The organism is Candidatus Sulfuricurvum sp. RIFRC-1 (assembly GCF_000310245.1).
Classification (GTDB): Bacteria; Campylobacterota; Campylobacteria; order Campylobacterales; family Sulfurimonadaceae; genus Sulfuricurvum.
The window spans coordinates 1266363-1379815 of sequence record NC_020505.1 but is presented as its reverse complement, the minus strand read 5'-3'; the positions used below and the strand labels follow the sequence as shown (position 1 = coordinate 1379815).

General features: G+C 42.9%; 127 protein-coding genes and 3 tRNA genes (2 of these 130 cut by a window edge). 61 read left to right on the top strand and 69 right to left on the bottom strand.

Annotated elements, in window-relative coordinates; genetic code table 11:
- A protein-coding gene (locus tag B649_RS06975) for a hypothetical protein (protein ID WP_015653812.1) crosses the window boundary here: on the bottom strand, window positions 1–391 show its 5' end (the start). Its footprint begins 641 nt before the window's first position; the window shows 391 of its 1032 coding nt (coding positions 1–391); the start codon lies at window positions 389–391; its stop codon lies beyond the left edge, outside the window.
- A gap of 143 nt (window positions 392–534) precedes the next feature.
- Here B649_RS06975 and B649_RS06970 point away from each other — a divergent pair, with 143 nt between their 5' ends.
- The 4 genes from B649_RS06970 to B649_RS06955 all read left to right on the top strand — a co-directional run bounded on the left by B649_RS06970 (window position 535) and on the right by B649_RS06955 (window position 2567).
- Window positions 535–864, top strand: a complete 330-nt coding sequence (locus B649_RS06970; protein WP_015653811.1) for a nitrogen fixation protein NifQ — start codon at window positions 535–537, stop codon at window positions 862–864.
- Window positions 861–1874: a MoxR family ATPase gene (locus B649_RS06965; protein ID WP_015653810.1), complete on the top strand. Its 1014-nt coding sequence runs from the start codon at window positions 861–863 to the stop codon at window positions 1872–1874. The genes B649_RS06970 and B649_RS06965 overlap by 4 nt, the downstream gene beginning before the upstream one ends.
- A gap of 67 nt (window positions 1875–1941) precedes the next feature.
- Window positions 1942–2172: a type II toxin-antitoxin system prevent-host-death family antitoxin gene (locus B649_RS06960; RefSeq protein WP_015653809.1), complete on the top strand. Its 231-nt coding sequence runs from the start codon at window positions 1942–1944 to the stop codon at window positions 2170–2172.
- A 5-nt stretch (window positions 2173–2177) separates the two neighbouring features.
- The gene (locus B649_RS06955; protein ID WP_015653808.1) at window positions 2178–2567 is read left to right on the top strand and encodes a type II toxin-antitoxin system VapC family toxin; all 390 of its coding nucleotides are present in this window, start codon (window positions 2178–2180) and stop codon (window positions 2565–2567) included.
- Between the two features lie 267 nt (window positions 2568–2834).
- Here B649_RS06955 and B649_RS06950 read toward each other — a convergent pair whose 3' ends face one another.
- Window positions 2835–3260 carry a type II toxin-antitoxin system PemK/MazF family toxin gene (locus tag B649_RS06950; RefSeq protein ID WP_015653807.1) on the bottom strand — a complete coding sequence of 142 codons (426 nt, stop codon included), beginning with the start codon at window positions 3258–3260 and terminating at the stop codon, window positions 2835–2837.
- Window positions 3261–3383: 123 nt separating this feature from the next.
- Between B649_RS06950 and B649_RS06945 the strand changes: the two genes are divergently transcribed.
- Genes B649_RS06945 through B649_RS06930 form a run of 4 tightly spaced genes read left to right on the top strand, consistent with a single transcriptional unit; the run spans window position 3384 to window position 5859 of the window.
- Window positions 3384–4526, top strand: a complete 1143-nt coding sequence (locus B649_RS06945) for a VWA-like domain-containing protein (RefSeq protein WP_366216286.1) — start codon at window positions 3384–3386, stop codon at window positions 4524–4526.
- On the top strand, window positions 4495–5208 hold the full coding sequence (locus B649_RS06940) for a hypothetical protein (RefSeq protein WP_015653805.1): 714 nt from the start codon (window positions 4495–4497) through the stop codon (window positions 5206–5208). Before B649_RS06945 ends, B649_RS06940 begins: the two co-directional genes overlap by 32 nt.
- On the top strand, window positions 5201–5443 hold the full coding sequence (locus B649_RS06935; RefSeq protein ID WP_015653804.1) for a hypothetical protein: 243 nt from the start codon (window positions 5201–5203) through the stop codon (window positions 5441–5443). The genes B649_RS06940 and B649_RS06935 overlap by 8 nt, the downstream gene beginning before the upstream one ends.
- Entirely contained in the window at window positions 5443–5859 is a 417-nt protein-coding gene (locus B649_RS06930) for an ArsC/Spx/MgsR family protein (RefSeq protein ID WP_015653803.1), read from the top strand. Before B649_RS06935 ends, B649_RS06930 begins: the two co-directional genes overlap by 1 nt.
- A 110-nt stretch (window positions 5860–5969) precedes the next feature.
- Here B649_RS06930 and B649_RS06925 read toward each other — a convergent pair whose 3' ends face one another.
- Window positions 5970–6527 carry a hypothetical protein gene (locus B649_RS06925; protein ID WP_015653802.1) on the bottom strand — a complete coding sequence of 186 codons (558 nt, stop codon included), beginning with the start codon at window positions 6525–6527 and terminating at the stop codon, window positions 5970–5972.
- A gap of 176 nt (window positions 6528–6703) precedes the next feature.
- On the opposite strand from B649_RS06925, the gene B649_RS06920 reads away from it, so the two are divergent.
- The 3 genes from B649_RS06920 to B649_RS06910 are packed head-to-tail and all read left to right on the top strand — an operon-like array spanning window position 6704 to window position 9183.
- A complete protein-coding gene (locus B649_RS06920; RefSeq protein WP_015653801.1) occupies window positions 6704–7699 on the top strand; it encodes a MoxR family ATPase in 996 nt (331 codons plus the stop codon).
- On the top strand, window positions 7699–8850 hold the full coding sequence (locus B649_RS06915; protein ID WP_015653800.1) for a VWA-like domain-containing protein: 1152 nt from the start codon (window positions 7699–7701) through the stop codon (window positions 8848–8850). The genes B649_RS06920 and B649_RS06915 overlap by 1 nt, the downstream gene beginning before the upstream one ends.
- A 21-nt stretch (window positions 8851–8871) precedes the next feature.
- A complete protein-coding gene (locus B649_RS06910; RefSeq protein ID WP_015653799.1) occupies window positions 8872–9183 on the top strand; it encodes a hypothetical protein in 312 nt (103 codons plus the stop codon).
- A 118-nt stretch (window positions 9184–9301) separates the two neighbouring features.
- Here B649_RS06910 and B649_RS06905 read toward each other — a convergent pair whose 3' ends face one another.
- The 6 genes from B649_RS06905 to B649_RS06880 all read right to left on the bottom strand — a co-directional run bounded on the left by B649_RS06905 (window position 9302) and on the right by B649_RS06880 (window position 12489).
- The gene (locus tag B649_RS06905) at window positions 9302–10408 is read right to left on the bottom strand and encodes a hypothetical protein (RefSeq protein WP_015653798.1); all 1107 of its coding nucleotides are present in this window, start codon (window positions 10406–10408) and stop codon (window positions 9302–9304) included.
- Window positions 10409–10468: 60 nt separating this feature from the next.
- Entirely contained in the window at window positions 10469–10696 is a 228-nt protein-coding gene (locus B649_RS06900) for a hypothetical protein (RefSeq protein WP_015653797.1), read from the bottom strand.
- Window positions 10693–11178 (bottom strand): hypothetical protein, encoded by a 486-nt coding sequence (locus tag B649_RS06895; RefSeq protein WP_015653796.1) that lies wholly within the window; start codon window positions 11176–11178, stop codon window positions 10693–10695. Before B649_RS06895 ends, B649_RS06900 begins: the two co-directional genes overlap by 4 nt.
- A 99-nt stretch (window positions 11179–11277) precedes the next feature.
- Entirely contained in the window at window positions 11278–11877 is a 600-nt protein-coding gene (locus B649_RS06890; RefSeq protein ID WP_015653795.1) for a hypothetical protein, read from the bottom strand.
- Window positions 11874–12101, bottom strand: coding sequence for a hypothetical protein (locus tag B649_RS06885; protein WP_015653794.1), 228 nt, complete (start codon window positions 12099–12101; stop codon window positions 11874–11876). The genes B649_RS06890 and B649_RS06885 overlap by 4 nt, the downstream gene beginning before the upstream one ends.
- Entirely contained in the window at window positions 12094–12489 is a 396-nt protein-coding gene (locus tag B649_RS06880) for a NifB/NifX family molybdenum-iron cluster-binding protein (RefSeq protein ID WP_015653793.1), read from the bottom strand. The genes B649_RS06885 and B649_RS06880 overlap by 8 nt, the downstream gene beginning before the upstream one ends.
- 94 nt (window positions 12490–12583) lie before the next feature.
- Between B649_RS06880 and B649_RS06875 the strand changes: the two genes are divergently transcribed.
- Both B649_RS06875 and B649_RS06870 read left to right on the top strand, forming a co-directional pair.
- On the top strand, window positions 12584–13474 hold the full coding sequence (locus tag B649_RS06875) for a NifU family protein (protein ID WP_015653792.1): 891 nt from the start codon (window positions 12584–12586) through the stop codon (window positions 13472–13474).
- Window positions 13475–13484: 10 nt separating this feature from the next.
- Window positions 13485–13928, top strand: a complete 444-nt coding sequence (locus tag B649_RS06870; protein WP_015653791.1) for a TOBE domain-containing protein — start codon at window positions 13485–13487, stop codon at window positions 13926–13928.
- Window positions 13929–13930: 2 nt separating this feature from the next.
- Here B649_RS06870 and B649_RS06865 read toward each other — a convergent pair whose 3' ends face one another.
- Genes B649_RS06865 through B649_RS06855 form a run of 3 tightly spaced genes read right to left on the bottom strand, consistent with a single transcriptional unit; the run spans window position 13931 to window position 15684 of the window.
- Window positions 13931–15139 (bottom strand): S41 family peptidase, encoded by a 1209-nt coding sequence (locus B649_RS06865; RefSeq protein ID WP_015653790.1) that lies wholly within the window; start codon window positions 15137–15139, stop codon window positions 13931–13933.
- Between the two features lie 2 nt (window positions 15140–15141).
- On the bottom strand, window positions 15142–15414 hold the full coding sequence (locus tag B649_RS06860; RefSeq protein WP_015653789.1) for a hypothetical protein: 273 nt from the start codon (window positions 15412–15414) through the stop codon (window positions 15142–15144).
- Window positions 15415–15417: 3 nt separating this feature from the next.
- On the bottom strand, window positions 15418–15684 hold the full coding sequence (locus tag B649_RS06855) for a hypothetical protein (protein WP_015653788.1): 267 nt from the start codon (window positions 15682–15684) through the stop codon (window positions 15418–15420).
- A 148-nt stretch (window positions 15685–15832) separates the two neighbouring features.
- Between B649_RS06855 and B649_RS06850 the strand changes: the two genes are divergently transcribed.
- The 4 genes from B649_RS06850 to B649_RS06835 are packed head-to-tail and all read left to right on the top strand — an operon-like array spanning window position 15833 to window position 17338.
- A complete protein-coding gene (locus tag B649_RS06850; RefSeq protein ID WP_015653787.1) occupies window positions 15833–16207 on the top strand; it encodes a 4Fe-4S dicluster domain-containing protein in 375 nt (124 codons plus the stop codon).
- Between the two features lie 11 nt (window positions 16208–16218).
- The gene (locus tag B649_RS06845) at window positions 16219–16608 is read left to right on the top strand and encodes a NifB/NifX family molybdenum-iron cluster-binding protein (RefSeq protein ID WP_015653786.1); all 390 of its coding nucleotides are present in this window, start codon (window positions 16219–16221) and stop codon (window positions 16606–16608) included.
- The gene (locus tag B649_RS06840; protein ID WP_015653785.1) at window positions 16599–16994 is read left to right on the top strand and encodes a 4Fe-4S dicluster domain-containing protein; all 396 of its coding nucleotides are present in this window, start codon (window positions 16599–16601) and stop codon (window positions 16992–16994) included. Before B649_RS06845 ends, B649_RS06840 begins: the two co-directional genes overlap by 10 nt.
- A 2-nt stretch (window positions 16995–16996) precedes the next feature.
- Window positions 16997–17338: a hypothetical protein gene (locus B649_RS06835; protein WP_015653784.1), complete on the top strand. Its 342-nt coding sequence runs from the start codon at window positions 16997–16999 to the stop codon at window positions 17336–17338.
- Here the strand turns inward: B649_RS06835 and B649_RS06830 are convergent.
- Window positions 17328–18077, bottom strand: coding sequence for an arylamine N-acetyltransferase (locus B649_RS06830; RefSeq protein ID WP_015653783.1), 750 nt, complete (start codon window positions 18075–18077; stop codon window positions 17328–17330). The two genes, B649_RS06835 and B649_RS06830, sit on opposite strands and share 11 nt — an antisense overlap.
- 6 nt (window positions 18078–18083) lie before the next feature.
- Window positions 18084–18626, bottom strand: coding sequence for a YbhB/YbcL family Raf kinase inhibitor-like protein (locus B649_RS06825; RefSeq protein WP_015653782.1), 543 nt, complete (start codon window positions 18624–18626; stop codon window positions 18084–18086).
- A 102-nt stretch (window positions 18627–18728) separates the two neighbouring features.
- On the opposite strand from B649_RS06825, the gene B649_RS06820 reads away from it, so the two are divergent.
- From B649_RS06820 to B649_RS06785, 8 genes are all read left to right on the top strand, one after another.
- Entirely contained in the window at window positions 18729–19274 is a 546-nt protein-coding gene (locus B649_RS06820) for a hypothetical protein (RefSeq protein ID WP_015653781.1), read from the top strand.
- 79 nt (window positions 19275–19353) lie between these two features.
- Window positions 19354–20244 (top strand): DMT family transporter, encoded by an 891-nt coding sequence (locus B649_RS06815; RefSeq protein WP_015653780.1) that lies wholly within the window; start codon window positions 19354–19356, stop codon window positions 20242–20244.
- Window positions 20241–20654, top strand: coding sequence for a hypothetical protein (locus B649_RS06810; protein ID WP_015653779.1), 414 nt, complete (start codon window positions 20241–20243; stop codon window positions 20652–20654). Before B649_RS06815 ends, B649_RS06810 begins: the two co-directional genes overlap by 4 nt.
- Before the next feature lie 93 nt (window positions 20655–20747).
- The gene (locus B649_RS06805; RefSeq protein WP_015653778.1) at window positions 20748–21344 is read left to right on the top strand and encodes a transglutaminase family protein; all 597 of its coding nucleotides are present in this window, start codon (window positions 20748–20750) and stop codon (window positions 21342–21344) included.
- A complete protein-coding gene (locus tag B649_RS06800) occupies window positions 21341–21766 on the top strand; it encodes a DUF3995 domain-containing protein (RefSeq protein ID WP_015653777.1) in 426 nt (141 codons plus the stop codon). The genes B649_RS06805 and B649_RS06800 overlap by 4 nt, the downstream gene beginning before the upstream one ends.
- A gap of 151 nt (window positions 21767–21917) precedes the next feature.
- A complete protein-coding gene (locus B649_RS06795; protein ID WP_015653776.1) occupies window positions 21918–22511 on the top strand; it encodes a helix-turn-helix transcriptional regulator in 594 nt (197 codons plus the stop codon).
- 100 nt (window positions 22512–22611) lie between these two features.
- Window positions 22612–23058: a GNAT family N-acetyltransferase gene (locus B649_RS06790; RefSeq protein ID WP_015653775.1), complete on the top strand. Its 447-nt coding sequence runs from the start codon at window positions 22612–22614 to the stop codon at window positions 23056–23058.
- A gap of 14 nt (window positions 23059–23072) precedes the next feature.
- Window positions 23073–23693 carry a hypothetical protein gene (locus tag B649_RS06785; protein WP_015653774.1) on the top strand — a complete coding sequence of 207 codons (621 nt, stop codon included), beginning with the start codon at window positions 23073–23075 and terminating at the stop codon, window positions 23691–23693.
- Window positions 23694–23720: 27 nt separating this feature from the next.
- On the opposite strand, the gene B649_RS06780 is transcribed toward B649_RS06785, so the two are convergent.
- The gene (locus B649_RS06780; RefSeq protein ID WP_015653773.1) at window positions 23721–24428 is read right to left on the bottom strand and encodes a pirin family protein; all 708 of its coding nucleotides are present in this window, start codon (window positions 24426–24428) and stop codon (window positions 23721–23723) included.
- A 38-nt stretch (window positions 24429–24466) separates the two neighbouring features.
- A complete protein-coding gene (locus B649_RS06775) occupies window positions 24467–24946 on the bottom strand; it encodes a methylated-DNA--[protein]-cysteine S-methyltransferase (protein ID WP_015653772.1) in 480 nt (159 codons plus the stop codon).
- A gap of 52 nt (window positions 24947–24998) precedes the next feature.
- On the opposite strand from B649_RS06775, the gene B649_RS06770 reads away from it, so the two are divergent.
- Together B649_RS06770 and B649_RS06765 are read left to right on the top strand one after the other, a co-directional pair.
- Window positions 24999–25307 carry a helix-hairpin-helix domain-containing protein gene (locus B649_RS06770; RefSeq protein WP_015653771.1) on the top strand — a complete coding sequence of 103 codons (309 nt, stop codon included), beginning with the start codon at window positions 24999–25001 and terminating at the stop codon, window positions 25305–25307.
- An 89-nt stretch (window positions 25308–25396) separates the two neighbouring features.
- Window positions 25397–26464: an alkene reductase gene (locus tag B649_RS06765; RefSeq protein ID WP_015653770.1), complete on the top strand. Its 1068-nt coding sequence runs from the start codon at window positions 25397–25399 to the stop codon at window positions 26462–26464.
- Window positions 26465–26466: 2 nt separating this feature from the next.
- Here B649_RS06765 and B649_RS06760 read toward each other — a convergent pair whose 3' ends face one another.
- The gene (locus B649_RS06760) at window positions 26467–27375 is read right to left on the bottom strand and encodes a class I SAM-dependent methyltransferase (RefSeq protein ID WP_015653769.1); all 909 of its coding nucleotides are present in this window, start codon (window positions 27373–27375) and stop codon (window positions 26467–26469) included.
- Between the two features lie 104 nt (window positions 27376–27479).
- Between B649_RS06760 and B649_RS06755 the strand changes: the two genes are divergently transcribed.
- The gene (locus B649_RS06755) at window positions 27480–28784 is read left to right on the top strand and encodes an alkaline phosphatase family protein (protein WP_015653768.1); all 1305 of its coding nucleotides are present in this window, start codon (window positions 27480–27482) and stop codon (window positions 28782–28784) included.
- Here B649_RS06755 and B649_RS12550 read toward each other — a convergent pair.
- The 11 genes from B649_RS12550 to B649_RS06700 all read right to left on the bottom strand — a co-directional run bounded on the left by B649_RS12550 (window position 28731) and on the right by B649_RS06700 (window position 36744).
- The gene (locus B649_RS12550; RefSeq protein ID WP_015653767.1) at window positions 28731–29117 is read right to left on the bottom strand and encodes a hypothetical protein; all 387 of its coding nucleotides are present in this window, start codon (window positions 29115–29117) and stop codon (window positions 28731–28733) included. The genes B649_RS06755 and B649_RS12550 overlap by 54 nt on opposite strands.
- Before the next feature lie 46 nt (window positions 29118–29163).
- A complete protein-coding gene (locus tag B649_RS06745; RefSeq protein ID WP_015653766.1) occupies window positions 29164–30045 on the bottom strand; it encodes a diguanylate cyclase in 882 nt (293 codons plus the stop codon).
- 78 nt (window positions 30046–30123) lie between these two features.
- On the bottom strand, window positions 30124–31314 hold the full coding sequence (locus B649_RS06740) for a NifS family cysteine desulfurase (protein WP_015653765.1): 1191 nt from the start codon (window positions 31312–31314) through the stop codon (window positions 30124–30126).
- A gap of 62 nt (window positions 31315–31376) precedes the next feature.
- Window positions 31377–31652: a type II toxin-antitoxin system YafQ family toxin gene (locus B649_RS06735; protein ID WP_015653764.1), complete on the bottom strand. Its 276-nt coding sequence runs from the start codon at window positions 31650–31652 to the stop codon at window positions 31377–31379.
- Window positions 31652–31906, bottom strand: coding sequence for a type II toxin-antitoxin system RelB/DinJ family antitoxin (locus tag B649_RS06730; RefSeq protein WP_015653763.1), 255 nt, complete (start codon window positions 31904–31906; stop codon window positions 31652–31654). The genes B649_RS06735 and B649_RS06730 overlap by 1 nt, the downstream gene beginning before the upstream one ends.
- A 168-nt stretch (window positions 31907–32074) precedes the next feature.
- The gene (locus B649_RS06725; protein WP_015653762.1) at window positions 32075–32857 is read right to left on the bottom strand and encodes a hypothetical protein; all 783 of its coding nucleotides are present in this window, start codon (window positions 32855–32857) and stop codon (window positions 32075–32077) included.
- 145 nt (window positions 32858–33002) lie between these two features.
- Window positions 33003–34226, bottom strand: coding sequence for an ATP-dependent Clp protease ATP-binding subunit ClpX (clpX, locus tag B649_RS06720; RefSeq protein ID WP_015653761.1), 1224 nt, complete (start codon window positions 34224–34226; stop codon window positions 33003–33005).
- Window positions 34226–34822 carry an ATP-dependent Clp protease proteolytic subunit gene (locus B649_RS06715; protein ID WP_015653760.1) on the bottom strand — a complete coding sequence of 199 codons (597 nt, stop codon included), beginning with the start codon at window positions 34820–34822 and terminating at the stop codon, window positions 34226–34228. Before B649_RS06715 ends, clpX begins: the two co-directional genes overlap by 1 nt.
- A gap of 10 nt (window positions 34823–34832) precedes the next feature.
- Window positions 34833–35663, bottom strand: a complete 831-nt coding sequence (locus B649_RS06710) for an SIR2 family protein (protein ID WP_015653759.1) — start codon at window positions 35661–35663, stop codon at window positions 34833–34835.
- Window positions 35663–36178 (bottom strand): hypothetical protein, encoded by a 516-nt coding sequence (locus B649_RS06705; RefSeq protein WP_015653758.1) that lies wholly within the window; start codon window positions 36176–36178, stop codon window positions 35663–35665. Before B649_RS06705 ends, B649_RS06710 begins: the two co-directional genes overlap by 1 nt.
- Before the next feature lie 122 nt (window positions 36179–36300).
- The gene (locus B649_RS06700) at window positions 36301–36744 is read right to left on the bottom strand and encodes a hypothetical protein (protein WP_015653757.1); all 444 of its coding nucleotides are present in this window, start codon (window positions 36742–36744) and stop codon (window positions 36301–36303) included.
- 150 nt (window positions 36745–36894) lie between these two features.
- Here B649_RS06700 and B649_RS06695 point away from each other — a divergent pair, with 150 nt between their 5' ends.
- The 8 genes from B649_RS06695 (at window position 36895) to B649_RS06660 (ending at window position 44589) form a co-directional block, all read left to right on the top strand.
- Window positions 36895–39684 carry an EAL domain-containing protein gene (locus tag B649_RS06695; RefSeq protein ID WP_015653756.1) on the top strand — a complete coding sequence of 930 codons (2790 nt, stop codon included), beginning with the start codon at window positions 36895–36897 and terminating at the stop codon, window positions 39682–39684.
- Window positions 39685–39842: 158 nt separating this feature from the next.
- On the top strand, window positions 39843–41258 hold the full coding sequence (gene nifB, locus B649_RS06690) for a nitrogenase cofactor biosynthesis protein NifB (protein ID WP_015653755.1): 1416 nt from the start codon (window positions 39843–39845) through the stop codon (window positions 41256–41258).
- A 108-nt stretch (window positions 41259–41366) separates the two neighbouring features.
- Window positions 41367–42482: a homocitrate synthase gene (gene nifV, locus B649_RS06685; protein ID WP_015653754.1), complete on the top strand. Its 1116-nt coding sequence runs from the start codon at window positions 41367–41369 to the stop codon at window positions 42480–42482.
- Complete coding sequence (locus B649_RS06680) at window positions 42473–43300, top strand: GNAT family N-acetyltransferase (protein ID WP_015653753.1); 828 nt, start codon at window positions 42473–42475, stop codon at window positions 43298–43300. The genes nifV and B649_RS06680 overlap by 10 nt, the downstream gene beginning before the upstream one ends.
- 96 nt (window positions 43301–43396) lie before the next feature.
- A complete protein-coding gene (locus tag B649_RS06675) occupies window positions 43397–43621 on the top strand; it encodes a FeoA family protein (RefSeq protein WP_015653752.1) in 225 nt (74 codons plus the stop codon).
- A gap of 38 nt (window positions 43622–43659) precedes the next feature.
- Window positions 43660–43857, top strand: a complete 198-nt coding sequence (locus B649_RS06670; RefSeq protein WP_015653751.1) for a CCE_0567 family metalloprotein — start codon at window positions 43660–43662, stop codon at window positions 43855–43857.
- Between the two features lie 11 nt (window positions 43858–43868).
- Window positions 43869–44147 carry a hypothetical protein gene (locus B649_RS06665; RefSeq protein ID WP_015653750.1) on the top strand — a complete coding sequence of 93 codons (279 nt, stop codon included), beginning with the start codon at window positions 43869–43871 and terminating at the stop codon, window positions 44145–44147.
- Window positions 44137–44589, top strand: coding sequence for a GNAT family N-acetyltransferase (locus B649_RS06660; RefSeq protein WP_015653749.1), 453 nt, complete (start codon window positions 44137–44139; stop codon window positions 44587–44589). Before B649_RS06665 ends, B649_RS06660 begins: the two co-directional genes overlap by 11 nt.
- Before the next feature lie 8 nt (window positions 44590–44597).
- On the opposite strand, the gene B649_RS12225 is transcribed toward B649_RS06660, so the two are convergent.
- Entirely contained in the window at window positions 44598–46163 is a 1566-nt protein-coding gene (locus B649_RS12225) for a diguanylate cyclase (RefSeq protein WP_015653748.1), read from the bottom strand.
- A 206-nt stretch (window positions 46164–46369) separates the two neighbouring features.
- Between B649_RS12225 and B649_RS12220 the strand changes: the two genes are divergently transcribed.
- Window positions 46370–49822 (top strand): EAL domain-containing protein, encoded by a 3453-nt coding sequence (locus B649_RS12220; RefSeq protein ID WP_015653747.1) that lies wholly within the window; start codon window positions 46370–46372, stop codon window positions 49820–49822.
- A gap of 4 nt (window positions 49823–49826) precedes the next feature.
- On the opposite strand, the gene B649_RS06645 is transcribed toward B649_RS12220, so the two are convergent.
- Window positions 49827–50390, bottom strand: coding sequence for a CZB domain-containing protein (locus B649_RS06645; RefSeq protein WP_015653746.1), 564 nt, complete (start codon window positions 50388–50390; stop codon window positions 49827–49829).
- 233 nt (window positions 50391–50623) lie between these two features.
- Here B649_RS06645 and nifH point away from each other — a divergent pair, with 233 nt between their 5' ends.
- From nifH to B649_RS12215, 6 genes are all read left to right on the top strand, one after another.
- On the top strand, window positions 50624–51541 hold the full coding sequence (nifH, locus tag B649_RS06640) for a nitrogenase iron protein (protein WP_041192420.1): 918 nt from the start codon (window positions 50624–50626) through the stop codon (window positions 51539–51541).
- A gap of 102 nt (window positions 51542–51643) precedes the next feature.
- The gene (locus B649_RS06635) at window positions 51644–52003 is read left to right on the top strand and encodes a hypothetical protein (protein ID WP_015653744.1); all 360 of its coding nucleotides are present in this window, start codon (window positions 51644–51646) and stop codon (window positions 52001–52003) included.
- A 14-nt stretch (window positions 52004–52017) separates the two neighbouring features.
- A complete protein-coding gene (gene nifD / locus B649_RS06630) occupies window positions 52018–53484 on the top strand; it encodes a nitrogenase molybdenum-iron protein alpha chain (RefSeq protein WP_015653743.1) in 1467 nt (488 codons plus the stop codon).
- A gap of 4 nt (window positions 53485–53488) precedes the next feature.
- Window positions 53489–55033 (top strand): nitrogenase molybdenum-iron protein subunit beta, encoded by a 1545-nt coding sequence (gene nifK / locus B649_RS06625; protein ID WP_015653742.1) that lies wholly within the window; start codon window positions 53489–53491, stop codon window positions 55031–55033.
- A gap of 116 nt (window positions 55034–55149) precedes the next feature.
- On the top strand, window positions 55150–55338 hold the full coding sequence (locus B649_RS06620; RefSeq protein ID WP_015653741.1) for a hypothetical protein: 189 nt from the start codon (window positions 55150–55152) through the stop codon (window positions 55336–55338).
- 107 nt (window positions 55339–55445) lie between these two features.
- Entirely contained in the window at window positions 55446–57554 is a 2109-nt protein-coding gene (locus B649_RS12215; protein ID WP_291750969.1) for a diguanylate cyclase, read from the top strand.
- Here B649_RS12215 and B649_RS06610 read toward each other — a convergent pair.
- Entirely contained in the window at window positions 57551–57790 is a 240-nt protein-coding gene (locus tag B649_RS06610) for a hypothetical protein (RefSeq protein ID WP_015653739.1), read from the bottom strand. The genes B649_RS12215 and B649_RS06610 overlap by 4 nt on opposite strands.
- Before the next feature lie 120 nt (window positions 57791–57910).
- On the opposite strand from B649_RS06610, the gene B649_RS06605 reads away from it, so the two are divergent.
- Window positions 57911–58285 carry a YbgC/FadM family acyl-CoA thioesterase gene (locus tag B649_RS06605; protein ID WP_015653738.1) on the top strand — a complete coding sequence of 125 codons (375 nt, stop codon included), beginning with the start codon at window positions 57911–57913 and terminating at the stop codon, window positions 58283–58285.
- Here the strand turns inward: B649_RS06605 and B649_RS06600 are convergent.
- The 6 genes from B649_RS06600 to B649_RS06575 form a co-directional block, all read right to left on the bottom strand.
- Window positions 58277–58726, bottom strand: coding sequence for an ankyrin repeat domain-containing protein (locus B649_RS06600; RefSeq protein ID WP_015653737.1), 450 nt, complete (start codon window positions 58724–58726; stop codon window positions 58277–58279). The two genes, B649_RS06605 and B649_RS06600, sit on opposite strands and share 9 nt — an antisense overlap.
- A 2-nt stretch (window positions 58727–58728) precedes the next feature.
- Complete coding sequence (locus B649_RS06595) at window positions 58729–59235, bottom strand: ferritin-like domain-containing protein (RefSeq protein ID WP_015653736.1); 507 nt, start codon at window positions 59233–59235, stop codon at window positions 58729–58731.
- 57 nt (window positions 59236–59292) lie between these two features.
- On the bottom strand, window positions 59293–59961 hold the full coding sequence (locus B649_RS06590) for a Crp/Fnr family transcriptional regulator (RefSeq protein ID WP_015653735.1): 669 nt from the start codon (window positions 59959–59961) through the stop codon (window positions 59293–59295).
- Entirely contained in the window at window positions 59939–61006 is a 1068-nt protein-coding gene (locus B649_RS06585) for a hypothetical protein (RefSeq protein WP_015653734.1), read from the bottom strand. The genes B649_RS06590 and B649_RS06585 overlap by 23 nt, the downstream gene beginning before the upstream one ends.
- On the bottom strand, window positions 61003–61665 hold the full coding sequence (locus tag B649_RS06580) for a uracil-DNA glycosylase (RefSeq protein WP_015653733.1): 663 nt from the start codon (window positions 61663–61665) through the stop codon (window positions 61003–61005). Before B649_RS06580 ends, B649_RS06585 begins: the two co-directional genes overlap by 4 nt.
- A gap of 73 nt (window positions 61666–61738) precedes the next feature.
- Window positions 61739–63376, bottom strand: coding sequence for a GGDEF domain-containing phosphodiesterase (locus B649_RS06575; RefSeq protein WP_015653732.1), 1638 nt, complete (start codon window positions 63374–63376; stop codon window positions 61739–61741).
- Between the two features lie 322 nt (window positions 63377–63698).
- Between B649_RS06575 and B649_RS06570 the strand changes: the two genes are divergently transcribed.
- A complete protein-coding gene (locus tag B649_RS06570; protein ID WP_291750829.1) occupies window positions 63699–64412 on the top strand; it encodes an HDOD domain-containing protein in 714 nt (237 codons plus the stop codon).
- 48 nt (window positions 64413–64460) lie between these two features.
- Here the strand turns inward: B649_RS06570 and B649_RS06565 are convergent, their stop codons facing one another.
- Entirely contained in the window at window positions 64461–64880 is a 420-nt protein-coding gene (locus B649_RS06565) for a class II SORL domain-containing protein (protein WP_015653730.1), read from the bottom strand.
- A gap of 170 nt (window positions 64881–65050) precedes the next feature.
- On the opposite strand from B649_RS06565, the gene glyS reads away from it, so the two are divergent.
- On the top strand, window positions 65051–67087 hold the full coding sequence (gene glyS, locus B649_RS06560) for a glycine--tRNA ligase subunit beta (RefSeq protein ID WP_015653729.1): 2037 nt from the start codon (window positions 65051–65053) through the stop codon (window positions 67085–67087).
- A gap of 115 nt (window positions 67088–67202) precedes the next feature.
- A complete protein-coding gene (locus tag B649_RS06555; protein WP_015653728.1) occupies window positions 67203–67418 on the top strand; it encodes a hypothetical protein in 216 nt (71 codons plus the stop codon).
- 17 nt (window positions 67419–67435) lie between these two features.
- On the opposite strand, the gene B649_RS12210 is transcribed toward B649_RS06555, so the two are convergent.
- Together B649_RS12210 and B649_RS06545 are read right to left on the bottom strand one after the other, a co-directional pair.
- Window positions 67436–68674: a PAS domain-containing sensor histidine kinase gene (locus B649_RS12210; protein ID WP_015653727.1), complete on the bottom strand. Its 1239-nt coding sequence runs from the start codon at window positions 68672–68674 to the stop codon at window positions 67436–67438.
- Between the two features lie 81 nt (window positions 68675–68755).
- Window positions 68756–70258 carry a response regulator gene (locus B649_RS06545; RefSeq protein ID WP_015653726.1) on the bottom strand — a complete coding sequence of 501 codons (1503 nt, stop codon included), beginning with the start codon at window positions 70256–70258 and terminating at the stop codon, window positions 68756–68758.
- Between the two features lie 270 nt (window positions 70259–70528).
- Between B649_RS06545 and B649_RS06540 the strand changes: the two genes are divergently transcribed.
- From B649_RS06540 to B649_RS06525, 4 genes are read left to right on the top strand one after another with little or no spacing between them, the layout of a single operon-like run.
- Window positions 70529–73408: a CHASE domain-containing protein gene (locus tag B649_RS06540; protein ID WP_015653725.1), complete on the top strand. Its 2880-nt coding sequence runs from the start codon at window positions 70529–70531 to the stop codon at window positions 73406–73408.
- Window positions 73401–75584, top strand: coding sequence for an MASE3 domain-containing protein (locus B649_RS12205; protein WP_015653724.1), 2184 nt, complete (start codon window positions 73401–73403; stop codon window positions 75582–75584). Before B649_RS06540 ends, B649_RS12205 begins: the two co-directional genes overlap by 8 nt.
- Window positions 75581–77014, top strand: a complete 1434-nt coding sequence (locus tag B649_RS06530) for an HD domain-containing phosphohydrolase (protein WP_015653723.1) — start codon at window positions 75581–75583, stop codon at window positions 77012–77014. The genes B649_RS12205 and B649_RS06530 overlap by 4 nt, the downstream gene beginning before the upstream one ends.
- A 10-nt stretch (window positions 77015–77024) precedes the next feature.
- Window positions 77025–77705, top strand: a complete 681-nt coding sequence (locus B649_RS06525; RefSeq protein WP_015653722.1) for a response regulator — start codon at window positions 77025–77027, stop codon at window positions 77703–77705.
- On the opposite strand, the gene B649_RS06520 is transcribed toward B649_RS06525, so the two are convergent.
- From B649_RS06520 to B649_RS06505, 4 genes are all read right to left on the bottom strand, one after another.
- On the bottom strand, window positions 77697–80219 hold the full coding sequence (locus B649_RS06520; RefSeq protein WP_015653721.1) for a cation-transporting P-type ATPase: 2523 nt from the start codon (window positions 80217–80219) through the stop codon (window positions 77697–77699). The two genes, B649_RS06525 and B649_RS06520, sit on opposite strands and share 9 nt — an antisense overlap.
- A gap of 109 nt (window positions 80220–80328) precedes the next feature.
- A tRNA-Met gene (locus B649_RS06515) sits at window positions 80329–80405 on the bottom strand.
- A gap of 48 nt (window positions 80406–80453) precedes the next feature.
- Window positions 80454–80530, bottom strand: a tRNA-Met gene (locus tag B649_RS06510).
- 20 nt (window positions 80531–80550) lie between these two features.
- Window positions 80551–80625: transfer RNA gene (locus B649_RS06505), tRNA-Gln, on the bottom strand.
- 159 nt (window positions 80626–80784) lie between these two features.
- Here B649_RS06505 and B649_RS06500 point away from each other — a divergent pair.
- Entirely contained in the window at window positions 80785–81822 is a 1038-nt protein-coding gene (locus B649_RS06500; protein WP_015653720.1) for a bifunctional 3,4-dihydroxy-2-butanone 4-phosphate synthase/GTP cyclohydrolase II, read from the top strand.
- An 18-nt stretch (window positions 81823–81840) separates the two neighbouring features.
- Here B649_RS06500 and B649_RS06495 read toward each other — a convergent pair whose 3' ends face one another.
- From B649_RS06495 to flgA, 10 genes are all read right to left on the bottom strand, one after another.
- The gene (locus tag B649_RS06495; protein WP_015653719.1) at window positions 81841–82461 is read right to left on the bottom strand and encodes a penicillin-binding protein activator LpoB; all 621 of its coding nucleotides are present in this window, start codon (window positions 82459–82461) and stop codon (window positions 81841–81843) included.
- Between the two features lie 14 nt (window positions 82462–82475).
- Window positions 82476–82844, bottom strand: coding sequence for a YcfL family protein (locus tag B649_RS06490; RefSeq protein ID WP_015653718.1), 369 nt, complete (start codon window positions 82842–82844; stop codon window positions 82476–82478).
- Window positions 82831–84066 carry a hypothetical protein gene (locus B649_RS06485; protein WP_291750828.1) on the bottom strand — a complete coding sequence of 412 codons (1236 nt, stop codon included), beginning with the start codon at window positions 84064–84066 and terminating at the stop codon, window positions 82831–82833. The genes B649_RS06490 and B649_RS06485 overlap by 14 nt, the downstream gene beginning before the upstream one ends.
- Window positions 84067–84184: 118 nt before the next feature.
- Window positions 84185–84886: a serine O-acetyltransferase gene (gene cysE / locus B649_RS06480; RefSeq protein ID WP_015653716.1), complete on the bottom strand. Its 702-nt coding sequence runs from the start codon at window positions 84884–84886 to the stop codon at window positions 84185–84187.
- A gap of 9 nt (window positions 84887–84895) precedes the next feature.
- Window positions 84896–86725, bottom strand: coding sequence for a biosynthetic arginine decarboxylase (speA, locus tag B649_RS06475; RefSeq protein ID WP_015653715.1), 1830 nt, complete (start codon window positions 86723–86725; stop codon window positions 84896–84898).
- 17 nt (window positions 86726–86742) lie between these two features.
- Window positions 86743–87963 (bottom strand): histidine--tRNA ligase, encoded by a 1221-nt coding sequence (hisS, locus tag B649_RS06470; RefSeq protein WP_015653714.1) that lies wholly within the window; start codon window positions 87961–87963, stop codon window positions 86743–86745.
- Window positions 87960–88541 (bottom strand): dTMP kinase, encoded by a 582-nt coding sequence (gene tmk / locus B649_RS06465; protein ID WP_015653713.1) that lies wholly within the window; start codon window positions 88539–88541, stop codon window positions 87960–87962. Before tmk ends, hisS begins: the two co-directional genes overlap by 4 nt.
- A complete protein-coding gene (gene coaD / locus B649_RS06460) occupies window positions 88526–89017 on the bottom strand; it encodes a pantetheine-phosphate adenylyltransferase (protein ID WP_015653712.1) in 492 nt (163 codons plus the stop codon). The genes tmk and coaD overlap by 16 nt, the downstream gene beginning before the upstream one ends.
- Window positions 89010–89537, bottom strand: coding sequence for a UbiX family flavin prenyltransferase (locus B649_RS06455; RefSeq protein WP_015653711.1), 528 nt, complete (start codon window positions 89535–89537; stop codon window positions 89010–89012). Before B649_RS06455 ends, coaD begins: the two co-directional genes overlap by 8 nt.
- A complete protein-coding gene (gene flgA / locus B649_RS06450; protein WP_291750827.1) occupies window positions 89534–90397 on the bottom strand; it encodes a flagellar basal body P-ring formation chaperone FlgA in 864 nt (287 codons plus the stop codon). The genes B649_RS06455 and flgA overlap by 4 nt, the downstream gene beginning before the upstream one ends.
- An 81-nt stretch (window positions 90398–90478) precedes the next feature.
- On the opposite strand from flgA, the gene B649_RS06445 reads away from it, so the two are divergent.
- Window positions 90479–92824, top strand: coding sequence for an EAL domain-containing protein (locus tag B649_RS06445; protein WP_015653709.1), 2346 nt, complete (start codon window positions 90479–90481; stop codon window positions 92822–92824).
- A 14-nt stretch (window positions 92825–92838) separates the two neighbouring features.
- On the opposite strand, the gene sulP is transcribed toward B649_RS06445, so the two are convergent.
- Genes sulP through B649_RS06405 form a run of 8 tightly spaced genes read right to left on the bottom strand, consistent with a single transcriptional unit; the run spans window position 92839 to window position 98371 of the window.
- Window positions 92839–94503 (bottom strand): sulfate permease, encoded by a 1665-nt coding sequence (gene sulP, locus B649_RS06440; protein WP_015653708.1) that lies wholly within the window; start codon window positions 94501–94503, stop codon window positions 92839–92841.
- Between the two features lie 45 nt (window positions 94504–94548).
- Window positions 94549–95718 (bottom strand): MFS transporter, encoded by a 1170-nt coding sequence (locus B649_RS06435; protein ID WP_015653707.1) that lies wholly within the window; start codon window positions 95716–95718, stop codon window positions 94549–94551.
- Between the two features lie 28 nt (window positions 95719–95746).
- Window positions 95747–96187, bottom strand: a complete 441-nt coding sequence (locus B649_RS06430; protein ID WP_015653706.1) for a rhodanese-like domain-containing protein — start codon at window positions 96185–96187, stop codon at window positions 95747–95749.
- Window positions 96184–96420 (bottom strand): thioredoxin family protein, encoded by a 237-nt coding sequence (locus B649_RS06425; protein WP_015653705.1) that lies wholly within the window; start codon window positions 96418–96420, stop codon window positions 96184–96186. The genes B649_RS06430 and B649_RS06425 overlap by 4 nt, the downstream gene beginning before the upstream one ends.
- Window positions 96417–96677, bottom strand: coding sequence for a hypothetical protein (locus tag B649_RS06420; protein ID WP_015653704.1), 261 nt, complete (start codon window positions 96675–96677; stop codon window positions 96417–96419). Before B649_RS06420 ends, B649_RS06425 begins: the two co-directional genes overlap by 4 nt.
- 16 nt (window positions 96678–96693) lie before the next feature.
- Window positions 96694–97644: a permease gene (locus B649_RS06415; RefSeq protein WP_015653703.1), complete on the bottom strand. Its 951-nt coding sequence runs from the start codon at window positions 97642–97644 to the stop codon at window positions 96694–96696.
- Window positions 97645–97646: 2 nt separating this feature from the next.
- Window positions 97647–98051 carry an arsenate reductase ArsC gene (locus tag B649_RS06410; RefSeq protein ID WP_015653702.1) on the bottom strand — a complete coding sequence of 135 codons (405 nt, stop codon included), beginning with the start codon at window positions 98049–98051 and terminating at the stop codon, window positions 97647–97649.
- Window positions 98048–98371, bottom strand: coding sequence for a metalloregulator ArsR/SmtB family transcription factor (locus tag B649_RS06405; protein ID WP_015653701.1), 324 nt, complete (start codon window positions 98369–98371; stop codon window positions 98048–98050). The genes B649_RS06410 and B649_RS06405 overlap by 4 nt, the downstream gene beginning before the upstream one ends.
- Before the next feature lie 114 nt (window positions 98372–98485).
- Between B649_RS06405 and B649_RS06400 the strand changes: the two genes are divergently transcribed.
- Both B649_RS06400 and B649_RS06395 read left to right on the top strand, forming a co-directional pair.
- Window positions 98486–98923: an arsenate reductase ArsC gene (locus B649_RS06400; protein ID WP_015653700.1), complete on the top strand. Its 438-nt coding sequence runs from the start codon at window positions 98486–98488 to the stop codon at window positions 98921–98923.
- Window positions 98920–100173 carry an arsenic transporter gene (locus tag B649_RS06395; protein ID WP_015653699.1) on the top strand — a complete coding sequence of 418 codons (1254 nt, stop codon included), beginning with the start codon at window positions 98920–98922 and terminating at the stop codon, window positions 100171–100173. Before B649_RS06400 ends, B649_RS06395 begins: the two co-directional genes overlap by 4 nt.
- Here the strand turns inward: B649_RS06395 and B649_RS06390 are convergent.
- From B649_RS06390 to B649_RS06365, 6 genes are all read right to left on the bottom strand, one after another.
- Window positions 100170–100811: a hypothetical protein gene (locus B649_RS06390; RefSeq protein WP_015653698.1), complete on the bottom strand. Its 642-nt coding sequence runs from the start codon at window positions 100809–100811 to the stop codon at window positions 100170–100172. The genes B649_RS06395 and B649_RS06390 overlap by 4 nt on opposite strands.
- 72 nt (window positions 100812–100883) lie before the next feature.
- Window positions 100884–101816, bottom strand: coding sequence for an Abi family protein (locus B649_RS06385; RefSeq protein ID WP_015653697.1), 933 nt, complete (start codon window positions 101814–101816; stop codon window positions 100884–100886).
- A gap of 197 nt (window positions 101817–102013) precedes the next feature.
- Window positions 102014–102775, bottom strand: a complete 762-nt coding sequence (locus B649_RS06380) for a hypothetical protein (RefSeq protein ID WP_015653696.1) — start codon at window positions 102773–102775, stop codon at window positions 102014–102016.
- Entirely contained in the window at window positions 102776–104038 is a 1263-nt protein-coding gene (locus tag B649_RS06375) for an ArsS family sensor histidine kinase (protein WP_015653695.1), read from the bottom strand. It lies immediately after the preceding gene.
- A complete protein-coding gene (locus tag B649_RS06370; RefSeq protein ID WP_041192417.1) occupies window positions 104031–104699 on the bottom strand; it encodes a response regulator transcription factor in 669 nt (222 codons plus the stop codon). Before B649_RS06370 ends, B649_RS06375 begins: the two co-directional genes overlap by 8 nt.
- A gap of 61 nt (window positions 104700–104760) precedes the next feature.
- Window positions 104761–105390 carry an EF-hand domain-containing protein gene (locus B649_RS06365; protein ID WP_015653693.1) on the bottom strand — a complete coding sequence of 210 codons (630 nt, stop codon included), beginning with the start codon at window positions 105388–105390 and terminating at the stop codon, window positions 104761–104763.
- 143 nt (window positions 105391–105533) lie between these two features.
- Here B649_RS06365 and B649_RS06360 point away from each other — a divergent pair, with 143 nt between their 5' ends.
- A complete protein-coding gene (locus B649_RS06360; protein ID WP_015653692.1) occupies window positions 105534–106454 on the top strand; it encodes a cation diffusion facilitator family transporter in 921 nt (306 codons plus the stop codon).
- Between the two features lie 4 nt (window positions 106455–106458).
- Here B649_RS06360 and lolA read toward each other — a convergent pair whose 3' ends face one another.
- Window positions 106459–106977, bottom strand: a complete 519-nt coding sequence (gene lolA / locus B649_RS06355) for a LolA-like outer membrane lipoprotein chaperone (RefSeq protein ID WP_015653691.1) — start codon at window positions 106975–106977, stop codon at window positions 106459–106461.
- Between the two features lie 118 nt (window positions 106978–107095).
- Between lolA and secA the strand changes: the two genes are divergently transcribed.
- The 5 genes from secA to B649_RS06330 form a co-directional block, all read left to right on the top strand.
- Window positions 107096–109663 (top strand): preprotein translocase subunit SecA, encoded by a 2568-nt coding sequence (gene secA / locus B649_RS06350; RefSeq protein ID WP_015653690.1) that lies wholly within the window; start codon window positions 107096–107098, stop codon window positions 109661–109663.
- On the top strand, window positions 109660–110856 hold the full coding sequence (locus tag B649_RS06345; RefSeq protein WP_015653689.1) for an ABC transporter permease: 1197 nt from the start codon (window positions 109660–109662) through the stop codon (window positions 110854–110856). Before secA ends, B649_RS06345 begins: the two co-directional genes overlap by 4 nt.
- A gap of 180 nt (window positions 110857–111036) precedes the next feature.
- Window positions 111037–111483, top strand: coding sequence for a cytochrome c (locus tag B649_RS06340; protein ID WP_041192623.1), 447 nt, complete (start codon window positions 111037–111039; stop codon window positions 111481–111483).
- Between the two features lie 9 nt (window positions 111484–111492).
- Window positions 111493–112875: a cbb3-type cytochrome c oxidase subunit I gene (locus B649_RS06335; RefSeq protein ID WP_015653687.1), complete on the top strand. Its 1383-nt coding sequence runs from the start codon at window positions 111493–111495 to the stop codon at window positions 112873–112875.
- Window positions 112875–113453, top strand: partial view of a VWA domain-containing protein gene (locus B649_RS06330; protein ID WP_015653686.1) — the beginning only. The gene runs 1188 nt beyond the window's last position; the window shows 579 of its 1767 coding nt (coding positions 1–579); its start codon is at window positions 112875–112877; its stop codon lies off the right edge, out of view. Before B649_RS06335 ends, B649_RS06330 begins: the two co-directional genes overlap by 1 nt.

Sequence of the window (113453 nt, the reverse complement as noted above, 5' to 3'; positions counted from 1 at the left end):
AATCGATGAAATAGGATGCTTCATCATCCGACATACGGCTCAGATGGGGATGTTCTATTACTTTGAGTTTGAGTTTAAAGAGCTCGACACGCAAACGGAATGCATCGAGGCGGAAATTGGTCGATTGGATCAACACTACCAAATCTGAGGGATTCAGAGCTTCTAAAAGTGCCCGAACCTCTTGGGGCTCGTGTTCGTCGAAATCGATCATCCTTGCATGGGGGAGGGCGCGTTTGTACCCCTCCATCAAAATAGTAGCAATCAGACATCGTCTGTCATACACCACAATCGCATTTTCTTTATCGCTGTGATGAAATGCTTCATGTAAAAGACCACCTAGGTACTTTGTGGCTTTTGTAATCAACTCTTCTATATTGGTCGAAGTAAGCAAGATTTGTCCTCAATTGTGTTTGGATTCTTATATTAATACGCGAATTATAGCTTAGATTTTATTTTTAAAAGGCTCCGAAGAATCGGGATAAACTCTAGACTAAAAATTGCAATTGTTCGTTTATATACTCCAAGGAGAATGTGATGAGCGAGCATGATGTGATGCGTGAGAAAATCGAAAACTATCTGAAAAAATATGCCATTAACGATGAAGCCCGTTATATTATTGCGCCACTGATTGCCAAAAAATCGTTGGAGATGAACCACCTCTACCAAGATTTAGGCTTTAAAAGCCGTGTTCAGATGGGTGCATATATGGCAGAACATTTTCCACGCCTTGCTGAACTTAAGCCCAAAGATAAACTATGGAAAAAATTTCTCTACGATGCGATCGGTATGGTTGCACCCGCGTGTGCAACGTGCAATGATCAAGAACACTGCTTTACGTGTCTGATTGCGGAGGCGAGTGCGTGAAGACACCATCGATTACGACCACGGAACTCTATACCCATCTCGATACGCTCATCGGTGCCGATATCCCCGTATTTATCCACGGGTCACCGGGGATTGGGAAATCGTATATTGTCGCCGAAGTGGCGAAAAAACATGCTCTGGAACTGGTCGATGTCCGTCTTTCACAAATGGACCCCGTCGATTTGCGCGGTGTTCCGGCAATTCGTGATGAGCAGACGGTATGGATGCCGCCTATCTTTTTTCCGCGCGATCGTGACTCAAGCGGTATACTATTTCTTGATGAACTTAACTCCGCTCCTCCCTCTGTGCAGGCGGCGATCTATCAGCTCGTCCTCAACCGTAAAATGGGAGAGTATGAACTCCCTCTCGGATGGCGGATCATCTGCGCCGGGAACCGCATATCCGATCGTGGGGTGGTGTTTCGTCTCCCTACACCGCTGGCGAATCGGATGGTACATCTGAGTGTCGAGGCGCGGTTTGAGGATTTTAAACTCTTCGCCATTCGAGAAGGGTTACATTCGTTTGTCATTGGATTTTTGAGCTTTCGTCCTGATCTGCTGACCTCTGAGCCGGTGAGTGAAGATGACAGCAACCCCGCTTTTGCAACACCGCGCAGTTATCATATGCTCTCAAATGTGTTAAAGACGTCTAGTGATACTTCCCGTATCGCTCCCATCATTTACGGGTTGATCGGATACGGGGCGGGAATAGAGTTCCTCTCCTATGTCAAAGTGTATGAAAAGCTCCCCGATGTTCAGGCTATCTATAGGGGTGAATACCCCACTATCGATAAAAGCGAACCGGCACTGTTGTACGCACTCGTGTCGGCGATGGTGGAGCTTTACCGTGGAGGCGAGGAAGCATCGAAGCATCTGTTTGGTTTCGCGCAAATTTTGCCAACCGAGTTTGGGGTGATGCTCATCAAAGACGCTATCGTCAAAGATGTTTCTATCGCGGAGTGTGCGGAGTTTGATGAGTGGATCAATAAATATGGGGATTATATTCTTTAGATTTCCCTCTTAATGAGAAATAAAGATTAATAGTTTATACTTCAAGTATAAAGTTAAAGGATCTGTAATGACGGTAACTGCCAAAGACCTCCGTTTTAATGTCTCATTTTTATTTGATGTCCTCAGCAAGGGTGAGGATGTAACGATCACCCATCGCGGAAAAGCCAAAGCCAAACTCATCTCCTATGATGACTCTACGCAAACACCCAAAGATGATGCGATGTTCGGGATGTGGAGCGACAGAGACGATGATGTCGATACGATGGTGCGAAATATGCGCAAACGCAGAGCGTTTTAACCCTTATGGCGTATGATGTTTTAGTGGACAGTGATGTTCTGATATGGTATCTCAGAGGCAACGAAAACGCCAAAAAGCTGATCCACTCACTGGGAGATTTTTGTATCTCCGGCGTGACCCATATCGAACTGGTGCAGGGGATGCGCAACAAAGAGGAGTTGAGACGTTTTCAGCAGACACTGCGACAATGGAATACCAAAACGATCTACATGAGTGAAGAGATCTCTGCCAAAGCGCTTTTTTACGTCGAAGAGTATTTTTTGAGCCACAGTATGGAACTTGCAGATGCCCTTATCGCTTCGACAGCTACGACGTATGGGATGAAGCTCATCACGGCGAATGACAAACATTATCGTATCGTCAAAGAGCTGGAGATAGAGGTTTTTAGAGCGTAACAGTGATTTGAAGGAATACTGGTTGTCGCTTGACACCGTGAACATGTCGTGTTGATTTTGATAGAGAGTATCCCTCGGTACTGAGGGATTGGTTTAATCCTTCTTTAATATTTATAGAATATCATAAGAGTTAATTTCCTTCGGGACTGCCCCTTTGGTTTCCAAAAGGGAAAAAATATCTCTCAAAAATCAAGCGATTTCTTTTAATACTTCTTTAACATTATTTGCCTATAATTTTCTCTGTAATTCGCCTTCGGGCAGCTCCGCTTATTTCATAGGCGGAATAAATAGATTTCGTGCTTTCTCTACCACTTTTTGAAAATCTTCTTTGTTTAACATTCCGATTCTCGTCATAAGTCTTTTTTTATCGAATGTTTTTAGCTGTAAAATCATCGCCGTACTGGAAACTTTTCCTTTTTTAGTATCGTACTCAAATGTATGAAAATAATCGTTATCTTTTACGGTTGAAGTAAGTGGTATTCCGATAAAAATATGAGCGGTCAGTTTGCGGATAATCAAAATGGGACGCTGAAATTCATTGCCTTTACCAAATTCTTCAGCTCCGATGTTTTGCCCGATTCTCGCCCAAAAAATTTCCCGTTTTTTAAACCCCACATTGTTTTCTTTGTAGTGGCTTTTTTTCTTAGTGCTATTCCAATCATCAAATTGTTTTTCGGCTATAGTATGACTCATTTTTATACCTTATTACTTCGTGTTAGTTTAAGTAGTTTTATTTTAGCAAAAACCACATTTATATGTTGCATTTTATGACCCATAGCACAAAAGTTGCAATCATAATCGAAACGATACAAGGATATTCCCATCAAAAGCCGTCTCGAAAAAATACGGGTTCAGTTCCTTTTCGATCACCCTTTTTTAAGTGTCCTAGCCCTCTCGATCCCCCATAAATACCAGAACAATCCTCATGTGCTTTTCGAGACCGATGGGGTGAGTATCCGTGTTGATGAGAGCAAAACGATGGGGTATGATGATGGACAGTTGAAATATCTCTATGCCCATGTACTGCTCCATATCCTCCTCAAACACCCCTTTCGTATGCTTGGGCGTGATAAGCCGACGTGGAATCGCAGTTGTGATATCGTTATCGGGCTTTTGCTGAGTGATTTTCAGCGTGTTGGATCAGCAGATGAAGAGGCGATGGTGATCGAGTCGTTTCGCGACAAAAGTGTAGAGGAGGTCTACCATGCACTCTACCGTGAGAGCGATGAGGGAGAAGGGCAACAATCTGAAGATAACCCCACACAGCAGAAGATGGATATCATTGAACACGAGGGTGATACGAAGGTAGCCGAAGAGGAACTGGATGCGTTGATTATCCAAGCGATGGGGGCGGCGCGGAAGCAGGGGAATATCCCCGCATCACTGCTGGAGATGTTCGATGAGATTACCAAACCCACTATCGATTTGCACACGTTGTTACATGCCTATATGTCGGAGAGTTTTTTCGATAAAGAGTCCGATTTCTCCCACCCCAACCGCCGTTTTATTCATCAAGGGCTATATCTCCCCGGATATCGCTATGATCGCAATCGTTTGAGCTTTTTTATCTTTCTGGATCGCTCGATGAGCATCACATCGGATGTATTCGCCCGTTTTTTAGGGATTATCGACTCCATCGTTCGCATGAGTCACGATTTCGAGGTGAGTGTGATTCCCTTCGATGAACGGGTGTATATCGAAGAGAAGATAAGCTACGACGCGCAAGGCATATTACCTAATATCAGTTTTGCCAAAGGGAACGGAGGGACGCAATTTGATCCGGTACTGGAGTATCTAAACACTCACGCAGGGGAGAAAAATCTTGCTGTGATTCTCAGTGATGGGTATTTTATGGTGGAGAAAGCTCCCGCGATGCAGACACTGTTTTTACTCAGCGAGAAGAAAAATTTGAAAAGGTTTGAGCGTTATGGAGACGTCGTCTACTTTGACTTACCGTGAGCATATTGAATTGCTCAAAGACGATTTGGATTTCGAGGAACAGGGTGATGCCATTTACTTGTACCATGAAGACGATGAAGCCCGATTGCTGTGGGCGTTTCATCGTCCCAGCGGCTCGCATCCGGTCCAAGTGAGTGACCCGAACACCGATGTGGCGATTATGGCGTTTAACCACTCCCGTCTGGGGGCATTGGAGCGATTCACTCGGCTTAATCCATCGGTTATCGGTGACCCTGAATTGCGTCGCCATATCCGCAACCGTAGCCGTATGCTTTTTCGGGCACTTGTCGATAATGATTTTAGCGAACTGCTGGAGGTATTGAACCTTTTTCCGCTCTTTACAGATCAAGCCTGCGATCAGATGATCAACGGCCGTATTTGGAATGAGAACTATGCAACAGCTTTGAGGGCATCGAAGTTTTTAGAACTCTCAGGGGAGCATATCAATGAGAAATTGGTACAAGGGGTACTGCGACGGCTCAAACCGCTCAAAACCTACACTTTTGATGAAGCAAAGGCTCTATTGTCGGAGCTGAATGATCAAGTACAAAAATTGCATGAAGTGATTAAACAGCATTACAGTGATGAGTTCCAAAAGTGGATTGCTCGTGAGAAACTCCATCCGCTCCAGGCCATTGTTTTGCAAAAACAAATAACCCACCTAAAGGAATCCCATGACTGAGATAAAACTCAAAGTGATGAAAACCATCTTTAATCTCAGTGATGAGTGGGAATACAATATTTACGAATCGGATGATATAGCCGAATATGCCCAAATGGACAAAACCGAGGTTAAAAATATTATGTCAGAGCTTTACGATGAAGGGTATTTGGGTGAGTGCATGAGTATCGGGGATGACGGGTATGAGACCTATTATCTTAACCGTCGCGGACGTGCGGTAATCGGGATAGAATAATGGTAAAGTTAGTTGTCTTTTATGAAAAACCTTTTTGTGCCGCCAATGCCAAGCAAAAGCAGATTCTACGTTCAAGCGGCTGTACACTGATCGAGCGTAATCTCCTTGAACACGGTTTGGATGCTGATGCTCTACGCAGCTTTATGGGGGATAAAAAGGTAGTTGATTGGTTTAATCCTGCCGCTCCCGCGATCAAAAACGGTGAAATTATGCCGAGTGAGCTGGATGAAGCTGAAGCGATGGGACTGTTGATGTCCAACCCGATTCTAATCCGTCGTCCGTTAATGGTGATCGGGAGCGAAAAGCTATGCGGCTTTGATGAGAAAAAAGTCTCTGAAATACTTGATCGTTATGTCGAAGCAATGCCGAAGATCAACTGTATGGAAAAAGGGTGTTTGGAAAAGAGGGCGGAGTAAAATCATTTTGTCATCCCGTACTTGATACGGGATCCAGTTTACTAAGAAGTAGATTCCGTGTCGTAGCACGGAATGACTAGTACCCGCTTAGGCGGGCATTACAAAGCAGTTTACACTGCCCCGAATGAAGCTTTTCCACCGCGTTGTAACGCTTTGATCTCTTCATAGGTTTTGTCGCTAAGACGAAGATTACTGCGTGAAACTTCTTTTGCAACTGCATCGATTTTCTCTTTGTCAGACATCTTTTTCAAGTCACCTTTTGAAAGATCGCCGAGTTCGAGCAAGTCATTCCATACAGAGCTTTCATCCAATGCAAACGTATTGAATGTAATTCCCTCATAAACAAATGACCCTTTTCCGATAATGTCAGAGACGAAAAGGAGATATTTTCCTTCAGGAGTCAAATACTCTTTGTATTTTGCAACAAAACTTTCGAAAAGATCCAAAGATTGAAGCTCAAGCGCCATAAAATCGATTGTATCGCTGTTGGTTGCAAGGATAACTTGTTTAACGATATCTTTTGGAGGCAGGCTTTTATCCGCAGTGATAACTTTACCTTCGGTTACGATGAGACATCCGCGATACGCGTATTTGTATGCATCAGTGGCGGCATTGTAAACGATCATCCATTCGAGTTTGTTTTCGCTGATATAGCTTTGGATAGACATGTGGGGTTCCTTCAAGATTGTAATAAAACACTCAATACAATTTCTGTTCTATCTTTTTCGCATAATAATTGCATCACAGTAATAAAACATCGTCATTCTCAACTCGATTGGGAATCCAGCACTTTTTTTAAGATGGATCTCATATCAAGTACGGGATGATGGGAATAAGGAAAACCATGAATCCCCAAAGTGCCAAACGATCCCTCGCTCATTTGTGCGAACGTAAAGTTCCCGTCTTTTTATGGGGACCTCCGGGGATTGGGAAATCCTCTATCGTCGCTCAGATAGCCAATGAAGCGGGGATAGGGTTTATCGATTTGCGTTTGTCGCTTCTCGATCCGACCGATCTTCGGGGTATTCCGTTTTTTAACTCCAAAAACGACACGGCGATCTGGGCACCTCCGGCATTTTTACCTGATGGCTCGCAAGAGCGGGGGATTTTGTTTTTGGATGAGTTAAATACCGCAGCACCGATGGTTCAGGCTTCTGCATATCAGTTAATATTAGATCGTAAAATCGGTGAATATCGTCTCCCGGATGGTTGGGCGATTGTGGCGGCGGGGAACCGTGAGAGCGACCGTGGTGTCGTGTTTCGGATGGCGGCACCGCTGGCGAATCGTTTTGTTCATTTGGAGATGGAAGCCAATGTCGAGGATTGGCGTAACTGGGCGATAGGGGCGGGGATCGAGCCCTCCATCATCGCCTATATCTCCCAGCGCCCTGACGCGTTGTTCGTCTTTAATGCAGAGAGCAGATCGTTTGCAACACCTCGTACATGGCAGTATGTTCATGATATTATGGCTTCCAACCCCGAAGAGGATTTGGTGATGGCGATGGTGAGCGGTGCTATCGGAGAGGAGTTGGCGGCATCGTATCTGGGGTTTCGTCTCGTTGCCTCACAGCTTCCAGATTTAGATGCGATTATGCTAGGCGAATGCACCGATGTACCGAGTGACCCCTCCGCCTTGCATATCCTTTGTACCGCTTTATCCATGAGAGTTGATGATTACACGAGCAGTAAAAAACTGAACCATCTCATTACTTATTCGCTGAAACTCCCCGGTGAGTTTGCGGTGATGATTATTCAAGACCTCCGTGCACGGAAAATCGAACTTGATCATGTCGAGAGTTGGCCGTTGTGGATGAAACAGTTCAACACACTGCTACGATAATGTCGCACGAACAACTGCTCCTGCGTGCTAAGAGTTTATTGACCGTCAAATATCCCTATTTCGGGATGCTCTCTTCACGGCTAAACTTCGAGCCTAACGATGATGTCTCAGGATATGCCAGTAACGGAAAGCGGTTTATCTACAACGTAGAGTTTTTAGAGCGTCGAAGTGTTGAGGAGGTGATGTTTATCCTCACCAATGCCGTCATGCACCATGTCCTCTCCCATCAGCAGCGCAAACTGAACCGCAGAGGGAGGCTTTGGCAGTTAGCGACCGACTATGCGATCAACAATCTCCTCTCCAAAAGCGGTCTGCATATCCCGATAGGGGCAAACTACAACAAAGAGTATGAGGGGATGTATGCCGAAGAGATATACGATGCGCTTAAAAGTGATCTAAATCTCGGAGAGGGGGATGCGTTTGGGGAGAGTGGAGATAGTGCGCCACAAAACGCTATGATGGAACAAGAGGGGGATGATTCCCAAGGTTTTACTAACATCGACGGTATCGCCGATGAACTCGATACGTCGGATGAGTTGCAATGGCAATACGCCGCCTCGATTGCTCAGGAGGTAGCTCAGCGTAAGGGGGCTATGCCCTTAGGGTTGGAGCGATTAGGGAAAAAAGTAAAACCAGCCGATGTCGATTGGCGGTTTGAACTCTACAACGCCGTAAATCGACACATGCGTAATAACTACGCCTTTATGCCTCCGAATAAAAAGCATATCCATCGGGGGATTGCTCTCCCCTCGCTCACCAGTGATACGTTGAGTTTGTGTGTGGCGATCGATACGAGCGGTTCCATCGACGATCAGCTTTTGGGGGCATTTATGGAGGAGTTTAAAACCATCATGCAAAACTTCCCCTCCGTCAAAATCGAACTCATCATCGCCGATGCCAAAGTCCACGCTCACCATACGTTCCAAGGGGGCGAGCGTATGGACTTTCGCCTCAAAGGTGGAGGGGGAACCGATTACCGCCCGACGTTCGATTATGTCGAAGCGAATCTTCCGATGACGACCATGTTGTTGTATTTTACCGATGGTGAGGGGTCTTATCCTCGTATCCCGCCGAATTATGAGGTGTTGTGGGCATTGTCAAGAAAAGCGAAAGTGCCGTTTGGGAGAGCTTTGGTGATATTTGAGAGCTAAAGGAACGGTATAATTGCATTCATGAAACAAAAACTATTCAATAAAGCTCGCCAATTCGCCCACCATCCGAAAACTGCACAAGCTCTAAAATCGATGAAACCCGAAAAATCGGTATGGGGATTTTTGGGGATTGTCCTCTTTTTGATTATTCCTGAAATTATCGCATTTATCTACGGAGCCCCAATCACCGCGTATGCTAAAGAAGCACTCTCCCATTCACCTGCATGGTATGAAAAATACTATTTTGATTTTTTAGTCATGATGTTCGGAGAGGGGGGGAGCTGGTTCAACCTCGCCATCGCTACGGCGTTGTTGATTTGGTTCTTTTTTTAATTTGATATTACACACTAAAACGAACTTGTCCGTTTTAGTGGCAGGGACAAATGTCCCTACCCCTGAAGTTACCCGTATCTTTCGGATACGGGAGAAAGATACTGAAGTGCTTGTCTATTTATATAATCTGCTCACTGCTATGATCTTGGATTTTCTCAATATCTTCAAACGAATCTTTAGTTGTATCGGCGGGGAGAAGCTTTTTCCACTCACGAAAAGCTTTCATATAATCGACACTCCCCGAACTCTTTGGATCAAGGGTGAATTTTGGGGCATTGAAATGTTCCAATGAGGTAGTATTCTCGATACCGAGGGTAAAGCGATCGGTTTTATCGGATGCATTGATCAGTGATTGTACATAAACGATATGTCCGTCTGAATCGATGCCGAAATTAAAATCGAGGTGTAAGTTCAACTCTTCGATGAGCGGTTCAAGTTGTTTTGGATCGCTGATAAACATATAGGAGCCGTACATCTCTTTGGTAATCATCGATTCAGAGTACATTTTTTGGATCATAGAATCGAGAACGGTTAAGAGCATCGTAACGGATTGATTTCGATCGAGTGAGAGGTGTACTTTTTTCGTACTCCCACTGTTTTTTTCTAAAATACTGAGCGGTTGATAACTAAAATGTGATCCGTTTATGTCGCTAAATGCTTTGATCGTCCCCTCTTTAATCGCAGCGTTGATACTGTGGATCTTCTTTTCATCGAATTGTTTCATACTCTCTTCACCGATGAGGGTACTAATGAGGGTATCATTAAGATCAAATCGTATCAATTTCCCCTCATCTTCTCCCTTCATCGGGAAGATGGTGTTGAGAAATGTTTTTCCCATATAGAGTGTTTTGGTGGAATAATCGAACAAAAATGGGAATTTCATCGAGATTTCTACATTATCCCGATTATAATGCATATCATAAGTGGCTTCGGATCGGATAGTATCGCGATAATCAATCGCTCCGTTAATCCCAAATGAAAATCCACGGATGACATCGATCCCTTTTTGCAAATAAAGAGAGGTGAGTGCTGTTGTATTGGTTTCATCTTCGGGAAAAGAGAGTTTCGTAATTCGTGTTGTGGAGATATAGTTATATCCGGTGGTATCAAAAGTTTTTGACATCGCATTTTTGAGAGATTCGTGGGGAGTAGCTGTCGTACATCCTCCCATCATGAGAACAGACATGAGTAATGCACTTGACACCAGAAGACTCTTCAAAAACATAAAACAACTCCTAATAATATACATACTTTTGAATTATAGCATTGATTAGGTGAAATGTATTTACAGATGATCCGAATAGTCGCACGAACTGTCGATGTCGATCATTTCACGAATTGATTTTTTCAAATCCTCTACATAACCGATCAACAATTCGCAATCACATCCGCATTCAGCGGCAATCGCACAAATATCATCGCTTGTGAGGGATGGTTCGCGCAGATGTTTGAACTGATCTGCACTGATATTGATGTGAACGTTACCGGCGGCAGAACAAAGGGTGAGTATCATCCCTCCATACTCGCCAGTGCGTCGTTGATTTGCTCTAATGCCAGTGATTTGGCATTTTCAACCTCTTTGTTATCCCACCAGTATTCGATAATGGCGTGTTCGATTTGCTCGATTTGCTCCATTCGGAGGTTGGCGAATATTTCATACGAGCTCACATCATCGTTACTAATACCTTTTGAAACAGCAAGTTTATTCAATGTCTCGAGGATGCTTTCTTCGAGTGGTTTAGGATTGATTTCTAAGCGCGCATGATCGATCCATGCACGGATCTCCCCTTCGAGGTAATCGTGTCCCCAGACTTGATAACACAAAATTCTATTAGGACTGTAGAGCATTTTTTCATCTTCACCTAAAACATCGCTGGTTTTTACCGCTCCATCATAGAGGTAGACTTCGATACGTTCGTTTTCGCGTAAGGTGCACGCATGCTCAAACGCATTACGGGCATGTTTTAGTACTTCGCTTTTTAGGTTTTCATTCATAATTAACTCCTGCTATTTAAATTTAAACGCACAAGGAATAAAATCCCTTATGCTACGCTAGCCGCTATGGCACTAAAGCTTGCCCTTTCAGGGCAGAATTTACGTCATATAGGGGATATCAAGATTTGAATCCCGATCACTTGCTTCGTAATCGTAGGTCATTACTTCGCGCACGGAAGCAATTTTTTTCTCTAACACGATCCGCTGCAGGGGGTGAAGAGACGACGTATCGATTAAACGTTTAATACTATGACGATAATGCATCGTAACAAGAGGATGCCAACGGTTTTGATTCTCGTTTAGGCGTTCCAAAAACTGTTGTAAGGCATCACGATCATCACTTTCCAAACGTGGCAATTTACGCATCACATTGCGAACAAATTGTTTTGTAAAATAGGGTTCACCTATCTCTAAAAGCTCGGATGCCGCATCGATATCGGCACTGTTTTCGCTGTAACTGTAGGCATAGCGAAAATGTTCACATACCGCTTCAATGTATTTGGGATAGTGCTGCAACACCATCACCAAATGGGTCAAATCCTGATCGATGAGTACCTGAAAGAGAGTAATGGTATTTTTTCCCATACTCGCCCAGTGGGGTTCACCGCTTTTGATACTGTCTTTATCCAAAATTCTCCGGTACTGCTCAATCTCTCCAATATCGGTGAGAAGACGAGCAGAAGAGGAGAAAGTGCTCATGAAGCTCTTGATCTGCCGTTATGGTAATCCCATAACCGTTTATAGTGGCTATCCAACTCAGAGAGGGTTGAATCAACCGTGATCAGCTCATGGGTACGGTTAAAACGGCTTGAGTTTGTTTCATACCAATGTTCCATTTCAAGTTTGAGTGCATTGCGTTTGGCAACCGTTTCAGCGATAAGTGACCGAATTTCTACCATTTCAGATGTGATAATTTCACTCATGTGTACACCCGCATTCGCATGCACCCGCAGCAGTACCAGGATCGAGATAATCCGATGCATTTTCAGGGGTGACTTGGATGAGGCTTTGGGTGAATATTACATCGATTGCTTCGTTGAGCGGCATCGTCTCAGAACCTAGCCAATAAACGCTCATCCCTCCGCGTACCATAACGTGAAACGGTCCATCTCCCAAAAAGCCGTAAACGGCAGAGGTTGCCCCATTTTCCAAAAGATAATTAGCCGTTTGTATACCGTTGCCACACCCTTCATTCGAGATGATAGTGCTTTGTTTTGTGAGCGGATCGACCAACGCAAAAAATTTGGCATTGCCAAACAGTTTTGTGCTCATCGTACCCGGTGAATCAGATTCTACAGGGATTGCTAACATCGCTGCTCCTTTGATGAATTATTAGAGCTTATGCATATTTTGTTCGATCATTTTAGAATGACAATTGCATTCTATCTCATAAAAAGAGCTACATATGGAAGACCTTCGAACTCATTATCATTATTTTAGTAATGAAGAGGGAGACGGTTATGAAATATACAGCTGTGATTTTCCAGAGCTCAAAGGGTATGGCGATACCTATGATGAGGCAATGAGTGATTTACGCAGAAATTTAAAACATCGTGAGGAGAAGAGCATGGAAGCACAACCATTAATGGAGACAGCAATCGCAGCATATGATAAAAAAGATTATATGGTGGCTAAATCGATTTGGGAACCACTTAGTGCTACGAATACGGATGCAATGGTAAATCTGGGAACCATGTATGTTAAAGGGTTTGGGGTAGAGAGAAATATTTCTATAGCCTTTACACTGTTTGAACGTGCAGCAGCATACGGGCATGAGACTGCTTCTTTTTATATGGGTGGAATGTATGAAAATGGGATTGGTGTCACTGCGGATAAAGCAGAAGCTATTCGTTACTACACAATTGCAGCAGAAGCCAACATGCCAACCGCTCAGCTTAAACTCGGGATTTTGCTCCGTGATGAAGATGTTTTAAATTCGATGAGTTGGATGATTCGTGCCGCTCATAGCGGAGAAGCACAAGCCCATGCACTTCTTACGTATGTCAGTAATATGTCAGAAGCGACCGACATAAATGTCGCATTTCGGATGATGGATGAATCCTCACAGCGCGCCAAAGTCGAAATGGTGATCGCTGAAAACCTCGCCCCTACGTTGGCGAGTGACGGTGGTGGAGTGGAACTGGTCAATTATATCGGCGGAGATACTCCTGAAATTTGGCTGCGCTATTTGGGAGCCTGTTCGGGATGCCATCTCGGGCCTACCTCGACGGCGGGGATGATTTTAGAGCAGTTTGAAAAAGTTATTGATAAAAAGATTGTTATTTATCTCTGGTAAGGAGTCTATTATGAACTCATTTTCTGCAACGGTTGAAGAGATTAAAAGTGATGAGTTTTTTAGCTGTATCACCGTTCGGACAAAAGAGACGGTATTAAAGCTTTTAAAAACTGAAGCTCCGAAATGGCTCCGAATCGGCGAAGAGGTCGAGTGTCGTATCCAAGAGGCGGCGATTGCGATTTGTAAGGGAACCAAAGAGGGGAGTGTTTCGATCGAAAACCATCTCTCCGGTGAATTGCAACATTTTCGTAAAGGTATTGTTCTGAGCGAAGTGAGTGTGGATACTCCGTGCGGAAAACTCAACTCTCTGATTACTACCGATGCGTTCGAGCGGATGGAGTTATGCGAGGGGTGTTCCGTCACATTGTTACTCAAAGCCGTCGATATCAAACTGATGCCGGTTTTGGATTCCACTTCTTTTGAACAATGTGCTTCGAAGTTAGCAAATCGGTAAAATTAGCGATTTTTGATTATGGTTGCAATTTTTTCATAAAGTGTTTCATCATCCAAAGAATTGATATCGAGCGAAATATCAGATTTTACGGTTGTGCCCGAAGCGACAGTGCCATCGGGTAAATAAAATTTAGCGACTGGCATTTTAAATGAATATACTTCGTTTATCGGCATAATTACTTTAATTGAACTGACGGTTTCTTGCGAATCACCCACAATAGTTGCATTCTCTTTTTGTAGAATTTTGGTAGCAAGCAATGCTCCAGCACTTGTCGCTTGATTGATAAGGATGACTACAGACTTTGGAATATATTCAGTCTTGTTGTATGTTATATAATCGTCATTCATATCTTTATGACGTGATTTATTCTTGAAAAGTGTTGTGAACGGTTTAACGAAAAGACTTACAGTACCAGATACACTCGTTACTAATCCACCTGTATTATTTCGTAAATCCAATACTATGTTCATATCGGGAGGGAGCTGTTGCAGAATTTTTGTAATATTTTTAGGGGCATCGTTATCAAAGCTTAGAATTTTAATGATAACGATATTATCTTTTATGATGGTATGAGAAACTGTAGGAGCAGTAGGTAGTTCTATGGTTAATGTATAAGAAATATTTTTATCGGTTATGATGGTCATTTTGGAACCTATATCCCCTTTTAACGCATCCCAAGCGTCTTCGATGCACATGTCGTCTGTAGATTTACCATTGATGAATTTGATGATGGTTCCATAGGGGATTTTCAATGTTCTAGCGGATGTTTGTTCTAATGTACCTAAGACTATGATTTCACCGTTTATACGTCTTAGTATGAGTCCCGTTCCACCATGCTTTTGATTTGTCTTGTATGGGGTAATGTCAACAATAGCTGCATCGTATTCTTTTAAGATTGAATTGGAGATTGAATTTTGGATATTTTTATTCATATCAGGACAAGATTGCTCTATACTGTTCCATTTTAGATGCCAATTATCTATGGTATCGCTTTTATTGTGGTCACAGTGGGTTGTATACCAATTGTACATTTTTTTGTTGATTTGAGAAGTTATGACTTTGCTATCGTTTTCCTCGATATAATATTTATCAATCAGTCGTGTCATTTCCAATAAATACGAATTTGATTTTTGGATCGGACGCGAAGCGTTTTGATCGGAAGCAAATAGTGAAATCGAAAAAAGAAGTAGTAGCCCGATAATGTATTTCATAATTACGCCTCCAGCTTTATTTTCCCCGTCGTATAGTTATGGATGAGGGCACTAACGATAGTTTGGTACGGAATACCTACCTCGATGCTTCGGGCTTTGAGCTTCGCGATGTCCGATTCTGAGATACGGATATTGATATTTTTATTTTTCGTAATCGTATTTTTAGCGGCTTGTTTGGCTTTTGCTAATTCTTCTTTGAGATTATCAACACTTTTAAACTCTCCCGCTTCGATGGCATCGAGTAGGGCTGATTCTTCGGCAGTGTATTTTTGCATGACTTATCCTTTGTACTGTTTATGATATTTTCGACTTGGAATGATATTTTTGAGAAAATAGGTCTCATCATTCATGACGAACGGGACATAGTGAATGTAACTATTGATCTCGACAATAAATAATTTTTGATTGGGGTATTTATGGGGAAGATGATGCTCGATAATGTCGAGAACTTTATCTTCTTCAAATGCGGTAATAAAATCTTCAAAACCGATTCCTCTTTGTTTTTTGATTTCACTGTTTTTATCGACATTCCAATCAAAATACATATTTGCCCCTTTTACAAAACAATATCACAATGTCTATTTAATGTCAATAATTATTTACTTTATATCTGAACTTAAAACATTTTCGTTATCCATCCTCTCGCACAAAAATTGCATAGATGATTTTATCAAAACAACTAAGGAGTCTATTATGGCTGTAATGATTACTGATTCTTGTATTAACTGTGATGCCTGTATCGATGAGTGCCCTGTAAGTGCAATCGCAAGTGAGGGAGATTCTCCGCGTGAGGATTGGGAATTTACTTATGTAAAACCGGAAAAATGTATCGAGTGTGTCGGTCATGCTTCAACACCTGCTTGTGCAGCGGCCTGTCCAACAGAGGGATGTATCGTTTGGGATATGCCATATACGGAAGATTACAATGATTATTATGTCAACAGTTCTGAGTATGTGATCAGCACCAGCAAAAAGCGTGGTCTTCTCTCACCGGAAGTTTCTCCGCAAACCTTCCGTGATGACATCACTATTGCAGCTCGCGAAGCGCGTGAAGCGGTAGCGGTTTAAAAGGATATAGGATGCTTATCGCGTTTGCTTCATCGGATGGTGTAACGGTCAATCAGCACTTTGGCTGGTCGAAGAGTTTTGAGCTTTATCGTATCACTGAGGATAACGCAGAGTTTATTAAAACGCTAGACAGTTCCCAAGACGCGATCGAAGACGAACACGAAAAGCTCGCCTATAAAATCAGTACGGTCAAAGAAGCAGACATTATGTACTGCTCTCAAATCGGCCCTACCGCCTCAAAAATGGTATTGGCTTCCAAAATATATCCGATGCGCTCCGGAGAGAACGATCGAATCGATGAGACGATTGTAAAGCTTCAAGAGCTGTTATTAGGCAATCCGCCGCCGTGGTTACAAAGAATAGTACACACCACAAAAGACAAGGAGATAAAATGTCTGTAATTATCGATGATACCTGCATCACGTGTGATGCGTGTTTGCAACAATGTCCGGTCAATGCGATCGTAGATGATATGAACAATCCGACAGGGAACAAACGTTATTACGTGGCTCCTGAGAAGTGTATCGAGTGTGTCGGTGTGTATGATGATCCGCAATGTGCGGCGATTTGCCCTAGTATCGGATGTATCACGTGGGATATGCCCTTTACCAAAGAGTTTGATGCGCATTTCCTAAATGGAGAAATCTACAAACTCGCAGAGAAAAACGGTGTCCCTAAATCTCCGTCATTCCGAGAGAAAAAATACCGTAAAGATATCCCAAATGAGATGCGCGGTGTCGGGCATATCGTTCAAGAAGGTCCGGAAGATCTCGAAGAAGTAGGGTGAGTATGAAACCCATCGAGAAAGTGGCGCACGATCTCGATATCTTTGCACGTGATTGTGCCGTGACCGTTGCTCTGAAAATTACCGACGATTCGTGTAAGATGGATGAGGAACAACGAGCTGTTTTTATGGCTTTGTATGATGCTTTGCCACCTTACATCAGTGCAATCTTTGATGAGGAAGTTTATCTCTTGATCCGTGAGGCGCGTGATACTCCTACCGCAACTCTTTTTACACGTATCAAAAAAGAGCGGGAAATGGCTATGGCGATCATCACCCAAGAAAAAATGAAAACGTTTAAAGCTTCGGTGCGAGGCTCACTCCTCATAGCGGAACTCACACGCTAAGATTATAGTATTCACTCAGCGCTTGTGAATACTCGATACTCTCTTCTTTAATTACCCCGTTTTCAATCACTTTTAACGTATCATCCACCAATATTTTCCGCCCGTTTGGTGTTTGCATCACCGCGAGCTTCTTTTGGGTAAAAATGGTATCGGGATGTGTTGCGTTAAAATAGTTGGCGAGGCTAAATTCGATCCACTCCTGAGGGACAAGGGCAAAGCCGTATTGCGGTGCCCATTCACCATTAACCCACGAACTCAGTACGTATTCACCCTGAATCAACTCCAGACGAAATCGATCACCGTTTTGTTCTACGATTTCTCCATCGGCTACTTTGATCGGCTCACGCAGACCATACCCTCCGAATCCTGTGTCGCAGAGGTAATTTTCTCCCTCGATGGTGACGATGACGACGAGATGAGTTTTGGGACGGCGCGAGGGGTAGAACATGGGACGTGCCCCTGCAAAATAGTACTCAAATCCGATGGCATTGAGCGCCATAGCAAACAAACCGTTGACTTCGTAGCAATAGCCCCCGCGTCCATTCATGATAATTTTTGTAGTGATTTCTTCAGGGATGAGAGAGGGGATACGACCTGCTTGGACTTCGGTATTCTCAAACGGAACCGATTGGAGCTGAGCAGACATCAGTGCCGTGAGGGTTGATAGATCAGGGCGTGTTTGACCGTTGTAGTTGATACGGCGGAGATAGTCGGAGAGGGAGAAGTTGGATGCGGTCATTCTTCTTTATCTCCCGTAATACGATATCAGAGTCGATTTGGCGATCGTGTGCATTCCGAGCATATATCCCACCAATGCGGCAGAAGCTTTATCATCTAAATCGAGATGGTCTACATCGAGAGCATGAACGGTGAACATATAGCGATGAGGTTTGTCCCCTTTTGGCGGGCAGGCTCCTCCGAATCCCGCTTTGCCGAAATCGGTGATGCTTTGGATTGCACTAATCGGTTGCTTTTTCGTAGTATCACCAAAGTTTTCAGGAATCGATGTCACGGATGATGGGATATTAAATACAACCCAATGCCACCAGCCGCTTCCCGTCGGCGCATCGGGGTCATAGACCGTTACCGCAAAACTCTTTGTTCCCTTCGGGGCATCGCTCCAGTGCAGTTCGGGTGAGATATTTTTCCCATCGCATTCAAATCCAGAAAACTCCTGAGTTTTGGTGAGCTGCCCCAGTAAGTTTTCACTTTTTAAGGTGAAGTTATCGGCAAAGAGCGAAGAACCCCCCGCGATTAAAAGAGCCGAAATGATTGATAATAGGCGCATGGTATCCCTTTGGATTGTAATGCTAAATTGTACTACGTTTTTATCACATTAGAGAACGATTTTTGCTTGTTATAAGTACTAAAATCACGTTTGGAGATTATCATGAATGTAGCCTCTGTTCTCAATACGTCGCTCAATTCGTTACCCTGCATACCTAATGATGAGAGTATCGATCAAGATTATGCGGCATTGATTGCACAGTTTTATCCAGCACAAGAGTATAAAACACGCGATGAGATCAATGCCGAAGATAATGAACTGAGCAAGTTTAAAGATGACTTGCGCACCAAAGGTGCCGCTGTTTTTCTCAAAGAACTGGACGAAGAAAAGATCAAAGCCCTTGTCGAAGAGTACCGTGCAAAACTACTGAAAGAAAAAGAGAAAAACCCCGAAATCCCGATGGACATAAACAAAATGGTAAGTGACTTTAAAAAGCAACTCATCGAGGAGATGATGGAGACACAAAAAGCAGAGGAAGAGAAAAAGGGCAAAGAGAGTGAAATGCTCATGAGCTCTGAAATGTTGGAGCAAATGCAGAGTGTTCGCAATGATGAGCAAAAATCGGGGATCGCTGAGATAGGCTTTTTAGAACAGATTCTGAGTGCTTCGAACGACGAAACAAAAGAAAAATCTTTTATTTCTGCATAGTTTTACAGTTCTTAATATAATTTCTAAATTAAAAATTAAATTCACCCACCTCAAAGCCAAAAAGTCGCACAATCACGCCATGAAAAAAGAATCTACAAATATCTATTTAATCGGCATGGTTGTCGCAATGCTCTTTTGGGGGTTTGCGTGGACGGCGGGGAAGGTTGCGGCGGAACACTCCAATGCGGAAGTTGCCGCTTTTTGGCGTTATGCGATCTCTTTTATCAGCATCATCCCTATCATTTGGTATTTAAAAACACCCCTCAAAACAGACCGAAAAGGTTTAATGTACATGGTGATCGCGGGGATATTAACATCGTTGTTTAATTATCTTTTTTTCGCGGGACTTTCCCACGGCGATGCGGGCTACGGAGGGACGATGGTTACGTCTCTTGCCCCGATCATCACCTATATTCTCTCGATCTCATTTTTAGGGACGAAGGTTTCAACCCGTCAAATCGGTGCCCTCTCCATCGGAATTTTAGGTGCTCTAATTTTGCTTCGTGTCCCGTTTGAAGGTTTCGCGTTTTTGAATATCGATAGCGCTTATTTTCTCGGATGTGCGGTTGTGTGGGGATTGGTCACAGTGGTCTCTCAAAAAGCCGCCAAGCGAGCCGATCTGATGTTTTATACGTTGGTCGTTTTCGGTATCACGACGTTTATCAATATGCTCTTTGCCCTGCCGCACCGTCCGTTTGATTTCGGGGCGTACGATGAGGTGTTTTGGTGGACAATCCTTTTTATCGGGGTGATTCCGGGGACGTTTAGCACGGCGCTTTATTTCGTATCAGCGGGGAAAGTAGGGGCGCACCGAACTGGGGTGTTTATGTTTATCGTCCCCGTGGGGGCTATCGTGTCGAGCTGGGTCGTGTACGGTGAAACGTTGGCAATTTCCACACTTTTTGGATGTTTGATGGCATTTATGGCGGTGATACTGTTTAATATGAGAAAAGCGAAAGGAGCTACGTGAGTATTTATGCTTTGCAATCTCCGGCAGGCGGGTTTTTGGATGAGGATTTAAACCATTTTAATAAAATATTTGATGATTGGTGTATACAGTTTGATAATTTTGAGGATGCTATGACCATTGCGAGTACGCTGGATAAAAAAAGATATTCTGAGGTTGTCGAAATAACTCCACTAAGCTATCCTAAGTATTTTTTTCATAATTTACAAGGGATAATACATGCGACACGCGAAGTAGAGGGGAATATTGTCTGCATTGTGGAACCTTTTATGGGATCGAATTTTCGTATTGCGGTTTGTAATTTGGAAACAAAAAAGGTGAGATTAACGGCAACAAAGTATAAAAATACGATGAGCGTCGAAGGTGCATTTGCGAACTTTACGATCAGAGATGAAAAGGATTCTGAAATCTAGATCAAGATCGGGTCATCAAATAGGAGAATTTGCTGGTTTGTATGCTTTCATCTGATAATCTGCTAAAATTGAAGTAAGATGGAGTAAAAAAAGATGAATCAACCTACTAATTTAAATCAATATCTAAAAAATTCTGTTATTATCAACTTCGACCACCCCTCTGTCGCGGCTAAAGCTCGTGAATTAGCTGAAGGGTGCAACAGTGACACTGAAATCGCCAAACGCTGTTTCGAGTTTGTCCGTGATGAGATTCGTCACACGGGTGATGCAGGTGAGGGGATTACTACATGCAGTGCGAGCGAAGTCCTTGAACAGGGGACGGGATGGTGTTATGCCAAAAGTCACATTTTAGCCGCGTTATTACGTGCCAACAATATCCCGACTGCTCTGTGTTATCAACGGCTAAGTTGTTCGGAATACGTTGAGGATATTGATTGCCTACACGGACTTAATGCCGTGTATCTAAAAGATTACGGTTGGTATCGCATCGATGCACGGGGAAATAAAGCGGGGGTAGATGCGCAGTTTACTCCGCCCCATGAGAAACTGGCGTTTGAATTAGGTGAGAATGAATATGATTTACCCGATTTGTATGCCGAGCCGTTGGATGTTGTCGTCGAAGCGCTAAAAACCCGAAAAAATTACGCTGAAATGATTGGGAATTTTCCGGATATTAGAATAATCAAATGACCATTATAACCATTCTATCCATTTTAGCATTGAGCCTGATCGGATTGCTCCATTTTTATTGGGCATTGGGTGGAAAGGTCGGGATGGATATTGCAGTACCGACAAAGGACGGAAATAGATTAATAAATCCCGGCAAGATAGCGACAGTTATCGTGGGAATAGCTTTGTTTGGGTTTGCGATGATCGCATATGTACTCTATTTTTATGATCTCTCTTCATCGTCATATCGTGAGTATTTCATTATCAGCGGGTGGATACTATCGGGAATATTTACCCTCCGAGGTATTGGTGAGTTTAATGCCGTCGGTTTGTTCAAAAAAATAAAATCATCCGAATTTGCATACTATGACACCCGTTTTTATACTCCGTTTGCACTGTCTATGGGGTTGGTTTTTGCATTTTTAGCGTATCGGGTATACTGATCGAACATTATTAGCGTCGCAAGTTTGTTCGAGAGAAAATTATTTTAGCTGCATTTGTTAATTAATTAAATAATAGTAATTAGCTTGCTATTACTGCTTAAAATATATATAATTAACAAAATATTGATAATTGGCAGGAAATATTAAGAAAATGACAATATCCTACAAAATTGATGAGTTACTCAAGCAGAGTAAAAGATCGGTACGAAATGAACGTATTGCAGTGGGTCTAACACAAAAAGAGTTTGCAGATTTTGTCGGTTTGAAATACGCTACATACAGACATTTTGAACAAGAGGGGAAAATCTCATTGGAAAATTTCCTCCTTATTTTAAATAGCCTTAACAAGAGCATTGAGTATACAAAATTTCTTGACGGGTTTGAGTTTGAGAGTGCAAAAGAGAGGGCAAAATCTGAGCAAAATACTCTGCAAAATGCTTTGATAAAACCTATCGTTGCACCGTCTCAAAAACAGATTACATTGGATAAACAAATATTTGGTAATGAACTGTTTTACAGTGTTGAAAATGGTCACGTTTATGAAGTTTCCACCTTAATTTCGATAATGCTCTCAAACTATAACGATGAGCGAATAGTGTTGCTTTTACGTTATTTCGGCGTGGATAGGTTAAAACCCTATATCCTAAAAGAGAAAAATATTGATTTGTTTAAAAAATTCAATAAGCATGTCTCCTATTTGAAGAAAAGAGATTTCACCCTTCGACAAGCTCAGGGCGAACGGTGAGTTTTAAAACGAATCGGCAGTGTGAGAACTATAAAATCCTTTAAAACTTTAATAATTTCACAGTAAAATTTATGAAATATATGTCGATAAGGAAAAAAGGATGATGGAGGACGATAAAAAACAGGAGTTTTTTTTGCCTATTACTTACCAACTAACTACAAATATATCTACCGAAGAATTTATTGACATCCTTGTCCGTTCCAGATTGGGAGAACGCAGACCTGTCGATGATTTGGAATGTATTGAGAGCATGATCGAAAATGCCGACATTATTGTTACGGCAGTTATGGATGATAAAATTGTAGGGGTGGCACGAGCCGTTACAGACTATAGTTATTGCTGTTATTTGTCGGATTTGGCGGTAGATGTGAGCTTTCAATCTCACGGGATTGGAAAAATGCTTATCCGAAAAGTGAGGGAACAGTTAGGAAGCAAATGCAAAGTGATTTTACTCTCTGCTCCTGCGGCAATAGAATATTATCCAAAAATCGGCTTTACGCAACATCCGTCGGCATGGGTAATGGATAGTACAAAAGAAATTGTATAAGAAAAAGAGATTCTATGAACCTAACTAAACTCAAAGAAGCCGAGGCAAGTTTCCTTACATTTTACCCCAAAGGATTCGCAGACGAAGCTCTTCTGCCGATCATTAAACGGCATAATACGGCAAAAATAGGTCAAAGCGTGAGAGAACTGTTTGCACCTGATTGTTTTGTTCATACCGAAGAAATTTGCGAGAGTTTTGCAAAGATCGTCTCCAAATCCTCTTTGATCTCACTTTTTGAAAAACCCAAAGTCAGAGATATGGTGAAACAGATGAGTATGGAGCAGCAAGATATGCTTGCTATTGGACTGTATGAGGTTTTGCACGGGAACAAAGAGAAAGGATTTACCATCCTCGTCGATGTGCTCGGCATCTATAAACTCGCAAAATGGTCTATTGTGACGCTAATTCCGTACTATTACGCGAGGGACAAAGACTTCTTTATCAAGCCGACCACAACAAAGGACATAATCAAGTTTTTTGAGATCAGCGGTATGGAGTATAAACCCCGCCCAACATACGAGTTTTACGAGAGATACACAAAGGTACTCGAAGAGATGAAATCGCAGGTGAGTCCTCTGATCGGAGAGGACAATGCCGGATTTACGGGTTTTTTGATGATGGCGATGAAAAAGTAATCTATTGCTTATCGATTCTAAGCAGATTTAATGCATCGGTACATCAAAAAGCAATACTTTTGACTCACTGAGAGCTAAAAGTGTGTACTCCTCATCATCGGTAATTTGAATCTCATCTCGCTCATCAAGAATCTGATGGTTAATCTCTATTTTCCCTGTGATGACGAGGATCAATCGTCCATGATCTTTTTTGACAGGGGGGATAGATAACATTTTATTTTCATCCACTTCGGCTGAATAGATGGCGGCATCTTGTTTGATTGTGATGGAGTCTTCACGCCCATCTCCGCTGATGAGTGTTACCCATCGATTGGTTTGATCATGATGGTTAAAATCGCGTTGATCGTAGAGCGGGTTTCCCCCATTTTGGTTCGGATGGATCCATATTTGAAACAATGAAACCGGCTCGTCACTTGTGGCATGTTCGGAATGGTATACGCCAGAGCCTGCACTCATATACTGTATCTCTCCTGCTTTTATAATGCCATGATTTCCCTCGGAATCTTTATGCTCAAGAGAACCTTTGGTTACAATTGAGATGATTTCCATATTTTGGTGAGGATGTTTTCCAAATCCCATTCCCGCCTCAATACTATCGTCATTAATAACGCGTAAGGCTCCAAATCCCATACGATTACTATTATGGTATTCGGCAAACGAAAAACTAAATCGGCTATGGAGCCAGCCATGCTCTGCTACGCCCCGCTCAGAAGCACGATGAATTTTAAATGACATGTTGTTCTCCTTTATTTAAAGAAAGTGATGATGCGCTTTTAGTCTAAGACCCTCCTCTCTAATTCCAACAAAAACGCTTTTTTCTCTACTCCTCCGCTGTACCCACCGAGTCCACCGCCTGTAGCAATAACACGGTGACATGGGATCACAATAGCGATGGGGTTTCGACCGTTGGCACTGGCAACGGCACGGATCGCTTTGGGGTTTCCGAATTGTTCAGCTTCTTGTGCATACGAGATCGTTTCACCGTAGCCGATTGTGCATAATGTTTCCCATACTCTTTTTTGAAAAGGGGTTCCTTGCGGGTTGAGGGGGAGGGTAAACGTTTTCCGTTTTCCCTCGAAATACTCACTTAGCTCCTCTTCCAGACGAAGGAGTAACGGAAGATCGGAGTTTTGGAGGTGTGAAGCATCCTCGGTGAAATCGAGCGAGATGATTGCATTCTCATCGGCGGCTGCGATCATGTCGCCCAGAGGGGTAGTAATGATGCGGATATACTCAAATGTTGTCGGTTGCATGATATGATTATAGCAAAATGAAAAACGTATGTCGTAGCTACAGGAGTGGATAATGAACCCTGCTAAAGTGATTCGAGAAAAAGTCGAAAAACTCACCGATCTTCCCAACATCGGAAAAACGATTGCCCATGATCTGACATTGATCGGGATCACTTCTCCCGATCAGCTCAGAGGAGAAGACCCTTATGATCTGTATGTCCGCTTTTGCGAAGCGTTCGGAGAGAGACAAGATCCGTGTATGCTCGATGTCCTGATGTCGATTACCGATTTTATGAACGGTGGTGAGGCAAGAGTATGGTGGGACTATACCGCCGAGCGCAAAGCGCTCTACGGAAATAAAATACAAATGAACGTTGTTTGATCTCATTTTAAAATTACTAAAAATTATTCATAATTGTATAAATCGTATTGTGGAACAATGACCTTAATATCTTTCGTGAGGAGTACGTTATGGATTTGTTTTCTCCTATTAAAATCGCTGACTACCATCTAGGGAATCGAATCTTCATGGCTCCGATGACACGGTGCCGAAGTATTCAGAATAATATTCCCAATGAGATGATGGCCCGTTATTATGCCCAAAGAGCCTCTGCCGGACTCATCATTACCGAAGCGACTCAGATTTCGACAAAGGGGATCGGCTATCCTAATACCCCCGGTATCCATACTCCTGAACAAGTGGAGGGGTGGAGAAAAGTGACTCAGGCCGTCCATGAGAAAGGGGGTACGATCTTTTTACAGCTTTGGCATGTAGGGCGAATTTCCCATCCTAGCTATCATAACGGAGAACTTCCTTTCGCCCCTTCGGCTATCAAACCCGCAGGGAACATCTACACCCCTCTTGGGATGAAAGAGTTTGTAACACCGCATCCTCTCAGCACAGAAGAGATTGCAATAGTCGTCGAACAGTATGTTCAGGGTGCCAAAAATGCAATCGAAGCAGGGTTTGACGGGGTAGAAATCCACGGGGCGAATGGCTATTTGATCGATCAGTTCTTGCGGGATGGAACCAATACGCGAGACGATGCGTACGGAGGCTCACTGGAGAATCGGGGGCGGTTTTTGTTTGAGATCATCGAAGGGATCACCTCTGCTATCGGCTCGGAGAAAACGGGGCTCAGACTCTCCCCCAGCGGGACATTTAACGACATGAAAGATTCCGATCCTTCAAACCATTTTACGTACATCTGTGAAAAGCTTAGCGCGCTTAATTTGGCGTATCTGCATATTATCGATGCGCTGGAAGGGGACATCCGCCACGGTGCGAATGTCGTTGAACTGAGCGTCTTACGAAAAGCGTATAAAGGTGTTTTGATTGCGAACGGCGGTTACACACAGGAGAGAGGAAATGCGGCGATACAAAACGGATTGGCGGATGCGGTAGCGTTTGGGGCGCTCTTTTTGGCGAACCCCGATCTTCCAAAACGGTTTGCGGACAATACCCCGTTAAATACCCCGAATCCCGATACGTTTTATACGCAGGGTGAAGAAGGATATCTGGATTATCCTGCTTTATAAGCTTACTTTTGAAAGATCAGATTTTTAAGACTTCGTTCTTTATCGCATTCTGGGAATGTCTCGACATTCTCTAATCTTTCGATATAACGAAATTCAGGGGCGTTTTCACGAAAGAGGGCTTTGATAAATTCACTGTCCAGTTCGGGGGCGTTAAGTGCCGATAAAACCGTGCATTCCTCTGCCGCGAACTCGTGAAGTCTTCGGATAATCTTCTGATAATCACTGGTCGCGGCGAAAGACCCTTTTTGGAAACTGGGAGGATCGATAATGATCAGATCATACGGTCCCGCTTTACGGATACGGCTCCACGATTTGAGGATATTGTAGGGCATAAATTCGACTTTTTTGGTATCAAGGGCGTTGAGACGGTGATTTTCTCGTCCGAGGGAGAGGACATTTTTGTTCATATCGACATTGACGACGGCGCTCGCTCCCGCATCGATGGCAACGACTGAAAACGAGCAGGTGTAGGAGAATAGGTTGAGAATATTTTTGCCGCGTGAATGTTCACGGACAAATGCTCGTCCCATCTTCATATCGGGGAAGAAACCGATATTTTGGGCATTGAGGAAGTTGACGTGATATTTGAGAGTGTTTTCGATGGCATAGGTCTCACTCGGCAATTCACCCTCTAGAACAGTTGATGGAGATGAGGGGAGGTAGCGCTGCTGGAGTATAAGCGCTTCCCACTTACTCTCACGCATATAGAAATCACGCAACATAGAGACAATCGCCTCTTCTTCCTCGTCCGCATCAAACAATACGGCAAAAAGGACTTTGTCTACGCTGTCCACGGTGAGAAATCGATACCCCTCATACGTATTGCCCCGCCCGTGAAACAATCGGGTATATTCCTCCGTAACGGTAGGGGAAACGGCGCTTAAGTGGCACTCTAAATCGTTTAAGGTCATATCACTGTCTTGTGTCAAAGTGGTGCAATTATAGCGTGTGTAGGCAATCTAGTAATGTTTCTGTAAATGAAAGGCGTTATACTTTCGCTAAAAATGGATAAAGAATGAAACAATTTTTCCTTTTCTTAGTGTTGGTCATTTCACTCTCTGCCGATGATCTTCGCGCTAAAATCGACCATATCATCGTGGTTTATCTCGAAAACCGCAGTTTTGACAATCTCTTTCGTGGATTTGCGGGGGCAGATACCTCGGATAAGCCAACGAATCCGTATTCGATGCAAGTCGATCGTAACGGCAATCTCTATCATCCGCTTCCCATGGGAGAAAAATCGATTAATGCAGGGTTTAGCACTCAGCTTTCTAACGCACCGTTTTTACTTGACGCTACAGTATCCCATGGGGGGATGATCCCTGATCTCGTCCACCGTTTTTACCAAAATCAGCTTCAGATCAACGGCGGGAAAAACGACCGCTTTGTCGATATCAGCGATGAAAAAGGGCTTTCTATGGGATATCACGATATCTCCGGAAGTGCAATATGGCGATATGCGAAAGAATTCACCCTTTGTGATCGTTTCTTTGCGGCGGCTTTTGGAGGATCATTTTTAAATCATCAGTGGCTCATCGCGGCGCGTACTCCGTATGCCGGAAGTGAATCGAATATTTCCCGCTATGAGTTGGATAGCAAAGGGGAAATCGTTCGCGACGGTATCCTCACCCCGGACGGATATGCCGTCAATACGATTCAGCCTCTAAACCCTCCATTCAAAGCTAAATATGCTGACCCGTCATTGCGTCTTAAGCCGCTCGAATACGACACGATCGGGGATCGTTTGAGCGATAAAAATGTCTCTTGGGGATGGTACAGCGGCGGATACGATGATGCGCTGATGGGGAAAGGTGAGCAAATCCACTACCAATACCACCACAATCCCTTTTTATATTTTGCGCGGTATGCTCCCGAAACAAAGGGGCGTAAACATCTCAAAGATGAAAAAGAGTTTTTTAGAGAATTAGAGGAGGGAAAATTACCGAGTGTTGTTTTTTTTAAACCCTCTGCGGCGGATAATCAACACCCCGGATACGCAAGTATCAAAGCGGCGGATGAGAAACTTGCTCAAATTGTCGAATCCGTTCGGAACAAGCCTGACGTATGGAAAAAATCGCTCATTATTGTCACTTACGATGAAAACGGCGGATTGTGGGATCATGTTCCACCGCCAAAGGGTGATCGATGGGGGCCAGGTACACGGATACCCGCCCTCATCATCTCACCGTACGCTAAAAAAGGATTTGTGGATCATGCTGAGTATGACACGACGTCGATTCTTCGGTTGATCGAGGAACATTACGGGTTAGAAGCAGTGGGCGAACGTCGAAGCACTAACCTCTCCAACGCTTTGCGCTGAATGGCGATTAGCGGTATCATCCTTTAGGAGATAAAGCTGTCCATAACAGTCACAGAATTTTTTACATCCACACGCATAAAAGATATTTTTCCCCGTTTCGAGTGAATAGCTTCCGAAATTGGTTTTGATGACATCGCCTTGGATCCGCTCGATTGTAAGTGTTTTGACGAGACACGAATTCATAGGATCAAGACGGTGAAATTTCTCGCGTGCTGAATGTACCCATAAAACAGAAGCGGGAGCAGTGATCGAACGGGCAGTATGAGAATCCCATTCTCGGATCGCACCAAAGCTTTCCAGCTCTGAATCGCTGATGTTGCGGTAAGGGCGCATAAGAACTCCAAATCAACGTTTGGATTTGGATATGCATATATGGTTCTTATACGAGAGTAATTTGAGAATTTCCTGATTGTTGGAGAGCATTTTTCGCACGTGTTATGATTTGCGATAGCTCTTCTTTGTCTTGTTGGACAGAGAGTCCCAAACGCATACTGAGTGTTTTTAAATTTTGAAAAGGCTCTTCTCGCATGACACTCAGCAATTTACGGCTAAATTTCAAAGCATTTTCGGAAGAATCGACAAGATAAGCCAAAAGAAATGTCTTTTTTCCCCAGCGTACGAGCATATCACTTTGGCGGATATTGGATTTGATGCTTGAGCTAAAGTCATGTAAATAGTGTTCGGCTTCGGCATCGGAAGACATCAGTTCAATCATGGTAATACCGATCAATTTTTTATTGAATATAGCTGCTTCAGAAAAGCTTTTTGAGGTATGGATGAAATAGTCTTTATCATACGCACCGCTCTCTTTGTCGATGTTCACATCATTTTCGATCATGATACGTTTGATGAGGTCTTGGGAGATATCGGTAAATGTGACAATTGTATACTCTGGCACCGGAGTTTGGGCCGATACGGAGAAGGCATAGGGTTCGATACGGTAGTTGAGCATACTGATGATACGATCCATTTCAGGGAGTTCCATCAATGCCGTTGTCCACTCTTGCGGGTTAGGGGCTTTCCCGATATGAAAATAACTCTCATGCGGGACAAATCGGTTGGTAAGTGAGCCAAATTCGCGTAAAAAATGTTTTACCGAGGTTACATTGGTAAAATCCATAAAAGCTTGATTGAGGAGTATCGGCTCATTATTGTAAAGCAAAACAATGAGATTTTTTTGGGTATTAATGGCGGATAAAAAAAGCTGACTGCAGACGTGATCTTCATCCATTAGATAGGATTCATTTTGTAATATTTCCATCGATTGCCTTCACAGGGTATCTTATAATAATAACATAAGATAAAGAGAGAATGGGAAAATCGGTGAATGAAAATGGCCTTAACCGGCCATTTTCTCATTGGTGTAGGCATACGTAGACGAGATAGAACGTAACCGTTTGGCAGCTTTTACAAAAACATCGATGGTGTAATCGATCTCATCAGCGGTTGTAAATCGGCTGAGGCTGAGGCGGATCGCCGTGTGAGCAAGCTCAGGGTCTTCACCGATCGCGCTCATCACTGGATTGGCTTCGAGGGATTCGGATGCGCACGCACTTCCAGTAGATGCCGCTATTCCTGCACGGTTGAGATCCCACAGCATTGATTCCCCTTCGATACCGCGAAGCGAGATAAGAATGGTATTCGGTGTGCGGCGGGCACGATCTCCCACAACGATGGTATCAGGAAGTTGAGAGATAGCATCTTCGAGACGGTCACGCAATGCTCGCACATCGCTGTTCATTTTGTCCAAATGTCCCACTGATTGTTTCATCGCCAACCCCATACCGATGATGTAAGCGACGTTGAGAGTACCCGCACGTTTGCCCCCCATCTGTTCCCCGCCGTGGAGGAGATTCGGAAGTTCAGAGCCTTTTTTAACGTACAATCCGCCGATCCCTTTTGGACCGTGGAATTTATGGGCAGAGAAAGTGAGATAATCGATCGGCGTTGCAGTGAGATCGACTTTTACTTTTCCGATGGCCTGAACGGCGTCGGTATGAAATAAAATCCCTTTTTCTTTTGCGATAGCGGCAACTTCTTCGACGGGGAAAACCATTCCCGTTTCGTTGTTTGCCCACATCATTGAGATGAGGATAGTTTTATCCGTGATGGCCGCCGCAACACGCTCCGCGCTTACATAACCGTATTGATCCACATCGACGAACGTGATCTCGGCCCCGTTCTCTTCGAGGAAATGAAGCGTCTCGAGGACGGATGGATGTTCCACCGCAGAGGCGATGATATGGTTTTTGCTCGGATCGCGGAGGATATGTTTGAAAAAGATCCCTTTGAGGACGGCATTGTTACTCTCTGTCGCACATGAGGTGATGAGGATGTCATCGGCATCGGGGGCATTGAGCGCATCGTACATATACCCCATCGCTTCGTTTAGATACGGGCGTACTTCGATACCGTATTGATGCAATGAGTTCGGATTACCGTAGAGATCCTCGAAAAAAGGCTGCATTTTGACCTTGACGATTGGGTCTAGCTTTGTGGTTGCATTGTTATCCAGATAAACACGTTTCATATTTAGTCCTCATGGTGTCGTTATTAGGAGAACTAATGCAAGATTTGTTCGAGAAGGGATGGTTATCTAAAAAGTTGAGCGTGTGAACCGATCCGCATGAGGACGATTTGCTTATTGTCATCATCGATATGGTAGATTAAGAGCATATCTCCACCCAAATGAAATTCTCGAAAACTTTTCCATTCCCCGTTTAACGGATGGTCTTTCGATTCTATCGGTAGATCATTGCCTTCGATCAATAGTGAGAGATATTGAATCATTTTAGCGAACTGTTGATCGGTTAAGGTGACTTTGTCGATCTCTTTTTTAAAAAATTTATGCCGTATCAGCTGGCGCATTAGGCTCTTTTTTTCTCTCGTTTTAGATCATCGAGTGAAAACGGTTCGAGGTTTTTCCCTTCCAAAACGTCTCTCATTACTGCTTGGGTCTCTTCGTTCGGAATTTCGATGTCGAAAGGGATCCCTTTACGAAGACGCACTTGATTCAAAAATAGATTAACGGCTTCACCGAGTGAAAGACCCAATTCATTAAATATTTTTTGGGCTTCTTGTTTGACGGTGGGGTCGAGTTTCATACTGGTAGTTTGACGCATGGTAGACCTCCGATTTGAAATAATACTATAGTATTATATATATTCTCTATCGGAATGTCAATTGGATGCATTAGCTGAAGTTGATTTATCGTTCGTGGTGAGCTTGTCGAAGGGTGATCTGTTCATGGTTCGACAAGCTCAGGGCGAACGGTGATCTATTTTAAAGATTTAATTATTTTCAGGGGCAGTGGTTTCTATTACCTTAAGTACATCAAAAGGTTCTGATTTAATATAATTTTGTTGCCACTTAGGTAGATCGGTCTCTTTCATAGAATTAATTTTAAGTTTATACTTTTCAACCATTTCGAGTGCATTTGTATTAGGAATTAATATTTTTCTATAGTCATTAGATAGGGAACGACAATATGGAATGAAAGACTTTGCTTTTTCATCAATTTTTTCAGAAAGCATATGTTTTCTTATATTTTCTTCACTGGTTTCATTTTTACCAGTTAAATTAGAACAAAAGTTAAAATCTTTTTCCTGTATGATCATTTCTCTAAAATATGGCATTTGTGTGATTCCATATTGAGAAAGTGCAATATGTGTTGAATGATCTTTTGTAGCAATAACTTCAATGAAATCAGTATGATTAAGTGAGAATACCTTAGGAAAGTCTTGGAATGTCAGCATCAAAGTTCTTTTGCCCAATGGAGCATTGTATTCTATCATATTTCCTCCATTAACAGCTCCAGCTCCAAATGAGCCTAGATATGTTAAGCCATCTGTAACATCATAGACAGAAGCATTAATTCCTCTTGGCATGCCGAATACAAATCGTGTCCAAAGTTCCCCATAACCTTTGGGGACATCAAACAAACTAATAAGGATATGTCCTTTATCTGCAGGTACCGCCTTAGAAGGAGTCAACTCAGGTTTTAATGTTGATAAAGGAGCACTACACCCAACTAATAAAAACACAATACTACTTATAATTATACTAAAGCGCATCAAACCCTCATGTTATAAATTAAAATTCGTTCAATAATAATGTAATAATTATAATAAAGTCTTTAATACAGAGATAAATCAGCTAAGTTTGTCTTCTCTTACTACGCTAAAATTGAGACGATATTTAGGTGATTATAAAGAAGCCTCACGCTTCCGCGTGTTCTTCTTTTGTTTTGTATACATAGATCGGTTCATTATTCGGATCTTCGATCACTGCTTCGGTGATGGTGAGGCTTTGGAGATCTTTTTTCGACGGGCAGCTAAATTGCAACGGCAACATCGCCTCTTCGATGATACTGCGAAGTCCACGTGCACCGACACCGCGGTCGATCGCTTTTTGGGCTACTGCATCGAGGGCTTTAGCTTCGAAGTTGAGTTCAATTCCGTCCATATCAAACAGCGCTTGGAACTGTTTGATGAGGGCGTTGTCCGGCTCTTGGAGAATCTGTACCATTTGATCTTTAGTCAATTCGCGAAGTTGTGCGACTACTGGGATACGTCCGATAAATTCAGGGATGATCCCATAATGGACCAACGCTTTCGCATCGATTTTTTTCTCTTTGACTTCACCTTTTTCGGCGGTTTTACTGAATCCAACTTTGTTTGATTTTTTCGTATGCGAATCGGGAACAAGTCCGACAAAAGCACCTCCGCAGACGAAGAGAACGTGTGACGTGTTAAAGAGTACGGTTTCGGTCGTAGAGTTTTTACGGCTCCCTTTTACCGGAACATAAACTTCGGCACCTTCTAGGATTTTGAGCAATCCTTGTTGTACCCCTTCACCTGATACGTCACGTCCCATTGTCGAACTCTCTCCCTTGCGGGCGATTTTATCAATCTCATCGATGTAAATGATTCCCCGTTGTGCGAGTTCGATATCGTAGTTCGCCGCAGCGAGGAGGCGTGAGAGGATGCTTTCGACGTCTTCACCCACGTATCCTGCTTCGGTAAGCGCTGTCGCATCGGCAACGGCAAACGGTACTTGCATGATCTTGGAGAGTGATTTAGCGAGCAATGTTTTACCGCTTCCGGTAGGTCCAACGAGGAGAATGTTGGATTTTTCGAGTTCGACATTGTTATACACCGGATTTTCGATCCGTTTGTAGTGGTTGTAGAGGGCAACGGCGAGGACCTTTTTAGCGTCCACTTGACCGATAATGTATTTGTCCAAAAATTCGACGATTTTCTCCGGTGTCGGGAGCTGTTGCTGCATCGCGGAGCGTTGTTCGTAGCGAACCTCTTTTTGCAAAATGCTAGAGCAGGTTGTGACGCACTCGTTACAGATATGAGTCGTCTCCGAAGAGAACATTTTTTTTACTTCACTTTGTTTTCTACCGCAAAATGAGCAGATTTTTTCAGGTGTATTCATCAGACATCCTTTGCACTGAATTTGGTAAGAATCTCATCCGCCAGACCAAACTCGATCGCCTCTTTGGCCTCCATGTAGTTATCACGGTCGGACTCTTTTTCGATCACTTTGGCACTTTTTCCTGTCGCTTCGGCGAGAATGACATAGAGACGGCGTTTGAGATTGAGGATATGTTTGGTGTGGATCTCGATATCGCTCGCTTGTCCTGAGTAACCCCCCAGCGGTTGATGAATCATCACTTCGGCATTGGGGAGCATATAGCGGTGACCCTTGTCCCCACACGTAAACAGCACCGCTGCCATCGAAGCAACCATTCCCATAGCATAAGTATAAACCGGAGCGTTGATAAGATTCATCGTATCGAGGATCGCTAATCCCGACATCACTGACCCGCCCGGGGAACTGATGTACATATGGATAGGCTCTTCAGAATCCATTGCTTCCAGATAGAGCAACTGAGAGACGATAACTCCCATCATATGATCATCGATCGCTTCGGTGATAACGATCACCCGATCTCCTAAAAGTTTGGAAAACAGATCAAAATAACGCTCTCCGCGAGGCGAAATATCTTTTACGGTAGGTATCATTGGCATATTTAGCTCCTTAAATAAATGCTTTGATAAATTCAGGAAGTGACATAGGAATCACTTCAAGGTTATGTTTGTCGATGAACTTTTTCTCTTTTTTCCCTAACTCTTTATCGGTGATGACGTATCCGCCTTCCAAATCAAGTGTTAGCTCGTTGGCAACCATACGGTCGGTGTCGCGGTCGAAAGATGTCCCTAAAAAGAGGTATTTTTTGGTTTTTCGATACGTTTTAAGCACCTTCGGCACGGCAAATCCGCCCATCGCCTCGGTGAGCCAATCGACATAATCGGCGTCACTGATGACGAAACTCGGGTTCGGCAGAGGTGAACCCATCGGTTTAAAGAGGATTTTTTGAGCGGTTTCAAGTACCTCTTCTTCAACCAAAAAGTATTTTTGGTTTTCGACATCGTATTCGTACACTTCATAACGGTAGTCATTTCCCATGATACGCGATTTACCGACGATGAGACAATGCGGCGTATAGGCTAACAGCTCTTGGAATTTGGTATCACGGTTGGTATCGACGATATAACGCGGCAGCATATCGTTGATCACTTTGTGCAGAGGTGTCGGATCGTAAGCTTTTGTGTAGATGTGGTTGATGAGCTGCGTCATGTAGTCAACTCCCCGACGTTGTTCCAAATGCATTGCGGCACGGGAGTATTCGAACATCAGTCTCGGAGCCATTGCTCGTCCGCCGTTCATGGCTAAAATGAGTGAATCGCTATCATGCGGTACTGCCTCACCCTCCTTGGTTATAATCCCTTCAAACACCCCCAAACCGAAGTAGGGGATGGTAGTTTGGTTCCGTAACTCTTTTTTTATTGTTTCAAATAGTGTGTCCATTAGTGGCATCCTTTTCCGGTATAACAGCTCATGGCTGCAACGATTTTAGTAAGCGCTTTGTCCAGTGAAAAAGGCTTTGATAAATCAGGGAGAATCTCGTGGTAAAAGAGTGCTCCATCTTTTGAAAGGATGAAAAGTGATTTGGCAAATTCACCCTCAAGCTCATCACCGCTCAAGCGAATACCGTAGTAATCACCGAACGCTTCATCGCTATCGATTCCAAACATCCATCCCTCCATCTGGGGACTGGTGTGTTTAGATGATGCAACAATGAGGGCTTTGGTTATTCCGCCTAATGCATTTAAACTCAGAAGCTCATCAAGCTCTTTAATCTGAGAGAGGAGTGATTCATCGATAAAAGGGGCGGTAATTAAGATTTGTGTTGTACCGTTTTGCCCACCGATAGGGAAGGTTTCATTTACTCCATTACTGAGTGAAACACGTTCACTACAATAACCGACATCGAGTGGCATATCCTCTAAACGGACAGTCGAAGTGTTGTAGATAATCTGCAAAACGGACTCCTCTTTGGGTATATTACAGAGAAATGCATTTCGTGTTCTTGGTCAAAATAGGAGTATTTTTATCTTATTTGTCATGATTATTATTCTAGATGAAGTAAATAGAAACAAAAATGTCAGGCTACAGGATGAACGTATCGCAGATGCTCGGCAATTTCTGTTCCGATGGCGAAGTGATTGATGGCTTCTTCGGCTGTTTTGACAAATGGAGGGATTTTATGAATTTTGATTCCAACATTTTTCATCGCATAGAGGGTATTGAGGCAGTACAAATCGACAATCAGATAATCACACTTGCCGATCACTTCAAGAAGGGCATAGTGTTCACTGATATGTTGAGGATTTTGAGATAGGTCACTTTCACAGGCACATGCTTTCATTTTCGGATCACGTACCATCTGCCCCTCATGTCTTTCCCACGGATTCAGACGCATTCCGACAAAACGGTAACGAATGTCTTTACGATCACCGGAAACCTCATACAATGCAAACATGGTTGCACTACAGGGATTATAGTGATAAACACGTGTCATCGCATCCATCGGTATAGCTACCATCATGATAAGGCTCCTAATATTTAAACATTAGATGCAATTTTTATTCTGAAAATATGGGTGTGAGAACACTCCATGCATGAGGGTGGAACAAAAGAGAGAAATTCAGTTAGATCGTATTAGAATAAAAGATAATGATTTATCAGTGGAGTACGGATGCGGTTAATTAACCACAGATATGAAAGTTCTGAAGCCCTAAAGAGGTTTATTTCGGAGACATTTAAGGGTGATGAAGTACTTTTTGTACAGCTTTTTAGCGGTAATATGGATACTTTACTCACCCAGTCCGTGGTAAATATCATCCTAGATACCCTCCCGAATTCATGCTTGATCGGCTCAACTACGGCCGGTGAGATCATGAACGGTGAGATGAGCTCCAATGAGATTGTAATCGCATTTTCTCAGTTCGAAGCGACAGATGTCTCAACCTACTATTTTCCCCATTTAGATTTTGATCAGGGTATCCAAGCGGCAAAGAGAATTGTCAGTGATCGTACCAAATTGTGTATTGCTTTTGCGGAAGGGATCGGCGGCGATGCAGAATCTTTTTTAAACGGATTTACGTCAGTCCGCAGTGATGTAATAGTCGCAGGAGGGAATGCCGGAGATGATCTAACGTTTCAAAATACCCGTATTTTTGAGGGACGTTCTCTCCATTCGTTCGGGATAGCCATTGCGGTATTGGATAGCGATGTTTTGGAAGTGCATAATGCCTATTCCCTTCATTGGTCAGCGATCGGTAAAGAGATGGAAGTGACAAAAGCGGATAAAAACATTATTTATGAGATTGACGGTAGAGCGGTGGAAGAACTTTACACCTACTATCTGGGTTCCGAAACGGTTGCACGTATTCCGGCAAGCGCGATAGAGTTTCCCCTCATAAAGATTGAAGACGGTGTCCAGATTGCCCGCTCGATTGTAGCTCGTAGCGAAAATGGCGGTTTTGTGTATGCCGGACATTTTTGTAATGGAGATAAAGTTCATTTTGCAATCGGGAATGTCGAAGATATTCTTAACCATGCTTCTGAGATCCAGAAATCAGTTGCCTTGGGTGAACCGGAAGCGATCTTTATTTACTCATGCTCGGTACGAAAACTTTTTTTAAAAGATCAGTTAAATTACGAGTTTGGTTTGATCAACGAAGTAGCCCCGACGAGCGGGTTTTTTACCTATGGAGAGTTTTTTCATTCACCGCACGGCAATCAGCTTCTTAACATTACCACTACGACGATTTCCCTACGCGAATCTACCCGTAAGGACGTTGGCATAGTGGATATAAAAGAGCGGGAATATCGCCATACGATGCTCAAATCATTGACCCATTTGGTCAATACGACGCAGAATGAACTCAACGACAGCATTAAAATTCTCGATCAATATAAAATGGTGCTTGATCAAAGCTCAATTGTCTCAAAGACAAATGCCAAAGGAATCATTACCTATGTCAATGATGCTTTTTGCTTTATTTCAGGTTATCGGCGTGAAGAACTGATCGGTAAAAACCATAATTTGGTGCGTCATCCTGATACCTCTCCTGAACTCTTTAAAGATTTATGGGAAACGATTCAATCAGGCAAGGTGTGGAAAGAGACCTTTCAAAATCTCTCGAAGAGCGGCGAATCGTATTACGTTAAAACCGTTATTGCCCCCATATTTGATGATGCGGGTCAGATTGTCGAGTACATTGCTGCTCGTGTTGATGTGACGGAACTCATTACTAAAGAGCAAATTATCCAGCGTCAGCTACTAGATACCTTGAGCGGATTAAAGAATAGAACGGCATTGTTAAATGATTTGGAAAGTGAAAATCAAGAAGTGACCTTAGTGTTGCTCAATATTGACCGTTTTTCGAATATTAATGATTACTTCGGCTATGAAGTGGGAGATCAGCTGCTCAAATCGTTTGCCAATCGTTTGCGTGAGATGACAGAACACGAGTATCTCTATCGGATCAGCGGAGATGAGTTTGCGATCATCTGTATTAACCAAAAGTTTGATGATGCATTGCGAGATTATGTCCTCGATAATCTAAACAAGCTTGAAAATTTTAAATATTCTGTTGCCGGATACGAACATACGCTCAATGTTACGTGCGGAGTAGCGCATGCTATATACTCCGATGTCTATAATCTGGCGCACATGGCCCTCAAAGAGGCTAAAGAACAACGTTCCAAACTGATATTTTTTAATGATAATACAACCTTGAGTGAAAAGAACCGAAACAATATTTGGATGATGACCAAACTTAAATCGGCAATTGAAGAAGATCGGATTGTGCCGTATTTTCAAGGGATTGTTGATAACACAACCCGCCGTATTATGAAATATGAAGCTCTTGTCCGTCTGATTGAAAAAGACGGCAGTGTATTAAGCCCGTTTTGGTTTTTGGAGCATGCGAAAAAATCGAAACTCTACGATCAATTGACGCGCGTTATGATTAGAAAAACCTTTGCTATTTTTGAAAAGAGTGAGTATGAATTTTCACTCAATCTGACCCTTCAAGATATCATTAACGATGAAACACGAATGCTCTTGTACCATACGCTGGAACACTCATCCGCTTCCAATAGAGTGGTTTTTGAAATCGTCGAATCTGAGGGGATTGAAAATTTTGATGAAGTTGCAGAATTTATTAAAACACTCAAACACTACGGATGTAAGATCGCGATTGATGATTTTGGTACAGGGTATTCGAATTTTAGCTATTTAAGCAAACTCGATATTGATTATATTAAAATTGACGGTTCGCTCATTAAAAACATCAATAATGATGCAGATCATCTTTTGACGGTGGAAAGCATTCTATTTTTCGCACGAAAAAAAGGGATTGAAACGATTGCCGAATTTGTCGAAGATGAAGCGATTTTTGCGACATTAATGAGTCTTGGTGTTGATTATTCACAAGGCTACCTCTTTTCAACCCCTCAACCGACAATCGAAACGTAATCTCTGTACGCTTCGGTTATACCTCCTACAAAAACGTCACATTTTGTTTAAATCCCCTTTTTAAACCCATAGAACATTCATTGCATTAACCCTATTTAGAAAATGGTTGCCGCCGGATGAGGTTGAGAATCATTGAATGACACTTAAAAGGAGTTATTATGAGTTGTTCCTCAAGCGGAAATGAATCTTTTATGCCCGAAGATATTCAAGCGAAGATACACAATCATCCATGTTATTCAGAGGGTGCACATCACCATTATGCACGTATTCACGTAGCGGTTGCCCCGGCGTGTAATATCCAATGTAATTACTGTAATCGTAAATACGACTGTTCCAATGAATCTCGACCGGGGGTAACCTCTGAGCGTCTTAGCCCTGAAGAAGCGGCAAAAAAAGTATTGCTTGTCGGCGGTGAAGTACAGCGTATGAGCGTACTAGGTATCGCAGGTCCGGGAGATGCCCTTGCAAATCCGAAGAAAACCTTTGAGACATTCGGATTGGTTCGTGAATTTGCATCGGATTTAAAACTTTGTCTCTCAACGAATGGTTTGGAATTGCCAAACTTCATCGATGAGATGGTCGAGTACAACATCGACCACATCACCGTCACCATTAACAGTGTTGATGAAACCGGTGAAATCGGAAGTCTAATCTATCCGTGGATCTTCCATAACAACAAACGTATTTATGGAAAAGAGGCAGCGCAAATCCTCCTCGCAAATCAACTCGAAGGGATGAAAAAATGCGTTGAAAAAGGGATCTTGATCAAAGCGAACTCGGTTCTTATCCCGGGTGTCAATGACAAACATCTCCCTGAAGTTTCCAAAAAACTCAAAGAGATCGGTGTTTTCTTGCATAACATCATGCCGATTCTCTCTGAGCCTGAATTCGGTACGGCGTTTGCCCTCGCAGGCGTTCCGAGTGCGACGGATCAGGAACAAATGGCGATTCAAGAAGCGTGCGGTATGGACATGAAACTCATGCAGCACTGTCGTCAATGCCGCGCCGATGCAGTAGGGCTTATCGGTGAAGACCGTGGAGCTGAGTTTACCAAAGATACCTTTGCAGGGCTTAGTTTCGACGAACTCCAAATCAAATACGATCTTGAAGCGCGTCAAGCGGCTCAGGCGAAAATCGAAGAGTTTAGATTCTTCCTCGATCAGGCCAATGAGCGCGTCCGTAAAGAGAAAGCGGAACTTAGTTCGAATGGCGTGACAATCCTCGTTGCGGTCACTACAGCAGGCGAGGGGATGATCAATCAGCACTTCGGAAGCGTTAAAGAGTTTTTGATCTACGAAGCCGGTGATAAAGGGATCCGTTTTATCCATCACCGCAAAGTGGATTATGAGTATTGTGCAGGACCGGACGGTACAAATCCGCTTCAGCCGATCTTGGAAAAACTCAAAGATGTTCAGATGATTCTAACGGCGAAAATCGGTGGTTGCCCGCAGGATGATCTTAAAGCGGCCGGCATCATCGCCGATCAAAGCTACGCGTATGAACCGATTGAAATTTCAGTTCTCAAAGCATCCCGCAAATACTTCGGTATGGATGAAAACGCGGAAGTGAATTAGCACATTTTTGACTTTTCGTTCGTGGTGAGCTTGTCGAACTATGAACGAAATACCCTTCGACAGGCTCAGGGCGAACGGTACTTGAGGATGACGAAAAAGGAAAACATCATGGCACTCATCAACGATACTACACTGCGTGACGGGGAGCAGGCTCCTTATGTCGCGTTCAATACCGAAGAGAAACTTCGTATCGCTACTTTGTTAGACGCGTGCGGCGCGGATGAACTTGAAATCGGTATTGCGGCGATGGGTGTCAAAGAACGCGACGATATCAAAGAACTTTTAGCCTTAGGTCTAAAAGCTCGGATGATGACGTGGAATCGGATGAAGATGGAAGATCTTGACGCTTCACTCTCGTGCGGAGTTAAAGCGGTCGATCTCTCTATCCCTATCTCAGATATTCTTATCGATGTTAAATTCGGCGGCAGTAAAGCGAAAGTCTTAACCGAGCTTGAGCGTGTTGTTACTACAGCTACCAAAGAGGGTTTGTTTGTTTGCATCGGCGGAGAAGACAGTTCACGAGGAAGTCATGAATTTATCCGCGATGTGATGACATTAGCCCGTGAGTGTGGTGCAGGGCGCTTCCGCTATTGCGATACCATCGGTATTATGACCCCGACACAAACCTACAATGAAATCAAATCATTATGCGACTTAGATCTCCTCCCGATTGAAATGCACACCCATAATGATTTTGGTCTTGCTAATGCGAATGCCCTCAGCGGTATTGACGCGGGTGCACTCAGTATGAATACAACTGTTATTGGATTGGGTGAACGGGCGGGTAATGCCTCGTTTGAACAGATTCTCATGACACTCAAACATCTCTACGGTGAGGCACGTTCCATCGATCCTCTCCTCATTCGAAATTTGGTTCATACGGTGGCAAGCGCGGCAAATATGTCGCTAGCCACCAATGCCCCTGTCGTAGGTGAACGGATATTTGCCCACGAAAGCGGCATACACGCAAGCGGGATGATGAAAGATTCCCATGCGTATGAACCCTATGAAGCCGAAGAGGTTGGATTGGAAAGTTCCTTTCCGATCGGAAAACACTCCGGCAGTGCAACCATCCGTTATCACTTGGCACGTATGGGGATTAGTGCTGAGAATGCAATTTTGCGGGATATGCTCCCAAAAATCCGTGAAATCGTCACTTCCCGTAAACGGGTGCTTGAAATTAGTGAGCTAAAATCCCTCTATCAGGACCTGGCATGTATATAGGATGGCTTAAATTCGTAGATGTTCCTGAACTTGTGAAAATTGCCGAAGAGACGGGGTGGTTACTGGATGGATATCATGTTAAACTCATGATGATGCACGCACCCCATTTATGTTATGGGGCGTACGAAGATGGTGTACTTGTCGGTGCAGTGATGGCCATAGAGTTCGAGACATCAGCGATGATCAAATACTTTATGGTACGACCGACACATCAAAAGCAGGGGATCGGACGTCGGTTGTTCAATACCCTTTTTGGAGTCCTCAAAGACGAACACCCCTCGCTGTATCTCCATGCAAATCCTCATCTTAAAAGCTTTTTTGAGCAAAGCGGATTTAAGGCGGTTATGGAAGTAGGGCGTTTTCTCAATGTCGGAAAAGTACCCCCTTTTAATTTTACGAACGCTCAGGCCAAAGAACTCGACGGAGGAAATTTCGATGCGATGATCCGTAAAATGGATTTTGAAACGTTCGGTGAAGATCGGATGGCGTTTATGCTCGATGAGATGGAGCGCAACAGTTCACTCAAATTTGCCTTGCCGAACTCATTTCAACACTCCAGTGTCATCAATGCACGCGGCGTTTATTTAGGGCCGTGGCAATGCAGACCGGGGTTTGAAGACGAGGCTGAGAAAATGATGCAGGGCGTTTTGTATTTCAGGGGGCTGAAAAAAGTTCTTGCTGACGTTCCTCTGGGGAATGCCAATGCAGTTGCATTGTTTGAGAAATACCATTTTCAGCAAAAAGGTACTTTTATTCATATGTGTTACGGCGAGCCGCGCAACGTCAAATTTGAAAATATCTACGCGTTTTCACTTTAATTTTAAACGAGCTAGGAGTAAAACCCCTATCTCTACGCTTGCCGCTGAGGCACTAAAGCTTGCCCCTTCGGGTCAGAATTTTAAAAGGATTGATTCATGAATCTTCTTGAATCCTGCGTGAATGAAAAATGCAGAGTCTTATCCATAGCATTGGATGAAGTATTAAAAGATCATCTTTGCGCTATGGGAATTTGTCCGAATGCGACACTCTGTGTGAAACGGTACGGACTTTTTAAGAGCAGTGTACAGGTTCAGATCGGTGAACGAATCGTTGCATTAGGAAAAGATCAAGCACGCCACATCGAGATACGCGTTGCTTAACTTTAGGTGTATAACATTAATAATAAAAAGGATTAACTATGTCGGAAATGACTGAACAAGATCATAAAAAAGAGTTGGCGAAACTCAAACGTTTAGCGGTAGAAGTTGCATCAGAGATACATGATATTGTCGAAGATACGGTCTGGACGAACCATGTTAAAATGCCTGAATTGGCTGCAAAATTGTACGATGCAGTCGAAAAAGCCAACAGCTACAAAGCAGAACACTCCCTCTAAGGGGTTGGATTATGGCTACGAAAGAAGAAGTTCTCGCATCAGAAATCTGTGAATGCGGCGGTAAGAGTGTTGCCGATGCAATCAAGCTTTTTCAAGAGACGTCACTGCCGTATAAAAAAGCAAAAAAGCTCGTAACTGAGTGTGACAAGAGCTGTTGTCGTGCAGCCCTTCTCAGACTTTTTGATATGGCGTATTTCGGTAAATTTGATTATGACGAGATCGAGAGGCTGATTCAGCTGCGCCACGATAAACTGGGCGAAATTTTAGAACGGATGAAAAATGGACGCTAACGTAACGATTCGTTTGGGCTACAGCGATGATATTCCTGCTATGGCCAACCTTCTGAGTGAACTTTTCGCTATTGAAAATGATTTTACGATTGATCCAGAGACGCAATCTCGCGGATTGGAGCTACTCCTCCAAAATTTGCAGAGTGTTGTTTTGGTTGCTGAAATTGACCATTGTGTGGTTGGTATGATTTCCCTTCAGAGAGTGATCTCCACGGCTATGGGAGAGTATGTCGGCATTATTGAAGATGTTGTTGTGTCTGAAGCATATCGCGGATGCGGCATCGGGACAAAACTGCTCGAAACGGCAATCGATGAAGCAGAGCAGCGAGAATGGGGAAGATTGGCATTGGGGGTCGATCTACGCAATACGAAAGCGATGGAATTCTATAAAAAGTATGGATTCATTACCAGCCACATGGGTTTGATGTATCGGATAGCGTGAGGTATAGCTTATCTTTTGCTCACGATAACCCTGTTTTTTCCTTCCGTTTTTGCCTGATACATGGCATCATCTGCCTTTTTGACAAATGATTCGATACTCTCAACACCATTGTATTGAGCTACACCGATACTAACGGTTATTTGACCGACCTCTTTAAACGTAGCGTGCTCGACCTCTTTTTTGAGCCGCTCGGCAAGGGCAATAGTCCCCTCAAAAGGTGTGTCTATTTGTAGAATGACAAACTCTTCACCGCCCCAGCGTGCGAACATATCATTGCTTCTTACTATGCTGCGGACGACTTCGGCAATTTTGCTCAGGACATCATCACCGGCATTATGTCCGAAGGTATCATTTACTTTTTTGAAATCGTCGATATCAAAAAGGATCAAGGCAACTGAAATATTGGAATCCTGGGCATGTTCAGTGGCTAATTTGAGCCATCGATTACACTGTAATCGGTTTGCCGCATTGGTCAGCGGATCGGTAGATGCAGCTTTTTCCAGCTCATGTTCAAAGAGTATTCGTGTGGTAATATCTTTACCGGTAGAGATAAAATTCGTGAGTTCCTGACGCTTGTTTTTCAGCGGGACGATGGTTTTGAATTCATGATAAAGGGTTGCATCTTTTCGTTTATTGGTCAGAACTCCGCGATAGGTCTCCCCTGAGAGGATCGTATCCCATAGATGTTGATAAAAGGAGTTCTGGTGTTCGCCGGATCGGAGTATACTGGGTTTATGTCCGATCACTTCCTGCGCTAAATAGCCTGATTGCTGTTCAAAAGCACGGTTGACATATTCTATTTTCCCCTCTGTATCGGTAATGACTACGGTATCTCCGCTCTCTTCGAGGGCTTTTGAGAGTCTGAGAAGATGAAAGTCGGTTTGGTGTTTAAATACACGTAATATTTGTGTAATCGCATAGCTTGCCACAATGGCGCACAAGGCGCGGAACAGCTCGACCGGCAACGTAGTGAGTGCTTCAAAAGATGCTCCGTTTACTACGGATGAGGGGAAAAATGTTCCGGAGGGGACAATGAGGCCTGCGAGGATACCGTAGAGAAAAAAAGTGCTTGCAAGGAGATTAGCACATCGTTTCATCGCATCATATACGGATCCTTGGACGAGATAGAATGGATGAAAAAAGATGTATGCGGTCATGAATATTCCCGGAGCACCGAGGAAGTAGCGAACCATTATATTGACATTTACTAAGGTGAACTGATGAAAACCTATCAGTAATGCTCCCAAACCAAAAATAATAATGAGAAGAGTGATCATCGCAAATGTTTTATTCCAAATAACCCGTAAGGAAAAATAGAAAAGGATAGCATACGAGAGGCTCATCATAATCAAGCCGGCCAGGTAAAATGTCTCTTTCGTCTCTTCGCTTCCCAATGATTTGAACATGATAAGCCATTCGGATATACCGTGAAGAATTCCAAATACGCCTAAATATTTTAACTCGCGGGTAAATTTGAAAATAGAATTTTCCATCGGATAGTGGAGGATACTAAAACCAAACATGAAAAAGGCAAGGCCGTAGATAAAATAGATATAGTCGATAAAATTGAGCATCAAACCCCTTCAAGCACAATAGTTTAGAATAAACTATTATATTATTTTATTATTTAGAGGCTAATTATACGGGTAGTACAATGCATAAAATCGAGTTATATGCATGCAATAATGCTCTTTTGTACAGTACAACGATATCGGACTGCAAAGTTACAATTAGGCGTTATAATATAACGGAATAAAATCTAATTGATTGGAAGATTCCTATGCGTCAGTCTGAAATCTTTTTCAAGCTACTCTTTGAAGCGAGTCCCCATCCTTATCTTATTTTACAGGCGGATGAAGCCTACACAATCGTTGCTGTAAACGATTACTATTTGAATGCGACGGGTATTATGCGTGAAAATGTCATAGGCAAACCCCTCTTTGAAGTTTTCCCTGATAATCCAAGTGATGAATCCGTCAGCGGTGTTAGTGATCTGCATATTTCTTTGGACAGTGTTGTTCGATATGGTCAAACCGATATTATGGGAATACAAAAATACGACATTCCGCTCCGAGACGGCAGTGAGGGATATGAAGTAAAATACTGGAGTCCCGTAAATGCACCGATATTTGGAAAAGAGGATAAAGTCGAATATATTATCCATAATGTTGAAGATGTAACCGATTTTGTATTGCTCAAAGAAGCGAACAATACCGTCAGCCAATCATCGGATATGCAAACAAACAGGCTTGAAGCAGAGGTCTTAAAACGGGCGAAAGAGGTGAAAGAGGCTAATCGTCTCATTAAAGCCAGAGAAAAAGAACTCATGCTTCTGAATGACAAACTCAAAGAGCTTGATCGACTCAAAACTGAATTTTTCTCCAATATTTCCCATGAGTTCCGAACCCCTTTGACTTTAATGTTGGCTCCTGTTGAAGAACTCCTTGGGAATCGTCAAAATTTAGGTGATGATCGGATTACGGCAAATATTGAAATTATTCATCGCAATGCATTACGATTGTTGAAATTGGTCAACAATCTTCTCGACTTTTCACGAATTGAAGCAGGCCGGGCGAGAGCAGCGTATGAAGCAACGGATCTCTCAACGTTGACAGCTGATTTGGCGAGTAATTTTTCATCGGCATCCGAACTTGCCAATGTTCAATTAATTGTAGATTGTCCCCCTATGCGCGAGTGGGTGGAAATAGACAGAGAGATGTGGGAAAAAATTGTTTTAAATCTCCTCTCTAACGCATTCAAGTTTACCCAGGACGGTTCCATTACCGTATCGACCCGATCTGAGAACGGAAAAGCAGTTTTGCGTATTCAAGACACCGGTATAGGAATTCCCGAAGAAGCACTGCCAAAATTATTTGAACGTTTTTACAGGGTTGAAAATTCATACGGACGTTCCTATGAGGGGACAGGGATCGGTTTGTCGCTGGTTCAAGAACTGGTGAAACTTCAGGGGGGAAGTATCGAAGTTACCAGCAAAGTAGGAGTGGGAACGACATTTACCATTTCTATGCCATTGGGAATTCAGCATGAAGCTTCTGAGCACAAGAGATCTTATGATGAAGCATCTGGAAAACTGCCACGACATACACAAACATACATAGCTGAAGCAAAACGCTGGAGCAGTGAAAATAAAAAAGATGAAATTTATACTCCAAAAGAGAATACCAAAGGAGAGATTCTCGTGGCCGATGATAATGCGGATATGCGGGAATTTATCAAACGATTGCTGGAAGATGCCGGATACAGTGTCTCTTTGGCCGTTGATGGGGAAGATGCATGGGAAATGTGTCAAAAAAGTTTGCCGGATCTTGTCCTAAGCGATGTCATGATGCCACGATTAAACGGTTTTGAATTGTTAAAGAAAATACGTTCTGCCGAATATACCTATTCGTTGCCGATTATTTTGCTCTCAGCTCGTGCGGGAGAGATTGATAAAACTGAAGGGCTGAATTCCGGTGCGGACGATTATCTCTCAAAACCGTTTCACAGCGGTGAGTTGATCGCCCGAGTTGATGGGGCGGTAAAACTCGGCAAATATCGTAAAAGAGCCCATGAACAGCTGTTGTCACAAACGAATTATATTGCCAAAATAGGGGGATGGAGTTTTGATACAAAAACGATGAAGGGGGAATGGACGGATGAGCTCATCCGTATCCATGATCTTCCTCCAAATGAGTCTATTGATGTCAGCAAAGGACTTGAATTTTATACCCCTCAGTCACGCCCGATTATTGAGCAAGCGATACACGATGCCATTACACTGGGTAGGGCGTATGATTTGGAACTGGAGATTATTAGTGCTGCAGGAATCCATAAATGGGTACGAACCGTCGGTTCACCTGTCATTGAAGAGGGGGAAGTTAGTAAAGTTCAAGGTGTAATGCAAGACATAACACGACAGAAAGAAGACCAAATTAGAATCATTGCGGAAAAAGAGAGGTACGATCATTTGGCACATCATGATGAACTTACCGGACTGCCCAACCATCTCAGTTTACATGAGTTTATGGAGAAGCAATTTTCTGAAAATGTCAAACTGGCATTTATGCTTCTTGACCTGGACGAATTTAAAGAGATCAATGATTCCTACGGGCATAGTTTCGGAGATAAATTACTTATTGATGTGACCCATATTCTTCAAAATACCTTTCCGCCTGATTCATTCATCGTACGTAGCGGTGGGGATGAGTTTGTTGTTGTCGTGCAGTGTCAAAGAAGTAAAAATTTGATTGATAGAATAATGGATAAGATATCCGATATGTTTAATGACCCCTTTAGGATAGATGAAAAGGATGTTTATGTCACTGCGAGCATCGGAATCGCTAAATATCCGAAAGATGCTCAAACGACGGAGGAGCTATTACAGTGTGCTGATGCTGCTATGTATGATGCTAAAAATTCAGGGAAAAATACCTTTAGTTTTTACAACAGCACGTTAACTGAACGTTCACGTCATCGTATGGCGATTTCGACTAATCTCAAAAAAGCGTTATCCAATCACGAATTAGAGCTCTATTATCAGCCCCAAGTTGATCCAAACAACGGCTTGATGGTAGGAGTCGAAGCACTTCTCCGATGGTTTTCACCGCAAGGTTCGATATCCCCATCGGATTTTATTCCGATTGCTGAGGAGAGCAGCCTAATCCTTGCAATCGGCGAATTTGTATTAGTCGAGAGTTTTAAAACAGCTAAACGATGGTTTGATTCCAATCTTTTGGTGGGTCGTATCGCGGTCAATGTCGCAGCGAACCAGTTTGTCCATACCGATTTTATAGCAATCTTAGAGCGGATTTTAGAAGAGACACAATGTAAGCCTGAATGGATCGAGCTCGAAATCACGGAGCGTTCGATCCTTTCAAACCCTGAAAAAGTCATTGTAATGCTAGAAGAGCTACGGGTAAAAGGATTCCATGTATCGATTGATGATTTCGGCACAGGCTATTCTTCTCTTTCGTATCTTAAAAATCTTCCAATCAATAAATTAAAAATTGATATCTCTTTCGTCCGAAATATAACCCATGAACCCAAAAATCAAACGATTGCAAAAGCAATTATCGCATTGGCAAAAGGGTTGGATTTGGACGTATTGGCTGAAGGGGTAGAAAGCGCTGAGGAGATGGAGTTTTTACGTCTCAACAGTATAAATTCGATCCAAGGGTACTATTATTATAAACCAGTTTCCAGAGAAGCTTTCGAAGCACTGCTTCGGGAATAGGAAATTACCCTCTCCCTCGTGTACCATAATAATAAGCCTCTTCATCATTATTGGACGGTTCAGGGATTTTGAGCTTCAACGGGGCTGGAACTTCTACGTTTGTAAATCCGGCAATGAGATCAAATTTCTCTTCTCCTAAACTCATGAGTTGACTCTCTAAAATACGAAGTTTGTGTTTGAGTTTATCCGAGAGGACAATGATCTCTTCATAATAGCGAAGGGAGAGCTCGATTTCATGTTCGCTTGCTTTATTTTTACTTCCCAGTAGTCCACCTAAAATATTTTTCTTTTTTTGTCCATAATAGATAGGATAGATCTTCATGTATTTGTCATGCACTGTGAGTAGTAATTCTTCGATATCTTCGAGAACCATTCGAGAAGTTCCTAGACTAAAGAGCATCGCTTCATCGTAAAACCATTTTCCAAACAGTGAATCGGTCGGACTGAGAGCAATGGTATCAGGCGATGTCTCAATACCCGAAACGAGAAGTTTAATCGCATTGACCCAGCGAATATGAGTTGTCCGCGCTTGGTGGAGATTGTGGATTGATTTTTCTTTATTCGTCATAAACCATCCCTTTTTAATGGAAGTGTAACGGCTTGGAATAATTTTCGATCATATTGATCGCTTATTTTTTAATCAAATGAATGAAAAAGGTGTTTATGAGACCCCTGCAAAACCTATTCCTACAAATTTGTCTTCAAAATGCCATTTTGTCGTTATGTTCAGTCAATTGTCGCAAAAAACCATAGAACACCCCTTGCATCAACCTAAGTGAAGTTCAAAAATAAGGGGATAACATGGCTGGAGCAGCTAGCTTGCGACAAATCGCGTTCTACGGAAAAGGTGGGATCGGTAAATCTACTACATCTCAAAATACATTGGCAGCAATGTCACACTATTTCGATAAAAATATTATGATCGTTGGATGTGATCCAAAAGCGGATTCAACTCGTTTGATTCTTCACGAGAAAGCACAAGATACTATTCTTTCTCTTGCAGCAGAATACGGCACTATCGAAGATGTTGAGATGGAACAAGCTCGTCTTTGGGGTAAAGGCTTATTTGATAAAGAAACTCCGGGTGGTTGGATCAACTGCACAGAGTCAGGCGGACCAGAGCCAGGAGTAGGTTGTGCAGGTCGTGGTGTTATTACAGCGATTAACTTCCTCGAAGAAGAGGGTGCTTACGATGAAGAGGGACTTGATTTCGTTTCTTATGACGTTCTTGGTGACGTTGTTTGCGGCGGATTTGCAATGCCGATTCGTGAAGGTAAAGCACAAGAAATTTACATCGTAATGTCAGGCGAAATGATGGCGATGTACGCAGCGAACAACATCTCTAAAGGGATTTTGAAATACGCAAACACTGGTGGAGTTCGTCTTGCCGGTCTTGTTTGTAACGCTCGTATGACAGATAAAGAGTACGATTTGGCACTTGAGCTTGCTCAACGCCTTGGAACACAATTGATCCACTTCGTACCACGTAACAATATCGTTCAGCATGCTGAACTTCGTCGTATGACGGTTGTTGAATACAGCCCATATTCTGACCAAGCTCGCGAATACAAAGAGCTTGCTCGTAAAATCGTTTACAACGATATGAAAATCATCCCTACTCCAATCAGTATGGATGAGCTTGAAGACTTGCTCCTTGCATTCGGTCTCGAAGACGAAGTTGATGAGTCACAAGTTGGTAAAGCTGCGCACGAAGCGTAATGCATTAGGTTCCTCTTTTGAGGAATCTTCTATGGCTGTCATGTAAATGACAAATAACATCTTGTTAATAATGAAAAGAAAACAACAGAAAAAGGAGATTAGATGTTTGTATTAGGTTTTCACTTCCCAGCTTCAATGGGGAATATCATTCCAGACGAATTAGTGGTAGAAAAATTGGCTGACGTAGATGTCAGTGACGTTAAAGAGATCAAACTTTTGATGGGTACTAAAGATAAAGATAAAGAGTGGTTGAGCTACACAAACAAAGATACATTTTTGTTTAAAGCTATGGTTCACTACTTCAAAGAAGAGAACCCTGATAAAGCACAAAAATACATGATCTACATGAACCGTTACCAAATGTCTGCTATCTCTAAACGTTTAGATGTAGCTGATGATGAGACAATGAAATTGTGTCATAACTTAGATTCGATGGAACAATTCCGTATCGAAGTCGCGTAAGGAAGGGGTGTATTATGGGTCCAGAAACACTAGAAGCTAAACAAAAAGCGGCCATTGAAGAGATCTTAAAAGCGTATCCTGAGAAAGCGGCGAAAAACCGTGAAAAACATCTCGGTGTCGGATCTCCAAATGATGAAAATCAAAAAACCTGCGGTGATGTCCGCTCAAACAAAAAAACCGTTCCGGGTGTTATGAGTCAACGTGGTTGTGCTTATGCAGGATCTAAAGGGGTTGTATGGGGTCCTGTCAAAGACATGATTCACATCTCTCACGGTCCTATCGGATGCGGTCAATACAGCCGTGCAGGTCGTCGTAACTATTACATCGGTGTAACCGGTGTCGATACATTCGTTACAATGAACTTCTGTTCGGATTTCCAAGAAAACAACATCGTTTTCGGTGGAGATAAAAAATTGGGTAAATGTATCGATGAAATCGAAGAACTTTTCCCACTTAATAACGGTATCACTGTACAATCAGAGTGTCCGATCGGTTTGATCGGGGATGATATCGGTGCGGTTGCAAAAACCAAAGCTAATGAGCTTAACAAAACAATCGTACCGGTTAACTGTGAAGGTTTCCGTGGGGTATCTCAATCATTGGGTCACCACATCGCAAATGACACGGTTCGCGACTATATCTTTGATGCAGAAGTTAATGTAAGAACGGATGATGTTGAAGTAACTGAATATGACGTTGCGATCATCGGTGACTATAACATCGGTGGTGATGCATGGTCAAGCCGTATCCTTTTGGAAGAGATGGGCCTTCGTGTTGTTGCACAATGGTCAGGAGATGCGACTCTTAAAGAGATGGCATTGACTCCTAAAGTGAAATTGAACTTGCTTCACTGCTACCGTTCAATGAACTACATCAGCCGTCACATGGAAAAAGAATTCGGGATACCTTGGATCGAGTATAACTTCTTCGGACCAAGTCAAACGATCAAATCTCTTCGCAAAATCGCTGCTTTCTTCGATGAAAGTATCCAAGCAAAATGTGAAGAAGTTATCGCTAAATATCAACCGATGATCGATCAAGTGATTGCAAAATACAAACCTCGTTTAGAGGGTAAAACGGTTATGTTGTTCGTCGGCGGTCTTCGTCCTCGTCACGTTATCGGTGCTTACGAAGATTTAGGTATGGAAGTAATCGGAACCGGTTATGAGTTCGCTCATGATGATGACTACAAACGTACCAAAGAAGAGATTTTCCGCTCGACTGTTATCTACGATGACGTCAACGAGTATGAGCTTGAAGCATTCGTTAAAAAACTTCAACCTGACCTTGTAGCTTCAGGGATCAAAGAGAAGTATGTATTCCAAAAAATGGGTCTCCCATATCGCCAAATGCACTCATGGGATTACAGCGGACCTTACCACGGGTACGACGGATTCGCGATTTTCGCACAAGATATGGATTTAGCAATTAATTCACCAGTATGGGCGCACTCAAAAGCACCATGGGAAAAGGAAGGTTGAGACGATGCAAGAAATAGAAAAAATCGTAAACGGGAAAGACCTGTTTAAACGCCCTGAGTACCAAGAAGTACTCGCAAACAAAAAACAATTCGAATCGTCTATGCTTGCAGTTAACCCTGCAAAAGTAGAAGAGATCGCTGAGTGGACCAAAACATGGGATTACCGTGAGAAAAACCTTGCTCGTGAAGCGATCACCGTTAACCCTGCAAAAGCATGTCAGCCTCTTGGGGCTGTTATGGTTGCACTCGGGTTTGAGGGTACTATGCCTTACGTTCACGGTTCTCATGGATGTGTTGCGTATTTCCGTTCATACTTTACCAAACACTTCAAAGAGCCGACTCCTTGTGTTTCGGATTCTATGACTGAAGATGCTGCGGTATTCGGTGGATTGGTGAACATGAAAGAGGGTCTTAAAAACTGTGCTGCAGTGTATAAACCTAAAATGATCGCGGTTTCTACCACATGTATGGCAGAGGTTATCGGGGACGACTTGATGGCATTTATCCTTGCGGCAAAAGAAGAGGACGGCGGAGAATACCTTCCGGCTGAATATCCGATCCCTTTTGCACACACACCTTCATTCGTAGGTAGCCATATCACTGGATATGACAACATGATGCACGGTATCATGTCTCAGCTCACTGAAGGAAACAAAGGCGAAACGAAACAACGTATCAACATCATCCCTGGTTTTGAAACGTACATCGGAAGCCTTCGTTCGGTTAAAAGCATCGTAGAAGCATTCGGAACAGACTATATCATGTTGGGTGACCACTCTGATCAATGGGATATGCCGGCTGGTAACTACGAAATGTTCCAAGGCGGAACAAAAATTGAAGACGCAAAAGATTGTATCAACTCAAGTGCAACAATCTCTCTTCAAAAATACGCAACGTCTAAAACCATGAAAATGGTCGAAAAACGTTGGAAACATGCTGGTGGATGTTCTAACCCAATCGGTCTTAAAGGTACCGATGAGTTTGTTATGAAACTCGCAGAGTTGACTGGAACTGAAGTTCCACAAAAACTCAAAACTGAGCGTGGCCGTCTTGTTGATGCTATGCAAGACAGCTATCCGTACATGCACGGTAAAAAATTCGCTATCTGGGGTGATCCTGACTTCCTAATCGGTGCAGTATCATTCCTCCTTGAGATGGGTGCAGAACCTACTCATGTTCTTTGCCACAATGCACCAAACGGCTGGGAAGCTGAGATGAGAGCAATGCTCGATACTTCTCCGGCTAAAGACAGCCTCCATGTATGGGCAGGTAAAGACTTGTGGGCAATGCGTTCACTCTTGTTCACTGAGCCGGTTGATTTCATGATCGGTAACAGCTACGGTAAAGAGTTGATGCGTGATACAGGAACTCCGTTGATTTACATCGGATTCCCGATCTTTGACCGTCATCACCTTCACCGTTACTCTATCAGCGGATACGATGGAGCGTTGAACCTTCTTACTTGGATCACGAACAAAGTTCTTGATCAATTGGATGAAGATACCAAAAACATCGCGACCACTGACTATTTCTTCGACCTCGTCCGCTAAGGACACCGCCTCCATCCGGGGGCAAACTTCATTGTTTCTCGTCATTTTTCCCCTTTCGGGGAATTTTTTTGGTTGAGTTTTTTACTAAAGATTCAGTCAAATAAACAGGATGATTTATGGCAGGCGTACACGATAAAATCAAAGCGGAATTAATGGTTGAAATTTATGCAAATATTGATCGTATTTACGATTCGATCGAGCAGCATTTTGATTTGGATGATAGCCGTCGAAGTAATGTCATCAAAAGTCTCAATACCCTCAAAGACGAACTCTATTTCGTTGTACAGACAACTTCTTTATCTTAAAGTTATTTATATAATATTCAATAAACTAATATAATCAGTATGTTTCTTTTCTAAAAAGTCCTATAATGTATTCTCGCTAAGGATGGAAGGAGTTTTGTGTGGCTCTGATGAATAATATGACAATCATAAAACGGATACTATTATGGTTGGGTGCAATGTCATTGGTATGGTTTCTTATCCTTGCCTTTATTGTGTTGCAAGTGAGGGAAACTGTTCGGCAAGAGGGTTTGAATCATCTGCAAAAAATTTTAAATCATAAAAGTGATGCTCTTGGTGCGTATGTAGTACAAAGATATGATGCCCTTGATAACCTAAATCAATTTTTCTCCTTTACATCACACTATCATCCTATCTTCGATAAAAAAATGTGGATGACTGATCAACTCTTTTCAAAGAATCTACAACAAAACTTAGCTGATATCAAAGAGAAAAGCGGTTTTTACGATATTTTTTTGATCACATTGAGCGGAGATATCATTTACACCTTTGAACGTGAAAAGGATCTGCATACCAACCTACTCAACGGTCCCTATAAAAATACACTGTTGGCGCATGTTTTTCAGGATGCTTTGAAGCAGAAGAAACCTTATATTTCCAATTTTGATTATTACGAACCTAGTCACGAAGATGCCGCTTTTATTGCTAAACCTATTATAGTAGAGGGGAAAATTCTTGGTGTATTGGCGGCTCAAATTGACAATAAAGTAATCAATTCGGTCATTAATGATTATAGTGAATTGGGAAAAACAGGTAGGGTTGTTACCTCGGGTTTTTGTAATAGCAGGTCGATCAATGCGAAAACATCACGACATTGTGATATAAAAGAATGTGCTACCTGTAATTCATTTCAACTTGAAGCAATTAACAATGCCCTCAAAGGGAAATACGGACAGCAATACACATCCGATAAATCCGGGCATGAGTTAGCGGTTGCCTGGGGATATCAAAAAGATTTGCGCTGGGGAATAGCGGTGCATATGGAAGAGAACGAATTATTGGAGTCCTGGTATCAATCAACAACCTCGCTAATAATTTTATTTTTTAGCGGTATTTTAGTGATCGGTTTTATGGTCATTATGGCATTTCGCTCTTTTTCCAGACCGATACATAAACTAACGCATTATGCGTATTTGGTTTCAAGCGGACATTATAACATTCAGATTGACGCCAAAGGATACGATCATGAATGGCAGGTATTGATACATGCATTCAAAAATATGGTTATCGAAATCAATCGGGAGATGGCTAAGCTTAATGAACAAAATATCCTTTTGAAGAATCAAAAAAATGAGATCGAAGAACTCAATCAGAATTTGGAATTCCGTATCAAGAAGAAATCCGAAAAACTTCAAGAATATATCAATATCATAGATCATTATGTGATCACATCCCAAACCGATAAAAATGGTATTATCCTCTATGTTTCCGATGCATTTTGTAAAATCAGCGGCTATGCGAGAGAGGAGTTAATCGGGCATAATCACCGCATTATACGCCATCCCGATATGCCGGATTCATTGTTTGAAGATCTCTGGACAACGATAACATCCGGAAAAACATGGCATGGTGAGATCAAAAATTTAAAGGCGGACGGCGGCTATTATTGGGTCGAAACAACAATCACGCCGAATATCGTGGGCGGAGAAATAGCCGGATATACGGCAGTTCGATACGATATCTCGGATAAAAAAATCATTGAAGAGCTGGCAATTACCGATCCGATGACCGGACTCTACAATCGCCGTTTTTACATTAAGACGATCAACGAAGAGATGAACCGCATCAAACGTCACGATTCATCACTCGCATTAATGATGATTGATGTTGATAATTTCAAGCTCTATAACGACACCTACGGTCATCAGGCAGGGGATGATGTTTTAACGCGAGTCTCCGATATCCTGAAATTTTACACTTCTCGCAGCGGTGAGTATGCGTTTCGCTTAGGAGGAGAGGAGTTTGGAATCATCGTTAGCGGCATGGATAGGGATGAATATATTGAACTTGCCAATCGTATTCGCAGTGCGATAGAGGTGTTGGCAATAGTACATGAGAAGAACAACGCTTCTCCTTATGTTACCATTTCAATCGGAATTGCCCTTTATCGTACGGGTTCACACGCCACGTGCGAAGATCTATACAGAGAAGCGGATATGCAGCTTTATCGGGCCAAAGAGCACGGTCGAAATCAAGTTGTCATCGGTGAGAAAAGTTAAATACCCTCTTCACTCTCAAACTCCATAAATGCTTCAGTAAGATCGGATGGTTTGATCGTTTCTTTTTCTAACTCTTTGAGCGCTTCAGCTTCCTCTACTTTGGCATGTTCTTCTTCGACATACTCAATAAAAGTTTCAATATCCTGATCCGGTTGATAAAACGGTGCGTAACCCAGCGCAATATCGACAAATTCGATCCCGCATCCGAAATCGATTAACTGTTGTTTTAAATCCATATAATTTCCTATAATTTATTGGGCGATATTATAAAGAAATATGCTTGATCTATCGAATGCTAATTGGCTTTTGGAAGTGATTTCGGTAGAATGGACGAATATATAGGTAGAAGGTTATGAATGCAAATACGAGTTTACTATGAAGATACCGATGTCGGCGGAGTTGTTTATCACTCCAATTATCTCAATTTTTGCGAACGGGCCCGAAGTCAGCTCTTTTTTGATGCGGGGCGTTCTCCGATATTGGAAGGGGGGCATTTTGTGGCGAAGCACATCGAAGCCGATTATCTCAAAAGTGCTAAGTTTGGAGACATTTTAGCGGTAAAAACAACCCTCATACAGATAAAAAATGCTTCGTTTAGCTTATTGCAGCAGATTTTTCGTGAAGATGAAAAAATATTTGAAATGAAAATCGATTTGGTTTATATCAATTTCGCAGGGAATATGACGAAAATCCCTGCAGAGGAAAAAGCGTTTTTATCCGCTTTAGAGTAGGGGCTTGAGTTTGGGAGCTGCTTTTTCGATTGCTGCACCGATTTCATGATTTTCACGCATCATAGCAATATCCAGCGGAGTCATCCCCTCTTTGCTCATGGCATTTGCAGATGCACCTTTTTCAATCAAATACACAGCGATAGGCGTATGACCTCTCCATGCCGCAAGATGCAATGCTGTGGCACCTCCTGCATCTTGAGCATTAACATCGGCCCCTTTTTCGATCAGATACTTGACCGCCTCAGTATTTCCGACCCACACGGCATACATCAAAATGGTTTTATTATTATCCTCGCGCGCTGTGTTGGCATCGCTAAGGGTTTGGATACGTGAGTGAAATGTTTGGGTGTCGTTACGATCAAGCAGCCCAACCAGTTCTAGTATATCGGCTCCCTGAAGTGATAAAGCCATAAAAATGGAGAGAAAAAATGGATATTTCATTCTTATTTCTTGAACTGCTCGATGAACTCTTCGATATCGTCAAACAACGCTTGAAGATCCTCTTCATGCTCCACTTCATCGGCTAAAATTTGAGAGACCAAATCGTAGGTAATAATATCTTTTTCACGTGTAATGTCGAGGATGTTTGAGTAAACACCGATGGCACATTGTTCCCCTTTAATCGCTTGTTCCAGTACTTTACGTACATCAGGTTCCGTGGGTGCATCGTAACCGCAATTGGTATTGGTTAACCACTCAGCAGGGTGTAGAGCAGGAGTTCCACCGAGTTGAATGATACGATCGCATAGCATTGTGGCATGACGAAGTTCATCGGCGGCGTGCTGAGTGAGTTCGACGATAGCGGCGTCTTTCATCAACCCTTTCACCACTTTGGATTCGATAAAATATTGGTAGTATGCGAGCCATTCATCACAATATGCTTTATTCAGAAGTTCATACACGGTTTGTGCTTCAATCCCGCGCAGAAGTGAAATCCCTCTTTTTCCCATTAAATACCCCTTATTGATAGATAATCCAACTCTATCACTGCTTCTCTTAAAGGAAAATTATTCTCCGCTGTAACGGTTAAGTTCATCAGAGAGCAAAAGGGTTATGCCATTTACTTTTGACATAGTAATAACCCCTTCAGATTTCAGTTTTTTAAGCATTCGAGAGAGCGTTTCGGGGGTGATTCCGATCAAGCGAGCTATTTCAATCCCTTTGAGACGTTGAAAAATATTCGGGTCATCACGGACTAAACGTGCTACTTTTGCCAATGCATTCGGAGCGCTGTGCCGCTGCAGTGAGCTCTCTAATGCTCCGATTTTTTGTGTCAAAGATGAGATGAGTGCGATGCTCAAAGAGGGGTCGTTTTGGATCAGTTGCAAAAACGGGTCACGCGAAATTTTAAGAACAGTGGAGTTTTGAGTAGATTCACACGATGCTGGGTAGGGGATTTGTTTGAGAGTGGCAACTTCAGCGATCAGTGAGGGGGCGCGGAAACGGTGGATTAGCATCGTCTCATGGCTGGCGGATACTTTAAAAACATTAACTTCACCCTGGAGAAGAAAATGGAAATAATTGCTTTCATCTCCCTCATAAAAGACAATTTCTCCTGCTGAATAATGACGAAGAATACCGATTTGCTCGATTTTTTTCTGCTGATCAGGGGTTAAATGATTAAATAATCCAACGTTGTCGGAAAAAATCGTTTTATCGGGCGCTAAGGGGTTCAAAACCAAACTCTTTCGCACGCAGTAATTCGACAGGATAAATCACCTGAGCATTAATAAGACGCATAGTGTACTCCCTATGGGTATGGGTGAGATCTGAAATCAAATAGTCGATACCGACACTGGTGGAGTATTGGATCCAATCGACGGTGATATCATTATTCATCAGGGCATTAGCCTCGTAAATTGTTGAGGGAAATTCGATCAAAGAGTTAGCAAGGATCATATTTTTACGGTCATTGTATTGGGTTAGAGTGAGGAGTGTGGGATCGATATTGATCTGCGTTGAGAGGATGTTTTTCTCTTTGACTCCGGTAAATGTCATATGTGCGGTGAGAAGAGCGCTTTTGACGACCGGAATATGGAGAATAACGCTCGCTTTATTAAATTTCGATGGCTTTGAGAGATGGGAGATAATGTTGTCTCCCCTCAAATCTACCGGATAGCTAGAAACCCTCTTCTTTTCACTTTTATGGGCAAAAAATACCTCTTCCGTAGTAGCTTTTAGCTGGGTTCCGACCGATGAACTGTCATAAAAAATGGCGATTGAATCACCCATATACGGGAGCAGCGCTTCGATTTGGGCAACATAATCGATCCCTCCGAACGTAAAATTCTCAGGTGCATCGGGGAGGTCGCGTTTGTGGACGGTGGGGATAAAGACGGGGAGATTGGTATTGAGAGTAATCATCTCTTTGGCTCCCATTGCGGTGAGAGGGGCGAGTATCGCATCCATCCCATCATGACGTACTTCTTCCAAGACGCGAGAGAGTGAGGCGGCAGATTCATCCGGCATATCGTAGCGTTTAAGTTCAAAATGATCACTGCGTCGGCTTAAAAGGGTGGCAAGTGAGACATTATAAAGGGTCTGAGAGTATTTTCCAATAACTTTGGGTGAAGAGATAATGGCAATTTTAATGGTTGAATCCACTGGGGTAACATTACGTGAAAGGGGCGATGTGTCAGAGGACTTTCGAATCGTCATATTTTGGGCATAAGTCGAGAAAAAAAGGATCGATGCAATAAAAAAGATACGGATGAAAATCATAATAACTGAGCCTTGATGGTTTGTAAATCACGCATGGTCTCTTTTTTGAGCGATGGATTCCGAACGAGATAGAGGGGATGGTACATCGGTATCAACAGCGCATCTCCAAAAGGGATCACTTCTCCGCGAACGCGCTCAAAATCTCCATTGTCACCGGTCAGGATTTGGTACGCATCGGGTCCGAGTGTGACGAGTATGCGAGGTTTTATGAGTGAGATTTGTTTGGACAAAAAGGGAGTACAGCTGTTGCATTCACTGGATGATGGATTTTGAAAACCAAAGGGTTTGCATTTAACGGCATGGGTCAAATAAACCTCTTCAATGGTGAGATTGATCACTTTTTCGATCATATCGCGTAACATCACCCCTGATCTTCCGATGTAATATCCTGCGGCTTCATCTTCTGCGGCAGAGACATAGGCATCGATAAACATCAACGGTGCTTTGGGATCACCGCAGCCGATCATGCTTTGGCGACGTGATTTACTCAGATCGCACAGATAACATTGTGCAATGCTTTGAGCCAAGGTGCTTATCGAATCGGGTAATGTACTCGAAGTGGTTTGAATATTGGGTGTAATCGGATCGACATAGGTGTAGCCCAGTGATTTTAAACGGTAAAGATTTTCGAGCAGTGCGAGATTTTGAAAAGAGTCCACGGGTTTCACTTCTATGAATTTGAGAGAGTATAAAGAAGATGGGGTTAAAAGGAGATAAATAGAATGAATAAACTTAAGGTGATGAGATGATTTCTTCGGGTTTACCGGTATAGTATCCTTGGGAATAATCAATCCCAAGCTCTTTGACTACGGTATAAATCGCTTCAGAACTTACAAATTCAGCGATGGTTTTGGCCCCGATTTTGTGGGCAAAATTAACGATAGTTTCGACAACAATATGGTGCCTCGGATTATCCGTAATCCCTTGGATAAGAGAGCCGTCGATTTTGATGTAATCAACATTAAGCTTGAGAATATTTTCAAAGTTGGAGTATCCGGTCCCAAAATCATCAATCGCTATTTTTGCCCCTAATGCTTTTACGGTGGTAATAAATTCGACTACTTCTTCATAGTTTTCGATCCCTTCGGATTCGAGAATTTCAAAAACGATTCGTGATGCCGTTTTGGTTTTTGTAATCGTATGGATAATTTCGTTGACGATGTGAGGATTTCGAATATCGCTATCGGAGAGATTAATGGAAAACTCTTCATTTCGGTTTGCAAAAAGAGCACAGGCTTGATTGACAACTTCTATGGTAATTTGAGGATAGAGTTTCGTTTTTTTGGCAATAGACAAAAATGTTGCAGGAAATATCATATTGTTATCCGTGTCCGCCATACGGACCAATGTTTCGTATTTATTAATCTCTCCGGTGATGAGATTTACGATCGGTTGATAATGGCAAATGATCCGTTTTTGCGCCAGAGCAATACGGATCATGGCGCTCATTCTCATATTGGAACGATAGGTCTCTTCAATATTTTCATGTTCGGCATAAAGTGCAATGGATGTTTTGTCTTTTTTCGCTCCGTTTAAAGCAATATCGGCACGTGTCAACAGTTTGCTGTGACCGATCGCAGCACCGACGGTCATCCGGATGTTAATCGTTTCATTTCGGACTAAAAAGATCTTTTCATCCAATAACGACATTAACGCCTTAATCCGATTCCGTAGATCATGCCACGTAAAGTTTTCATACAACAAAATGGCGAATTCATCACCGCTGATGCGGTACGGGGAGAAATTCATTTTACTAAACCAGTGTCCAACCTGATTCAAAATATTGTCGCCCGTTTCGATCCCGTAAAAATCATTGATTTCTTTAAAGTCGTCGATATTAAATATGACACAAACCGACGGGTTTCTTTGACCCATATCGGCAACGATTTTTTGGCGATTCGGCAATCCGGTCAACTGATCGTAGTAGGCCAGTTTCAGTGATTGTTCTTGGCTCTCTCGTAATGCGGATAAATCGGTAAAAATGGCGAGATAATTTTGGATTTTTTTATTTTCATCCATGATGGCGCTTATACTCACCCATGCCGGAAAGATATCTCCATTTTTACGCCTGTTCCAAATTTCACTGCTCCAATGCTTTTCTCGCAATAAGGTATTCCACATTTGATCGTAAAAAGAGCTATCGTGTTTGGGAGAGGAGAGAAAATGGGTATTTTTCCCGATCACTTCTTTTTCGTCATACCCAAATGTGTTGACAAAAGCGTTATTCACTTTGATAATATTGTTGTATCGATCCGTTACAATCATACTGTCCGACGCATTTTTCATGGCCATTGCAAGGATCTCAAACTCACGCTTCTTCTCATGTGCATGGATGTCATTCAATCTTTTATGCGATTTAGAAATGGACATTATATTCACACACAGCCTTTTAAGAATTCAAAATAATGATGAAAAGCATATTGTCTTACTAAATAATTTTAATTTTAAAATGTATTTATTTGATCAATAATTGTTCTATTTTTGGATAAATTTATTGCTTATATTATCTCGATAAGATTTAAAATTAAGTAATAGCAAAGGTTATATGGAAAAAAAATTTAAAAATCATGCTAAAATCCGACCGATACGTTCAATTATTTTCCAAAGGCTGAGTGTGGGTAGCAATCTACTTTATTCGATAGAATCTTTTCCTCCATTACCCGAATCAATTAACAAACTCAATGAACTTTGCATGGCAGATGAGATAGATTTAAAAGCGGTCATTCGTGTTATAGAGTCCGATCCGATGCTCTATACGGATATTTTACGCTTTTCCAATGTACCCTATCATGGATTTCGTTATCCGATTACGTCAATCTCTCAGGCAATTGCACTTTTTGGTATTGCGGCGGTTCGTGGAATGGCACTTACAGCGGCGTTAAGAGCCCATCCTTTTACCGATGTAGCCCCGTATGGGATTGATGTACACCAATGGTTTCGAGTGATGGAACAACAACAACGATTTTTGGATATTTGGCTTGGTAAAAAACACCGTGCCATTCTCCAGTCCTTGGGCGGATTAACCTTTATTCTCGAAATAGGGCGCTTGGTTACCTCTTATGTGCTTATGTTTACGCATCAATCGTACAGCTTTAGTGAAAATGAACCGGAAAAACTGAGTATTGAAGAAAAAAATATTTTGGGACGTTCCAGTGATGAGTTGGCGGCTCAATTGTTTGAATTTTGGAATTTTGAGAAGATATTTGTCAACTCATTGTGCTATTCACTTAGTCCTGATGATGGGCTTGAACCAAAAACGTGTGCGGCTTTGAAGTGTGCCCGAACGCTCTTCACGCTCAAAGGGATTACCCCGTTCGAAGAGGTTGAAGCGGTTTTAGTCAAATACGATTTTTCTGTGAGTGATGCGAGAATTGCGTATGAAATTTTATTGGCTGTTGAAGAATAAAGCGAAAGTGAGAGGTTAAAGCCCCCTAAATCAGGGCTTTAAGAAGAGTTACGAACAGTGCCCGCCGCCGCAGCAAGTGGAAGCTTCTTGAACTTCGACTTCTACCGGTGTTGATTCCCAAACGCCGTGTTTAGTACAGTAACCGTGCGCTACCAGAGTCAATTTTTTACCCATTGGAACGATGTTGAAGGTTACTTCCGCATGATTTTTTTCATTTCCGAGTGTTCCCGGGACAAAATCAGCACGTGCAAGCAATGTTTCTCCATTGTAAAGCGCGATGTTGGCGATAAAGTGATCGAAATCATCCGGGTGAGAATATTCGTTCCCCATTTTTACCGTAACGGCAAATTTTTCCCCTTTTTTAGCATTCTCGGCACAGTGGATAAACGGAGAATGACGATCGATATAATCTTTTTTCGCTTCACGATCTACAGTGCTGATATCTACGTAACGATTGATGGTTGGCATCTTTGTTCCTTGTTGAATTTAATATGAGGGGGGTATTGTACTCACCCAAACTTTTAACTTCTTCTAAATAGGATACTTTATCTCTGAATTAATTTTTTCCAAAGCAACAGCCATTTTTAACCATCAAAGGGGTAAAATCGGGCTTTAAAAATGATTGATGGATAAGTGATATGTTAAAACCTCTTTTGATTGAAATCGGTGTTGAAGAACTCCCTGCGGTCCCTTTGCTCAAAGAACTGAGTGAGATCGAGAAAAAATGGTTAGCCGTACTGGAAAAAAATGCTCTCGCGGGAGAGTTTGAATTTTATTATACGCCACGCCGTTTGGTTTTGTGGCACCGTGAATTTAAAACACATCAAGATGACCGTGTCGAAGAGTTTTACGGAGCGCCTGTTGAAATGGCAATCAAAGACGGAGCTCCGACTCCGGCGGCTTTGGGATTTGCGAAAAAATGCGGGGTAGAGTTCGATCAACTTATGCGTGCTGAAAAAGGGGGTAAAGAGGTCCTTTATTTCAGTCGAAGCGTTGCGGGACGCTCCAGCAGTGAAATTCTCGGAGAGATGATTGAACAATGGATTAAAAGTCTCAACTTCGGTAAATCGATGCGTTGGGGCAGTAACCACGAGAGTTTTATCCGTCCTATCCGCTGGATTAATGCCACTTTGGGTGAAGATCTTGTAGAGGTAGAGCTATTTGGTGTACGATCATCTTTGGAAACGTATGTCCATCGTATCAGTCATTTCGAAGCGAAAGCGGTAAACTCAATCCATCACTATTTTGATTTGCTCAAAGAGGGATCGGTGAATCTTTATCCGCAAAGCCGCCGTGAATCGATCTTGGCAAATTTTGCTGCGCTCGAATCTGAGCACGGTATCACCATTGAAGTTGATGTCGATCTTTTGGATGAAGTTGTTGCGATCACCGAGCATCCTACTCCATTACTCGGAAGCTTTGATGAGAGTTTCCTCGAATTGCCTCCCGAAGTTATCATCACCTCGATGAAAGAACATCAGCGTTATTTTCCGGTCTTTAAAGAGGGCAAACTTATCAACGCATTTGTCGTCGTATCGAATGCGCTGACCAATGATTTTACCCACGTAATCGAAGGAAATCAGCGCGTTCTCCGCCCACGCCTCTCTGATGCCCTCTTTTTCTATCGCAACGACCTCAAAAAAGGGCTTAGCACCGAAGGGTTGGAAAAAGTCGTATTTATGAACGGTTTAGGGACATTGGCAGAGAAAATCACTCGTGAAAAAGTGGTCGCATCGACTATTGCAAATTTAATATATGATAATATTAATCCTGACCACTTAGAGCGTGCAATGGAGTTGGCAAAAGCCGATTTGATGTCCGAAATGGTCTATGAATTTACTGAACTTCAGGGACTTATGGGGTATTACTACGCCCTTGCCCTCGGTGAGGATACTGAAGTCGCAACAGCGATTAAAGAGCAATATCTCCCAAGCGGTGAAGAGAGTGCACTGCCGAGCACGATGCTCAGCGCGATTGTCGCAATGTCGATGAAAGTCGATACCCTCATCGGTATGTTCAGTATTGGTGAGATTCCGACCGGTTCACGCGATCCGTTCGCTCTTCGCCGTGCGGTGAACGGGATTATCAAAATCGCCGTAGCACACCAAATCCCTCTCAATTTCTCTACATTGATCGATCAGCTCTCATCGATCTATCCGCAAGGCAAAGAGTACAAAAAGAACGTTGAGACCTTTGTAATCGAACGACTTGCGGGAGCGTATATCGGGGTTAATCCATCAATCATCCAATCCGTTGTTGCCAAAGATGCTCATGTCGAACTTGATCTCCTGGAGATCGACCGTAAGATTCGAGCCGTTGCTTCCATCGCATCTTCAGACACATTTATCGAAGCGTTCTCCACGTTTAAACGGGTCAGTAACATCCTCAAAGACGAAGCAATGGATAAAGGTTTCAGCGTTAACGAATCGTTGTTTGAAAACGATGCGGAACGCAATCTCTTCACGTTGGCTAAAGCCGTTATAGAATCAGAGTATGAAACCCTCGAAGAGCGTTTGGATGCGTTGTTCGCTCTCAAAGCGCCGCTCGATACCTTCTTCGACAACGTTATGGTCAATGCCGAAGATTTAAACGTCCGTGCCAATCGAAAAGCCCTTGTCGGAATGATTTACGCTGAGCTTTACGCAATTGCCGACATCAAAAATATCACCTTATAAAGAGATCTCTTTGTTCCCAATCTAATGATTGGGAGCCAAAAAATATCTTTATGATTGTATTGAGACTATTTTTTATTATTATTTTTGAAAAGAAATAGTAGAGGAAAAAATAAAAATGGTTTCAAATAATCATCAAAATCCTACTCTTCAGGATGAAAATATTGAAGAGTTAAATCTTGAACTGTTAAATATTCTCTCTGAATTGAGCAGTATTGTATCGATGGAAGAACAATATCGTTTGGCGGGTATGAAAATGAAAAATACATCCGCATTAGTGGATCTTATGGAACGGATGAATACGCTGCAGATGAAAATTAATGAAAGAATTTAGCCGTTTTCAATGATGTTTTAATGCAACAGTTTTTCTACGTCGGATAAATCATTTTTCGAATCCATTGGATTTTCAATCGGCAATTGAATTTTAAAACATGCTCCATGAATCGTATTGTTAACGGTTAATTTTCCATTACAATGCTGCTCGACTATTGTTTTGGACATATATAGACCGATGCCTGTTCCATCTTTATCAAATTTTGTACTGAAATAAGGGTCAAAAATTTTATCAACAAGTTCAGCGGGGATTCCTCCTCCATTGTCTTCAATTTCTAGAGAGGCCTGCCCATTTTGAGAGGATATTCGAATCCAAATTTTTGGGTGTAGGATAGAATTTTCGATCAAAACATCTTCTGCATTTTTAAAAATATTGAGGATTACCTGTGTTATTTCACGAGGGTAGGTCATAAAAAAATGATCTTCGCCGTAAGAAACGTCCATCTGTATGTTCTTAGCTATCAACATTGGCTGTATGATCTCAAGACTACCATTAATCAATTCTTTCCAACTCGATAATTGTTTTGTTTTATCTTCTTTGAAAAAGTTTCTAAAATCATTGATCGTATCCGATAAATCTATTGCAAGGTCACTGATTAGGTTTAATTTTTCCGCGAAGTGCTCCTGGTCGTATTGACCCAGCATCGCTTGCAGATTTAAGGTTCCTGAAATCGCAGCAATGGATGCGAGAGGCTGTCGCCACTGATGGGCTATCATCGAAATCATTGCACCCATTGCCGCGTGACGTGATTGCATTATAAGCATATGATCTTTGTTCTTGAGCTCTGTGATGTCCATTGCAGAAGATATGACTGTTTTCTTCCCATTAAGTATTCCAAAGGGTGCTGTACTGAATTGCCAGGTCACTTTTTCACCGGATTTACTGTAAAACGAGAATTCGCCTTCATCTACTTTTTGCGTTATTTTGTATAGGCTTCGGATATATTCTTTTATCCCTTCTTGCTGCTCTTTATAAACTTTATCAACCCATATGTCAACCGTAGGAGTTTCTTCATGCGTGTAGCCGCAAATATCACTCCATGCCCGATTTATTTTTACGATTGTACCGTCTTCTGAATGGACGATAATCGGGTTGGGTGCTGAATTGATCATGTTTTCGAGTTCAGTGTTGAGATTTCTGATTTCTACCGTCATTTTGTGTGCCAACATTCGAGCATGCTCGGCAGTTTTTGAAAAAGAGAAAATACTCAATACTATCAAAAAAAATATCGCTAAAGAGGCTAATATGATCAGCAAAGAGGGCTCCTTGTCACTATTTTTATCAAAGGAGGGAAGTCTCCCAAAGCATCAAGATTTGAGGAATGAAAAAGGAGTTTTTTAAAGAATTTTAAATTCACGTATCAGCTCCATCTGCCGTTTGGCAATATAATCGAGTAATTTGTCGTGGTAGGTGGATGAAAGCTCAAAAAGAAAGACAATATGAAAACTTCGGTAGAAATTATCAATCCGATACACTGTACCGGAGAGTGTTAAGTTTAACGGCTGTTTATCTGTTTCGAGAACAATGACGATTTTGGAAATTTCACCGACGGAGAGTGATGCAGGAAGCGCGTCCATCTCGATTTTGACCGAACAAATGGAAATATCCAGAATACGAATATTTCCAAAAAATTTGATTTCATTTTGGAACAACGTAACACTGTGACGTTCAGGGTCAGGTTCAAGCCGTATATTGGCTCGTTGATTAGCGCTTTCTTGAACAAAATGCATTTCAGAAAACGTTACAGTCTGCTGATCAAAGTCAATTGAATTGGCTGCGTTGCATAAAACACTGAATGGAAAAAGCTCAGAAGTAATGATGATATTTTTAGCCAGTTTAATAGCTTTTAGCTGTGAATGGGATGTTTTAAGGACCACTTTTTGATCATCCATAGAGACCAAAACCGCATTGTTTACAATGGTCAATCCACGATAAAAATTATGAAGTTTGACTTCAGAAGCGTTTTCTTTAACCACGTGCAAAAGCTTTCTTACGGCAGTACAATCATGAAGTTTTTGATCATGTTTAGTTGCATTCCCATCAAAAATCATCATTAAATTCAAATCGGTTATATCATCAAAAGAGAGAATGACTAAGTTTTGCTTTTCCGGTATTACCCTCAGTTTCATAATCAAATGTCGGGCTTCCTTATGATGATTATGGACTTTTGTATGGAAAAGTTTCCCGGGATTTTCCAGTGCAATTTCAAACCACCCGGATTCTGCAGTCGGATACAAAAAACCTTGGTGCTCCAAAAGTAATTCACCCAATCCCTTATGTATGTCAACAAACTCATCCAGTGTTTTAACTCCAAAAAAGTCAAGAAACTGTCGATTGACGACGATGGGTTCTGTGCCGTTGAGCATCATAAGCAGGTTGTTTTGATAGTTGAAAATATCGGTAAGCTGATTCTCGAAAATTCGTTTATTACGTTCTATATTAATGGATAATACAGCTTCATGCAGTGTGGTGATTAATAAAGGGACTTTGGTGGGTTTCGAGAGATATTTAAAAGCTCCTATATCGATTGCTTCATGCAAATATTCTTTATCGTCAAAAGCGGAGAGGAAGATAATCCGGACATCATTATTGTCTTGTTTGATTTGCTTGGATAAATCTAATCCGCTTAATCCCGGCATTTTAATATCGGTCAGTACGATATCAGGAGTGTGCTTATAATAGAAATCCAGTCCAATCTCGCAGTTTTCGGCATACAAAAGATGTGGAAAAATTTTTGTCAATAATCCTACGATACTTTCTCGCAATCCTTTGTTGTCTTCGATGTAGAGGATATTAATATCCTGTCCAAGTGCCGTTAATTGTTTGACAATATCATTCATCGTAATTTTTTATCCGTTTTACTTGATTAGGGTAATGTCCATTTTATAGTTATAAAGTCATAAAAAAATCTCAAGAAAAGAATTTACGTATGTATGCACCCTGAAATGCGTGGAGATAGTGTAGTCGTTATGATTGTTTTATGACTTTATTTTTTTATAATAAGTTTTATATGAGAATGAGGGTGAGGATATTTTTGTGGGATGGTTTAACGATGGTTCGGGTTATTTTGTGATAACACAATTGTTTTTTGAGATGCCATGCTGAAGCGGATGATTACGCGGACTTCACTCCCTTCGGATTTGATACACAGCCGGTTTATTACGATTATAGGATTTATCTTATCGGTTATTGTCGCTGCAGGGGTTTGGTATACGACGGATCTATTTTTGTACAAGAAGGGACAAGATCTTTTTGAACATTACGTCCATGATAATAGTGACGCTATAGACAGACGGATGCATCGATATGAAAATGCATTGCGCAGCGGTGTCGGATTCATGCAGGGGAGCAGTTATGTCTCGCGTGAGGAATGGCGGCAGTTCGTTCAGACCCTTGATCCTGAAAAATATTATAGTGGAATGCAGGGGATAGGGTTCTCGATGATGCTCACTCCTGCACAGGTCGGTCCGATAGAGGAAAAAATGAGAGATGAGGGGTACTCTTCATTTCTCCTCAGACCGGAAGGCAAACGGGATCGCTACAGTGCGATTCTCTACCTTGAACCCCTCGATAAACGCAATCAGGCTGCCATCGGATACGATATGTACTCTGAACCTACCCGCCGTGAAGCGATGCAGAGAGCGGCAGATACGGGTTCAGTAGCGGTTTCTGGAAAAGTAAAACTGGTTCAGGAAATTGATAAAAAGGTACAGGCAGGATGTCTGATGTATCTGCCGTTTTATAAAACCGGAGAGAAGATTGATACGGTGGAAGATCGGCGTCGTGCGTTGATCGGATTTGTTTACAGTCCCTTTCGGATGAACGATTTGATGGAGGCGCTTGGAGAACATGACGAATCGATTCAACTAGAGATATATGATGGTCCACGGCGCTCGGCAGATCATTTGCTCTACCGCACAAAATCGATCGGTTATCTATCGGAACATACTGCCCATAAAACCATTAATATTGGCGGAAGAATATGGCACCTTTATTATTCCAGTACACGGCAGTTCGATCGATCGATGGATACTTTTTACCCTATTTTTGCTGCCATGGTAGGATTAGGGCTCTATTTTATTTTGCTTTACACCATTGTGGAACTGTTGCGAAGCCGAAGGATGCTTCAGAGAAATACGGTTGAACTTGAATTGAGCCGTTCATGGTTTCAAAAGATGTTAGAATCTTCCGTTGACGGTATCCACATCCTCGACACGGATGGTAATCTGATCGAATGCAGCCCGTCATTTCTTCAGATGCTCGGTTATGACGAACATGATGTGCACGGGTTGAGTGTATACGATTGGGAAGCTAAATTGTCGCATGAAGAGATTCGGAACGCGTTGAAGGCCGTGTCAGCTATACCAATGAGCTTTGAAACGGAATTCCGGCGTAAAGACGGAAGTCTGTTTGACGCTGAGATTACGGCACGACGTATCGATGCAGACGGTGTAGCGTATCTGTATGCTTCATCGAGGGAAATAACCGAACGGAAAAAAATTGAGAGAGCCCTTGTGTCGGAAAAAGAGTCGGCACAAAATTATCTGGATATTGTTGATGTTATGATTTTGGTGATTGATACCGACTTTACGGTCAAACTAATTAATCGCCGGGGGTGTGAAATTTTAGGTTATTCCACATCTGATGTGGTTGGTAAAAACTTTGTTGAATTGTTTATCCCTGAACGGATACGTAAAGAGTTATTTGAAGTGGCAGCGGCCGTGATAGATTATGATGCATATGAATGTTATGAAAATCCTATCATTACGAAAAGTGGAGAAGAACGGCTCATTGCGTGGAGAAATCATGCGCTATTGGATGAATTCGGAACGGTTATAGGGATTTTAAGTTCGGGAGAAGACATTACCGATAGTCGTAAAAATCAGCAGTTGCTTAGAGAGAGTGAAGAATTCTATCGAACGTTGTTTGCCTCAATTAATGAGGCGGTTTGTATTTTAGCGGATAATATTATCATCGATTGCAATGAGGAGGCGGTACGTCTGTTTGAAATGACGAAACAACAGCTGATCGGGATGAATATTTTTGATACCGCTAGGCATATAGAGTGTCGGGAAAATGACTTTGCTTTTTATCTTGATGCGGCCTATCACGGTCATGCTACGACTATGGAGTGCGCATTGACATTGAGCAATCATACCAATGAAAATAAAATTATCGAGTTTACCCTGTCAGACTTTGGCCGAAATAACAGCAACAAGTTAGTATTGATCGCTCGTGATATTACCGATCAGATTGAGCAGGAAAAATTATTTAAAATGCAAACACGTCAGGCTCAGATGGGGGAGATGATTTCGATGATTGCCCACCAATGGCGGCAGCCGTTGGCGATTATCAATGCCATAACCTCTCAAATGCGTTTGCAGGAGTTGATGAAAGAAGAGAATGATCCTCTGTTAATCGAGAATCTGATCAAAATTGAGGAACAAAGTGTCCATCTTTCTCGAACGATAACGGATTACAGAGATTTTTTCCGTCCCGACAAGCCCAAAGAGCTCTTTACTATTTCGGTTCTCATCGATCATGCATTAAGCTTGATCGACCATACGCTTAAAAATTGTGGGATAACGATCAAAAAAGTATCGGTTCAAGATCCTAAACTGATCAGTTACCGTAATGAAGTGCTGCAGGTTTTGATCGCTTTATTAAAAAATGCACTCGATGCATTCCAAGAGAACGATGTACTCCGAGGCTCTATCACCATCGTTATCGATCAGGATGAGCATTTCGTGATTGTTTCAATCCATGATAATGCCGGAGGAATTGCTCCGGATGTTATGAATAAATTGTTCATCCCCTATTTTACGACCAAACATAAATCCGGTACCGGATTGGGGCTTTATATGAGTAAAGTGATCATTGAAGAGCATTGTGCAGGGATACTCGAAGTTATGAGTGAGCACAATGAAACGACATTTACGATAAAACTCCCATACGAAAATCCTACACATCAGGATCGAAAAAATGTTTAAAAAACTTGGTTGGCTGGAGATCACTGTTCCGATTGTTTTAATCGTGATTTTATTAGTGGCTCGAATGAGTGAGGGATATCTTTTTTTCCATGTACTCGTTGAATTATATGCGGTAATCATAGGGATACTTATCGCGATTATCGCTTATTATATGTACAAATTCACTCGAAACGATTTTTTACTTTTTATAGGAATCGGATTTTTCTGGACAGCGATATTGGATTTATTTCATATGCTCAGCTACTACGGAATGAATATTTATTCGGATGTTATGACCCAGAATCCATCAACAACCTTATGGATTTTTGCCCGATTATTTCAGATTACGACCTTGTTGATTGCCCCTTTTATCCGTTTTGATTCGATCTTGCCTCGTACGGTATTTATCTGGTTTGCCATTGCGGCTGTTGGCGTTTATGTCGGAACCTTTATGGGGATTTTTCCGACAATGTATGTGGCGGATGTCGGGTTGAGTACGACCAAAATTGCTTTGGAATATAGCATCATGTTCGTATCCGTGATCGCTATGGTGATCTACCATTCAAAACGAGAGAATTATCATCCGCTCATGTATCGTATGATTCGTTGGTCACTACTGCTGGGGATCGCTGCAGAGGGATGTTTTACCCTTTACATCGATGTATACGGTTTTATGAATTTAGTAGGTCATATCCTGAAGTTTTTTGTCTATTGGATGATTTTTAGAGGGATCGTTGTGACGGCACTTAAAGAACCGTTTTCGGTGATGGCAAAAGCATCGAGCACGTATGATGCGATTCCGGTTCCTGTGGTCGTCGTCGATACGGATGGGATAATCCGCCAGATCAATCGTGCAACATTGCAATGCGCTACACCGCTTGTGCATGATTTCGTGGGTCAGGATAATCATACTTTACTCCATCCCCCGGGCATCGATCCATCTGAATGTGAAGTATGTCAGACGATTGCAAAAGGGGAATATCGTACATTGGAAGTAGCATTCGGTGATCAATACAAACAATATACAATCAGTCCGATTAAAACAAAAGATACGGTTAGCGGAACTCTTCAAATCTGTACCGATATGACGGAGATTCGGCGAATACAGTTGCAGATCAAAGAGAGTGAAAAATTCTATCGGACGATTTTTGCATCGGTTCACGAGGCAATTCTTATTTTAGAGAAACATAATGTCGTGGACTGCAATGAATTGGCATTATCGTTATTTGATATGAGTAAAGAAGCTATGATCGGAAAAAATATTTTTGATTTGGCATATGAGATAGAGTGTCGGAAAGAGAGCTTCCATCGTCACCTTGATATGGCGTATCAGGGAGAATATGTAACCGATGAGTGTTCGCTTCGACTTTACAGTGTCCCGGATGAAATCAAGATCATCGAATTTACCCTTTCAGGCTTTAGCGATCAGGATGAGAATAAAATAATCATGATCGCGAGAGACCTTACCGAACACATCGAAGAGGAAAGAATTTTCCGAATGAATACGCGTCAGGCTCAGATGGGGGAGATGATCTCGATGATTGCCCACCAATGGCGGCAGCCGTTAGCGATTATCAACGCCATAACCTCTCAAATGCGGCTACAGGAGTTAATGAAAGATGATAATGATCCTAATTTGATCATAAATCTGAAAAAAATCGAGGAACAAAGCACCCATCTCTCCCAAACCATTTCGGAGTATCGGGATTTTTTCCGTCCCGATAAACCTAAAGAGCATTTTAATATCTCGATACTCATCGATAATGCCTTAAGCCTTGTGGATCACACCCTGAAAAATCATGGGATTTCGGTGGAAATAAACTCGTTGCATGATCCGATACTCTTTACGTATCGTAATGAAGTGTTGCAGGTTTTGATTGCACTGCTGAAAAATTCATTGGATTCGTTTGCTGAGAAACGGATAGAAGAGGGGGAAGTCTGGATTACTCTGGATGGAGATGAAAAATACGGCATTATCACGATTCGTGACAACGCCGGAGGGATCGCACCTGAGATTATCCATAAACTCTTTATCCCCTATTTTACGACGAAGACAAAAAATAACGGTACCGGATTAGGGCTGTATATGAGCCGAATGATTATTCAAGACCACTGTCACGGTATGATAAGTGTCTATAGCCAAGAAAATGAAACGACATTTACGATTAAATTACCTTATGAAAAGGAAGTTCAATGACTTTTAAAGAGATGGTGCATACGCTCGCATCATTATCCTCAGGGATGAAAATCCTCTACGTCGAAGATGAGAGATTGATACGTGAAAATACGAAGTTGTTGTTAGAGACGATTTTCTCCAATGTTAAAACGGCTTCTAACGGCATAGAAGGGCTTCACCTTTATCAAAGTGAAGTATTTGAGATTGTCATAGCCGATATTTTAATGCCTGAAATGAACGGTGTCGCTATGGTAAAACAGATCAAAGAGTTGAATCCGCAGCAGCCTATTATTATCACTTCGGCGTGTGAAGAGAGCAGTTATTTGTTGGAGCTGATTAACCTCGGAGTGGCTCAGTTTCTCCTCAAACCGATTCAGACGGAAAATATGATCAAAATTGTATACGAAGTGGTCAAGAATATTTACAATCAGCGTAAAGTGAATGAATTGACGGTTCAGCTCAAACAAGATTTGATTCATCAAACGACTTTATTGGAACAATACAAAGAGATTGTCGATATCTCGACGATTGTCATGAAAACCGATATTCAGGGAAATATTATATACACCAATGACGCTTTTTGTAAAACCAGCGGCTATAGTTCTGATGAGATCCTTTCCAAAGGACATCGGATACTTCGTCATCAGGATATGGTGCCGGAATTTTATGAAAATCTTTGGAAGCGTATTTTAAATAAACAAACATGGACCGGGACCATAAAAAATCTCAAAAAAAATGGGCAAAGCTATATCACCGACACGACGATCAAGCCGATTTTGGATGAGTTCGGCAACATCATTGAATTTATCAGTATCAGTCACGATGTTACCGAACTTTTTGATCTGAATGATGAGATATGGCAAACACAGAATGAAATGCTTTCCTTGTTAGGGGAGGTGGGGGAGACCCGTTCCCAAGAGACCGGAAATCATGTCCGTCGTGTCGCTAAATACGCCAAATTGTTGGGAGAATTATACGGATTGGAAGAGGAACAGATACGGTTGATCTACAGTGCTTCCCCGATGCACGATATCGGTAAAATCGGAATTTCGGATGCTATTTTGCTTAAACCGGGTAAATTGGATACGGATGAATATGATGTGATGAAAACACACAGCACTATCGGATACGATATTCTTAAAAACTCCAATCGTCCATTGTTGCAGGCTGCCGCTATCATAGCCCACGAACATCACGAAAAATGGGACGGCTCGGGCTACCCGAATTCGCTTGATGGAGAAAATATTCATATATACGGACGAATCATCGCATTGGCAGATGTATTTGATGCTTTGAGTTGTGACCGAGTCTATAAAAAAGCATGGCCGATGGATAAGATTATCGAGTTTATTATCAATGAGCGGGGCCGTCATTTCGATCCACAACTGGTTGATATGTTTATGGCTAATATCGATCAATTTACCGAAATAGCAAATCAATTTAAAGATTAATGGGGAAGCAATGGCTAATTTTACCGAATTTAAAAATTTATCTGTTTTGTATGCCGAAGACGATAATGTCCTGCGTGAGATAACCGAAAAAACCTTGCAGCTTATTGTAGGGAAAGTTCATTCGGTGGCCGATGGTATAGAGGCATTGAACATTTATAAAACCAATCCGATTGATATCGTCATTCTCGATATCTATATTGGAAGCATCAGTGGCATTGAAGTTGCCAAAAAAATACGTGAAGAGAATGACAAAGTTCCTATCGTTATCGTCTCGGGATCGATTGCAACGGAAGATCTGTTGGCTGCATGCAAACTCAATCTGATCGATTATATCCACAAACCGATCGAGTTTAATGCGCTGATTAAAGTACTTTATTCGGCAGTGGATCGTCTAAAATCACACGGATTATTAATGGCAAAGATCAACGAGAGCGTATCCTACGATTATTTTGCCAAAGTATTTATCCGCTCAGGTGGTGAAAAAACGGCTTTGACAAAAAATGAGATTTATGCGATTGAATTGCTTCTTTCCCATCGCGGGCAAATTATCCAATATGCAACGTTTTCGCAAATACTGGATGAAGAGATGTCGGACGGCGCATTGAAAAATCTCATCCTTAGACTTCGAAAAAAAATGGGAGATGACAGTAATCTTCGTAATTTGGCGAAAATCGGGTATTCGCTAACGTGAACGCTTTAGCCAATATTCTCCCCATTTATAGCTTTCAATCAATACAAATACCACAGCCGTGGCCGCACCGATAAAACCGAGCATTTCCAGTGTCGGCGGGATGGCATGAAACCATTGCGGAACGACGTAGAGAGCGATTGCTTGGAGTGATATCCCAATTCCAAGCCCTATCCAAATTGCCGGATTGATCGTTAAACTGCGTCCAATATTACGAAGAAACGGTTCTTCCTCTTTTTGGGCAAGGAGACCATTGACCCATTGGGATGTTACAATAATACAAAAAGAGACACTCAGTGCGGTTTCATATCCATATTCATGGCTAATTAGATAATAAAAAACAGCCAGTGTCACTGCCCCGTTAACCAAAGAAACCCATCCGATTCGCGCCATTTGCCAGCGGTCAAAGAATTGGGTTTCAAGGCGTCGAGGTCTATTCTTCATTACATTTCCTTCCTCGCGGCACATCGGAAATGTTTTGTCGGTTACTCCGTCCGTTACGATATTGATCCATAAAATTTGGGTAGGGTGGATAGGGAGGGGAAGCCCCATGATGATCGCTCCGCTGATGAGCAGTATTTCATCAAAACAGGTGGCAACGAGGTAAAAAATAACTTTTCTCAGATTGGCCGCTATGATTCTCCCTTGCCGAATTGCATCAACAATGACCCCCAAACTGTTGTCGGTAATGATCATTTTTGCCGTCGATTTTGCCGCTTCGCTCCCATTGCCCATGGCAATTCCCAAATCGGCTGCTTTGAGTGCAGGGACATCATTGACGCCATCTCCCGTTACCGCGACGATTTCTCCCTCTTCTTGCAGGAGTTTGACGATACGGTATTTATGCTCAGGGAGTGCTCTTGCAATAACGGTACATCCCCTCAGTGCAGATTTAAGCTCCTTATCCTCCATTTTTTCGATCTCTTGCCCGCTTAAAAGATGATCGCCTATTTGCCATATTCCGACTTCCTTGGCTATTGCCTGAGCCGTTAAAGGGTTGTCTCCCGTTACCATTATTACACGAATTCCAGCCTCTTTAGCCTGCAAAATGGCTCCAACTGCATCCTTTTTGGCGGTATCAGCAAACCCGATCAAGCCGACAATGTTGATTTTCCAATCTTTTGGGTCTTCCCAACTCTCATCGCTGATCCCAAACGCAAGTACCCGCAACCCCTCGGATGCCATCGCGTCATGAATAGTATCAAAGATCTTTAATTCTTTCAGCGGATTAAGTGCTATTGCCTTCAGTTCTTCATAGGCCCCTTTTATGTTCAAACGTTCTTGGGAACCATGTTGATTGACGGTTGCCATGAAACGAAGTTGTGAATCAAAAGGATGATAAAAAACTCTTGGATAATGGTCTCGAATGACTTCATACTCGCTTCCTATCCAACGAACCAATGCCGTATCGATAGGATCACCCCGATCCAATGAAGCATCGTTACACAAAGCAGCGCATAATCTAAGCGCCTCTTCGTTTGTAATATGCGTCTGACTAACCGATAGAAACCCTTCGGTAATCGTTCCTGTTTTATCGGTAGCAATCACAGACGCGCTTCCTAATGATTCGACAGAGGGGAGATGGCGTACGAGAACCTTATAGCGGCTAAGTCGATAGGCACCCAATGCTAAAATGAGCGTCACAACGATCGGAAGCCCTTCCGGTACCGCTGAAACAAGCTCCGCAATCAAAATAGATGACATTTCTGCCATGCTTCGCCCTTGCATCATACCTGCGATACCAACCAGTGTCAGAATTCCGAGTAAAAGTACAATCAATCGTTTGGAAAAAATTGCCAATGAACGTGTCAGCGGTGAATCAGGTGACAATTCTCTCGCACTTTTTGCGATAGAGGCTAAATAGGTTTGTTCTCCGGTTGCAGTGACAATTCCTGTTGCGGTGCCTTTGAGGATATGCGTTCCGGAAAAAAGCATATTGTTTCGTTCATACGGAAGCGTCTCTGGAGACAATAGAGGCTCTGCTTGTTTAGAAGAGGGGATGGATTCCCCTGTAAGAATCGCTTCATCTGCTTGTACCGCGTGTGCTTCAATCAGGCGTATATCCGCTGGAATCAGATCGCCTTCGCCAAGGATGACAATATCGCCCGGTATCACTTCATTTGATGGGACAAGAACTTCTATCTCCATACGAATAACACGGACATGTGTTTCTGTGAGTTTTTTAAGTGCCTGTATCGATGTCTCTGCCCGGTATTCCTGAAAAAATCCGAGTAAACTGTTGACAACGAGAATCCCGACAATGATCATACTGTCATTACGATTTCCCATTATATAGGAGAGCAATGCTGCCGCAATCAAAATAGCCACAATAGGGCTTTTGAACTGACTGAGAAAAATACTTATAAGGGTTCGTTGTTCTTCTGTGAGGGTGTTAAATCCGTAATGATCTAAACGGCTTTGTGCGGCCGCAGCGTCAATGCCCGAGGGTGAGCTCTCCAGCAGAGCGTAAAGCTCTTCCGGAGATTTTGAATGGGGTGCATCGGGCAGAAGCATCATTATCTCTTCCCTTCTAATGGCATTTGATTGATTATATCAAAATAGAGGGAGAAGCTCTCTTATAAAAATAATTGATTGAATAGGGGAGGGAATAAGTATTAATATAGGTTGGTTGCGGAAGCAGGATTTGAACCTACGACCTTCGGGTTATGAGCCCGACGAGCTACCGGACTGCTCTATTCCGCGACATAATAATTAGAAAGTTTAGAAGGTGGATATTTTGTAAGTCTAGATTGGTTGCGGAAGCAGGATTTGAACCTACGACCTTCGGGTTATGAGCCCGACGAGCTACCGGACTGCTCTATTCCGCGATGCTAAAAGTTGACAGTAGTGGATGGGGAGGAGGGATTCGAACCCCCGAATGACTGGACCAAAACCAGTTGCCTTACCGCTTGGCGACACCCCAATGTTCTCGTTAAGAGGCCGAAATTATAGACACTTTTACCCGATTTGTCAAGTGTTTCGATTTTAAGGCGTTTAAAAAAGAGTATTTTTTTTATTGTGATAGTTTTTTAATCCTTTTATCTTATAATTGCTAACTATATTAATGTAAAAAAGAGTTTGAATGTCAGCAATGCAACGGGTATTAGATGCTATCGAAGAATTTAAAAAAGGTCGAATGGTCATTATGGTCGATGATGAGGACCGTGAGAATGAAGGTGATCTGGTTTATGCTTCGGTTTTTTCGACTCCCGATCATGTCAATTTTATGGCAACACACGCAAAAGGGCTTATCTGCGTAGCCATTAACCCTGCAATCGCTAAACGGCTAACTCTTGAGCCAATGGTAAGATCCAATACCTCGATGCATGAAACCGCTTTTACGATCTCTGTGGACGCTACAGCAGCTACAACCGGTATTTCGACGGCAGAGCGTGACATGACCATTAAAATCCTCGCTAACCCTATTTCTCATCCCTCTGAGCTGGTAGCACCGGGACATATTTTTCCACTTATCGCGAAAGAGGGGGGAACACTGGTTCGGATCGGGCATACGGAAGGGTCAGTTGATTTATGCCGTCTCTCAGGCTTGGCCGAATCAGCGGTTATCTGTGAAATCATGAAAGAAGACGGTACGATGGCTCGTCGTGACGATTTGGATCTGTTTGCTCTTAAACACGATCTCAAAACGGTTTATATCTCAGACATCGTCGAATTCCGTTTGGCGAATGAAACACTTGTGAAAGCGGTATCCGAAGAGGAGATCGAATTTTTCGGTGTCCATGTCAAAAAATATGAATTTGCCGATCATCAGGATAACCGTCATACGGCAGTCGTGTTCTATAAAGCGGGAGAGACGGCGAATGTCAAAGTACACAATGTCGTCCCTGACATCGATTTACTTTTGAATCAAAGCAAATATACCCATTTGATCGATTCAATCAATTATCTCAAACATAACAGCGGTGTTTTGCTCTTTATCAACAAACCGCCGCATCAGCAAATCAATATGAAAGAGTACGGAATCGGCGCTCAGATTTTAAAATCGTTGGGTGTTAGACATATGCGTCTTATCGCCGAATCAAAAGTTTCGGATTTTGCAGGTTTAGGCGGGTTTGGGCTTGATGTAGTGGAAACCATTAATCCAACCGAAGGGGATTAATCCCTCTCAGGTTTGAATTTACCAACCTACGGATGCTTTGGAGGTTGTTTTTCGAATCTCTTTTTCATCTGCCCATAAAACTTCTCCGCTTTGCGGATCGACTAACTCCATCGAAATATTGTAATAGACATCTTTGACGTTATCATTGGCTTTTTTGATCGCTCTGACGTTTCCGGTAACGATGTAATCGGCATTATCGAGATTTTTGTTGGACTCTTTTCCTGAATGTCCCAGTGCAAACTCACGCTCATCGTGGACATCCTCCAGATTGGCTTTATCGGCTAAAAAGCGTACTTTTCCTGATTTGAGAAGTTTGATACGGATTTTATCGGTGATCGCTTTGGTATCGATGTGCTCATAGGTGAGATTGTTGATCGTACGCAATCTGACTTTAGGGGTTTGATGGGTATTGGAAATAAAGCGGCTCTCAAGCAATGACTGGGTCATCGATTCTGCCGTTGTTTGCAAGTCGGTTGAACCGAAATCAGCATTGATCGTCTCCACCGCTTTGGCATCGCCGTATTTGACATTGGAGTCATAGCCTACCATTCCGGCACCGCCTGGGGTGGCACATCCGTTGAATAAAAGGGCTATTGCGCTGATGCTGAGTACAAGTGAAGTTTTCGTTAATGTGGTCATTTTCAATCCTTAGATTATTTTTTTTCGGGTACGGATACAACGATTTTATAGTTGGAAACATTCGGGATACCTGAGGTTTCGACAATTTGAACTTTTTGATTTTTATGGATAGTGATCGGTTTCCACGCAGTCGCTTCGATCAAAACGCCATTTTTATCAAACCATTCGACCTGATACACGAACCCTTCTACTTCGTCAAAATCATCGTTTTCAAGGTTGGCGATCACTTTGAGTATGGACCCTTCTTGAATACTTCGATGCTCTACTATATCAATACGCTTTTCACCGATTATACTAACATTTTTGGATGAACATCCGCTCAATAGTATTAATATTAATGAAACGCTAAACACGGAGAGAAGAGGGGTTTTAATAGGTAACATGATGAATCCTTATATTGTCTGGAGTTAAATAGTCGACCAGTATAACGGCACCTTTTTTATCGGTTGGGAGAATAATAGTCTCTTTGGTTTGGTTTAGCATGATATCGAGTGTTTCTCCTTTTTTAGTTTCAAATTTAGTAATATAGCCGGAGTTGGGAAGTAATTCCCAGTTGCGATAATCTTGATCGACATAGCTGCTCCCTAAATCCATACTCAACGAAGCGATAAGCCCTCCCAAAGGGCCGAATTTATCGGTTATTTGTTTGGCGGTTACGGCTCGGGTTGTAGCTCTCACTACCCCTTTGGCAAGATCGGATGGAAGTTCATCTTTGAGCGTTTTATACGCCATGACATTTGATTTTAAAAGTCTGGGAGGGTGTAGACGCATCGTAGATGTGGAGATGGACAGGGAAGAGAGATCGTTGATCGGAAGGGTATACGAGGGCAAATCAAGGCTAGTGTATTCAGCTGCATGAAAAATAGGGAAGCGGACGCGCTCTATCTTCATAGCGGGTGCTTCTCCTGAGAGAACAATGAGTGTAATCTCCATGCCAGATGACTTGATGAGAGGAAGCGTTGATGATTTGACAAAGACCTTGGATACATCAGGATTGAGTGCCAATGCCCGTTTAAGACTGATCGCAGAGGCATCCCCCGCAGCGGCAGATAAACCGGAAATATCGAGAATGATACTGCTAAGGGTATAGGAAAAAGGGTCTTGGTAGTTGTTGGCCATAGAACGAACATCGGGATCTTCGAGCAGTGAGCCCATCGAATAGCCAGATGGGATAGAGGTGACATCGTTACCTTGCCGCTCCGCCCGACGCTTTTCATCAGCGGCATCTTTGATTTTTTCTTCGCTCTCAATCAGCCAGAACTCTTGACGTTGTTCCATCCGGCGCATTTCGACTGCGGCCCCTTCGAAATTACCGAGCATCGTGTAATTCAGTGCATTAAGCGTATGCATGAGGGAGCGTTCGTACCCTTTTGCATGGTAGTGTTCTGACCCTTTTGAGAGAAAGGAGGAACCCAAAAACGATCCGATATTTCGGACACTGATCGTGGCTCGATTTTCGTATTCATCTAAGATCGCATAGGCTTTTTCGTAGGATTGTATGGAGGCCTTAAAATCGCCGTTGGATTGTTGGAGACGAGCGAGATTAAGCCAGTACCACATTTCTTCATCATTTGAAGTGTCGTTGCTTAGGGTTGCGATGGTCATGGGAAAACTATAGGCAGAAAGGCCGGTGCGTAATTGATTGGAGGTTAATGAAGCGGCAAAAGCAGAGAAGGATAATAAAAAAATTAACGGTAAAAATTTTTTAGTTATCGGCATGCGTTTAATTTTTCATCGCCTTGATAAAGGATTCATAGATATTTTCAAGTTGGAGATCTTGTTCAAGGATTTCAGTATTGTCTTGAACCATGTAGTGCTCAAGTACGGCGACACGACGAAGTAAGTATTCGAACATCTCTTTGTTGATATCCGGGAGCTTGTTATGGCTGAACGGATCTTTATCACGCCCTTTTTGGATCACGTGGGCCGGGATACCGATTGCGGTAGAGTTATCCGGTACTTCACGTACTACGACCGAGTTGGCTCCGATTTTAGAGTTGGTACCGATCGTGATGTTACCGAGCACTTTAGCGCCTGCGCCGATAACAACACCGCTTTTGATCGTCGGGTGGCGTTTTCCGGGAGTCAGGCTTACCCCTCCCAGTGTTACCCCCTGATAGATAAGAACATCATCTTCGATGATCGTCGTTTGGCCGATAACGACGCCGAAGCCGTGGTCGATAAAGACACGCCGCCCGATCGTAGCACCCGGATGGATGTCAATATTCGTGAAGAGTTGATTAATCCCCATAATAATACGGGCGAGGGAGCGAAAACCTGCTCGATAGAGGCGGTGGGAAATACGATACCAAAAAATGGCCCATACGCCCGGATAGTTAAAAAAAAGTTCGATACGAGAACTGATAGCGGGATCATTTTTGTAAACGTTCGAAAAATCTTCGGCAATTTCAGAAAAAAGTCCCAAATTCAATCCTTATCGTGTGGTTCGCAGGTACCCGTTTTGGTAGAGGTACATTTCGAGTTTTTGAAGTGTATCACTTTTTTCTTCTTCTGTCCTAAAATCACTCACAGCGAGTTTATTTTTAAGGTTAGTCAGAAGTTTAGAAGCGTCATAGCCGATATCTTCGAGGATATTAAGAATATTATCGGATTCGGTAAAGTTTTCGATTTCATACCCTGTATCACTGATGAGGATGGTACATTCACTCGGATGGGTGAAGAGGTTATGATTCATCCCTAATGTTTCTTGATAGGCTCCAACGTTGAAAAATGCGAGAAAATACTCCTCTTCATCCAAATCGATGTCATGGAGATAGAGCGGAGTTTCCGGTTTAAAACGGATCTCACCGTCACTGTCACAGGTGATGTCCCATAAACTCGCAGCTCGAATGGCGGGTATATCGAGACGATCCAACGGCATGATCGGGAACTGCTGCTGTAATCCCCAGTAATCGGGGATACTTTGGAAGATAGAGCTGTTGATCAAATAGCGCTCTTGAAGTTTGACCTGAAGCCGTTCAATTTCCGGCATCGGATTATCCTGAGAGAGGTAGAGCGATTTTTTAATGATTTGATGGACCAAAATCTCGGCATTGGAACGATCTTGGAGATCAATGTGACCTAGATTAAAGAGTGTTAGAAGCGATTCCATATGATCGAGTGCATCATGCATATATTCGATACAGGTGCGTGGAGAGAGCAGGGAATTAAGCTCGCGCAGCTCTTCGATCAATGGCGGGTTGTGCTCTTTGAGTTTGAGTGATTTGGCTTGATAATCGTGGCTGAAAAGCTCTAATACCGGGGCAATCAATACGGAGTGAGAAGCGACGATAAAACGGCCCGACTCGGTGAAGATGTCAGGATGGGCTACCCCTTTGGCATTCATAATCTCACGAAGCAAGAAAACGACACTGTTGGAAAACTCTTCGAGGGTATAGTTGCGCAAACGACCCGATGTGTGCTGCGAATACTCAACCGCAAGTCCACCACCGATGTTGATGGCTCCAAGGCGGGTAGCCCCCATTTTTTTGAGTTCGGCATAAATATTGCCTGCTTCACGCAAAACACGTTTTAGGGTTGAAATATCTTCCATTTGACTACCGACATGGAAGTGAATCATGGTGAAATGCTCCACTAGATTGTTCTCTTGGAGCATGTTCATCGCTTCGATCAGTTCGGTCGAAGTGAGTCCGAATTTAGAACCTAAGCCGCTGCTTTTTGCCCAGATGCCGCTCCCCTCCGATTGGAGACGGATACGGATTCCGATGTTCGGGATTTTCAGATTACACGACTGTGCAACGTCGATAATCCATTCGAGTTCACCCAACCCCTCGATGGTGATGGTGATGTTATGACCCATTTGAGCTGCCATAAATCCAAGTCGTACCATCTCTTCATCTTTAAACCCATTGACGGTGATGGGTGAGCCAAGAGCCGTTTTAGCCATGGCAATAGCGAGTTCGGCTTTAGACCCTGCTTCAAGACCGTACCCATAGCGTTCGCCATGCTCAACGATGGCATCGACCGCTTCGGGGAATTGATTTACTTTTAGCGGAAATACGGCACGGAATTTACCGGTGTAATCGTTTTCGAAAATAGCGCGATGAAAATTGGAATACAAAAGATCGATCTGTTTTCCGATCAAATGGGGAAAACGTAAAATTAACGGTCCGCGCAGATTGGTTTTACGAATTTTTTGGCTAATTTCGATGAGGGATGGGGAGCTTTTATAGTTAACCTTAACCATCCCCTGATCAATCATAAAGTTGTTTTCACCCCAAATATCAATACCATAGTTTTGCATGTTTGTCCTTTGGTTGGCTAGAGAGATAATAGTTCATTTATGGAAATGACTGATTCGGTTTTTTCCACCAAATCTTTAATCCAGATACTGTTTTGCGCCAGCTCATTTTCACCGATTACGGCGCAATAACGGGCATTGATACGATCGGCCCCTTTTAAATGCGCTTTAAGTGAACGTGGTTCGTATTCCACAACCGCTTTTTGGGTGCGGCGAATTTTTTCAGCGGCTAGCAGGATGGGGGTAATGGCTTCTGCATCCATCGCACCGAAGTAGTATCCCTCACGAACTGACTCTGGCATCACGATAAGCTCTAAGAGGCGTTCAATTCCCAATGCAAAGCCGACCGCAGGGGTAGGTTTGCCGTCTAAAAATTCGATGAGCCGATCGTAGCGTCCACCGCCGGCAATCGCACTTTGGCTCCCGATATTGTCACTGACGAACTCAAACGCGGTTTTAGAGTAATAATCCAAACCACGTACGAGGTTGGTATCAATTTCATACGCAATGTTATGTTGATCCAAAATCGTTTTTAAGGTATCAAAATCGCTTTGGCATCCACCACAGAGATTATTGATCAATTTCGGAGCGTTCGTATAGAGGCTTTGACAATGTTCGTTTTTACAATCGAGGACACGGATAGGGTTGGTGAGTTTGCGACGTTCACAGTCTCCGCAGATCGCATCGCCGCAGCTATTGACAAAACTGACGAGTTTTTCACGGTAGGCGGGCATACAATTTTGATCGCCGAGAGAGTTGAGTTTGAGACGATAGCCGATACCGAGGGCTTTAAGGATGTCGGCTACCATCATAATCATCAATGCATCTTCATAGACCGAATCGACGCCAAAACTCTCAATTCCGAACTGGTGGAATTCGCGTAGACGCCCTTTTTGAGGACGCTCATAGCGAAACATCGGTCCGTGATAATAAAAGCGGTGTATCCCTCCCTTTTTATCGAGCTTGTGCTGTATGAAAGCACGGACGACTCCCGCTGTACCTTCGGGTCGGAGACATACGTCATTTTCACCTTTGTCGATGAACTGATACATCTCTTTGCCGACGATGTCACTGCTTTCTCCGACCGAGCGTTTGAACAGTGCCGTCTCTTCGAGGAGTGGAGTTTCGATGTAATGAAACCCGTATCGCTTGGCGATAGCCGAAGCTGTGGCAATAAAATATTCAAAACGCTCGAAGTCCTCGGAGAGGATATCGTTCATTCCGCGCAAAGATTGGATCATAAGGCTCCTTTGATAAGGGTGGTAATTTCGTTTGTAATGGTATCAATAGATTGTGTCGCATCGATTACATGGGTTTGGATCCCCAGGGCATACGCCGAAGCGATGAGGGCATTTTGGATGTCGAGCAGATAGTTGATACCGCGTGATTCGATCACATCGTGCTCTTTTTGGCTCAGGCGGTAGGCAAGCTCTTCGGGTGTTAATTTGAGAATAAATACCGTATCGGGGAGAGTTCCATTGGTAGCGAGACGATTCAGCGATACCAGTACGGATTCATCGCAGAGATTTTGGACACTGGCGTATGCCATACCCGATACGGCGGATCGGTCACTGATGATGAGTTTATTCATATTGGGTAATATTATCTCTTCGGTATGCTCTGCACGATCCGCTAAAAAGAGTAATATCTCCGCCATCTTGCTTTTGAGATTACCGAATAAAACCATATTCCGAATTTCAATACCCGCAGGTGTTCCTCCCGGCTCTTTTGTGATGAGCGCATCAGGGAAGAGGGAACGAAGCGCTTCGATCTGAGTACTTTTGCCGGCGGTATCAATCCCCTCTATCGCAACGTACATGATTTCATACTCCCGATAACATTTTGGACAGGCTCAGGGAGCAAATGGACTGTTTTGCCGTTGAATTTCAACAGGTTTCGGACGATGGAGGAGCTGATAAAGGCATGTTTGAGTTTTGGCATCAAATAGACCGTTTCGATATTGGGGTCGAGTGAGTTATTGAGATACCCTAATTGTAATTCAAATTCAAAATCACTGACGGCTCGAAGTCCACGTATAAGGACAGTAGCTCCGAGGGTGTTGGCAAGTTCAACCGTGAGATTGTCAAATCCGACAACCTGTACCCGTTCTAAATCTCTGACCGCCAACTTCACCATATCAACCCGCTCTTGCAACGTAAACATCGGCTTTTTCTCTTGTGAATCCGCAACGGCGATGATCACTTCGTCAAATAGTTTAATGCCCCGCTCGATAATATCGAAATGACCGTTGGTGATAGGGTCAAAGGTTCCGGGATAAAGAGCAATTTTATGCATTAGGATTCCATCGTTTATAGAGATCGTTTTGAATACCGAGAAGATCAAACCACTTGCCGATCATAAAATTTTCCATCGATTCCAAATCCTCTTGATCCCCGTAGTATGCTAATACCGGAGGAGCGATAATGACTCCGATCATAGAGAGTTTGTGCATATTTTCCAATGCGATGGGAGAAAAAGGGATTTCACGAGGGGCGAGAACGAGGGTGCGTCGCTCTTTGATCATCACCGCAGCGGCACGGGTAATGAGATTATCGGCAATTCCACAAGCGATTTTAGCGAGGGTATTCATACTGCACGGGGTAATGATCATCGCATCGGCACCGTACGAACCTGATGCTACGGAAGCCCAGATTTCATCGTTTTTATGAAGCGTCAGGTTCTCTTCTTTTTCTAAAACAATCGTGGCGTGATCGGACACAATCAGATGCTTTTGTACCTCAGCAGGGAGGGCACGAACGAGTTTCAGCCCTAAAGCCGCTCCGCTCGCGCCACTGATTCCTACGACGATTTTCATTGTAATTCCACCCGATTTTCTCCGATAACTTTTGCTTTGGCACGTTTGCCGTCGCTTTTTTGGATTGTAATAATATCATAGAGTGACCCCTCTTGCGTTGCAGTTGCTCCAAACTCCACCATAACGCCATCGCTTCGTACCTCGACAACAACTTTTTCATTTTTCAAAACGAAAGGTATTGTCTCGATATTGCGCTGGGTTAAGAGCTGTCCTTGTTTGAGGTTTGAACGGTAGCGGGAGGGTTGATCGGGGAGGGTAGTGAGAGGTTTGTCTTTGAACGAGGTAAAGGGTATCGGTTTTAGGAGTGTATTAAATCCGCTCAGGCGCTCACGACGTGTAATTTTTTGGGTTGTATGGAGAACGCTTATTGTTGCATACACCGAATAATCGAGATAGTGTCTCAATCCTTGGGGATTGAGAATGTAAAACGTTCCGGTTGAGCGCTGATAAAAATGATCATCAAATACTCCTCGTACCTCCTTGTTTAAAGAGCTTAGATAGCCTCTGGGGGTGATGGTAATATTCTCAATCTGGATCGACGGATAACGCTCTTGAAGCATCTGGGAGAGTTGAGTTTTCAGGGGGATGAAATCAACGGGGCTGTATTTGGTGAAATTGACGTATCGTGTTTTTGAAATATCTATGGCTATGCCGTGTAGCTCGAATGATTTGGCGATGATTTGTGCGTCAACACGATAGTGTTCTTTTTCCGAAGGTATTTTTAGGAGTTCAAATTTTTGAGTGAGCTCCGGGAATAAATCGTTTGAATAAACAATGGTATTTTTATACGCATAATTTTCAGTCAATTCATACGCATTAAGGGTAAAAAAATAGGTAATCAACAGCAATATCTTATACATCGTAGAATTGTAACATAACGGAATTTGTTTTTCATCTCTGTTACGTTATCCTATGCCAATATTTTATGAAGTAGACGGTATATGACTTTTAGAAACAAAGATGTATTGGCGGACCTCGATGCGTTGGAGAAGGGACGTATTCGCAGTGAACAGGTGAATATTGCTTACAAACAAGCGTTTGCTTCCGTGTACCCCCTTTTATTTGGCTCCATCGTTATCTATTTTCTTTTTTACAATACCTTACAGCCTTCGCTGATCAGCCTGTGGTTTCTAATGGTTGTAATAACTTTGCTTTGGCGTATTTGGCTGCTTAGAGAGTATCAAAATGACCAAAATCGTTATAACACGGCTGTGTGGGAGAGACGTTTTCAGTATGTTATGTTTACTTCTGCGGCCGTGTGGGGGAGCATCGCATTTTTTATCTATCAAACCCCGAATACCCTGCATCAATTTTTTCTTATTTTTCTTCTTTCAGGTATTGCATCGATTGCGTCGGGAACTCTGGCATCACTATTTTCGGTGGTTATAATCTTTTTATTTTTGCTCCTAGCCCCTTTATTTGCCGTGATGTTTTTTCATGGCGGTTTCGAGTTTCAAATGATGGGAATTTTGGTTGTGATATTTTTTATCCTTTTAGCGATTGCGGCTAAGCGGATACATGTCAATATCATGAATGCGTTAATATCGAAAATTCTGCATCAAAAAGCGACGGAAGCGCTTATCCTCTCAGAAGAGCGTTTTGAAACTATTTTTAAAGATGCTCCTGCCGGTATTTTTTATTACAACACCGACTTAATTGTCGTAGAAACCAATAATGAGATGCTTCAAATTTTAAAAATCAGCCATGAAAGGATGATCGGTTTAGATTTGAAAAAACTGCCGGATAGCTGTTTGTATGTCTCTTTGAATGAATCTGTTCAGGGTGAAAAAGGGTTCTATGAAGGTCCTTATACGACAATGGTTAACAAGCTTAATCTCTGGATAAGTTTACGCACTTCTCCGATTTATGATACCGAAAGACGGATTATCGGAGGAGTAGCGATCGTCTCTGATATTACTGAACGGGTGGTTGCCGAAGAAAAAATGAAGCATCAGGCCTATTTCGATGCCCTGACCGATATCCCCAATCGTGTACTGCTGAAAGATCGCGTAGAACAGTCTTTGGCACATTATCGCCGTCATGGAAGTTTGATTGCCATTATGTTTTTGGATTTGGATCATTTTAAAAGTATTAATGACTCTTTAGGACATCATGTGGGTGATGCCCTTTTGATCGAGACGGCGGTACGTCTGAGCTCTATATGCAGGGAGGGAGACACCGTTGCACGTTTAGGCGGAGATGAGTTTGTTATTTTGCTGAATGAACTCGGGAGTGATCCTCATGTCGCGGCCCAGCGTGCAGAGACGGTTGCGGAAAAAATTCATGAAGTTCTCTCTTTTTCTTTTGATGTCGGGCAGGCCGAATCTATCACCACCAGTTCCAGTATCGGAATAGCGATCGTGAGTTCAAATGAACAAAATGCGGATGATTTACTGAAATTTGCCGATACGGCGATGTATCAGGCGAAAAAAGAGGGGAGAAATACGACTCGATTTTATCAAGAGCAAATGGATCAATGGATTAAAAAACGGCTGTTTATGGAAAATGCGCTTCGCCATGCGATTAAAAACGGTGAGTTGGAACTCTATTATCAGCCGGTCATTGAAATTTCTACAAGAAAGATCATTGGAGCCGAAGCATTGCTACGATGGAATCACCCTGAAATGGGGCTGGTAATGCCCGATGAAATCATTAACATTGCCGAAGAGAGCGGATTGATCGTCCCTATCGGCGAATGGGTCTTGATGGAAGCGTGCAGACAGTTCGTCCGATGGCGTGCCGCTCATGTGAGTAAATCGCATATTCAGCGTATTGCGGTCAATGTAAGTGCCGTACAGTTTAGACAAAGCGATTTTGTCGAAAAAGTGATCCGCATTGTTGCAGAAACCGGTATTGTCCCCTATATGCTTGAACTGGAGCTTACCGAATCGATGATTATTGACAAAGTCGATACGGTAATCGATAAAATGAACCGTCTTCGTACTGCCGGTATTTGCCTTTCTATGGACGATTTTGGTACAGGGTATTCGTCTCTCGCTTATTTAAAACGGCTTCCGTTTACAACGCTTAAAATTGATCGAAGTTTCGTACGTGACATTATGAGTGATAATGATGATGCGGTTTTGGTTGAGACTATTTTGTCGATGGCTTCGATTTTTAAACTGGATGTTATAGCAGAGGGTGTTGAAACGTTTGAGCAGTTCAAATTCCTAGAAAGTCATGGATGCCAATACTTTCAAGGGTATTTGTGCAGTAAACCGGTTCAAGTCAATACCTTTGAAGAGTTGCTTAATCATGATGTTCAGAATTGTCAAGCCCATTTATGATTTTCACTATCGTCTCAATCACGCGTTAAAAGTTCATGGCATCGTGCCAGTGCTTTGTCGATATGGTCGACGATATTCTCTTTTCCGATACGTTCATCAATATGAGATTTTTCGATAAATTTTCGTACTTGCGGGTTGACCCCAGAGAGGATTAAATGGGTATTTTTCTCATGAAGCCGTTCATGTAAGACTTCTAGCGCATGTAAGCCGGCAGCATCGATCAGCGGAACGTAACGCATACGTAAGATAAATACCTGTGACGGTTTTTCAAACAGCGCGAGGGTATCCACCAGTTTTTCCGCTACACCGAAAAATAGCGGCCCTTGTATCTCATACACTTCGACTTCATGCGGGATGCTCTTGTTCTGGATGGAATCAGGATCATCTTCGTCGTTCTCGACGGCCCGAATATGGGTTGCCTTCATCATTTGATCGATAAACAGAATGGAAGCGAGAGCAATCCCCGCTTGGATAGCAAAATTGAGATCGACCAATACGGTAAGGCCAAACGTGACAATGAGGACAATGCGGTCAGTTCGAGGGGCGTGCATAATTTCACGGATATGCTTGATCTCGGACATGTTCCATGCTACGACCATTAAAATAGCGGCAAGTGCCGCGAGAGGTACTTTAACAATGAACGGGGCTAAAAGAAGCATAAAAATAAAAAGCCAGAATGCGTGCATCATCCCGGCTACCGGAGTGCGTGCTCCGGCTTTAATATTGGTCGCGGTGCGAGCGATGGCTCCGGTTGCGGGAAGGCCGCCGAAAATCCCCGAAGCGATATTGGCAACCCCTTGACCTAAAAGCTCGGCATTGGATTTATGGCGTGTTCCGGTCATACCGTCGGCGACAACTGCCGAGAGGAGGGATTCGATAGCGGCGAGGGTAGCGATCGTGATGGCATCAGGGAGGAGAAGGCGAAGTTTATCAAACGTGATTTCAGGCCACACGGGGGAGGGAAGCATGGAGGGGATAGATCCAAAACGGCTCTCTATCGTTTCGACCGGAAGTCCCAACCCCCATACGGCTAGCGCCGAGAGGGTAACTACGATAATCGGTCCGGGAATGTGCGGAGTATGACGTTTGGCCGCGATGATGATTCCGATTGAGACAAGGGCAACCATAACGGCAATAAAATTGGTTTCATGCAGATGGGCGAGATAAACGTAGAGTTTATCGACAAAATCGGGGGGAACCGTAGCGATAGAGAGGCCGAAGAAATCACGAATCTGCGAAAAAGCAATGAGCAGAGCAATACCGGAGGTAAATCCGACAATAACGGGGTAGGGGATAAATTTGATGAGCTCACCGGCTCGGACAAACGCCATTATCATGAGAATGATCCCTGCCATAATGGTTGCCAGAACCAATCCCTCGTAGCCGTGTTTCATCGCTACCGTTGCAACGGTGACGATAAACGCCGCAGTCGGTCCTCCGATCTGATAGCGGCTTCCGCCATGCGCCGAGATCAGAAATCCGGCAACAATCGCGGTAAAGAGTCCCCGCTCAGGGGGTAGATTGGATGCGATAGCGATCGCCATAGCCAGTGGAAGCGCGACAATCGCTACGGCTAAACCGGCAATAGTATCGGCGATAAAATCAGCACGTGAATATCCCTGCCGCTTGAATAAAGTAACAATTTTCGGTTCGAGTGAATCGTGTATCGAGCGGAACATAATATTTCTATCCTTGAAATTACCTGTTCGCTATTCTAGCACTTTTTAATCGGTGTGTAACAGACGATGCCGCATAAAATAAAGTAATGCACCAAGTACAAGAGCTGATGATGACGCAATCGAAAAAAGAAGGGTACTGCCGTAATGATCCCAAATAATTCCGCCGAGTACCAATGAGGCAAAAGTTGCAATCCCTACCGCCGTATAATAAATCCCGTAGGCGGTTGCTTTGAACTCCATCGGTGCGGTATCCGAAATAATTGCCTTTGCTAATGCGTTAAAGCCGGCGGCGAAAAACCCGTAGATTCCAAAACCCAGCCAAATGGCCCATGCGTAGCCTAATGTCATCGCCAACGCACCCAAACCGAATGCAATATAGACGGCAGACAACAGGGTAGACTTGCCGATTCGGTCGGCGAATTTTCCGATGGGGATGGCGAAGAGGGATTGGGTGAGATTATAGAGGGCATAGGCAAGCGGGATCATCACGAGAGCAAGGCCGTTACTTTCAGCTTTGAGAAGCATAAACGAGTAGTTCATGGCAATGAGGCTAAAGAGGCTTTGGAATCCCACCAGCCAATAAAACGAAGAAGGGAGAGCTTTTGGCACAAATCGGCTCTTTGAAGGCTCAAACGGAGTATCGGTGACCAGAAAGATGAGAATTGCCATCGAGATAAGTCCGGGGATCAGACTAATAGCAAAGACGGTTCGAAAAGAGGATTCGCTCTCCCCCAGGAACCACAAAACGACAAAAGCGGTGAGTGCCCCTGCCAAGGCTCCTGCACCGTCCATCATTTTATGAAACCCGAATACGAATCCGCTGATCTCTTTGGGGGTAGAGGCACTGATCAGGGCATCGCGAGGAGCGACCCGTATCCCTTTGGAGAGGCGATCACCGATTCGGATTGCGGCAATCATCGTCGCACTTTGGGCGAAAAAGGCAAGGGGTTTGATGAAGTTCGAGAGGGCGTAACCCAATACCGTCAGCCCTTTGCGTTTTCCGAGACGGTCCGAATAAAATCCTGAAAGTGCAATGAGTAACGCAACCCCCAGCTCCGCTGTCCCCTCGATCAGACCGATTTCACTTTTAGACGCGTGAAGGAACCGCTCCAGAAAAATGGGGAGGAGAGGGAGAATCATCTCGGTCGAGAAATCGGTGAAAAAACTGTTAGCACCGAGGGCGATAATGTTGCGGTTAAGTGATTGTATTTTCATAATTACGATTGTAACGCAAATACCTCTTTTAAGGTTTTATTTTCCCTGCTGTTTCCTCTATAAATTCTTTGGCTTCATCACCGCGCAGATACCCTGCCAATCCAAGCAGTCCGTCAGTAAGATAGCGGCTTTTATACCCTTTTAGCGTTAAATATATTCGTGCCATTTCAGCGCGGTCGTAGTGGGGGCAGACGGTCACAATGGTTTTGTTTTTGTCGAGTTCACCCAGTCGATCGGGGAGTTCGTTTAGGGGTATTTTTTTCATAAAAGGGAAACTCCAAATGGCTTGTTCCTCTTTGAAACGGATATCGACAAATTCGACCTCTCCCATTTTATAGAGTTCAACCGCTTCGAGACTTTTGATCTTCATTTCGGTGCGTTCGTTGTAATCGAAACGTTTTAAATAGCTCTCAAAGCTCTCAGCATAGAGAATATTTCCAAGAAATAGAAGGAAAAAGAGTGTTTTCATTGTGCTTTGATGAGTTCCACAATCTCATTGACGCTAAGAAGTTTTCCGGTGCTGAGGACTTTCCCATCGATCACAAGCCCCGGAGTGCTCATCACTCCGTACTCCATTATCTTCATAATGTCCTCAACCTTTTCTATTTGAGCAAATTTTCCGCTTTGAGCTACCGCTTGTTTGGTTGCCTCTTCGAGGGCTTTGCATTTGGTACATCCGGTACCTAAAATTTCTATTTTCATTGTTTTTCTCCCAATAGGCATTCTTTCATCATAGGTGCAAGTGTATCTGCATTCACATCACCTGTAATACTCAGAATAGAGCCACCTTCGACCGTAGTTAACTCTATTCCTTCGATCTTTTGCATGAGTTCAGGATCACAAGCACACTCGCAATTGCCGCTTTTACATGCTTCGATCTTCGTACCTAGCTCTTCGGTACTGAAACCGCTGAGAAAGGCTTTCACTCCGCCCGTTTGATTGGTAATATCGATTTTCATATTAACTCCTATTAAATTATAAGATTGCATTAAACAAGTATCCGACGCCCATAATCCCAAGCGTCACCGTACCGAAAAAGATACCGATGAGTTTGAGGCTCATCACCCGCTTTAGTATCATCGCTTCGGGGAGGGAGAGGGCGGTGATTGCCATCATAAAGCTAAGTGCCGTCCCCAAAAGCATCCCTTTGGAAGTAAGCACTTCGATGAGTGGCATAACCCCTGCGGCATTGGAATACATCGGAACCCCCAGCAGCGTTGCGAGCGGTACGGCAAACAGATTATCCGCCCCTGCAATAGAGGTGATAATCTCCGTCGGGACGTATCCGTGAATAAAGGCTCCCACACTCACACCGATGAGGACATAGAGCCAAATTTTTCGAAAAATATCGAGCGTGTACGCTTTGGCTTCAATCAGTCGTATTTTAAAAGGGATAACCTGAGCTTCTGCTCTAATCTCACCCTCTATCGGTTTTACCTCGATCAAAATCTCTTTCTCTAGCCCCAGTCTTCCGATAATGATACCCCCCACAATCGCCACCAGCAAACCAAACCCGATATACAAAGCCGTTACTTTCCAGCCAAATAGCCCAAAGAGCATAGCAATGGCGATTTCGTTGTTTAGAGGCGCGGAGATAAGAAAGCTAAACGTCACCCCCAAAGGAATACGTGCCTGTAGAAATCCTAAAAACAGCGGTATCGCCGAGCACGAGCAAAACGGGGTAATAATCCCGAACAGTGCGGCGAGAACATTGCCCGTATATTCATGCTTTTTACTGAGGTATTCCCGTACTTTCTCGGTTGAAAAATAAGAGCGTAGTAAGGTTACGATAAAAATAATAACGATGAGTAAAAAGAGAATTTTTACCGTGTCGTAGATAAAAAAGTTTAGAGCGTCGGAGAGCTTCTCCCCCTGAGGCATTTTCAGCCACTCATAGACGAGGATATTGACGCTCTCCTGCCACATAATCAGTCACACAACTCAGATTTGACGATCGGAAGAAGGGTCGCTTCGATCAGATCGAGCGTTTTTTCATACTCTTCCACTGCTTTTCCGCTCGGATCTTCGAATGCGACATGGATCGTTTTCACCGCTTTAGGGAACATCGGGCAGGTCTCATGGGCGTGGTCACAAACGGTGACGATCAAATCAAACTCGTTGTTCAGTACGGTTTCGATTACCTTGGAGTGATATTCTTCTCTCCAGTACCCCTTTTCTTCTAAGAGTGCTTGGGCATTTGGGTTTACGGCACCGCTGGCTTTAACACCGGAGCTGAACGCTTTGACACAATCGCCCATTTTAGCGTTGATGAGCGCTTCGGCCATGATGGAGCGACAGCTGTTGCCGGTGCAAAGGATAAGGACATTTTTCATAATTTACAGTCTCCTGTTTCAGATAATTTTTGTAGTGGGGGAAGGGTGATTCCCAGACATCGGATTTCAGCCAGTGCTTCGCTTCGGAACCGGTCTAATGGTGTTCTTATAGAGTAATAAGCCCACGTTCCGCACCGATCCACCCGTAAAAATCCCCCGTCTTTGAGGATTTTGAGATGCCGTGAGAGACGTGACTGGATCATACCTAATGAAGATTGCAAATCGCATACACACAGTGGCCCATGTTGATCCAAAAATGCCAGTATTTTGATTCGTGTTTCATCATTGAGTGCTGATATTGTTTCTAAAAAGATTTCCATAATCACCTCCATAGAGCGTATTGTAGCGAAACAGTAATAATATATCAAGATATATTGATTTATTAAAATAAATTTCGATATAGTGCTATCAGCAAAACATAATAGGGGCATTCCATGTTGAAAGTATTATTCGTCTGTGTCCATAACAGTGCAAGAAGCCAAATGGCCGAGGCTTTTTTCAACCAATACGCGCAAAATAACGACAGTAGCGAGAGTGCAGGGATCGAACCCGGAACCCTCAATTCTTATGTTGTTCGTGCAATGGGTGAAAAAGGGATCGATATATCAGAAAATGAAACCAAAGGGGTATTTAACCTTTACAAAGAGGGGAGAACATTTAGCCATGTGATTACGGTTTGTGATGCGGAAGCAGCACAACGTTGTCCGATCTTCCCCGGTATTAGCCGAATTATTATGTGGAGTTTCCCTGATCCGTCAACTTTCATCGGAAGCGATGAAGAGATTATGGAACAAGTGCGCGTTGTACGTGATACAATTGAAGATCAGGTAAAAGCTTTTATTAAAAATCCTATTGAAGAGAATATTTTATGATCCTTGCCGTAACACTTTTTTTAATTACCTTAGTCTTAGTCATCTGGCAACCTCGTGGGCTACAAATCGGCACATCCGCAGTAGCTGGTGCCATTGCCGCAGTGGCTTTAGGTGTTGTCAGCCTTACTGACGTGTGGACAGTAACGTCTATCGTTTGGGATGCAACGCTCGCCTTTATAGGGATCATTCTACTCTCGATGGTACTCGATGAGATCGGCTTTTTCGAGTGGGCGGCGCTGAAAATGGCGCGTCTCTCACACGGGAACGGTCATGTGATGTTCATCTATATGATGATACTCGGTGCTCTTGTGGCGGCATTTTTTGCCAATGACGGCGCGGCATTGATTCTAACGCCGATTGTACTGGCAAAAATGAAGTATCTTAATATGAAGCCGCTTCCGATGTTCGCGTTTTTGATGGCGGGTGGATTTATCGGGGACAGTGCCAGTAATCCGCTCGTAATTTCTAATCTAACCAATATCGTAACGGCAGGGTATTTCAATCTCGGGTTTTGGGAATATGCCAAGACCATGTTCTTGCCAAACCTTCTCAGTATCATCGCCTCTATCATTGTGTTGTGGATCTACTTTCGCAAAGATATTCCTACCCGCATCGATATTACTGGGCTTTCAACTCCAGAGTCGGCGATCAAAAACATGACAATGTTCCGCCTCAGCTGGTGGTTTTTGGCATTGCTGATGGTGGGGTATTTTATCGGGGATATCTATCACCTCCCTGTTTCAGTGTTTGCTCTCGGCGGTGCATTGGTGTTTCTTGCTATTGCAACCTATTTCAAAGCAACCAAACCGATCATGACGATCAAAGCGGCACCGTGGCAAGTCGTATGGTTCAGTATAGGGCTGTATGTCGTCGTGTATGGTCTTAAAAACGGTGGGCTTACAACGTATCTCGCTGGACTTATTATAGAGCTTCAGAGTATGGGAAATGTGTATGCTGTGATCGGTACGGGCTTTCTCTCCGCCATCCTCAGCTCGGTTATGAATAACATGCCGACCATTATGATCATGGACATCGCGATTGCCGAAGCGGGGAACAGTGCGCTTGCTTATGCTAATATCATCGGATGCAACCTCGGGCCGAAAATGACCCCGATCGGTTCACTCGCAACGCTTCTTTGGCTTCATGTTTTGGCGCAAAAAGGGGTTAAAATCGGGTGGGGCGAATACATGAAAGTGGGGCTGATCGTCACCCCGCCGGTATTGTTGGTGGCGTTGCTCGGGTTGGTTTAGTTATTTTCGAAAAAGTCTTTTAATAATTCAAATAGGAAATCGCTAAATCCAGTACCCTCAAATACTTTCAAACGTCGTTCCATCGTTTTGTCTGGAGTAAATCCACCAACAACATTTGGCTTTTCCAATATTCCTAAACTCAATAACTTGTTTTGAGCATCAATATAAAAATATTGATGCTCATTAATTTCATAATAAAAATGACCGTATTGAGTTGTTTTTTTATTCTTCCAAAGCTCATAAAATATCTCAAAATCTTCATATGTTAAAGAATTTATATTGGCAAAAAGGGATGACTCATAGTAATTGAGTGACCCGTTTTTTATTTTTTGAATCCATAATTTTGCTAATAAAAAAGTAGTAATCCGATTGTCGGCGTGCATATTTTTTAAAATAAGATTTGAAATGAACTCTTTATTGTTCTCGGATTGAGAATGAATAAACTCCAAAAGTTCATCTTCACTAATTTCATTCGAAAGTATGTCTAAAACAAGATTATTGAATTTGGCTTCTAAAAATCCATGAAATGTTTGAGCAATGCTTTGTTTTATAAGGGAGAGATTTCCGCCACTTGCAATATCCAGTGCATTGTAGACAGCGATAGAATCAGCTTTTGCTTCATTAAGTATTTTTTTCATTTAGAAACTCCCTATCATAGTTGATCGTCGGGCTCATAACCCGAAGGCCGATAAGATTCAGTATTTTTAATTTCATTCCCACACCGACATTTCTTCCCACCCATTTACAAATCCCATCGATTTAATATTGATTTTCGGATGGGTAGCTATGAGCGTTTTAATGTCACTTTGGAAATCAGCCTCTTCACCGATTGCATCGAGAATATACGCGATAACACTGAGAGCAAAAAAAACTTTATCCCCCTGTAAAGAGTGAAACTCTTTGATTTTACGCGGTTTTTCGAAACTGACACCCAGCGTCTTGTTCCATAGTCGGCTGTGATGAGCGCAAATATTACGCATGACGGTGAGGGCATGAAACCAGTTGTGAAACAAATCTTTGCTCACACCGTTTAGTGCATATGTAACGGCCTGCTGTTCAGTGGTTTTGAGCATGGCATAGATTTTGGAGAGGGTGCTCATCGAGACCACTTCGACCATAGCCCAGACGGGGAGGTCGGTCGTGTTGTATTTTTCTTTGAAATGGGCGATAAACGTTTCACTGGATCGGTTTGTCTCTTCTCGAATACCCACCATGACTTTGTCAAAAAATTCAGGGGAGGTTTTAAAGTTTTCAGGATCAAGATAGCCAAATGCTCCATAAGTCAATGAATGATGATACGCGATCTGTGTTCTGAAATAGACCTCGATCGATTCTATCGCTTTAAAGACGGTTTTTCTTAGCTCAACATCAAAAAAATAGAGTTCAAGAACATCTTCAAAGCGTACATTATCTAAAAAAATACCGTCTAATTTGGATGATTTCGGATGTTGCAAAGGTAAAAAATAGGCACTTAGTCGGTAGTAGTTAATATGGGAGAGCTTTTTGAGAGTATAGGCTTCATTGGTGATAATAAGATTTTTTTCTTTTAAATGTTGGAGCTGTTCTTCAAAAGTTTTTGGGGATTTAGTATAACCGTTCGATTGATTTTTGATAGTTTGAAGTTGGGATTGTAAGTTGTTCATAAAGAAAACCCCTCCGTTGGCACTTTGTGTAGAGGTGGGAGAGGTGTGTTGAGAGAATTATCACGTAAACAAGCTTTGAAATTTATTACACACATCGATGATGTTTCCATTTGATGTTAGTGTAAGTCATTCATACTCCGCAACATAATATAATTACGAATATTATAACTCATTTCAGTTTTGATGTACAAACATGTTCAAAAATAAAATTTAAATCCAAACGACAGAGTTTCGTTATTTGTCTCACTGTCGGGTTCATAAAATCCACCGACCGAATTGGAAGCGTCGATATTCCAGAACTCGTATTTATACGAAATAAAAGCGCCTAGTTGATGACTGAGCATAACCTCAAATGGTACCGTAATTTTGTAGCCGTAGACATTGTTTAGATTATAGGTATAACCATGCAAATTTTCATACATTTGGGCATTAAATGCTTTTTGATATGCTGCGTCTGCCCCGATAGACATAGTCGAAGAGAGACGGAGATGGAGACCGATGCCGAAATTGTAGTATCCCCAGTCATAAAGTTCATCATACCCCAGTTGCCGTAGCCATCGACGGTATCCTACTCCTACGGTGAGTGGAATTTCCCAATCGCCACGGGTATCTCGCGCTGTTGCTTTGTACCCGAGTATGTAATCTTCTATTTCATTGGCTGTGATGCCTCGGTAGGATCCGTAAGGATCTCCCGAACCAAGCAAACTTCCCACATAATTCGTATTTCCTTCGGCATAGGCAGCACTGAAATACCATCCTTGATAGCGTGGTTCGAGTGTGATCGTTAGACCCGATATTTTGCCGTAATCGGCTCTTTCTGTATCGAGTAAATTTCCGCTTCTATCGGTTTCGGCATAATCGAATTTTGTGGTATCGGCGCTGAGTGAAAGGGAATAATCGGAAGCGTACACGTATGAGACGCTTACTAAAGAAATAAGTAATAAAGCCCGTTTCAACATTTAAAACCTTTTTTCTAATTGTATCCGAAAACAATTCAGCCCCGAAGCGTAGTTATATTCGAGTTTAAATCCATGCTTTTTAAGAATAGAATGGGTTATGTATAAACCTAACCCCAGTCCTGTCATTGAACTTTCATAGGTGCGGTTGAACGGTTTGCTAAAGTGACGGTTCTCTTCACTCAGCGCCTCTCCGACACTGCATATCTCGATGGAATGGGAGAGTATGATTACCGTTGGTTTTGCATTGGAATATTTGAATGCATTGTCGAGAAGATTTTTTAATGCAATCGCAAAAAGTTCAAAATCGACTTTGATTATAAGGGCCGAATCTTCCCCTTTGATCGTAAGGCTTTTTTTATCGCATAACAATATATCGCATGTATGATCGAGTAGATCGACAAAACGGTACTCTTGAAGATTCAGGTGCCATTCGCCGCTGCTAAACTGCTCCATTTTTGAAAACTCACCCAACAGATAATCCATCCGAGTAAAAATCCGTTTCAACCGCGCTTGTTCAGCTGATTCACTAATGCAGTCGGCGGTGAGAGAGCCTTTCATAATCGGGGTTTTCAGCTCATGGAGGATATTGCGTAAAAAGAGGGCTCTGGCCTCTTTCATCGACGCGATTTTCTCTAATGCATGGTTGAATTCATGGGTGATTTGGGAGATCTCGTCTTTTCCCTCAATCGGTACATCCAGATGGGTATCCCCCTCTTTGAAATTGATGATGGCATTTTTGAGACGGTGCAGGGGGGTAAGTTTTTTGAGTATGAAGCCGAAAAAGAGCAAAACAAGAACGTCAATGGCAATCATAACGCTCCACATACTCCACGATGATTCTTTTTTTAAGTCTTCTAAGACGATAGGAGAAAAATCACCCAATAGAGGGGGCGGAGGCGGTAAAACGTGATCGAACATCGGAGGAGGGAGAAAAGGAAATTTCGGCGGCAGTGATTTTACAAAATAAATTTTACCGTTATAGTTGATCATTTTACCAAAGGGGAATTCCGCCACACTCTTTCCGTGAGATCGGAGGAAATCGGGTGAGAGAGAAGAGGAGGCGACCATTAACTGCTTTAGTTCCGTATCAAAATTTCCGCTTTTATGATGGATAAGCCGCTCTGCCAAAGCGAAACGTCTCATTCTATCCCCCTCTTGCTCTTTGGAAAAATGTTGATTTGCGATCCAAAATAACCCGTTTATCAAGGCAAAAATGAGGAGAAAGAAGAGGGCAATTAGCCGTATAATAGAGTGATTATTCATTGACAAATTTATATCCTATTCCACGTACGGATACGATATAGCGTGGATTTTTAGTGTCGTCGCCGATTTTTTGGCGGATACGTCCCATAATGACATCGATGCTTTTGAGGCTGCTCTCATACTTGATCGAGCCGATGTTGAGGAGCAGCTCTTCGCGTGAAATGGCGTATTGATCTTTTTGGATCATATACGAGACGATATCGTATTCAGCCGGTGTCAGCCGTAAAACCGATCCATGGCGGGTTATTTCGTGCTTCGCTTCATCCACTTCAAAAGGGGATGCTTTCTGCGGAAGGGTCGGATGCATGCGGCGCATGATGGCATCAATGCGGAATGTAAGTTCCTGCGGATCATAGGGCTTGGGGAGATAGTCATCCGCACCGCGTGAAAAACCCATCATCTTATCGCGTATATCGGATCGTGCGGAAGAGATGATGATCGGGATCGGGCTCTCTTGACGAATAAGTCGGCATATCTCTATACCGTCCATCTGAGGAAGTGATAAATCAAGAACCAGCAGATCAAACGGTTGGGTTTGAAAAAGACTTAACCCTTCCAGCGGCGTTGGTGCGATGGTAACGTCGATATTGTCCCGATGGAGACGTACTTTTAACAATTGTGCCAGTTCGATATCATCTTCGATCATTAAAACGTTAATCATAAAGCGATTATATCGATGGAAAAGTAACAACTAAGTAACATGCCCAAAAGGGCATGGAGCATCACGCGCTGATGCTGAGGAGAGAAGTGGTAGAAGTTGTAGCGGTATTGTTACTGCTGTAGTATGAGAGAAGTTTTTGAAGCCATTCGTTTTGACTATCCTTGGAGGCAGTTGAACTGCTAGTAGATGCCGATGAAGCAGAAGTTTTGTTCTCCTCTTCTTTGGGATCTTCAAAAAGTGCCATAAGCTCCTCCATGCTGATGGTACCGTCTTCGTTGGTATCGAGTGCAGCAAAAACTTCACTGGTGGTGCTTTCGCTTTCGGATGATGCCGATGTCGATTCGCTTGGAGGTGGAGGAGGTGGCATTCCGCCCGGTGGCGGTGGTGGCATCCCTCCTTCATTTTCCGATCCTTCTGGTGGCTTCATGTTTTTAAGTGCCGCTACCAGTTCTTCAGTGCTCATACTGCCGCTGCTGTCGGTATCGAGGATGGAAAAAATATCGCTTGCGGATGAACTACTAGAGGATGCAGCGGAAAACTCACTCGAACTAACTGAGCCATCACTGTCTGTATCTAATGCAGTAAGCATCTCTGATGCGATATCTTCAAAACTCGGTTTTGAACTTTGCGTAGTAGAAGAGATTGAAGAAGTATATGACGCATACGAATTGTAATTCGTTCCGACTGTCATGGGAGACTCCTTATCGGGTGTAGCAAGAAAAAATTCTTACTCGGAGTGTAGAATAAACGTTGCATAGTAACTATTGGGTAACATTTAGGCAAATAAAAGCTACTTTCGATAAAGTCTCTCAATTTCATTTTGGACAGTTTTTCATGGAACACCACCATCACCATCACCATCATAATCACAGTGATATTAGCGGAGGGAAACTCCTTTTTAGTGTTATTCTCAATCTGATCATTACCGTTGCTCAGTTTATCGGTGGAATAGTCTCCGGATCATTAGCACTTTTGAGTGATGCGCTGCATAACTTTAGCGACGTAATGAGCCTTATTATCAGCTATTATGCCCATCGGCTTTCCCACCGTCCTCAAAATATTGCCCAAACGTTTGGATTTAAACGTGCCGAAATTCTTGCTGCACTCTTTAATGCTTCGGTATTGATCGCCGTCTCAATGTATCTCATTATTGAGTCGATTCAGCGTCTAATCACACCTCAGGCGGTGGAGGTGACATGGGTTATGGCGTTGGCGGCATTGGGTATCGTGGTAAACGGGCTCTCCGCATGGCTGCTCCATCGTGATGCCGACCATAATCTCAATATCCGTTCAGCCTACCTACACTTAATGGGGGATTTGATGACCTCGTTTGCCGTACTGGCTGGGGGAGTTATGATCTATTTCTATGGATGGTATTGGATCGATCCGCTGTTATCGCTTTTGATCTCTTTTTACCTGATCCGCTCATCGTATGGAATTGTTCGTGAATCGGGAGGTATGTTGATGCAGTTTGCCCCTGATCATGTCAGTATTGATGCCGTTGTTGAAAAAGTATCCGCATTTGAAAGTATCGAGAGTATTCATCATATCCATTTATGGCAGTTGGACGATGAGAGTGTTTTTTTGGAAGCACGCCTCAATTTCCATCAGGATATGAGACTCAGTGAAACGAATGCCATACTGCATGAGTTAACCCATGCACTCGAAGAGATCGGTATTTCCCATACGACATTTCAATGCGAAATCGGGAAACATGGGAGAGAACGGGTAGTGGAGCGATGCGAGCATCATTAGAGCATTAACGGTCTTTAATGACGTCGAAATCCTCAGGAATGACCGGTTTGAATTTACTCATTTCGATCGGTCTGTTTTGGGAAGGATTGGCAAAAACGATCGCTACTTTATTATCAAAACTATCGGTATAGCTGATAGAACTGAGTAGGTCGTTTTTAAACATAATGGTGTAGTTTTCCCCTTTTACCGTAGCGGAATATTTTTCGTCATCCACTTTTTTAGCTTTTTGGATGATTTGAAGAAAATCGATCTCATCATCGAGGGTTCTCAGAGTAACTTGCTCGATAGAAGGTTCGACAACGGTAATTTTTTGAGCGTTGATGTAGACGCTTTTTTGGATCGGTTTTTGATAGACCCAGAGGGCATTTTGAGGCTTGGAAGCCCAAAGCTCACCGCTATATACAATCTTTTTTCCGTTATCGTCGATAATCGTTTGAACAAATTTTCCGTTAAAAGAGTTAATTTCTTTCGGTGATGCTGCGAGGGTGAGGCTCAGAGCAAACAGAAGTGGTAAAAAACGCACATAAATTCCTTGAATAGTGTAATGTTGACATTGTACCCTATGGTTATTAACCAAAACAATAGATTTCGTATGCTAAAATCAGCGACTTTTTCAATACTGTTCATAATGAAGGTTTTTAATGCTCCAAACGTTCCTCGGAAAAATTTTCGGTACCAAGAATGATCACGAAATCAAAAAATATCTCAAGCGCGTTGCACAGATCAATGCTCGCGAATCCCATTTTTCGGCGTTAAGCGACAGTGAGCTCCAAGAAGCATTTGCTGCGTTAAAAGAGTCTGTCCAGAACCATACGAAAGCTGTGGATGCCGTATTGGTCGATTCGTTTGCAATTACCCGAGAGGCGAGTAAACGTGTTTTAGGGATGCGTCATTTTGACGTTCAGCTCATCGGGGGGATGGTACTGCACGAGGGGCGTATCGCCGAGATGAAAACGGGGGAGGGGAAAACCCTTGTTGCGACATTGGCGGTAGCATTGAATGCTATGAGCGGCAATGGGGTTCATGTCGTCACTGTCAATGATTACCTTGCCGGACGTGATGGAACTCAGATGTCTGAGCTTTACTCCTTTTTGGGATACACGACCGGAATCTTGGTTGAGAGCGGCTATAACCCGGCCAACAAACGGGAACAATACGCGTGTGATATCACCTACGGTACGAATAACGAATTTGGATTTGATTACCTTCGCGACAATATGACTTACAGCAAAGAACACATGGTTCAACGCGGTCATGCGTATGTTATCGTCGATGAAGTGGACTCGATTTTGATCGATGAAGCACGTACACCGCTTATTATTTCAGGTCCTACGAACCGAACGTTAGAAAACTACACCCGCGCCGATGCGGTTGCCAAAGCATTAGTCAAAGAGGAGCATTTTAGCGTTGATGAGAAAGACCGTCTTATCCTCATTACCGAAGAGGGGATCGGGCGTGCGGAGGAGCTTTTCGGAGTCGATAATCTTTACAGCATCGAGAACTCAGCACTCTCTCACCATCTCGATCAAGCGTTGAAAGCCAACTTTATTTTCGAATGCGATGTTGACTATGTGATCCAAGAGGGTCAAATCGTCATCGTCGATGAGTTTACCGGACGTTTATCGGAAGGGCGTCGTTACTCCGAAGGTTTACATCAGGCATTGGAAGCGAAAGAGGGGGTTATTATCAAAGAAGAGACCCAAACTCTCGCGGATATTACCTACCAAAACTATTTTCGTATGTATGGAAAAATCGGCGGTATGACGGGAACGGCTCAAACCGAAGCGACCGAATTCGCTCAAATTTATAACCTCGATGTTATCTCAATCCCGACCAATGTTCCGGTTATCCGTGAAGATCTGAATGATTTGATTTACAAAACCGAATTGGAAAAATTTGAAGCCGTAATCAAAAAAATCAAAGAGCTCAATGCAAAAGGGCAGCCGATGCTCATCGGTACGGCTTCCATTGAAAAATCGGAAAAGTTGCATGAACTATTGAAAGCCCAAAAAATCCCTCATACGGTTTTAAATGCGAAAAACCACGCACAAGAGGGTGAAATCATTAAAAATGCCGGAGCCAAAGGTGCTATTACGATTGCAACCAATATGGCGGGTCGCGGGGTTGACATTAAAGTCAGCGATGAGATCAAAACACTCGGCGGATTGTATATCCTTGGAACCGAGCGTCACGAGAACCGCCGTATCGACAATCAGCTTCGCGGACGTGCAGGGCGTCAGGGTGATCCGGGAACCAGCCAGTTTTACCTATCACTCGAGGACAGCTTGCTTCGTATTTTCGGCTCCGACAAAATCAAATCGATTATGGAGCGTTTGGGCGTTGAAGACGGTGAGTACATCGAATCGGCAATGGTAACGCGCGCCGTTGAAAAAGCGCAGAAAAAAGTGGAAAATATGCATTTTGAAGGGCGTAAAAATATCGTTGAATACGATGATGTCGCCAACGAACAACGTAAAATCGTCTACCGTTTCCGTGGGGATCTTCTCAACCCTGAATACAACGTCGGTGAGAAAATCGATACCATCCGTTCAGAATACATTGATCGTACCCTGATGAATTGCGGTATTTTCGAAGGAATCCCACAAGAAGAGATCGATATTGATCATCTTGTCGCGGTACTTAAAGAAGAACTCAATACCGATATTGACGCTTCACTCTTCACTGAAAAAGAGTTCAATATCATCCGAGCACAGATGCTTCTCCTCTTGAGCGATGAATACAACGATAAAATGTCGGTTGTTGAGCCTAAACTCCGCAGTGATATTGAGCGTGAAATTTATCTTAAAACGCTCGATACAGCATGGCGTGAACACTTGTACCAAATGGACAGCATGAAAACGGGTATCCGTCTTCGTGCCTATAACCAAAAAGATCCGTTGGTCGAGTACAAAAAAGAGAGCTACAACCTCTTTAGCGAGCTGGTTGAAACGATCAAATACGATACGATTAAAACGCTTCATATCATCCGATTCAGAGTTGACAATGCCGAAGAAGAGGCTGAGGCGTTTGCCCGCCAAATGGAATTAGAGGAAAAACAGGAAGCGTTTCGCATGAGTCTTAACCATCAAGAACATGAAGGCGACGATAAGAAAGTGGCTCGTAATGACGAATGCCCGTGTGGAAGCGGCCTAAAATACAAAAATTGCTGCGGAAAATCGGGACCGAAAAAAGGGGTATTTGCCTCTTGAATATCGTCTCCTACCTTGTCAAACGGTTTTTGCGCTTTGACAAAGAGCAGCCTTTTATCTTTCTCTCAGCACTCCTCGCATTTTCAGGAATCGCGTTAGGGGTAATGGTCCTTATCATCGCGATGGCACTGATGAACGGTTTTGACAATGAGTTCAAGAAAAAACTCACCGTTATGAACTACCCCCTCACCATTCAACCCAAATTTTACGGCACTGTAGATACCACTTTGCTCGAACAACTTAGAGCTAAATTCCCCGATTTATCGTTTAGCCCTTATGTTACCTCTGCCGTACTTTCCCGCAGTGGTGATCAGATGGAGGGGGGATATTTGTTCGGTGTCGATTTTTCCCAAGAAGCGAAGGTAAACCGTATTGTCGCTGAAGGGTTAAATGCGGGAACCCCCGGTAAATTTCAGGTGATGGTGGGGCAAACGCTCAAAGAGCAGTTTATTCTCGGCGAAGGTGAAAAACTCACCTATATTTTTACCCAGATGGAGCCGGGCGGTTTAGCCCTTACCCCTAAGATTAAACGTTTTGAAGTGGTTTCAACGTTCAACTCAGGACTCAGTGCCTATGACAAAGGGTTCTCCTATACCTCCTTGGAATCGTTGCAGCGTATTTTGGGAATTCCCGAAAATCTTTATGACGGTATCCATATCCATTCGCCCAATCCCGAAGCCGACATCAACCGCGTGAAAGCAGTTCTCCCCGATACGGTATCGATACGCGGATGGTGGGAAGATAACGGGAACTTTTTTGCCGCTCTCAAAATGGAGAAAATGTCGCTCTTTATCGTTTTGATGCTGATTATTCTCATCGCTGCGATTAATATCATCTCGTCGTTACTGATGACCGTGATGAACCGTCGCAGTGAGATTGCTCTGCTTATTTCGCTGGGTGCATCGAAGCAAGAAGTTAAAAAAATCTTTTTGATTCTCGGTATAGTCATCGGTGTTTTGGGGATTAGCACGGGAGCGATATTAGGATTTTTAGGGATGTGGATATTGGGGACATTTGAAATCATCTCATTGCCTGCCGATGTCTATCCTACCTCGACTTTACCATTGGATCTGAGTGTTATCGATTTCTTCTCGATTATTATCGGTGCATTTGTGATCGTCCTCCTCTCTGCGTGGTATCCCGCAAAAAAAGCCTCTGAAGTCGATGTTTTAACCGTATTGAGAAATGAATAGAATTCATTTCTCCTGCATATCACTCTTTCTCCACCACTTTTAATCGCTTCAAAACAGCATAAAAATATTTACCCTCAACGAAACGTTAGTTCTTACTAATTACTATATAAAGGTGGAATTAAATTAGTTTAGCTACTATTTCAATTACTACAATTAGGTAGAATAAAAATGGGGGTTAAAATGACTGAGCGTATTACTAAAAATATGGCCAGAAATATTTACTTTGGCGGGGGCCTTTTTGCCATTTTGGTATTTACAGGACTTACCTTTGATACCGTAAAGCAAATTCCGAAATTAAGTCATGATGACAAAATTACGGAATCCGTTGCTTTGGGTAAAAAAGTATGGGAAAACAACAACTGTGTCGGTTGTCACACGATTATGGGAGAAGGGGCATATTATGCTCCGGAACTCGGTAATGCTTTTCCTCGTTTGGGTGGAAATGACGAAGCTGCTTTTAAAACGTATCTAGCAAGCTGGATGGCGGCACAACCGCTAGAAACTTCGGATAGAAGAAAAATGCCGCAATTTCATCTAACGCCGGAACAAGTAAATAATCTTGCAGACTTTTTGATTTGGACCTCACGTGTCAACAATCAAGAGTGGCCGCCAAACATCAAAGGATAAGGAGAGCCTATGAAATATTCATCTCAAATGGTCGCAAAACCATATTTTATATTTGCACTCATTCTCCTTGCCGGGGAGATTGTTTTTGGTCTTGCCATGGGGACACAATACCTCTATGGTGACTTTTTATTTCCGGCGATACCGTTTAATGTACTCCGTATGGTTCATACGAATTTATTGATCGTCCTTTTGTTGTTTGGATTTATGGGTGCGACGTACTACCTGATTCCTGAAGAGAGCGAACGAGAACTCTGGAGCCCGATGCTGGCGAAACTGACATTTTGGATTTTTGCGGCGGCAGGGGTAGCGACAATCCTTGGATATTTATTTGTCCCTTATGCAACATTGGCGGAGTCCCTTGCGAACAGCTTTTGGCCGACGATGGGTCGTGAGTTTTTGGAACAGCCGACACTTACTAAGGTCGGTATTGTTCTGGTCGTTGTATCGTATATTTTAAATGTGACTATGACGGTTCTTAAAGGTCGTAAAACGACGATATCGGTTATTTTATTGACGGGTCTTTTTGGTTTGGCGGCTTTCTTTTTATTCGCATTTTACGTCCCTGAAAACCTTGTTATGGATAAATTCTTCTGGTGGTTCGTTGTCCATTTGTGGGTTGAAGCGACGTGGGAACTTATTTTAGGGGCTCTTTTGGCGTTTGTCCTCATTAAAACGACCGGAGTTGATCGTGAGCACATTGATAAATGGCTTTATTTGATTATTGCGATGACCCTTATCTCCGGGCTTGCCGGAACAGGGCATCACTTTTTCTATATCGGTACTCCGAGTTATTGGTTGTGGATCGGATCGATTGCTTCGGCGGCAGAGCCTATCCCCTTTTTCTTGATGATTCTATTTGCCTACAATATGGCGAAAAATCGTCGTATACAACATGACAATAAAATCGCCTTGACATGGGCAAAAGGTACGGCTGTAGTGGGATTCTTGGGCGCAGGGGTCTGGGGCTTTTTACACACACTCGCACCAATTAATTACTACACACACGGTACACAGTTGACCGCTGCACACGGGCATCTCGCCTTTTTCGGTGCGTATGTGATGATTTGTTTCACGATGATATCGTATGCCATGCCGATCCTTCGCGGACGACCTCATGGAAATGGACCAAAATCGCAAAAAGTGGAATTAGCCAGTTTTTGGATGATGGTACTCGGTATGATCGGCTTGACGTTGGCATTAACGGTTGCGGGGATTATGCAAATCGAGATGCAACGTCTTCCTGACGCGGCACATGCGGTTGGCTTTATGGAAACCCAAGCGGCTATCTCTACCGTTTATATGGTTCGTTTAGCCTTTGGGGTAATGGTTCTCTTGGGACTGTTGACCTATTTCTACAGTTTCTTTGTGAAAGAAGAGAAAGTAAGCGCGTAATGGATGAAAAAGTCGGTAAGTTTTGGGATCACTATGTCACCCAAAAAGCGTCTCGTTTTTTTAAAGAGGAAGCGGTCGTATTTTCTGACATTGCCAAAGGGTTAAAACTCTTTTACCACCTTTTAGGGGGTGAAAAAGGCAAAGAACTTCATATTACCGACAAACGATCGATTAAAACATCGCGAACGCTGCTAGAGAAATTTTCAGGAACCGGTAAAACTTTTTTCCTTGCCTGGCAAGATGAAAAAGGGGTTTACCTCCCTGCCTCTTTAGCCTATTTTCCCCATAGAGTGCACAATGAGATGCACTATTACTGGCTGATTGCCATGCTAACAATCGTCAACATCAAAACAAAAAATATATCCTCTGAAAATACGAATGCCATTCGTCTGCTGATCGAAAGATATACTGGTTTTAACGAATTTTATACGTATGCATACCCTTTTTTAGTGCAAAATTATCCTGAATTATCCACGATTGAACCTTCACTCGAAGGCTCATCAGCGGATAATTATCCCAACCCTTTATGGATTTATCCTTCCCTCTCTACCGCTAATAAACTCCTAGACAGCAGTGAT

Bases quoted from the DNA above. Each gene is read 5' to 3' on its own strand.
- B649_RS06970 (WP_015653811.1), top strand. From the start codon at position 535: ATGAGCGAGCATGATGTGATGCGTGAGAAAATCGAAAACTATCTGAAA.
- B649_RS06960 (WP_015653809.1), top strand. From the start codon at position 1,942: ATGACGGTAACTGCCAAAGACCTCCGTTTTAATGTCTCATTTTTATTT.
- B649_RS06955 (WP_015653808.1), top strand. From the start codon at position 2,178: ATGGCGTATGATGTTTTAGTGGACAGTGATGTTCTGATATGGTATCTC.
- B649_RS06950 (WP_015653807.1), bottom strand. From the start codon at position 3,260: ATGAGTCATACTATAGCCGAAAAACAATTTGATGATTGGAATAGCACT.
- B649_RS06940 (WP_015653805.1), top strand. From the start codon at position 4,495: ATGGAGACGTCGTCTACTTTGACTTACCGTGAGCATATTGAATTGCTC.
- B649_RS06935 (WP_015653804.1), top strand. From the start codon at position 5,201: ATGACTGAGATAAAACTCAAAGTGATGAAAACCATCTTTAATCTCAGT.
- B649_RS06930 (WP_015653803.1), top strand. From the start codon at position 5,443: ATGGTAAAGTTAGTTGTCTTTTATGAAAAACCTTTTTGTGCCGCCAAT.
- B649_RS06925 (WP_015653802.1), bottom strand. From the start codon at position 6,527: ATGTCTATCCAAAGCTATATCAGCGAAAACAAACTCGAATGGATGATC.
- B649_RS06920 (WP_015653801.1), top strand. From the start codon at position 6,704: ATGAATCCCCAAAGTGCCAAACGATCCCTCGCTCATTTGTGCGAACGT.
- B649_RS06915 (WP_015653800.1), top strand. From the start codon at position 7,699: ATGTCGCACGAACAACTGCTCCTGCGTGCTAAGAGTTTATTGACCGTC.
- B649_RS06910 (WP_015653799.1), top strand. From the start codon at position 8,872: ATGAAACAAAAACTATTCAATAAAGCTCGCCAATTCGCCCACCATCCG.
- B649_RS06905 (WP_015653798.1), bottom strand. From the start codon at position 10,408: ATGTTTTTGAAGAGTCTTCTGGTGTCAAGTGCATTACTCATGTCTGTT.
- B649_RS06900 (WP_015653797.1), bottom strand. From the start codon at position 10,696: ATGATACTCACCCTTTGTTCTGCCGCCGGTAACGTTCACATCAATATC.
- B649_RS06895 (WP_015653796.1), bottom strand. From the start codon at position 11,178: ATGAATGAAAACCTAAAAAGCGAAGTACTAAAACATGCCCGTAATGCG.
- B649_RS06890 (WP_015653795.1), bottom strand. From the start codon at position 11,877: ATGAGCACTTTCTCCTCTTCTGCTCGTCTTCTCACCGATATTGGAGAG.
- B649_RS06885 (WP_015653794.1), bottom strand. From the start codon at position 12,101: ATGAGTGAAATTATCACATCTGAAATGGTAGAAATTCGGTCACTTATC.
- B649_RS06880 (WP_015653793.1), bottom strand. From the start codon at position 12,489: ATGTTAGCAATCCCTGTAGAATCTGATTCACCGGGTACGATGAGCACA.
- B649_RS06875 (WP_015653792.1), top strand. From the start codon at position 12,584: ATGGAAGACCTTCGAACTCATTATCATTATTTTAGTAATGAAGAGGGA.
- B649_RS06870 (WP_015653791.1), top strand. From the start codon at position 13,485: ATGAACTCATTTTCTGCAACGGTTGAAGAGATTAAAAGTGATGAGTTT.
- B649_RS06865 (WP_015653790.1), bottom strand. From the start codon at position 15,139: ATGAAATACATTATCGGGCTACTACTTCTTTTTTCGATTTCACTATTT.
- B649_RS06860 (WP_015653789.1), bottom strand. From the start codon at position 15,414: ATGCAAAAATACACTGCCGAAGAATCAGCCCTACTCGATGCCATCGAA.
- B649_RS06855 (WP_015653788.1), bottom strand. From the start codon at position 15,684: ATGTATTTTGATTGGAATGTCGATAAAAACAGTGAAATCAAAAAACAA.
- B649_RS06850 (WP_015653787.1), top strand. From the start codon at position 15,833: ATGGCTGTAATGATTACTGATTCTTGTATTAACTGTGATGCCTGTATC.
- B649_RS06845 (WP_015653786.1), top strand. From the start codon at position 16,219: ATGCTTATCGCGTTTGCTTCATCGGATGGTGTAACGGTCAATCAGCAC.
- B649_RS06840 (WP_015653785.1), top strand. From the start codon at position 16,599: ATGTCTGTAATTATCGATGATACCTGCATCACGTGTGATGCGTGTTTG.
- B649_RS06835 (WP_015653784.1), top strand. From the start codon at position 16,997: ATGAAACCCATCGAGAAAGTGGCGCACGATCTCGATATCTTTGCACGT.
- B649_RS06830 (WP_015653783.1), bottom strand. From the start codon at position 18,077: ATGACCGCATCCAACTTCTCCCTCTCCGACTATCTCCGCCGTATCAAC.
- B649_RS06825 (WP_015653782.1), bottom strand. From the start codon at position 18,626: ATGCGCCTATTATCAATCATTTCGGCTCTTTTAATCGCGGGGGGTTCT.
- B649_RS06820 (WP_015653781.1), top strand. From the start codon at position 18,729: ATGAATGTAGCCTCTGTTCTCAATACGTCGCTCAATTCGTTACCCTGC.
- B649_RS06815 (WP_015653780.1), top strand. From the start codon at position 19,354: ATGAAAAAAGAATCTACAAATATCTATTTAATCGGCATGGTTGTCGCA.
- B649_RS06805 (WP_015653778.1), top strand. From the start codon at position 20,748: ATGAATCAACCTACTAATTTAAATCAATATCTAAAAAATTCTGTTATT.
- B649_RS06800 (WP_015653777.1), top strand. From the start codon at position 21,341: ATGACCATTATAACCATTCTATCCATTTTAGCATTGAGCCTGATCGGA.
- B649_RS06795 (WP_015653776.1), top strand. From the start codon at position 21,918: ATGACAATATCCTACAAAATTGATGAGTTACTCAAGCAGAGTAAAAGA.
- B649_RS06790 (WP_015653775.1), top strand. From the start codon at position 22,612: ATGATGGAGGACGATAAAAAACAGGAGTTTTTTTTGCCTATTACTTAC.
- B649_RS06785 (WP_015653774.1), top strand. From the start codon at position 23,073: ATGAACCTAACTAAACTCAAAGAAGCCGAGGCAAGTTTCCTTACATTT.
- B649_RS06780 (WP_015653773.1), bottom strand. From the start codon at position 24,428: ATGTCATTTAAAATTCATCGTGCTTCTGAGCGGGGCGTAGCAGAGCAT.
- B649_RS06775 (WP_015653772.1), bottom strand. From the start codon at position 24,946: ATGCAACCGACAACATTTGAGTATATCCGCATCATTACTACCCCTCTG.
- B649_RS06770 (WP_015653771.1), top strand. From the start codon at position 24,999: ATGAACCCTGCTAAAGTGATTCGAGAAAAAGTCGAAAAACTCACCGAT.
- B649_RS06765 (WP_015653770.1), top strand. From the start codon at position 25,397: ATGGATTTGTTTTCTCCTATTAAAATCGCTGACTACCATCTAGGGAAT.
- B649_RS06760 (WP_015653769.1), bottom strand. From the start codon at position 27,375: ATGACCTTAAACGATTTAGAGTGCCACTTAAGCGCCGTTTCCCCTACC.
- B649_RS06755 (WP_015653768.1), top strand. From the start codon at position 27,480: ATGAAACAATTTTTCCTTTTCTTAGTGTTGGTCATTTCACTCTCTGCC.
- B649_RS12550 (WP_015653767.1), bottom strand. From the start codon at position 29,117: ATGCGCCCTTACCGCAACATCAGCGATTCAGAGCTGGAAAGCTTTGGT.
- B649_RS06745 (WP_015653766.1), bottom strand. From the start codon at position 30,045: ATGGAAATATTACAAAATGAATCCTATCTAATGGATGAAGATCACGTC.
- B649_RS06740 (WP_015653765.1), bottom strand. From the start codon at position 31,314: ATGAAACGTGTTTATCTGGATAACAATGCAACCACAAAGCTAGACCCA.
- B649_RS06735 (WP_015653764.1), bottom strand. From the start codon at position 31,652: ATGCGCCAGCTGATACGGCATAAATTTTTTAAAAAAGAGATCGACAAA.
- B649_RS06730 (WP_015653763.1), bottom strand. From the start codon at position 31,906: ATGCGTCAAACTACCAGTATGAAACTCGACCCCACCGTCAAACAAGAA.
- B649_RS06725 (WP_015653762.1), bottom strand. From the start codon at position 32,857: ATGCGCTTTAGTATAATTATAAGTAGTATTGTGTTTTTATTAGTTGGG.
- clpX (WP_015653761.1), bottom strand. From the start codon at position 34,226: ATGAATACACCTGAAAAAATCTGCTCATTTTGCGGTAGAAAACAAAGT.
- B649_RS06715 (WP_015653760.1), bottom strand. From the start codon at position 34,822: ATGCCAATGATACCTACCGTAAAAGATATTTCGCCTCGCGGAGAGCGT.
- B649_RS06710 (WP_015653759.1), bottom strand. From the start codon at position 35,663: ATGGACACACTATTTGAAACAATAAAAAAAGAGTTACGGAACCAAACT.
- B649_RS06700 (WP_015653757.1), bottom strand. From the start codon at position 36,744: ATGATGGTAGCTATACCGATGGATGCGATGACACGTGTTTATCACTAT.
- B649_RS06695 (WP_015653756.1), top strand. From the start codon at position 36,895: ATGCGGTTAATTAACCACAGATATGAAAGTTCTGAAGCCCTAAAGAGG.
- nifB (WP_015653755.1), top strand. From the start codon at position 39,843: ATGAGTTGTTCCTCAAGCGGAAATGAATCTTTTATGCCCGAAGATATT.
- nifV (WP_015653754.1), top strand. From the start codon at position 41,367: ATGGCACTCATCAACGATACTACACTGCGTGACGGGGAGCAGGCTCCT.
- B649_RS06680 (WP_015653753.1), top strand. From the start codon at position 42,473: ATGTATATAGGATGGCTTAAATTCGTAGATGTTCCTGAACTTGTGAAA.
- B649_RS06675 (WP_015653752.1), top strand. From the start codon at position 43,397: ATGAATCTTCTTGAATCCTGCGTGAATGAAAAATGCAGAGTCTTATCC.
- B649_RS06670 (WP_015653751.1), top strand. From the start codon at position 43,660: ATGTCGGAAATGACTGAACAAGATCATAAAAAAGAGTTGGCGAAACTC.
- B649_RS06665 (WP_015653750.1), top strand. From the start codon at position 43,869: ATGGCTACGAAAGAAGAAGTTCTCGCATCAGAAATCTGTGAATGCGGC.
- B649_RS06660 (WP_015653749.1), top strand. From the start codon at position 44,137: ATGGACGCTAACGTAACGATTCGTTTGGGCTACAGCGATGATATTCCT.
- B649_RS12225 (WP_015653748.1), bottom strand. From the start codon at position 46,163: ATGCTCAATTTTATCGACTATATCTATTTTATCTACGGCCTTGCCTTT.
- B649_RS12220 (WP_015653747.1), top strand. From the start codon at position 46,370: ATGCGTCAGTCTGAAATCTTTTTCAAGCTACTCTTTGAAGCGAGTCCC.
- B649_RS06645 (WP_015653746.1), bottom strand. From the start codon at position 50,390: ATGACGAATAAAGAAAAATCAATCCACAATCTCCACCAAGCGCGGACA.
- nifH (WP_041192420.1), top strand. From the start codon at position 50,624: ATGGCTGGAGCAGCTAGCTTGCGACAAATCGCGTTCTACGGAAAAGGT.
- B649_RS06635 (WP_015653744.1), top strand. From the start codon at position 51,644: ATGTTTGTATTAGGTTTTCACTTCCCAGCTTCAATGGGGAATATCATT.
- nifD (WP_015653743.1), top strand. From the start codon at position 52,018: ATGGGTCCAGAAACACTAGAAGCTAAACAAAAAGCGGCCATTGAAGAG.
- nifK (WP_015653742.1), top strand. From the start codon at position 53,489: ATGCAAGAAATAGAAAAAATCGTAAACGGGAAAGACCTGTTTAAACGC.
- B649_RS06620 (WP_015653741.1), top strand. From the start codon at position 55,150: ATGGCAGGCGTACACGATAAAATCAAAGCGGAATTAATGGTTGAAATT.
- B649_RS12215 (WP_291750969.1), top strand. From the start codon at position 55,446: ATGAATAATATGACAATCATAAAACGGATACTATTATGGTTGGGTGCA.
- B649_RS06610 (WP_015653739.1), bottom strand. From the start codon at position 57,790: ATGGATTTAAAACAACAGTTAATCGATTTCGGATGCGGGATCGAATTT.
- B649_RS06605 (WP_015653738.1), top strand. From the start codon at position 57,911: ATGCAAATACGAGTTTACTATGAAGATACCGATGTCGGCGGAGTTGTT.
- B649_RS06600 (WP_015653737.1), bottom strand. From the start codon at position 58,726: ATGAAATATCCATTTTTTCTCTCCATTTTTATGGCTTTATCACTTCAG.
- B649_RS06595 (WP_015653736.1), bottom strand. From the start codon at position 59,235: ATGGGAAAAAGAGGGATTTCACTTCTGCGCGGGATTGAAGCACAAACC.
- B649_RS06585 (WP_015653734.1), bottom strand. From the start codon at position 61,006: ATGATTTTCATCCGTATCTTTTTTATTGCATCGATCCTTTTTTTCTCG.
- B649_RS06575 (WP_015653732.1), bottom strand. From the start codon at position 63,376: ATGTCCATTTCTAAATCGCATAAAAGATTGAATGACATCCATGCACAT.
- B649_RS06570 (WP_291750829.1), top strand. From the start codon at position 63,699: ATGGCAGATGAGATAGATTTAAAAGCGGTCATTCGTGTTATAGAGTCC.
- B649_RS06565 (WP_015653730.1), bottom strand. From the start codon at position 64,880: ATGCCAACCATCAATCGTTACGTAGATATCAGCACTGTAGATCGTGAA.
- glyS (WP_015653729.1), top strand. From the start codon at position 65,051: ATGTTAAAACCTCTTTTGATTGAAATCGGTGTTGAAGAACTCCCTGCG.
- B649_RS06555 (WP_015653728.1), top strand. From the start codon at position 67,203: ATGGTTTCAAATAATCATCAAAATCCTACTCTTCAGGATGAAAATATT.
- B649_RS06545 (WP_015653726.1), bottom strand. From the start codon at position 70,258: ATGAATGATATTGTCAAACAATTAACGGCACTTGGACAGGATATTAAT.
- B649_RS06540 (WP_015653725.1), top strand. From the start codon at position 70,529: ATGATTACGCGGACTTCACTCCCTTCGGATTTGATACACAGCCGGTTT.
- B649_RS12205 (WP_015653724.1), top strand. From the start codon at position 73,401: ATGTTTAAAAAACTTGGTTGGCTGGAGATCACTGTTCCGATTGTTTTA.
- B649_RS06530 (WP_015653723.1), top strand. From the start codon at position 75,581: ATGACTTTTAAAGAGATGGTGCATACGCTCGCATCATTATCCTCAGGG.
- B649_RS06525 (WP_015653722.1), top strand. From the start codon at position 77,025: ATGGCTAATTTTACCGAATTTAAAAATTTATCTGTTTTGTATGCCGAA.
- B649_RS06520 (WP_015653721.1), bottom strand. From the start codon at position 80,219: ATGATGCTTCTGCCCGATGCACCCCATTCAAAATCTCCGGAAGAGCTT.
- B649_RS06500 (WP_015653720.1), top strand. From the start codon at position 80,785: ATGTCAGCAATGCAACGGGTATTAGATGCTATCGAAGAATTTAAAAAA.
- B649_RS06495 (WP_015653719.1), bottom strand. From the start codon at position 82,461: ATGACCACATTAACGAAAACTTCACTTGTACTCAGCATCAGCGCAATA.
- B649_RS06490 (WP_015653718.1), bottom strand. From the start codon at position 82,844: ATGTTACCTATTAAAACCCCTCTTCTCTCCGTGTTTAGCGTTTCATTA.
- B649_RS06485 (WP_291750828.1), bottom strand. From the start codon at position 84,066: ATGACCATCGCAACCCTAAGCAACGACACTTCAAATGATGAAGAAATG.
- speA (WP_015653715.1), bottom strand. From the start codon at position 86,725: ATGCAAAACTATGGTATTGATATTTGGGGTGAAAACAACTTTATGATT.
- hisS (WP_015653714.1), bottom strand. From the start codon at position 87,963: ATGATCCAATCTTTGCGCGGAATGAACGATATCCTCTCCGAGGACTTC.
- tmk (WP_015653713.1), bottom strand. From the start codon at position 88,541: ATGTACGTTGCGATAGAGGGGATTGATACCGCCGGCAAAAGTACTCAG.
- coaD (WP_015653712.1), bottom strand. From the start codon at position 89,017: ATGCATAAAATTGCTCTTTATCCCGGAACCTTTGACCCTATCACCAAC.
- B649_RS06455 (WP_015653711.1), bottom strand. From the start codon at position 89,537: ATGAAAATCGTCGTAGGAATCAGTGGCGCGAGCGGAGCGGCTTTAGGG.
- flgA (WP_291750827.1), bottom strand. From the start codon at position 90,397: ATGTATAAGATATTGCTGTTGATTACCTATTTTTTTACCCTTAATGCG.
- B649_RS06445 (WP_015653709.1), top strand. From the start codon at position 90,479: ATGACTTTTAGAAACAAAGATGTATTGGCGGACCTCGATGCGTTGGAG.
- sulP (WP_015653708.1), bottom strand. From the start codon at position 94,503: ATGTTCCGCTCGATACACGATTCACTCGAACCGAAAATTGTTACTTTA.
- B649_RS06435 (WP_015653707.1), bottom strand. From the start codon at position 95,718: ATGAAAATACAATCACTTAACCGCAACATTATCGCCCTCGGTGCTAAC.
- B649_RS06430 (WP_015653706.1), bottom strand. From the start codon at position 96,187: ATGAAAACACTCTTTTTCCTTCTATTTCTTGGAAATATTCTCTATGCT.
- B649_RS06425 (WP_015653705.1), bottom strand. From the start codon at position 96,420: ATGAAAATAGAAATTTTAGGTACCGGATGTACCAAATGCAAAGCCCTC.
- B649_RS06420 (WP_015653704.1), bottom strand. From the start codon at position 96,677: ATGAAAATCGATATTACCAATCAAACGGGCGGAGTGAAAGCCTTTCTC.
- B649_RS06415 (WP_015653703.1), bottom strand. From the start codon at position 97,644: ATGTGGCAGGAGAGCGTCAATATCCTCGTCTATGAGTGGCTGAAAATG.
- B649_RS06410 (WP_015653702.1), bottom strand. From the start codon at position 98,051: ATGAAAAATGTCCTTATCCTTTGCACCGGCAACAGCTGTCGCTCCATC.
- B649_RS06405 (WP_015653701.1), bottom strand. From the start codon at position 98,371: ATGGAAATCTTTTTAGAAACAATATCAGCACTCAATGATGAAACACGA.
- B649_RS06400 (WP_015653700.1), top strand. From the start codon at position 98,486: ATGTTGAAAGTATTATTCGTCTGTGTCCATAACAGTGCAAGAAGCCAA.
- B649_RS06395 (WP_015653699.1), top strand. From the start codon at position 98,920: ATGATCCTTGCCGTAACACTTTTTTTAATTACCTTAGTCTTAGTCATC.
- B649_RS06390 (WP_015653698.1), bottom strand. From the start codon at position 100,811: ATGAAAAAAATACTTAATGAAGCAAAAGCTGATTCTATCGCTGTCTAC.
- B649_RS06385 (WP_015653697.1), bottom strand. From the start codon at position 101,816: ATGAACAACTTACAATCCCAACTTCAAACTATCAAAAATCAATCGAAC.
- B649_RS06380 (WP_015653696.1), bottom strand. From the start codon at position 102,775: ATGTTGAAACGGGCTTTATTACTTATTTCTTTAGTAAGCGTCTCATAC.
- B649_RS06375 (WP_015653695.1), bottom strand. From the start codon at position 104,038: ATGAATAATCACTCTATTATACGGCTAATTGCCCTCTTCTTTCTCCTC.
- B649_RS06370 (WP_041192417.1), bottom strand. From the start codon at position 104,699: ATGATTAACGTTTTAATGATCGAAGATGATATCGAACTGGCACAATTG.
- B649_RS06365 (WP_015653693.1), bottom strand. From the start codon at position 105,390: ATGACAGTCGGAACGAATTACAATTCGTATGCGTCATATACTTCTTCA.
- B649_RS06360 (WP_015653692.1), top strand. From the start codon at position 105,534: ATGGAACACCACCATCACCATCACCATCATAATCACAGTGATATTAGC.
- secA (WP_015653690.1), top strand. From the start codon at position 107,096: ATGCTCCAAACGTTCCTCGGAAAAATTTTCGGTACCAAGAATGATCAC.
- B649_RS06340 (WP_041192623.1), top strand. From the start codon at position 111,037: ATGACTGAGCGTATTACTAAAAATATGGCCAGAAATATTTACTTTGGC.
- B649_RS06335 (WP_015653687.1), top strand. From the start codon at position 111,493: ATGAAATATTCATCTCAAATGGTCGCAAAACCATATTTTATATTTGCA.